Genomic DNA, 111,966 nt, shown 5'->3' with positions numbered 1-111,966 from the left:
CCGCCGGGCTCGCCGGGGCGCTGACCCTGGCCAGGGCCCGCAGATCGGTGCTGGTGCTCGACTCGGGGGCGCCGCGCAACGCGCCCGCCGCCCACCTCCACGGATACCTCGGCCGGGACGGCGAGAGCCCCGCCGGGCTGCTGGCGCGGGGCCGGGAGGAGGCGGCCGGCTACGGGGCGCTGTTCCGGTCCGGGCGCGCCGGGACCGCGGTCGCCGCCGACCGGGAGGAGGGCGGCTTCCTGGTGCGCTGCGGGGACGGTTCGTCCGTCCGGGCGCGGCGGCTGCTGGTCGCGACCGGGTTGGTGGACGAGTTGCCCCAGGTGCCCGGGCTGCGGGAGCGCTGGGGGCGGGACGTGCTGCACTGCCCGTACTGCCACGGCTGGGAGGTGCGGGACCAACCCCTGGCCGTGCTGGCCACGGGCCCGCTCGCGGTGCCCCAGGCCCTGCTGTGGCGGCAGTGGAGCCCCCGGGTGACCCTCGTCGCGCACGGCACGCGGCTCGGCCCCGAGGACCGGGAGGCGCTGGCCGCCCGTGGCGTCGCCGTGGTCGACGGGAAGGGGACGGGCCTGGTCGTTCACGGGGACCGGCTGACGGGGCTGGCGCTGGCGGACGGCGCGACGGTGGCGTGTCGGGCGTTGGTGGTGGCTCCCCGGTTCACCGCCCGTTCGGGCGTATTGACCGGCCTGGGTCTGCCGACGACGACGGTGGAGCGGGGCGGGGCGCCGATCGGTACCTGCGTCGAGTCCGAGGCGGCCACCGGAGCCACGGCCCTGCCGGGCGTGTGGGTCGCCGGGAACGTGACCTCCCCGGTGGAGCAGGTCGCCGGCGCGGCGGCCCAGGGCGTTCGGGCGGGCGCCGCGATCAACGCGGACCTCGTCGCGCAGGAGACGCGCGAGGCGGTCGAGGCGTGGCGGGCCGGGGGCGGGGAGGGCGGTCGGTAGGGCGGCACGGATGGCCGGTCGGCGGGTGCCGGGAGGCCGGACGGCGGCCGCGAACACGGCGATTCGGACAACCGTGCGGGTTTTGTTCGAGGCTCGTCCGTGCAGGCTCTGGCGGTGTGATCGTCGTACGGTTCATCGGCCGCCCAGGGGGACGCAATGGCACACGTACTGGTCATCGGCGGAGGGATCGCGGGGCTGGCCACGGCTCTGCTCGCGGCACGGCGCGGGCACACCGCCGAACTGTTCGAGCGGGACACCCGCGCCCCCGGTACCGCCCTCGACCGGGACTTCTTCCGCTGGCGGCGACCGGCCGTACCGCAGGCGGCGCAGCCGCACGCGCTGCTCGGAGCGGCCCGCAAGGTGCTGCTCGACGAACTGCCCGACGTACACGCCGAAATGCTCCGGCTCGGCGCCCGCGAGCGACACGAACTGGACTGGTTCGACGCCCGCCCGCCCGCGCTGCCCGGCGACGAGGACCTCGTCATGCTCCAGGCCCGCCGCATCGTGCTGGAGAGCGCGCTCGCCACGGCCCTGCGCGCCGAACAGGGCGTGGTCACCCGGTACGGGGAACCCGTGGCGGGACTCGTCACGCTGGGCGAGGAGGGGAGCGGAACCGGAACCGACCCCCGGGCCGATTCCCGCGCCGGCATCCGGGTGACCGGGCTGACCACGGCCAACGGGGCGTACGAGGGGGACCTGGTCGTGGACGCCGCCGGGCGGCGCGGCGGCGTCGAGCGCCTGCTGGCGGCGGCCGGCTGCCGTCCCGCCGCCGTCGAACGGCACCGCACGGGGCTCGCGTACTTCTGCCGCTGGTACCGCCTGCCCGAGGGCATGGAGGAGGGGCCGCGCCGGCCGTGGACGGTGACCGGCGGGGGCTTCGCGGGCTGTGCGGTCTTCCCGGCCGACAACCGGATCTTCGCCGTCACCCTGTTCGTGCACACCGACGACCCCAGCCGGGGCGCGCTGCGCACCCCGGCCGTCTTCGACGCCGCCGCCCGCGCCTTCCCGCCGGGCGAGGCCTGGCTGGCTACCGGGGCCGAACCGCTGTCCGGCGTACTGGCCATGGCGAGCCTCGACAACCGGTGGAGCGCCCTGGCGGACGAGCGGGGTCCCGTGGTGAGCGGACTCGTCCCGGTCGGGGACGCCCTGACCCACACCAACCCGACCCTGGGGCAGGGCACCTCGCTCGCCCTGTGGGCCGCACACCGGGTGGCCCGGTCGGCGCACCGGGATCCGGGAACGCTCCGCTTCGCCGCCGAGTACCACGACTGGGCCGTCCGTACGCTGAAGCCCTGGTTCGACTTCCAGGTCGTCGCCGACTCGGCCATCGGGGAGCGCTTCGCGACCCGCGCCGGCCGTACGGGGACGGCGCGCGAGGTGGCCGCGCTGTTCGACTGCGCGCTGGAGGACCCGGAGGTGATGCGGGCCCGCGCGAAGGTCCGCCACCTGGCCGAACCCCCCGCACGGGCGTACGCGGACCCCCGCGTCCGGGCCCGCGTGACCCGATGGCTGGCCGCCCGCCCCGACTACGCCCCGAACGCGGTGGGCCCGGACCGGGCGCGATGGGAGCGGCTCACGGCGGTCTGAGACTCATCGGGGCCGGGGCCGGGGCCGGGGCCGGGGCCGGGGCCGGGGCCAGGGCCTGCGGCTCCCCGGTGTCCGGTCCGTGGTGCGCCGCGGCCACCGAGGGGCCGCAGGCCGGGCCCGGGCGGCGCGTCAGCCGCCGGCCCCGAGCACTTCGGCGAGGTCGTAGCCGATGACCTCCTCCAACTGGGCGTACGTGCAACTCCGCGGGGTCCGGTCCGGGCGCCAGCGGCGGAACTGGGCGGTGTGCCGGAAGCGGTCGCCCTCCATGTGGTCGTACGCCACCTCACAGACGCGCTCGGGGCGCAGCGGCACCCAGGAGAGGTCCTTCTTGCCGGTCCAGCGGCTCTGGGCGCCGGGCAGGCGGGCGCTCTCGTGCGCGGACTCCTCGGCCCAGGCAGCCCAGGGGTGCTCCCGCGGATCGTCCAGGCGCAGCGGTTCGAGCTCCTCGACCAGTTCGGCGCGGCGTTTCATCGGGAAGGCCGCGCAGACGCCCACGTGCTGGAGGGTTCCGTGCTGGTCGTGGAGCCCGAGAAGCAGCGATCCGATGATCGGACCGCTCTTGTGGAAACGGAAACCCGCGACGACGACGTCGGCCGTACGCTCGTGCTTGATCTTGAACATGAGGCGGGCATCGGGCCGGTACGGGAGATCGAGGGGCTTGGCGATCACCCCGTCCAATCCGGCGCCCTCGAACTGCTCGAACCACTCCCGCGCGAGCGCGGGATCGGTGGTCGCGGGCGCGAGGTGGACGGGGGGACGGGCTGTGGAGAGGACCTGGACGAGGGCGCCGCGGCGCTCGGCGAGCGGGGTGTCGAGGAAGGCGTCGTCGCCGAGGGAGAGCAGGTCGAAGGCGACGAAACTGGCGGGTGTCGTCCCGGCGAGCAGTTTCACCCGGGAGGCGGCGGGATGGATGCGCTCGGTCAGGCGGTCGAAGTCGAGCCGCCCGTCGTGCACGATCACGATCTCGCCGTCCACGACGCAGCGATCCGGCAGGTTGTCCTGCAAGGCCGCCACCAGCTCGGGGAAATACCTGGTCAGGCTCTTACCGGTGCGGCTGCCGATCTCGATCTCGGCGCCGTCGCGGTACACGATCGCCCGAAAACCGTCCCATTTGGCCTCGTACTGCATGCCGGCCGGGATGGCGGACACGGACTTGGCGAGCATCGGCTTCACGGGGGGCATCACCGGCAGTTCCATGTACAGGATTCTGCGGTGGTACGTCCGGCCCCGCCCGGTATGCGCACCCGGGCGAGCCCGCCTACCGTGGCGCACATGGCTGCTGCGGGTGGTGCGATCGAGCTCGACGCGGGCGGACGGGCGGTACGGCTGTCCAGCCCCGACAAGATCTACTTCCCCGAGCGGGGACTCACCAAGAGGGACGTCGCCGAGTACTACCTGGCCGTCGCCGACGGCATCACCCGCGCCCTGCGCAACCGTCCCACGACCCTGGAACGGTTCCCGGACGGCGTGGAGGGCGAGTCCTTCTTCCAGAAACGGGCTCCCAAGAACCTGCCGGACTGGATCCCGACCGCCCACATCGCCTTCCCGAGCGGCCGCACGGCGGACGAGATCTGCCCGACCGAGCCCGCCGCCGTCCTGTGGGCCGCCAACCTGGGCTGCCTCACCTTCCACCCCTGGCCGGTGCGCCGCGACGACACCGACCGGCCCGACGAACTCCGCATCGACCTCGATCCGCAGCCCGGCACCGACTACCACCACGCCGTGGCCGCCGCCCACGAACTGCGGGCCCTGCTGGACGAACTGGGGCTACGGGGCTGGCCCAAGACCTCGGGCGGGCGCGGCCTGCACGTGTTCGTGCCGATCGCGCCCCGCTGGACGTTCACCGAGGTGCGGCGCTGCGCCATCACCCTGGGTCGGGAACTGGAGCGGCGGATGCCGGGCAAGGTCACCACGGCCTGGTGGAAGGAAGAGCGCGGCGAGCGCATCTTCGTGGACTACAACCAGACGGCGCGCGACCGGACCATCGCCTCCGCGTACTCCGTCCGCCCGCGCCCCCACGCCCCCGTCTCGGCGCCGCTGCGGTGGGACGAGGTGGACGACGCGGAACCGCGCGACTTCGACATCGTGACCATGCCGGCCCGCTTCGCCGAACTCGGCGACCTGCACGCCGAGATGGACGAGCACGCCTTCTCGCTCGACACGATCCTGGAACTCGCCGACCGGCAGGAACACGATCACGGGCTGGGGGACATGCCCTACCCTCCGGACTACCCCAAGATGCCGGGCGAGCCGAAGAGGGTCCAGCCGAGCCGGGCGAAGCACGAGGACACCCCCGACACCGCCTGAGCGGGCGACCATTCGGCGAGCGCCGAGTGATCATGTTGGGGAACACTGTGCGGATGAGTTTCGTGGCACCTCCGACAGCACAGGACCGGGCCCTTCGGCACGTCGCGGAACGGGCGTCGGGCCCTCCACTGGATCCGACGCTACGGGTGACCCTGAACTTCCACCCGGACCACCTGTCGCAGGGCGTACCGATCCTGGACGCCATGGCCGAGGACGGCGTCTACCGTTCGCAGTTCGTCACGGGGACCAGCAACGGCGGCCTGACCGCTCATCCCGGCGGCGACCGATGGCGCTGGGAGAGCCGGATCTTCGACGGGGCGTACGACGCGGCGACCCCTCATGAGCGCCCCGTCTACGGCGCGTTGAACTTCCGTCGCAAGCCGTTCGGCGGGGCGCCGCGGTTCGGCTCCGCGCACTTCCGGCTGACCGCGGAGAGCCTGGAGCGGACGACGTTCTGTTACCCGGACAGTTTCCTCGAACCCTCGGATTTCGCCGTCGCGGCCCGCATGGGGCTCGTCGCCCTCGCCCTCGCGGATCGGCAGGACGCGCTGGACGACTACATCGAGGCCCACGTGCACGGGCCGGTCCGGCTTCGCCGCGACGTGGAGGCGTTGGTTCTGGACCCCTGCTACCGCCGCACGCCGGTCGAGGCCGCGGCCCTGCGTGTCGGCTGCCCGGTGGAGTGGCACCCCGGCTTTCGGCTCGGGGTCGAGGAACTCCGACGTCACCCGGACTACCGCGGCCGGGAACACGTCGATCTGGGGACGCGGATCGCGGTCGACGGCGTGCTCGATCCTCGGATCGTCGGGCGTGCGGCGAGCGCCGGCCTCCACGACCCCCGGGCGGTCAAGAAGGTGTGGCACTACCTGGCGCGGTTCGGGGCGCCCGCGCAGGCCACCGACGCACCGGTGCCCCCGGTATCGATGGCGGGGGTGGTGGTCGATGGTGAGTGAAGCGGCCGGGCCGGGGCGTCGTCCGTTGTTGTTCCTGGACGTCGACGGGCCGCTGATTCCCTTCGGAGGGTCGGGGTACGGCACGTACCCGGGTCGGTGGGAGACGTACGGGAACCCGCTGCTGGGTCGGCTCGACCCTCGCCTCGGCGCCCGGCTGTTGACGCTGCCCTGCGATCCGGTGTGGGCGACGACGTGGGTCGAGGAGGCCAATGAGACCGTCGCCCCGATCCTGGGACTGCCCCGGCTACCGGTGGTCGAGTGGCCGGAGCCCGCTGCCGACGCGGGGCGGGACGGCCTGCACTGGAAGACCCGACCCCTCCTGGCCTGGGCGGGGGATCGCGCGTTCGCCTGGTTCGACGACGAGATCACCCCGGCCGACCGCGCCTGGGTCGCAGCCCACCACCCGCAGCCCACCTTCCTCCACCGGGTCGACCCCCGTACCGGCCTCACGGACCCGGACTTCGAAGCCCTCGCCCACTGGCTGACCACTCTCGTGGCCTGAGGCGGTCGACCGGGAAGCGGGGCGAGGGGCGTTTCCGGCGGCTCCTCAGTCGAGGCAGAACTCGTTGCCTTCGATGTCCTGCATCACGATGCACGACTCGTTCTCCTCGTCGGCGACGAGGACGAGTTGGCGTACCGCGCCGAGCGCGACCAGTCGGGTGCACTCGGCCTCAAGCGTGGCGAGGCGCTCCGCGCCCACGAGACCGGTGCCGACCCGCACGTCGAGGTGCACCCGGTTCTTGACGACCTTCCCCTCCGGGACGCGCTGGAAGTACATGCGCGGGCCCGCTCCGGAGGGATCGGAGCAGACGAAGCCCGCGTTTCGACGCTCGGGCGGCAGCGAGAGGTTGTAGGCGTCCCAGGTGGCGAACCCCTCCGGCGGAGCCGGTACGACGTAGCCCAACACCTCGCACCAGAAACGGGCGACGCGCTCCGGGTCCGCGCAGTCGAAGGTGACCTGGAACTGCTTGATCGGTGACATCGGACCACCATAAGTGGCGCGTCGACACATCGGTGCTGGACGGGGGGCCGGGGTGGGGCGTAAATAAGCACGAACGACCGTGCTGATATCCTTACTGAGGTCCTGCCGACGCCGGTCGGTTCTGCGGAGATCCCGAAGGAGTGGGCATGCGTCCCATGGCTGCACTGGTGAGCGTCACCCTCGACATCGCCGCCCGGGTCGCCCCGGGCCTTGCGGGGAAGGCCGCCTTCGCGTTGTTCATCCGGCCCCTCGGGCGGCCCCCGCTGCGACCCGGGGAAGTCGAGGTGATGGGGCGGGCGGAGCGGGGGCGGCTGACCGTCAACGGCGCGTCCGTCACCACGTACCGGTGGGGCGACGGCCCGCGCCCGGTGCTGCTGGTGCACGGCTGGTCCTCGCGCGCCTCGCGGCTCGCCGCCTTCGTGGAGGCGCTCCGCGCCCAGGGCCACAGCGTGGTCGCCTTCGACGCCCCCGGACACGGGGAGTCCGGGGGCCGCGCCGCCTCGATACGCGACTTCCGCGAGATCATTCACGGACTGCACCGCGAACACGGGGAGTTCTCCGCGATCGTGGCCCACTCCATCGGGGTCCTGTCGACCCTGTTCACCCTGCGGGACGGCGTCCGAGTGGAGCGGGTGGTAGGCATCGGGGGAGTGGCCCACTTCGACCACGTCATCGACGGGTTCCGCCGCGCCCTGCCCGTCGGGCCCGCCGTCGTACGGGCGCTGCGCGGCCATGTGGAACACCGACTCTTCGCCGGGACCCCGAACATCTGGCGCCGCCTGGACGCCCGACTGGATCCGGGCCCGGCTCCCGAACGCATCCTGCTCGTGCACGACACCGAGGACGACACGACGACGCCCGCGCAGTCGCGGGCGCTCGCACAGGCCTACGGGGAGCGCGCCCGACTCATCGAGACGCACGGCCTCGGCCACCGGCGCATCCTCCGCGACCCCGAAGTGGTCGCGGCGACGACCGAGTTCCTCGCCGGCATGCAGTCCGCCGCCGCCCCCTGAGCCGCCCCGGGCCGTTGCGGGGCGGACCCGGTTCCGGGGGGTGTGGGCGTGCTGCCGCCCGGCCCGCCACTCGCCTTATCGGGCGCCCGATCGCACGCGGCGTAGGGGTTGTACGGGCTGCCGGCCCGGTCGGCTGTGCGTGCGGACCGGTCCGGCGAGCCGGAGAGGCGAGGTCGCTCCGTCCGGGCCGACCCGTCCCCGTCAGCCGGTCGCGCCCGCCGCAGGCGGTCGTTCCGGGAGTTGCTCCGGGGCGGCCGCCACACCCCTCAGGCGGTCGAGGATGCCCCGGCCGGCCCGCTCGTACGCGACGGAGTCGTCCAACAGCAGCGAGTGGGCGTTGGACAGTTCCATCAACGCGATGACCTCGAAGGCCAGTTGCGGCACGTCCGCCGGCCCGAACGTCGCGCGGAACGCGCCCGCCAGCCGGGCCTCGTCCAGGACCCGTTCCACGTACCGCGTCCAATCGGAGCGGGCCGTGGCGATCTCGTCGCGCACCGGGCCGGGCCGTGCGTCGAACTCGGCGGAGACCGTGGCGAAGAAGCACCCGCCGGGAAACACCCGTCCCGCCGAGTAGGCGATCCACCGCTCGCACAGCAGCCACGCCTTGGCGACGCCCGGCGGCTCCTCGCGCAGCGGGCGCACGACGTGCTCCACGAACACGTCCACCGCGGCGCGAACCGTCGCGAGCTGAAGGTCCTCCTTGGAGCCGAACAGGGCGAACACCCCGCTCTTGCTCAGCCCCAGGTCGGTGGCGATCCTGCCCAGCGAGAGCCCTTCCAGGCCGTCCACCGATGCGATCCGCACGGTCCGGTCGAGTACGGTCCGCCGCGTCTGGTTCCCGCGCTCCACGCGCCCGTCTGCCATTCGGCCAGCGTACCGAACGCACGATCGTTCACTCTCTGCCGCAGCCGCAGCCGCAGCCGCAGCCGCAGCCGGATGCCGGTGTGCACAGGTGTTGATCGCGTGTTGATGAGACGTACATCGGGGGGAGCCACGATCGGCGCATGTCGATGAACACCACCACCAGCACCACCCCCGCCTGGTACGCCCTCGCCCTGTGCGCGCAGACGGGACCGAGCTTCTTCTTCCCGGAACCCGGCTCGTCGCTGCGGGACGCGAAGCGGCTGTGCGGGGCGTGCGAGGGCAGGGCGGCGTGCCTGCAGTACGCCTTGGCCAACGACGAGCGCTTCGGCGTCTGGGGCGGCCTCTCGGAAGCGGAACGGCAGGCCCTGCGCCGGCGCGGCTGACCCGCCGCCCACGGGCGCGGCGTCCCGGGCGCACCTGCGCGGGTGCCGCCCCGCACCCGACGAAGCCCCGGGGAGCGTGGCTCTCCCGGGGCTCTCGTCGTGGGCCGCCCCACAGGGGCGGCGGGGGCCGGTCTCAGCCCTTGCGGGCGGCCACGCGTGCGGCGCGGGCGGCGAGGCGCTCGTCGAACTTACGGGCCTCGCTGTCGAGCCCGTCCATGAACAGGCCGAGTTCCTGCTGTGCCTGCTGACCCTCGGGGCCCAGACCGTCGATGTCCATGATCTTGAGGAAGCGGATCACGGGGCTGAGTACGTCGTCGTGGTGGATCCGCAGGTTGTAGACCCCGCCGATCGCCATCTGCGCGGCCATCCGCTCGAAGCCGGGCATGCCGTGACCGGGCATCCGGAAGTTGACGACCACGTCCCGGACGGCCTTCATCGTCAGGTCCGGGGCGATCTCGAAGGCCGCGCCCAGCAGGTTGCGGTAGAAGATCATGTGCAGGTTCTCGTCCTGCGCGATGCGGGCCAGCATCCGGTCGCAGACCGGGTCACCGGACTGGTGGCCGGTGTTGCGGTGCGAGATGCGGGTCGCCAGCTCCTGGAAGGCCACGTACGCGACGGAGTGCAGCATCGAGTGGCTGTTGTCCGACTCGAATCCCTCGGACATGTGCTGCATGCGGAACGCTTCGAGCTTGTCCGGGTCGACGGCGCGCGAGGCCAGCAGGTAGTCGCGCATCACGATGCCGTGCCGGCCCTCCTCGGCGGTCCAGCGGTGGACCCAGGTGCCCCAGGCGCCGTTGCGACCGAAGAGCGTCGCGATCTCGTGGTGGTAGCTGGGGAGGTTGTCCTCGGTCAGCAGGTTGACGACCAGCGCGATCTTGCCGATGTCGGTGACCTTGGACTGCGCCGGGTCCCAGGCTTCGCCGTCCTCGAAGAAGCCGGGGAAGTTCCGGCCCTCGCTCCACGGGACGTACTCGTGGGGCATCCAGTCCTTGGTGACCGTCAGGTGGCGGTTGAGTTCCTTTTCGACCACCTCTTCCAGCGCGAACAGCAACTTGGCGTCGGTCCACGCCTCCGAGCTGCCGAGGTGGGGAGAGGTGATCGTCACGGGTACTCCTGGGTGCAAAGCGAATTACCTACGGTTCCGTAGCCTACGGAGTCGTAGGTTAAGCGCGACATCAAGGCCAGCCAAGCCCCAGGGGTGGCTATGCGCCGTTACGTCCGGTTATTTACGCAGTTTGAAAGCGTGCTGAGCGGGGTTTGTGGTTCGAGAATCACGCCGAAAGGGGACGACGGTCTCTCAATTTGACGTTCCGGGTTGCCGAACCGAGGCCCCATGGGGGCGTGGTCGGCGCAGGTCCTGACATGCCACGGGAAAAGATCATGTAGCCGTACAAGTGGTAGCAGTGGTGGCCGCTGTTGCGCTACGGTCGGTAGCGCGGATCTCACGCGGGGCGACCCCGGGTCCGTGGCGCCGGCTTGCCCTCCCCAGTGGGTTCGGCCGGAGGCGGCGACGCGCGCCCCACCGCACGTACACCGCACCACCCTCTTGTACACCGCTCCACCTCGCCCGGCCAATCCCCCCGCATCCCCCCTGTGCACGGCATCCCCCGCACACCGCATCACCGGCGCAATACGCCACCGCGCGCTCCGCGCGCACCCCGCACCGAGGACAGCAGAAGTGGGAGCAGCACGATGACGGGCACCCTCCGTGGCCTGCCGGTGGACCGCGAGTTCCGGTCGGCCCCGCCCCTCGCGGAGAAGCTCCGCCACTCGGTACGCCTGCCCGGCGGCCCCCACGGCGCGGGAGCCGCCCGGGCGACCGTACGGTCCCTGCTGCTGCGGCACGGGCTGGCCGACCTGTGCGGCACCGCCGCCCTCGCCGCCTCCGAGCTCGTCTCCTGCGCCGACCGGTTCACGCCCGGCCTGGAGATGACGCTCACGGTGCGGTGGCAGTTCGACGCGCTGCGCATCGTCCTCTACGACCAGCACCCCGCGCACGCCTCGCCCGACGACGGGGAGGAGTGCCGGCGGCAGCGCAGTCGGGCGATGTGGCTGCTGGCCCGGGCGGTGGAGTCCGGCGGTGGGGACTGGGGGCTCACCCCCGTACTGACCCCGCGGGGCGGCACCAAGTCCTGGGCCTTACTCTCCCGTTGAGGGCGGACCGGACCGGGCCCGGTCGTACCCGACCCGACCCGACCCGACCGACCCATCGCGACGCTCAGTCCTCCCAGCGGGACTCCCTGACCTCCTCCGCCGTCGTCGACCGCAGCTCGCCGTCGAGCAGCAGCCACCGGGTGATGCCGATCGACTCCAGGAACGGGACGTCGTGGCTCGCCACCAGCAAGGCGCCCTCGTACGACTCCAGGGCGTCGGTGAGCTGCCGTACGCTCGCCAGGTCCAGGTTGTTCGTCGGTTCGTCCAGCATCAGCAACTGGGGAGCCGGCTCCGCGAGCAGCAGCGCCGCGAGCGCCGCCCGGAAGCGTTCGCCGCCCGACAGGGTGCCCGCCGCCCGGTCCGCGCGGGCCCCTCGGAAGAGGAAGTGCGCGAGCCGTGCCCGGATCACGTTGTTCGTGGCGTGCGGGGCGAACCGCGCCACGTTCTCCGCGACCGTCCTCTCGTCGTCCAGTACGTCCAGGCGCTGCGGCAGGTAGCGCGTCGGCACGTGCGTGAGCGCCTCGCCGGAGGTGGGCGGGACGAGGCCCGCGATCGTCCGCAGCAGCGTGGTCTTGCCCGACCCGTTGCCGCCGACCAGCGCGATCCGTTCCGGCCCGCGCACCTCCCACACGCCCGCCACCGCGGCCCCGTGGGCCAGGCGCAGATCGGTGGTCGTCAATACCCGGCGTCCCGGGGGGACCTGGGTGGCGGGGAGGTCGATGCGGATCTCGGCGTCGTCGCGGACCGCCTCCACGGCCTGGTCCAGCCGCTCCCGGGCTTCCGTCAGCTTCTCCGCGTGCATGATGCGGTGCTTGCCGGCCGACTCCTGGGCGGCCCGCTTGCGGGCACCCATCACGATCTTCGGCTCGCGCTTGTTCTCGTACATCTTCTGGCCGTACCGCTTGCGCCGGGCCAACTTCACCTGCGCTTCGGCCAGTTCGCGCTTCTGGTGCTGTACGTCGCCCTCCGCGACCCGGACCATCCGCTCGGCGGCCTCCTGCTCGCCGGCGAGCATGTCCTCGTAATCGGCGAAGTTGCCTCCGTACCAACGGACCTCGCCGTCCCGCAGGTCCGCGATCTGGTCGACCCGGTCCAACAGCTCGCGGTCGTGGCTGACCAGCACCATCACCCCGGTCCACGATGCGACGGCCGCGTACAGGCGGCGCCGGGCCCGCAGGTCCAGGTTGTTGGTCGGTTCGTCGAGGAGCAGCACGTCGGGTCGGGCGAGCAGCAGGGCGGCCAGCCGCAGCAGGACGCCTTCGCCGCCGGACAGTTCACCGACCGTACGGTCCAGGTCGATCCCGGCGAGCCCGAGTTGGTCGAGCGTCGCCAAGGCCCGCTCCTCCACGTCCCAGTCGTCACCGAGGGCGGCGAAGTTCGCCTCGGTGGCCTCACCCGCCTCGATGGCGTGCAGGGCGGCGCGGGTGGCGCGGATGCCGAGGACCTCGTCCACCCGTGCCCCGGTGGCGAGGGTGACGTCCTGCGGGAGGTAGCCGATGGACCCGGCGACGGAGATCTGGCCGGTCGTCGGACGCAGTTCACCGGCGACGAGCTTCAACAGGGTCGACTTGCCACAGCCGTTGAGGCCGATCAGGCCGGTGCGGCCGGGGCCGACGGCCCAGTGGAAACCATCGAGGACGGGAGTGCCGTCGGGCCATTCGAAGGAAACGTCGGAACAGGTGACGTGGGTGGGGGCATGACTCATGGAGGCCTCCAGGTTGCGTGGAATGGTGCGTGCAACGCGGGGAGACAGCCGACCGTCACGTGATCGTGTCGGTGGTCGGTGTCTCGGACCTCAGATGAGCAACGTCCTACTCCGTTTCGACGGCAATGGGGCGTTCACGAAGCTACGGACGGCCCTGGGCGCCCGCAACCGAATATCGGGCGGGGGTCAGCGGGAACCGCGCATCAGCTCGGCCAGGCTGTGGTCCATGTCCAGGTAGTGGTGCTCCAGGCCCAGCGGGACGACCGCCGCGGCGCGTTCCAGGAAGCGCTGGAGCTCGGCCGTCACCATCAGCACGATCGCCACCCCCTCGGCCGCGTGGAACTCGATCGTCGTGCGGTCCCCGTCGTACGGGCGCACCCGTACGTCGCCGCTGCCGGACGGCTGCCGGATGCCCGACGCCAGCAGCTCGCGGGCGAAGGTCCACGAGACTTCGACGCCCTCCAGGGTGGCGAGCGCGGGGAAGGCCATGCGGACGGCGAAGGGATCGGCGCGGTCGTAGCAGAGGGTGACGGGCACGGTCTCGACCTTCGGCGCGGTGGCGATCAGTCGGGCCTGCACGGCCTGCTCGATGACAGTGATCAAGGCTCGCTCCCTTGCGGCGGATCTGCTGTCGGGCCCTGGGGTGGAGCCCGGCAACCGGATAGACGCCGGAATCGGCACGTCCGTGCATGCGGGATGACGTGAGCTGTGTCACCGATTGGCCGGAACTCGCCCGTGTGATCGCACAGAGTGACGACTGGGGGACGATGCGCCAAGGATCGCCGGTCGGGCCGGTGGAGTCCGGGCCCTTCGGATTAAGTCCTGTTACCGCTCACTCCACAGGCCCAAAGCCGCCCGGATGTGCCCCGGACGGCCCCCTGAGGCGCCCTGGACGGAGATCGCGGGGTGCGTTAGCTTCCGGCGCCATGAGACTTCTAGGAGTTGGCATGTGCGCGGCAGCCCTGTTGGTGGGGTCGGTGGCCGCTCCGGTACAGGCGGACACCGGCGGCGCGGCCCCCGCCGCAGCGGGCTTACGGGGCCACGCCTGGTCGGTGAAGCCGACCGACAAGGACTCCCGTTTCCGCGGCCTGGCCGCGGTCGGCCGGAGCACGGCGTGGGTCGCCGGCTCCAAGGGCGTGGTGCTGCGCACCGTCGACGGGGGCCGCAGCTGGCGGGACGTCTCGCCGCCCGGCGCCGTCGCCGAGGGGCTGGAGCTGCGCGACATCGAGGCCTTCGACGCCCGCCGGGCGGTGGCCCTGTCCATCGGCGAGGGCGAGGCGTCGCGGGTCCTGCGGACCGAGGACGCCGGCGCCACCTGGACCGAGGCCTTCCGCAACCCCGATCCGCGGGCCTTCTACGACTGCCTGACCTTCTTCGACTCCCGCCACGGGCTGGCCATGAGCGACCCGGTGGACGGCAAGTTCCGCATCCTGGCCACCGACGACGGCGGCCGCAACTGGAAGGTGCTGCCGGACGCCGGGATGCCGGCCGCCCTCCCCGGCGAGGCCGGGTTCGCGGCGAGCGGCCAGTGCCTGGTGGCCTCCGGCCCGCGCGACGTATGGCTGGCCACCGGCGGCGGCCCGACCGCCCGCGTACTGCACTCCGCCGACCGCGGCCGCACCTGGCGGGCCGCCGACACCACGATCCCCGCCGGGGACCCGGCGCGCGGGGTCTTCGCCCTCGCCTTCCGCGACCGTACGACGGGCCTCGCGGTGGGCGGCGACTACCGCACCGGCCAGGCCTCGCCGCAGGCCGCCGCCCGCTCCACCGACGCGGGCCGCGGCTGGAGCCCGTCGGCGACGCCGCCGCCCGGCTACCGGTCGAGCGCGGCCTGGTACCCGTACGGGCGGTCCACCGCCCTCGCCGTCGGACCCACCGGCACCGACGTCACCACGGACGCCGGCCGCACCTGGCGGGCGCTGGACCCCGGCTCGTTCGACACCGTCGACTGCGCGCCCGACGGCGGCTGCTGGGCGGCGGGGGAGAAGGGGCGGGCGGCCCGACTGGAGCGGCGCTGAGGCCCGTCTGGCCGTGGGGGCGGGGGGCCGTCGAACAGGTCCGTCCCCGGGCCCCGCGGGGCGGTGAACCGCACCGCGGGGCCCGCCAGGGAGGCGTGACGTGTGGGGCGGTCAGGTCGCCGGGTTCTCGCGGACCGTCGCAAGGTCCGCCGAGGTCCTCGTGGCGAGGAACTCGGTGATCCGGTAGGAGCAGACGCCGGCGACGACGAAGGGGTCCCCGGCCGCGATCTCCTCGATCTCGGCGCGCGAGACGCCACCGGCCAGGATGACGCCGCCGTCGCGCGGGACCTTGCGGCCGGACGCCAGGAAGACGCCGTTCGCGTAGTGGCCGGCCAACCAGGCGACGTGCGCGTCCATTTCGTCCTCGACGTCTTCGATGGGCGCGATGTAGGTGAGCTCCATGACGAACATGATCACCAGGCTACTCTCGGACCATCATGACCACTGTGAAGACCCCCGCCGACGAGGCCGAGGCCCGGGCGATACAGGACGAACTGCGCCATCACGTCGTGCTCGCCGAGACCGGCCCGCCACCCGGCGCGGGCCTGGTCGCCGGCGTGGACGTCGCCTACGACGACGCACGCGACCTCGTCGCGGCCGCCGCCGTCGTGCTGGACGCCGCCACCCTCGCGGTCGTGGCCGAATCCACCGCCGTCGGGCCCGTCAGCTTTCCCTACGTCCCCGGACTGCTCGCCTTCCGCGAACTGCCCACCGTGCTCGCCGCGCTGGACGCGCTGACCGTCACCCCCGACCTCGTCGTCTGCGACGGCTACGGCCTCGCCCACCCGCGCGGCTTCGGCCTCGCCTGTCACCTCGGCGTGGTCACCGGGCTCCCCAGCATGGGCGTCGCCAAGAACCCCTTCACCTTCACGTACGAGGAACCGGGCGCCCGGCGCTCCGACGCCGCCCCGCTGCTCGCGGCGGACGGCGCCGTGGTCGGCCGGGCGCTGCGCACCCAGGACGGGATCAAGCCCGTCTACGTGTCCGTCGGCCACCGTGTCACGCTGGACAACGCCTGCGCCCACGCCCTCGCGCTGAGCCCCCGCTTCCGGATCCCGGAGACCACCCGGCACGCCGACTCGCTGTGCCGCCGCGCCCTGCGCGAGGCGACGGGCTGACGCGTCCGGCCGGTCGCGCCGCCCGCCCCGCCCGCGCCGCCCGCCCCGCTCAGTCCTCCGCCGCCACCCGGAAGCGGATGCCCGCCTCCTGCAACCGGTCCAGCAGGGCGTCGCCCATCGCCACCGCCGTGGTGAGCTGCCCGGCGGTGTCCGGCAGGGCGTCGTGGGCCAGGCACAGCGCGGACTCGGCCAGCATCTTCGCCGTCTCGCCGTACCCCGGGTCGCCGCCCGAGACCTCGGTGAACACCCGCCGGCCCCCGCCCTCCCCGACGAAGCGGAGGGTGAACCAGCTGCGCGCCCGGCGTTCCGCGTCCGGGCCGCTGCCCGGCTCCCAGCGGCCCATCAACCACCGGCGGGGCGCCGGGACCTGCGCCAGCGCGGCCACCGCGCCCACGGCCGCCGTACCGCCGACCGCGACCGGCAGATGCCGTACGGCGGCGTAGTGCCGGTAGCGGAAGTCCGGACCGTACCGCGCCAGCGCGGCCGCCGACCGGGCCACCACCGCCGGGTCGAGGGTGGGCAGCGGCAGCGCCCAGGAGCCGGTCTCCCGGCTGAAGCGCGGGGCGCCCACGGGCCCCCGTACGCGACGCCCGGGCAGCCGCGGTTCGTGCAGGCGCCGGGAGCGGGCCGCGGCCAGGGTCTGCGGACCCCGGCCCAGCGCGGTGAGGGCGGAGGCCAGGGTGCCGCCGGAGAACAGGGCGTTGGAGCGGACGAACCCGTCCACCCGCAGCGGTACGCCCTCGGGCAGCCGGTTCACCGTGAACCAGGCCCCGAGGTCGGCCGGAACCGAGTCGAAGCCGCAGGCGTGCACCAACCGCGCCCCCGTCTCCCGGGCCCGGGCGTCGTGGGCGACGTACATCCGGTCGACGAACTCCGGCTCGCCGGTGAGGTCGACGTAGTCGGTGCCCGCCTCGGCGCAGGCCTCGACCAGCTCCGCCCCGTACCAGACGTACGGGCCCACGGTCGTGGCCAGCACCCGGGTGGAGGCGGCCAGTTCGCGCACGGCCGGGCCGTCGGAGGCGTCCGCCCGCAGCAGCGGCAGGTCGGCGCAGGCCGGGTTGAGGGCGGTCAGCCGCTCGCGCAGCCGCTCCAACTTGCCGAGGTCGCGCCCCGCGAGGGCCCACCGGCAGGCCGCCGGGGCGTGCGCGGCCAGGTACTCGGCGGTCAGGGCTCCCACGAAACCGGTCGCGCCGAAGAGTACGACGTCGTGGGCCCGTTGCGGACCTTCCTTGCGGACGTGCTCGTTCATGAACCGCTCCTCCCGGCTGGTATCGGTGGCTGAGGCTAGCGTGGGACGCGACTGTCCGTGCGCGCAGGTGTGACCTGCGGTAAGTGGGAGGCGTCGATGAAGGCTGCGGTGCGCAGGTGGGAGGCGGTGCGGGAGTTCGCGCTGGGGCTGCCGGAAGCCGTGGAGGAGCATCCGTGGGGGCCCGAGGACGCGGTGGTGAAGGTCAACAGGAAGATCTTCGTCTTCCTCGGGAACGCGGACGGCCCCGAAGCCCCCGGCGTGTCGGTGAAGCTCAAGGACGAGGCCCTGCACGGCCACGCGATGACGGCGCCGGGGGCCGAGCCCACCGGGTACGGGCTGGGGCGGGCCGGCTGGGTCTCCGTGCCGCTGGGGGAGAAGGGGGCGCCGACGGCCGAGGTGCTGTGCGAGTGGGTGGAGGAGAGCTACCGGACGGTGGCGCTCAAGCGGCACGTGAGGGAACTGGACGCGCGGATCGCGGACCGGGCCGCGGGTCGGGCTCCGGAACGGGACGGCGGCGAGAACGACTGGGCGAGAACGACCGGGCGAGAACGACTGGGCCAAAACGACTAAGCGCTTGCTCTTGTGCTGAGTGGAACGCGTTCCTAGCATCGCTGGTGTTACATCGGTTGTGTCACACACTCGCACCAGGGGCGCTGGGGGCTCGATGGCAGTGACGGGATCAGGAACGGAACCGGGCGCGACACCGGCCGCGGAGACCGGCGCGGGCCCCGCGTCGGCGGGCGGCCCGCTCGCGGGCGTGCGCGTCGTCGAACTGGCGGGCATCGGCCCCGGCCCGTTCGCCGCCATGCTCCTGGCCGACCTGGGCGCGGACGTCGTCCGGGTGGACCGGCCCGGCGGGGGCGGCCTCGCCGTCGACCCGGCCTACGACGTCACCAACCGCAACAAGCGGTCCGTACTGATCGACCTCAAGGCCGCGGACGGGCCCGCCCGGGTGCTCGACCTGGTCGAGCGCGCCGACGTGCTGATCGAGGGGTTCCGCCCCGGGGTCGCCGAGCGGCTCGGGGTCGGCCCCGCCGACTGCCACGCCCGCAACCCCGCCCTGGTCTACGGTCGGATGACCGGCTGGGGCCAGGACGGGCCGCTCGCCCACACCGCCGGGCACGACATCGCGTACATCGCCGTCACCGGGGCGCTCGGCATGATCGGCCGGCCCGACGAGCCGCCCGCCGTGCCCGCCAACCTGGTCGGGGACTACGCGGGCGGCTCGCTCTACCTCGTCATCGGCGTCCTCGCGGCGCTCCGGCACGCCCGCACGCCCGGCGGCGCCGGGCAGGTCGTGGACGCCGCGATCGTCGACGGCACCGCCCACCTCACCGCCATGATCCACGGCATGGTCGCCGCGGGCGGCTGGCAGGACCGGCGCGGGGTCAACCTCCTCGACGGCGGCTGCCCCTTCTACGGCACCTACGAGACCTCCGACGGCGGCCACATGGCGGTCGGCGCGCTGGAGCAGCAGTTCTACGACACCTTCGTCGGCCTCCTCGGCCTCGGCGACCGGGCGCCCGCGCGCAAGGACCTGGCGCGCTGGGGCGAACTCCGCGAGGCGGTCGCCGAGCGCTTCAAGTCCCGTACGCGCGCCCAGTGGACCGAGGTCTTCGAGGGCACCGACGCCTGCGTGGCCCCCGTGCTGTCCCTGCGCGAGGCGCCGCACCACCCGCACCTCGCCGCCCGCGGCACCTTCACCGACTTCGGGGGCATCACCCAACCCGCCCCCGCGCCCCGGTTCTCCCTCACCCCGACGGCCGTCACCACGGGTCCCGCGCGGCCGGGCGCCGACACCGCTTCGGTCGCCGCCGACTGGGACGTACCGGCCCTGCTCGGTGAGGACGCCTGATGGAACTCTCGATGATGCTCGACCACGCGGGCGACCCGCGGATCGAAACCGTCAAGAACTGGCTCTAGGAGGCCCCCTGATGAAGCGCCGGATCTTCGACGTCGACCACGACGCGTTCCGCGAGAGCGTCCGCACCTTCCTGAGCAAGGAGGTGCTGCCGCACTACGAGCAGTGGGAGAAGGACGGCATCGTCAGCCGTGAGGCCTGGCTGGCCGCGGGCCGCCAGGGGCTGCTGGGCCTGGCCGTCCCGGAGGAGTACGGGGGCGGTGGCAACACCGACTTCCGCTACGCCGCCGTGATAGCCGAGGAGTTCACCCGCGCCGGCACGCCGGGGCTCGCCATCGGCCTGCACAACGACATCATCGGCCCGTACCTGACCTCGTTGGCCACCGAGGAACAGAAGCGCCGCTGGCTGCCCGGTTTCTGCTCCGGCGAGACGATCACCGCCATCGCGATGACCGAACCGGGCGCGGGTTCCGACCTCCAGGGCATCCGCACCTCCGCCGAGGACCGGGGCGACCACTGGCTGCTGAACGGCTCCAAGACGTTCATCTCCAACGGCATCCTCGCCGACCTCGTCATCGTGGTCGCGAAGACCACCCCCGAGGGCGGGGCGCACGGGCTGTCCCTGTTCGTCGTCGAGCGCGGCGCCGAGGGCTTCGAGCGGGGCCGCAACCTCGACAAGATCGGCCAGAAGGCCCAGGACACCGCCGAGTTGTTCTTCAACGACGTACGCGTCCCCAAGGAGAACCTGCTCGGCGAACCGAACGGCGCCTTCCTCCACCTGATGACCAACCTCGCGCAGGAGCGGATGGGCATCGCCATGGCCGGCATCGCCGCCGCCGAGCACCTGCTGGAGATCACCAGCCGGTACGTGAAGGAACGGGAGGCCTTCGGCCGCCCCCTGTCCAAGCTCCAGCACATCCGCTTCGAGATCGCGGAGATGGCCACCGAGTGCGCGGTCACCCGTGCCTTCATCGACCGCTGCATCACCGATCACTCGCACGGCGAACTCGACCACGTCCACGCCTCCATGGCCAAGTGGTGGGCCACCGAACTCCAGAAGCGGGTCGCCGACCGCTGCCTGCAACTGCACGGCGGTTACGGCTACATGAGCGAATACCGGGTCGCCCGTGCCTTCACCGACGGCCGCATCCAGACCATCTACGGCGGCACGACCGAGATCATGAAGGAGATCATCGGCCGTTCCCTGCTGGGCTGAAACCTCCCCTGGGAAACTCCCCTTGGAAACCTCCGAAAGGCTTGACCAGTGAGCACCGAAGCTTACGTATACGACGCGATCCGCACCCCGCGCGGGCGCGGCAAGGCCAACGGCGCCCTGCACGGCACCAAGCCGATCGACCTGGTCGTGGGCCTGATCCACGCCCTGCGCGAGCGCAACCCCGGCCTGGACCCGGCCGCCATCGACGACATCGTCCTCGGCGTCGTCGGCCCCGTCGGGGACCAGGGCTCCGACATCGCCCGGATCGCGGCCATCGCCGCCGGACTCCCCGACACCGTGGCGGGCGTACAGGAGAACCGCTTCTGCGCCTCCGGTCTGGAGGCCGTCAACCTGGCCGCCGCCAAGGTCCGCTCCGGCTGGGAGGACATGGTCCTCGCGGGCGGCGTCGAGTCCATGTCCCGCGTCCCGATGGCCTCCGACGGCGGCGCCTGGTTCGCCGACCCCATGACCAACTGGGACACCGGCTTCGTCCCGCAGGGCATCGGCGCCGACCTCATCGCCACCATCGGCGGGTTCTCCCGCCGCGACGTGGACGAGTACGCCGCCCTGTCCCAGGAACGCGCCGCCGCGGCCGTCAAGGCGGGGCGCTTCGCCCGGTCCGTCGTCCCGGTCACCGACCGCAACGGCCTGGTCGTCCTGGACCACGACGAGTTCATCCGCCCCGGCACCACCGCCGACTCGCTGGCCAAGCTCAAGCCGTCCTTCGCCGACATCGGCGACCTCGGCGGGTTCGACGCCGTCGCCCTGCAGAAGTACCACTGGGTCGAGAAGATCGACCACGTCCACCACGCCGGCAACTCCTCCGGCATCGTCGACGGCGCCTCCCTCGTCGCCATCGGCTCCCGCGAGGCGGGGGAGCGGGGCGGTCTCACGCCGCGGGCCCGCATCGTCTCCGCCGCGGTGTCCGGCTCCGAGCCCACCATCATGCTCACCGGCCCCGCCCCCGCCACCCGCAAGGCCCTCGCCAAGGCCGGGCTCACCATCGACGACATCGACCTCATCGAGATCAACGAGGCCTTCGCCGGCGTCGTACTGCGCTTCGTCGCGGACATGGGCGTCTCCCTCGACAAGGTCAACGTCAACGGCGGCGCCATCGCCCTCGGCCACCCGCTCGGGGCGACCGGCGCGATGATCCTCGGCACGGTCATCGACGAACTGGAGCGCCAGGACAAGCGCTACGGGCTCGTGACCCTGTGCGTCGGCGGCGGCATGGGTGTCGCCACCATCGTCGAACGCCTCTGATCCGTCCTGTACCCACGCCCCCCGGACCTTCCGAAACGAAAGCAGTGACCATGAGCGAGTCCACCACGATCCGCTGGGAACAGGACGAGACCGGCGTCGTCACCCTCGTCCTCGACGACCCCGACCAGTCCGCCAACACCATGAACCAGGCCTTCAAGGACTCCATCGCGGCGATCGCCGACCGAGCCGAGGCCGAGAAGGACTCCATCCGGGGCATCATCTACACCTCCGCGAAGAAGACCTTCTTCGCGGGCGGCGACCTCAAGGACATGATCCGGCTGCGGCCCGAGGACGCCCGGCTCGCCTTCGACACCGGCACCGAGATCAAGCGCTCGCTGCGCCGCATCGAGACCCTCGGCAAGCCCGTCGTCGCCGCCATCAACGGGGCTGCGCTCGGCGGCGGTTACGAGATCTGCCTGGCCTCCCACCACCGCGTCGCGCTCGACGCGCCCGGCTCGAAGATCGGCCTGCCCGAGGTCACCCTCGGTCTGCTGCCGGCCGGCGGCGGCGTCACCCGTACCGTCCGCCTCATGGGCATCGCCGACGCGCTGCTCAAGGTCCTGCTCCAGGGCACCCAGTACAACCCGGCGCGGGCCCTGGAGAACGGCCTGGTCCACGAACTGGCCGCCACCCCGGAGGAGATGCTGGCCAAGGCGCGCGCCTTCATCGACGCCAACCCGCGGTCGCAGCAGCCGTGGGACGTACCCGGCTACAAGATCCCCGGCGGCACCCCGTCCCACCCGCGGTTCGCGGCGAACCTGCCGGCCTTCCCGGCCAACCTGAAGAAGCAGCTGAACGGCGCCCCGTACCCGGCCCCGCGCAACATCCTGGCCTGCGCCGTCGAGGGCTCCCAGGTGGACTTCGAGACCGCGCTGACCATCGAGGCCCGGTACTTCACCGAGCTGGTCACCGGGCAGACCGCCAAGAACATGATCCAGGCGTTCTTCTTCGACCTCCAGGCCGTCAACGCCGGCCGCAGCCGCCCCGGCGGCGTCGAGCCCCGCACGGTCCGCAGGGTCGCGGTCCTCGGCGCCGGCATGATGGGCGCCGGCATCGCCTACTCCTGCGCCCGCGCGGGCATCGAGGTGGTGCTCAAGGACGTCACCCCCGAAGCCGCCGCCAAGGGCAAGGCTTACTCCGAGAAGCTCCTCGACAAGGCGCTCTCCCGGGGCCGCACCACCGAAGCCAAGCGCGCCGAGATCCTCGCCCGGATCACCCCCACCGCCGACGCCGCCGACCTGGCCGGCTGCGACGCCGTGATCGAGGCCGTCTTCGAGGACACCTCCCTCAAGCACAAGGTGTTCCAGGAGATCCAGGACGTCATCGCGCCCGACGCGCTGCTCTGCTCCAACACCTCGACGCTGCCGATCTCCGGCCTCGCCGAAGGGGTGAAGCGGCCGGCCGACTTCATCGGCCTGCACTTCTTCTCGCCCGTCGACAAGATGCCCCTCGTCGAGATCATCAAGGGCGAGCGGACCGGCGACGAGGCCATCGCCCGCGCGTTCGACCTGGTCCGCCTGATCAACAAGACGCCGATCGTCGTCAACGACTCGCGCGGTTTCTTCACCTCGCGGGTCATCGGCCAGTTCATCAACGAGGGCGTCGCGATGGTCGGCGAAGGCATCGAGCCCCCCTCCATCGAGCAGGCCGCCGCCCAGGCCGGCTACCCGGCCAAGGTGCTCTCCCTCATGGACGAGCTCACCCTCACCCTGCCGCGCAAGATCCGCAACGAGACCCGCAAGGCCTTCGAGGCCGAGGGCCGTACCTGGGCCGAGCACCCGGCCGACACCGTCATCGACCGGATGGTCGACGAGTTCGACCGCCCCGGCCGCAGTGGCGGCGCCGGCTTCTACGCGTACGACGAGGCCGGCAAGCGCGCCGGCATCTGGCCGGGCCTGCGCGAGCACTTCACCAAGGTCGGGTACGAGATCCCCTTCGAGGACATGAAGGAGCGGATGCTGTTCTCCGAGGCCCTGGACACCGTCCGCTGCCTCGACGAGGGCGTCCTCACCTCGATCGCCGACGCCAACATCGGCTCCATCATGGGCATCGGCTTCCCCGCCTGGACCGGCGGCGTGATCCAGTACGTCAACGGCTACGAGGGCGGCCTGCCCGGGTTCGTGGCCCGCGCCCGGGAACTCGCCGAGCAGTACGGCGAGCGATTCACCCCGCCCGCCTCCCTGGTGGCGAAGGCCGAGCGCGGCGAGACGTACGCCGACTGAGCGCGGCGGGGCGTACGTCGCCCCGGCGCGGGCGCCCCGGTCCCGGCACCGGGACCGGGGCGCCCGCGCGTACGTACCGGCCTACCGGGCGGAGTCGCGCAGCACCGCGAAGGCGCCGCGCGGCGCGGCGCCGTCCGGGGCGGACCAGGGGGCCAGCACCTGACCCCGTACGTCCCGTCCGGCGGCCGGCCCCGGGCGCAGGACCCGGGTCAGGCTCAGGGTCACCGGCGCCCCCGGGGCCGCGAGGACGGTGGCCCCGGTGGTCTCCGTCACCTCCGTCAGCCCGGCCGGGAGGTCGGCGTCGAGGGTGCGCACCTCCACCGTCGGGTCGGGCGTGTCGCTCTCGCCCTGCGCCTGCGCCGCCACCCGGCCGGCCAGGAGCGCGAGCAACTGGCCGACCAGCACCGGGTCGTGGGCTCCGTCGTAGACCCAGCGCTTGCCGAGCACTCCGTGCTCCAGGGTGCCGATCAGGCCCGCCCGTCCGCCGTCGAGCGGGGTCGCGCGGTAGGTGAGGGGCGTCAGGTAGGCGGGCGCGGCGTCGCCGGGGCCGTCGATGACGACCAGGAACTCGATGCCCACCTCGCCCTCGGGGTCGTCGAGCCGGAACCCGCCCGCCCTGGCGAGCCGCGGGGCGGACCCGGTGCCCCCGTACCAGGGTCGCGACGGGAGCCAGGCGGCGAGGAGTTCGACCTTGGTCGGGGTCAGCGTGGTGTGGTGGATGACTGCCATGATCACGAAACTACTCGGGCCGGCGGGCCGCGCGCGAGGGCTTTGCCCTCAGTCGGACTCGGAGACGAACGCCGCGCGCAGTTCCTCCTTCAAGGACCGTTGGAAGGCCGTCACCAGTGCCTGCACCACCATCGGTTGCATGTGCGCGGACAGTGCCTTCATCGACTCCACCCGCTCCGGATCGCTCTCGCCCTCGGTGAACGGCCCCCACACCTCGTCGCGGAACAGGGCCGTCAGCTGGTGCGCCGCCGTCCGCGCGTGCTCCAGCAGCAACCGCCTGGCCACCAGGATCGTCTCGTGCGCGATCGGTACGTCGAGCAGCGCCACCCCCAGCCGCAACAGCCCCGGATCGACCCGGAACCCCTCGCCCGAGGCGGCCACCACGTTCATCGCGGCCAACCGGCGCAGGTCACCGTCCGTCAGGTCCCGTCCGGCCCGCCGCTCCAGTTCGGCCCGCGACACCTCCTCGGCCGCGTCCGGAGCCCAGGTGGCCACCAGCGCCCGGTGGATCGCCAGGTCGTGCGCGCTCAGGTCGTCGGGCAGCGCGTCCAGGTAGCGCTGGATCGCCGACAGGGTCATGCCCTGGTGCTGCAACTCCTCGATGAGCGCCAGTCGGGACAGGTGCTCGGGGCCGTAGTGCCCCACCCGACGGGGTCCGATCACGGGAGGGGGCAAAAGCCCGCGCGTGCTGTAGAACCGTACGGTGCGGACGGTGACGCCGGCCTTCGACGCCAGCTCGTCGACGGTGAGCATCGGCTCGGTTGCCCGGTCGGCCATCGTCTGCGCCTCGCTCTCTGCTCCACAGCTTGGGTTCAACAGTATTGCTGTCGCACCAACGATGTGAAACGGCCAGGAGCTGCCCATGACCACGAACCTGCGACTGCCCGGACGACCCGAAGAGATCACCCTGCCCGTCCTGCTCGCCCGCAACGCCGCCGAACACGGATCCCTCGCCGCGCTCTCCTGGCGCGAGGGGGCCGCGTGGCGGACCCTCACCTGGAGCGAGGTCCGCCGCGAGGTCGCCGTCCTCGCCTCCGGGTACGCCGCCCTCGGCGTCCAGCGCGGCGAACACGTGCTGCTGATGATGGGCAACCGGCCCGAGCACTGGCTCACCGACCTCGCCCTCGTCCACCTCGGCGCCGTCCCCGTCACCGTGTACGGAACTTCCGCGCCCGAACAGATAGCCCACATAGCCCGCCACAGCCGGGCCCGACTGGCCGTCGTCGAGGGCGCTCGCGAACTCGCCCGGTGGGAACCGCTGCTGGCCGACGACACCGTTCCCTTGGAGCGCCTCGTGGTCGCCGAGGCCGCCGAGGCGGGCCCGCACCGCACCTACGGATCGCTGTACGCGAGCGGCGCCCGGCCGCACGACGCCGACGCCTTCGAGAAGGCCTGGCAGGAGATCCGCCCCGAGGACCCGCTGACCGTCGTCTACACCTCCGGCACCACCGGGGACCCCAAGGGCGTCCGCCTGACCCACCGCAACATCATGCTCCAGGCCGTCCGCCTCGACCGGAACACGGACCTGCCGGAGCACGCCGAGCACATCTGCTACCTGCCCTTCGCCCACATCGCCGAGCGGATCCTCGGCATCTACCTGCCCCTGCTGCGCGCCGCCCACGTCCGCCTCGTCGGCGACCCCACCGCCGTGGCGGCGGCCGTCCGCGAACTGCGTCCCGTGCAGTTCTTCGGGGTGCCCCGGGTGTGGGAGAAGCTGGCCGCCGGCGTACGGGCTGTCCTCACCCAGCTGCCGCGGGAGCAGCAGCGGGCCATCGAGGAGGCGGGCGACCTGGCCCGGGCGCTCGCCGGCCACCGGGAACGCGGCGAGGAGGCGCCGGCCGCGCTCGCAGCCTCGTACGCCGAGGCGCGCGAGCGGGTCCTGGAGCCGCTGCTGCGCCTGGCCGGGCTGGACCGGCTGGTGTGGACGGCCAGCGCCACCGCGCCGATGCCGATCGACGTGGTGCGGTTCTTGGCGGGTTGGGGGATCACCATCATGGACGCGTGGGGGCTGACCGAGACCTCCGGCGTGTGCACCGTCAACAGCCCCGACGGGTTCCGGCTGGGCTCGGTGGGGCGGCCCATCGAGGGGCTGGAACTGCGCGTCGCCGAGGACGGCGAGATCCTCGCGCGCGGCGCGACCGTCTTCGCCGGCTACCTGAGGCCCGACGGCTCGCTGGAGACCGCCTCCGACGCCGACGGCTGGTTCCCGACCGGAGACGTCGGCCGGATCGACGACGACGGCTTCCTGTGGCTGACGGACCGCAAGAAGGAGCTGATCATCACCTCGAACGGGAAGAACGTCTCCCCGGCCCTGGTGGAGAACACCGTCAAGGAGCATCCGTTGATCGGCCAGGCCCTGGTCCACGGCGACGGCCGCTCCTACCTCGTCGCCCTGCTGGTCCTCGACCCCGAACTGGCGCCGGCCTGGGCCGCCGCCCACGGCATCGAGGCCGCCTCCCTCGACGCGCTCGCCGCGCACCCGGCCGTCCTGGACGAGGTCGCCCGCGCCGTCGAGGCCGCCAACGCCAGGCTCAACCGCACCGAGCAGATCAAGCGGTTCCGGCTGCTCGCCGCGGAGTGGGGGCCGGAGTCCGGCGAGCTCACGCCCTCGCTGAAACTGCGCCGCCGCGTGGTCCGGGACAAGTACGGCGACCTGATCGAAAGGTTGTACGAGGCCCCGTAACCCGGACGGCCCCACCCGGTGAGCGGGTCCCCGCTCACCGGGTGAGGGTGGGGAAATGTCGACACGTTCCCTCCGGGCCTCCGGGCCCTCCCGCCGGGGCGAGGTGACGATCCGTGGGAGTGCTGCGTGACCACCCCGAACTGGCCCTCTTCCTGTGCCTGGCCGCCGGCTACCTCCTCGGCAAGCTGCGGGTCGGTCCGATCACCCTCGGCGGCATCTGCGGCACGCTGATCGTCTCCCTGCTACTGGGCGCCTGGGCCCACATCGAAATCTCCGCCGACGTCAAGACGATCTTCTTCGCGCTGTTCATCTTCGCCCTCGGCTACCTGGCGGGCCCGCAGTTCTTCGCCAACCTCAACCGCAAGAGCATGCGCTTCTTCGCGCTCTGTCTCATCGAGCTGGTCAGCGTCCTGGGCCTCGCCTACCTGCTGGCGAAAACCTTCGACCTGGACGTCGGCACCGCCTCCGGCATCCTGGCCGGCGCCGCCACCGAATCGGCCGTCGTCGGCACCGCCACCGAGGCCATCGCCAAACTGCCCGACCTGACCGCCGAGCAGATCACCACCTACCAGGGCCACGTGGCCACCGCCTACACGGTCTGCTACCTCTTCGGCCTGATCACCATCGTCATCTACACCAGCCAGATCATGCCGATGCTGCTGCGCGTCAACCTGCGCGACGCCTCCCGCGAGCTGTGGGAGCGGATGCGCGGGGGCGGCGCTTCCCTGGAGAGCGACGAACGCGAGGCCCTGCCGGGCCTGGTCGGCCGGACCTACCTGGTCACCACCGCCGACGGCCGTACGGTCGGCGACCTGGAGACCGGCTTCGGCGGACGGGTCACCGTCGAGGCCGTCAAACGCGGCTCCAGGACGCTGACGCCCGCACCCGACCTCGCGCTCACCCTCTCCGACCTGGTCCTGATCGTCGGCCGCCGCTCGAACACCATCGAGGCCGGCCGCGCCATCGGCCCGGAGACCCCCGGCATCCCGGGCGTGGACACCCCGCTCGTCACCAGCCAGATCGCGGTGACCGACCGCTCCGTCTCCGGCAAGACCATCGACCGGATCGTGCACGAGCACCCGGAGTTCGCCCGCAGCGGCGTGTACGTCACCGACGTGCTCAGGGGCGACCAGAACCTGCCGGCCACCCCCGAGACGGTGATCGAGCGCGGCGACGTCGTCACCCTGGTCGGCGCCCGCTCCGGGCTGAACCGGATCGTCGCGAAGATCGGCACGGTCGCGAAGAACGACTCCACCGACTTCGTCTACCTCGGCCTCGGCATCGCGGCCGGCTCCCTCCTCGGGCAGGTCGTCGTCCGCTTCGGCGGCGTCCCGCTCTCGCTGGGCACCGGTGGCGGCTGTCTGGTCTCCGGCCTGCTCTTCGGCTGGTTCCGCTCCCGCCGACAGACCTTCGGCGCCTTCCCTCCCCAGGCCGCGACCACGATCAAGGACATGGGCCTCGCGGTGTTCATCGCCTGCACCGGTCTCACCTCCGGCCCCCAGGCCTGGCCGCTGCTCAAGGAGTACGGGGCGCTGCTGCCCTTCGCCGGGATCGCCATGGTCCTCGTACCGGCCACGCTCTCGCTCGTCATCGGCCGCAAGCTCCTGAAGATCGAACCGCCGCTGCTGATCGGAGCGATCGCCGGCCAGCAGTGCTCCACGCCGGCCATCACCTCCGTCACGCAGGTCGCACAGAGCTCCGTACCGATGCTCGGCTACACGATCACCTACGCCCTCTCCAACTTCCTGTTGCCCCTGACCGGTCCGATCCTCGTCGGGATCCTCGGCGCCTGAGCCCCGTACACCACCGGATGGCATCCACATGATCGATTTCCTCAACCGGAACATCTTCCAACCCCACCGCGAGCTGCTCGTCTTCCTCACGGTGGCGGTCGGGTTCTTCGTCGGCAAGCTCCGCTACAAGGCGATCGCCCTCGGCGCCGTCACGGGCTGCCTGATCGTGGGGCTGGTCTTCGGAGCACAGTTCAAGGTCACGATCGACGGGACCGTGAAGAACCTCTTCTTCACGATGTTCCTCTTCGCCCTCGGCTACAAGGTCGGGCCCCAGTTCTTCCGGGGACTGAAGAAGGACGGCCTGCCGCAGGTCATCAACGCCGTCATCGTCTGCGTGACCGGATTGCTGGTCTGCTGGGGCTTCGCCTCCTTCCTCGGTTACGGACCCGGCCTCAGCGCGGGGCTGCTGGGCGGGGCGCTGACCCAGTCCGCCGTCATCGGTGTCGCCCAGGACGCCATCGGCAACCTGCCGGGCCTGTCCGCCGACCAGATCAAGGAGCAGGAGAACCTGGTCGCCGTCGGGTACGCGGTCACCTACCCGCTCGGCACCATCCTCTGCGCGATCCTGCTGGCCTCGATCCTGCCCCGGATCTACCGCCGGGACCTGGCCGCCGAGAGCGCCCGGCTCGCCATCGAGATGGACGCGCCCGCCGACGACCCGGACCTGCACGAGGGGTACTACGAGGTCGTCCTGCGCGCGTACACCATCGTCCATCCGGACCTGGTGGGCCGCACCATCGAGGACTTCGAGCAGCAGCAGAAGGCGCTCGGCCGCCGCATCTACCTCACCCGGGTCCGCCGCGACGGCGCGATCGTCGACCACACCCAGCAGACCACCCTGCGCGAGGGCGACGTGGTGGCCGTGTCCGCCCTGCGCGACTCCCTGGTGGCGTTCGACGCCCGCACCCACATCGGCCCCGAGGCCGACGACGTCGAGCTGCTCGGGTACCAGACCGAAACCCTGCACGTGGTGGTCTCCGAGAAGGCCCAGTTGGGCAAGAGCATCGCGGAGCTGCGCGCCGAACCGTTCATGGTCGGTGTGTACATCGACAAGCTGTACCGGGCGGGCGCCGAGTTCCCCTACCGGCTCAGCACCCCCGTGGAGCGCGGCGACACGGTGATCCTGTCGGGGCCCAAGCGGCTCGTCGACCCGGCCGGCGCGGCCCTCGGCAAGCCGGTGCCGACGAGTTTCGCCACCGACATGATCTGGGTGGGCCTCGGCATCTTCCTCGGCGGCTGCCTGGGCATTCCCGCCCTGACCGCCGGCGGGGTGCCGATCTCGCTGTCCACCTCGGGCGGCGCGCTGATCATGGGTCTGGTGTTCGGTTGGATCCGGGGCAGGTACCCGACGTACGGAAACGTTCCGCCCGGCGCCCAGTGGTTCATGGACACCCTCGGGCTCTGCCTCTTCGTCGCGGTCGTCGGCATCAACGCCGGGCCGAGCTTCACCAGCGGGCTGGCCCTGGCCGGCTGGGGCCTGCTGGTCTTCGGAGCCGTCGCCACGCTGATCCCGTTGCTCGTGGGCTTCCTCGTCGGCCATCACGTCCAGAAGATCCGCTTTCCGATCCTGATGGGCGTCCTCGCCGGCGGCCAGACCACCACCGCCGCGATCGGCGCCGTGGTCGAACAGTCCAAGTCGCAGGTTCCGGTGCTCGGCTACACGATCCCGTACGCCATCAGCAACGTGCTCCTGACCATCTGGGGAGCCGTCATCGTCCTCCTCCACCACTGACGCGCCGCCCGTCGCGCCCCGTCCCCGCACCCGTCCACGTAAGGAAGCACCGTGCCCGAGACCAGCTTCAGCCGCGAAGAGATCCAGTCCTTCGCCCAGCTCAGCCCCTTCGAGCTGAAGGACAAGTTCATCCAGCTCGCCACGGCGGCCCAGGAGGACAAGCCCGGTCAGAAGGAGACCACTGCCCGCGCCATGCTCAACGCGGGGCGCGGCAACCCCAACTGGATCGCCACCGGACCGCGCGAGGCGTTCTACGCCCTCGGTTACTTCGCCCTGGACGAGTCCCGGCGCGTGTGGACCGCCGACCACCTCGGCGGGATGCCGGAGAAGAAGGGCATCGGCGGCCGGTTCGAGTCCTGGGTGCGCCGCCACCCCGAGCTCCCGGGCGTCGAGATGCTCTCCGCCTGCGTCCAGTACGCCCTGAAGCGCTGGCCGTTCGACAAGGACGCCTTCATCCACGAGCTGACCGACGCGATCACGGGCGACAACTACCCCGTCCCGGACCGGATGCTGACCCACGCGGAACACATCGTGCGCGGCTACGTCCACGACGAGATGTTCGACGAGCGGCCGCCGCACGACACCCTCTCGCTCTTCGCGACCGAGGGCGGCACGGCCGCCATGTGCTACATCTTCGACTCGCTGATGAAGAACGGGGTCCTCCACAAGGGCGACAAGATCGCCCTGCTGACCCCGGTGTTCACCCCGTACATCGAGATCCCCGAACTCGACACCTTCGAGTTCGAGGTGGTCAACGTCTCCGCGAGCCTGTTCGCCGAAACAGGGGTGCGCCAGTGGCGGTACCCGGAGGAGGAGGTGGCCAAGCTCGCGGACCCGGCCGTCAAACTCGTCTGCCTGGTCAACCCCAGCAACCCGCCGTCGCTGGCGCTCAGCGACCGGGTCGCCGACCAGATCAAGGAGATCGTGGCGGGCCCCAACCCCAACCTGCTGATCGTCACCGACGACGTCTACGGCACCTTCGTCCCGGGCTTCCGCTCGCTCGCCGCCGAACTGCCGCGCAACACCCTGCTCGTGTACTCGTACTCCAAGCACTACGGCTGCACGGGCTGGCGCCTCGGTGTGATCGGACTGCACGACGACAACGTCATCGACGAGATGATCGCCGCGTTCCCCCAGGACCAGAAGGACCGCCTCGCCGAGCGGTACGGGACCCTGACCCTCGACCCGGGCTCCATCCGGTTCATCGACCGGTTGGTCGCCGACTCCCGCTCCGTCGCCCTCAACCACACCGCCGGCCTGTCGCTGCCGCAGCAGACGATGATGGTGCTCTTCTCCCTCTTCGACATGCTCGACGAGGGCCAGGCCTACAAGGCCCGCATCCGACAGATCGTCCACCGGCGCCTGGACCTCCTCCTGGAGGGCGCCCAGATGAAGATCAGTGAGGACGACAAGCGGGCCGGTTACTACATCGAACTGGACCTGCTCGCCGAGGCGGAGCGGGTCCACGGCAAGGACTTCGCCGACTTCCTGGAGAAGAACTACGAGCCCGTCGACCCCCTGTTCCGACTCGCCGAACAGACCTCCGTCGTCCTCCTCAACGGCGGCGGGTTCGACGGACCCGAATGGTCGGTCCGGGTCTCCCTGGCCAACCTCGACGACCTCGACTACCTGAAGATCGGCCACCACCTGCGGGCGATCTTCAACGACTACGCCGACGAATGGCAGCGCTCCAGGGCCGCCGGCTGACTCCCGCGGGTGCCCGCTCCCGGGCGGGCACCCGTACGGCGGAGGTGACGGACCGGGAGGAGTTCGTTAGACAGTCGAAGGTTTTCCTCGCATAATCCTTAGACATGGGAAAGACTTACGAACGCATCGACGGCAGGCTGCGCGCCTTCATCGAACAGCAGCCGATCTTCTTCACCGCGACCGCCCCGCTCGTCGGGGACGGCACGGTCAACCTCTCCCCGAAGGGCCTCAAGGGCTCCTTCGCGGTGCTCGACGAGCAGCGGATCGCCTACCTCGACTTCGCGGGCAGCACCGCCGAGACCATCGCGCACCTGCGGGAGAACGGTCGGATCACGGTGATGTGGTGCGCCTTCCAGGGGGCGCCCAACATCGTCCGGGTGCACGGCCGGGGCGAGCCCGTCTTCCGCGACGACCCGCGCTTCACGGAACTCCTCGCACACTTCCCGGACATCGACCCGACCCTGCACGGGCTGCGCGCGATCATCGTGGTGACGGCCGAACGCGTCCGCGACTCCTGCGGATACGGGGTGCCGTTCATGTCGTACGACGAGGAACGCGACCTGCACGGCCGACGCTTCTCCCGCGAGGACGACGCCTCGCTGAGCGCGTACTTCAGCAAGAAGGAACACATAGCGCAGAGCATCGACGGCCTGCCCGGACTCCCCCTCCCACTCCCGCCCGCCAACTTCTGAGCACCGGCCCCTCCTCCCGACCCGGGGCCGGGAGGAGGCGTCACGTGGTCGTCGTGCCGATTCGGCCGGTACCGGAGGCGAACTGCCCGTGCGCGGCCACCAGGATCGCGTCCGCGGTGGTCGGGGATGCTTCTGGGCTGCCGGTCCGACGGAGTTCCGGCCCTGTCGACTACCGGGCGACGTACCCCACGACCGGGTAGTGGTCCGAAAGGTTGTCGTACGTGTAGGAGGTGCCCCAGCTGGAGACCGTCCACGGCGCCGACTGCTCCTTGACGACGTTGTTCTCCCAGCCCGCCGGGCGGGCGTTGCCCTTGCGGTACAGGACGTAGTCCAGGTCCTCGCGCGGGTCCGTCGGGTAGCGGTAGTTCGCGATCGAGTTGAGCGCGGTGTCGAAGGAGTACGTGTGCCCCGTGCGGATGTCCGCGCCGGCCAGGTCGGCGTCGGCCAGCATGGAGGCGTACTCGGGGGTGCGCGAGTCGACGTTCATGTCGCCCGCGACGATGACCTGTTCGGTCGCCGGGATGTTCTTCGCGTCCAGGAAGGCGTCGATCGCCTTGAACTGCCGGCTGCGCATCTGCGCCGCCTCGCCCGCGCCGCAACCCGGGTCGGTGGACTGGGCGTGCGTGCCGACCACGTGCACCTTCGCGCCGTTCACGTTCAGCACGACGTAGGCGAAGCCCTTGTTGGACCACCAGTCGGCGCCGCAGGCGTCCTTGTAGACCACCTGCTCCTTGCGCAGGATCGGCCACTTGCTCAGGATCGTGACGCCGCCGTCCTCCGGCGTCGTCGCCGAGTACGCACCGCCCGTGGCGTCCCAGCCGCTCTTGCCGCGGCCCACCACCGGGGTCTGGTACGGGTACTTCGCCGCCGAGTTGGCCTTGAGCGCGTCCGACGCGGGGTTGTCGAAGGCCTCCTGGAGCACCACCACGTCGTGGCCCTGGTAGAAGGACGCCTTGGGGATCTCCGCGGCCCGGTGGTCCTGACCCCAGTTCGGGTACAGGTTCTTGCTCATCAGGAACACGTTGTACGACAGGACGCTGAGCCGCGGGGCCGCGGCGCCCTCCGCGGCCGTGGCGGCCGGCGCGGTGGTGACGGCCAGGGCGCCGGCGGCGACCGCCGCGACGGCCGTGGCGGCGGCGCGGCGCGAGCGGGGCGAGGTGTGCAGCATGAGGGTCTCCATCATTCCTGCGGGGGAAGTGCGGGGAAGATCGACGCCGTCATACAAGCAGCACCAGTTACCTCTGGGTAACACCCGTGCATCGACTTTCTGTCCGGAAGACGGCCGTCCGGGGCTCGCATACTTGTGTCATGGAGAAGCAGCACGACGCGCCCCCCGCCACACCACCGACCGGGCGCCGCCCCGACCCCGAGCCCCCCGCCCCCGGCGGGGTGCTGTGGACCATCGCCGGGGACGTCCGCGCCCTACTGATGCTGCCCGCCGCCTTCACCCTGCAGGTCGCCCACCCCGCCATCGGGGCCGGCGTCGACGCCCACTCCGTCTTTCGCACCGACCCCTGGGGGCGCGGCGAACGCTCGCTGCGCTCGGTCCAGCTGTGGGTGTACGGGGGCGCCGACGCCGCCGAGGAGGGCCGCCGGGTACGCCGCCTGCACAAGGAGATCCAGGGCACCGACACCCGCGGCCGCCGCTACCACTCGCTCGACCCCGCCTGCTACTCCTGGGTCCACGCCACCGGCTTCCCCGTATACCTGTACGCGGGTCGCTACCTGCTGCGGCCCTTCACCCCCGCCCAGGAGCGGCAGCTCTACCGGGAATGGCTCCAGGTCGGCCGGATCCTCGGCCTCCACGACCGGGACATGCCGCAGACCATCGAGGAGTACTGGGTCTACTACCGCCGGATGCTGGCGGAGGAGATCGAGCCGACCGCGGTGGCGCGGGAGCTGGTCGCCACCGATGTGGCCCTGCCCCGGCCCGAGGCGGGGTCCGCGCCGGTCCGGTTGCTGCTGCGACTGACCTGGCCGCTGCTGCGCACGGCGTTCCTGCGCCTGCGGGCCTTCGTCAGCGTCGGCTACATGCCGCCCGAGGCCCGGGAGGCCGTCGGGTTGGAGTGGAGCCCGGCCCAGGAGCGCAGGCTCCGGCGGTTCAGCTCCGCCGTGCGGATCCTCGTACCGCTGCTGCCGGAACGCCTGCGCTACCTGCCCATCGCCCGCGCCGCCCGGGCGCGGGCGCGCGCCGACGCCCGCTGAGGGACGCCGGCGCGCACCGGGGACGCGGCGGGGTGTGATCAGTGACCGTGCTTGCGGCCCTGCTCCTGGCCGTGGTCGTGGCCGTGGTCGTGGACCGTGTTCGTCGCGGCGATCTTCTTCCAGGACTTCGGCTCCGCGGCCGGCTTGGCCGGGGCCTGGAGGGAGCGGGCGCCGGCGTTCTTCGCGGCCGGCGGGGCGAAGGCCGGCTTGCCCGGGGTGTAGAGCCAGGTCTCGAACAGCTGCGCCAGCGGCTTGTTGGAGACCTTCTCCGCGTAGCGGACGAAGTCGCCGACCTTGGCGTTGCCGTGGGCCCGCTCGGTCGGCCAGCCCTTGAGGATCTGGAAGAACTTCTCGTCGCCGATCTCGTTCCGCAACGCCTGGAGCGCGATCGCGCCCCGGTCGTAGACCGCACCGTGGAACTGGTTCTCCGCACCCGGGTCACCGGGCTTGACCTGCCAGAACGGGTCCTCGGCGGGGCGGGAGGCGTACGTCCAGTCGGCGAGCTCCTGCGCGGTGCCCTCGCCCTCCTTCTCCGACCACAGCCACTGGCTGTAGCGGGCGAAGCCCTCGTTGACCCAGATGTCCTTCCAGTTGTCGACGGAGACGCTGTCGCCGTACCACTGGTGGGCGATCTCGTGGACGACCACCGAGACGTTCGCGCCGTTCTGGAACTGGCGCGGGCCGTAGAACGGCCGAGTCTGCGTCTCCAGCGCGTACCCCGCGTTCACGTTCGGGACGTAGCCGCCCAGCGCGTTGAACGGGTACGGGCCGAAGACGCCCTCCAGCCACTCGGCGACCTCGCCGGTCCGCTCCACGCTCGCGCGCGCCGCGCCGGCGTTGTCACCGAGGTCCTTGCTGTAGGCGTTCAGGATCGGCAGCCCGCTCGCCGTCTTGTCCGTCGTGATGTCGAACTTGCCGATGGCCAGGGTGGCCAGGTAGGTGGCCTGCGGCTTGTTGGAGCGCCAGTTGAAGCGGGTCCAGCCCAACTTCGAGCTCTGTGACTGGAGCACGCCGTTGCTGATGGCCTGGGTGCCGTCCGGGACGTTGACGGAGACGTCGAAGGTGGCCTTGTCCAGCGGGTGGTCGTTGCTCGGGAACCACCAGATCGCGGAGTCGGGCTCCTGCGCCGCCACGCCGCCGTCCGGGGTGCGCTGCCAGGCCGTCCAGCCGTCGACCTTGAACTCCGAGGGCTTGCCCGCGTACTTGACGACCACCGAGGACTGCTTGCCCTTCAGGAGCGGCTGGGCGGGGGTCACCTCCAGCTCCTGGGTGCCGGTCGCGGCGAACTTCGCCTTGACCCCGTTGACCCGGACCTCGCTCACCTTGAGTCCGAAGTCGAGGTTGAACCGGGACAGGTCCTGCTTGGCCGTGGTCAGCAGGGTGGCGGTGCCCTCCAGCAGGTCCGTCTTCGGCTGGTACTGCAGGCGCAGGTCGTAGTGGGAGACGTCGTAACCGCCGTTCCCGCTGGCCGGGTAGTAGGGATCGCCGATACCCGGTGCGCCCGGACCGGCACTGGCCGCCGACGCCGGGATCACCAGCAGGAGGGAGGCGGCCAGCACGCTCGGGGCGATGACTTTGCGGTGCACGAAGAGCTCCAAGTGGTAGGGGAGACAGATCGGTTCAAGGTCTCGTCCGTCGACCGTATTCACCCGTGCCGCGCCACGTCATGTCCATGGCCCCTGCTGTCACACGATCGCCATTCGGCCGTCACACCCCGCTGAGCGGACACGCCGGTCGGTGAGCGCGTCCGGTCGGCCGTCGCCACGGCCGCCGCCACGGGCCGGGCGGCGTACGGCGCACCCGGGGCGCGGCGCCGCCGTCGGCCGGCCGGCGCCCCCGCGCGCACCGGTCGCGCCCGCCCCCGCCGGCGCCACCAGAACGGCCGGAAAGGGTGGGCGCCGCACGGGCCCGGCGAGGTCGACCGGAGCGGGGACCCGGGCCGTCGGCACCCCCGGCCCACCCGACATACCGAGCAGTCGGTAACCTGCGGCGCATGACGCTTCCCCCGCACGCCGCCCGACGCTGCTGGCACACCGCCGTCAACCCGCTGCACTCCACGATCTACTTCTCGCCCGACCTCACCACCGAACTCGCGGCCCTCGGCGTCACCCACCGCGTCGCCGTCAACCTCGCGACCCGATCCGCCGCCATGGGCGCCGTCGGCCCCGGCGCGGTGACCGCCGCCTTCTACAACTACCGCCACGACCTGGTCGCCGCGCACCTCCCCGCCGTCTGGGACGTCGCCACGCCCGAGCAGGTCCTCGCCGCCCGACTGCGCGCAGCCGACACCACCCTGCGCCGCCTCCTGGGACCCGCCGTCATCGAGTCGGCCGACCTGTCCGAGGCCGCCGACCTGGCCCTGCGCGCCACCGAGGGCTGCACCCGGCACGCCCGCACCCTCTACGCCGCCCACGCCGACCTCCCCCTACCGCAGGAGCCGCACCTGCGCCTGTGGCACGCCACCACCCTGCTGCGCGAGCACCGCGGCGACGGCCACCTGGCGGCCCTCCTGCTCACCGGCCTCGACCCGGTGGAGGCCCTGGTCAGCCACACCGCCACCGGCCGCGGCATGACCCCGAAGTGGATCAGGAGCATCCGCGGCTGGCAGCAGGACGACCTCGACGCCGCCGCCGCCCGACTGCGCGCCCGGGGCATCCTGGAGCCCGACGGCGAACTCACCGACGAGGGCCGGGCCGTCCGCGAACGCCTGGAGACCGAGACCGACCGGCTCGACGCGGCCCCGTACGAACACCTCGGCGCGCGGGGCCTCGCCCGACTCGCCGAACTGGGCGGCGGATTCGTCCGGCGGGCCGTCGCGGCCGGGGCCTTCCCCCACGACCTCTTCGGCAAGGCCTGAGGGGTTCCCGCCGTCCGCCGCGGTCACCTGCCACAATTGGCAGCCTTCCACGCAAACGAAGGCAGGCGGGACCGCACAGTGACGATGTCCATCGAAGGCAGGATCGCCGAGGAGCTCGGCGTACGGGAACGGCAGGTCAAGTCCGCCGTCGAGCTGCTCGACGGCGGTTCCACCGTCCCGTTCATCGCGCGCTACCGCAAGGAAGCGACCGAGGAGCTCGACGACGCCCAGCTGCGCACCCTGGAGGAGCGGCTGCGGTACCTGCGCGAGCTGGAGGACCGGCGCGCGGCCATCCTCGAATCCGTACGGGAACAGGGCAAGCTCGATGACGCCCTGGAGGCCCGGATCAACGCGGCCGACACCAAGGCCCGACTGGAGGACATCTACCTCCCGTTCAAGCCCAAGCGCCGCACCAAGGCCCAGATCGCCCGCGAGGCCGGTCTGGAGCCCCTCGCCGAGGGCCTGCTGGCCGACCCCTCGGTCGAACCGGCCGTCGCCGCGGCCGCGTTCGTCGACGCGGACAAGGGCGTCGCCGATCCGGCCGCCGCGCTGGAGGGCGCCCGCGCCATCCTCACCGAGAAGTTCGCCGAGGACGCCGACCTGATCGGCGAACTGCGCGAGCGCATGTGGGGCCGCGGCCGGCTCGCCGCGAAGGTCCGTGAGGGCAAGGAGGAGGCCGGCGCCAAGTTCGCCGACTACTTCGACTTCGCCGAGCCGTTCACCGACCTCCCCTCGCACCGCGTGCTCGCCATGCTGCGCGGCGAGAAGGAGGACGTCCTGGCCCTGGACCTGGAGCCGGAGGAGCCGTCCGAGCTGCCCGGGCCGTCCACGTACGAGGCCATGATCGCCCGCCGCTTCGGCATCGCGGCCCCCTCGGACCACGCCCGCCCCGGTGACAAGTGGCTGACCGACACCGTCCGCTGGGCCTGGCGCACCAAGGTCCAGGTCCACCTCGGCATCGACCTGCGGTCCCGGCTGCGCGCCGCCGCCGAGGACGAGGCGGTACGCGTCTTCGCGGCGAACCTGCGCGACCTGTTGCTCGCCGCCCCCGCCGGCACCCGCTCCACGCTCGGCCTGGACCCGGGCTTCCGTACCGGCGTCAAGGTGGCCGTCGTGGACGCGACCGGCAAGGTCGTCGCCACGGACGTGATCCACCCGCACGTGCCCGCCAACCGGTGGGACGAGTCCCTGGCCAAGCTGGCCCGCCTCGCGAAGGAACACGCCGTCGAGCTCGTCGCCATCGGCAACGGCACGGCCTCCCGCGAGACCGACAAGCTCGCCGGGGACCTCATCACCCGCCACCCCGAACTGGGCCTGACCAAGGTGATGGTCTCGGAGGCGGGCGCCTCCGTGTACTCCGCCTCGGCCTTCGCCTCACAGGAACTCCCGGGCATGGACGTGTCGTTGCGCGGCGCCGTCTCCATCGCCCGCCGGCTCCAGGACCCGCTGGCCGAGCTCGTCAAGATCGACCCGAAGTCGATCGGCGTCGGCCAGTACCAGCACGACCTGTCCGAGACGAAGCTCTCCCGCTCCCTCGACGCGGTCGTCGAGGACTGCGTGAACGGCGTCGGCGTGGACGTCAACACCGCCTCCACGCCGCTGCTCTCGCGCGTGTCCGGCATCAGCGGCACCCTCGCCGAGAACATCGTCGCCCACCGCGACGCCAACGGCCCCTTCCGCAGCCGCAAGGGCCTCAAGGACGTGGCCCGGCTCGGCCCGAAGGCGTACGAGCAGTGCGCGGGCTTCCTGCGGATCCGCGACGGGGACGACCCGCTGGACGCCTCCGCCGTGCACCCCGAGACGTACCCGGTGGTCCGGGCGATGGGGAAGACCGCGGGCGGTGACGTCGCGGCGCTGATCGGCAACACGTCCGTCCTGCGCTCCCTGCGGCCGGAGGAGTTCGTCACCGAGGCCTTCGGCCTGCCGACGGTCGGCGACATCCTGCGCGAGCTGGAGAAGCCGGGCCGCGACCCGCGCCCCGCCTTCAAGACGGCCACCTTCAAGGAGGGCGTGGAGAAGATCGGCGACCTGGCCCCCGGGATGATCCTGGAGGGCGTCGTCACCAACGTGGCCGCCTTCGGCGCCTTCATCGACATCGGTGTCCACCAGGACGGCCTGGCGCACGTCTCGGCCCTCTCGAAGACCTTCGTCAAGGACCCGCGGGACGTCGTCAAGCCGGGCGACATCGTCCGCGTCAAGGTCATGGACGTGGACATCCCGCGCAAGCGGATCTCGCTGACCCTGCGGCTGGAGGACGAGGCCGGGGCCGAGCGCGGCGCCGGCGCCCCCCGGCAGCGCGAGGAGCGCCGGGGCGGCGGCCGACCCCCGCAGCAGCGCGGCGCGGCGAACCAGGGCGGCGGCCAGGGCGACGCCGCCCGACGCGCCGGCGTCCAGGGCGGCGCCGGGCAGGACCGCCGGGGCGGCCAGGGCGGCCAGGGCGGCCAAGGTCAGCGCAACGGGCCCGGTACGGGGCAGCGGCAGGGCGGCGGCGCCGACGCGGGCCGGCGGGGCGGCGCCCCGGCGCCCGCGAACAGCGCGATGGCCGACGCCCTGCGCAAGGCCGGTCTCACCGGTCCCGAGGAGCGCCGCAAGCGGAGCTGAGGCCGGTCCGCCCCGGCGGTCGGGAATGGCCGGATAGCCACCCCGACCCGGCGGCATGCCTTGCCAAGCCCCGCGCGCAATCGGTAGGCATGGCGGAACACCTGTTCGTCCGTACGGACGGGTGTTCCGTCGCACCCCTCCGGGACCGCCTTCCCGAGGCCGCCTCAAGGCACAGGACCTTATGCCGATGCCCCCGCACGCCTACCGACGCTGCCCGAGAAAGGGTTCGAAGAGGGACCACATGCCCCATGGGGATCTCAGCCTCCGCAAACGGTGCGAGTTGATTCTCGGCCATATGGATCTGCCCCATCCGTTTTCCCTCGACGGACTGTGCGCGCGCGTCGCCGAACAGCGCGGCCGACCCATCCGGTTGCACCCCCTGCCCCCCGAGGCCGCCGAATCCGGGGTCTGCGGCCTGTGGGTGGGAACCGCGACCGTCGACCACGTCTTCTACGAAGCCCGCACCACCCCGCTGCACCGGGAGCACATCGTGCTCCACGAGCTCGGGCACATCCTCTTCGGCCACCACTCCCTCGACGCCGAGGAGACCGCCGACCGCGCGCCGGTGGTCCTGGGCCGCACCAACTACACCAACCTCCAGGAACGCGAGGCGGAACTGCTCGCGAGCATGATCCGCACCCGCACCACCGGACCCCGCCGCCGGCGGCCGGCCCGCGCACCCCGGGGCGCCCTCGCCCGGCTGGAGTCCGCCATGGGCTACGAGCGGGGTCCGCGCGATGGCGACTGACCTCGCGGCCCTCGGGGACTGGCTCGCCGTACCGAGCGTGGTGTGCCTGTGGGTGGCCGTCCTGCTGCGCGCCCCCGGCGCCCTGCGCTCACCGCAGCAGCGCGGACTGTGGCTCGCCGTCGCCACCGCCGCCGCCGCGATGACCCTCAACCTGCCGGCGGTCGTCGCCCACGCCATGAGCCGCGACCCCGGCTACGCGCACACCGTCGGCCTCGTCCGCAACCTCATCGGCGTGCTGTCCGCCGGCGCCGTGCTCTACTTCGTCGCCGCCGCCACCGGCGGACGCGCGCTCCAACGCGCCGCCTGGATCGGCACGCTGCTGTGGTCGGCCGCCCTGCTCACCCTGGACGCCACCGCGCCCGACCACGGCGCCCACGGCATCCCGCCCACCGGAGACCCGGCGCCCTCCCTCGCCTACTGGCTCGTGCTGATCTCCGCCCACCTGATCGCCAACACCATCTGCGTCCGGGTCTGCCGACGCTACGCCCGCCGTACGCAGAGCCGCGCCCTGGCCGCCGGACTGCGCCTGTTCGGCCTCGGCACCGCCCTCGCCGGACTGTTCTGGTTCGCGTACCTCCTCAAGGCCCTGTTCGGCAGCACCTGGGCGATGCCCGCCCTGCCACTGCTGATGAACGCGCACGGCCTGCTGCGGGCCGTCGCGATCCTGGTGCCGACCCTGTTCGCGCTGCGCCGCACCACCGCCGACGTCACCACCGCCTGGCGGCTGTGGCCGCTGTGGCGGGACCTCGTCGAGGCGGTCCCGCACGTGGTGCTGACCCCGCCCCGGGCCGGCCGGGTGCTGGAGCTGCTGTGGCCGCCGCTGCCGCGCGGCCTGCTCGTCTACCGCAAGGTCATCGAGACCCGCGACGCGATCCTGGTGCTCGGCGAGTACGTGGACCCGGGCGTGCCCGAACTCGCCCGCGACCACGTCGCCGGGAGCGGGATCCCCGAGCGGCGGCGGACGGCCGCCGCGCTGGCCTGCGTACTGCACCAGGCCCGACGGGCCAAGCTCGCCGGGGAGCCCGGCCGGCCCGGCACCGGAGCGCTGGAACTGCCCGCAGAGATCCGCACGTCCGCCGAGGGCGGGGACCTGGAGGGCGAGGCCGGGTTCCTGGTCGACGTGGCCCACGCCTGGGCCGCGCCCGGCACCGCCGCCTTCACCGCGTCCCGGTCCGCCCGTTCGCCCGACTGCCCGCACCCGTAGGAAGTGGAACCGTCTTGACCACCGTTTTGATCACCGGGGCCGGCGCCGGACTCGGCGCGGCCTTCGCGCGTGGCTTCGCCGCCAAGGGCTGCGACCTGATCCTCGTCGCCCGCGACAAGGCCCGGCTGGAGTCCGTGGCCGCCGAACTCGGCGGCGCGTTCGGCGTCGACTGCGAGGTGCTGCCCGCCGACCTGCTGGACGCGCGGCAGTGCGCGGCCGTCGCCGACCGGCTCGCCGACCCCGACCGGCCCGTCGACGTCCTCGTCAACAACGCCGGCTTCGGACTCGCCGCGCCCTTCCCGTACAACCCGATCGAGGACGAGGAACGGATGCTCGACCTCCTCGTGAAGGTCCCGCTGCGGCTCACGCACGCCCTGCTGCCCGGCCTGCGCGCCCGCCGCCGCGGCGCCGTGCTCAACGTGGCCTCGGTCGCCGGACTGCTGCCGACCGGGACGTACGGGGCCGCCAAGGCTTGGGTGACCGCCTTCAGCGAATCGCTGCGGGTGGACATGGAGCCGTACGGGGTCCGGGTGCTGGCGGTGGTGCCGGGCTTCACCCGCACCGAGTTCCAGGAACGGGCCGGCATGGACGTGAGCGCGCTGCGCGACGCGGTCTGGCTGGAGCCCGAGGCCGTGGTGGCCAAGGCCCTGCGCGACCTGGCCCGGCGCCGACCGGTCAGCATCACGGGCCGCCGCTACCAGGCGTACGCCCTCGCCGCCCGCCACCTGCCGCGCGACTTCGTCGCCCGCCGGATGGCCCGCACGCGCCGACCCCCGGCCGGATCCGAGACGTGAGCGGGCCCGTGGAGCGGGCCCGCGTGGCCCTGCGGTCGGGGGCGGGGCCCGTCGAGGTGTCCGCCGAACTCGCGGCCGAGACGCCCGACCCGCGGGGCGCGGCGCTCGCGGCGTGCGAGGCACTGTCCACCGGCCGGCTGCCCGACGCGTACGCCGCGCTCGTACGCCCACCGGTCCGCGAGCGCGGCGACCCGGTCCGGTACCGGGCGACGCCGGGCATGGCGGGCGAGCCGCTCGCCGCCCGGTTGCCGCCCGGCGACGAGGAGGCCGCCGGGCGGGTGCGTCAGGCGCGCGAACACCGCGCCCGCGAGGCCGCCGCTACAGCTCGGTGACCTTGCCGTCGACGACCTCCAGGCGACGGGTCACGTGGACGGCGTCCAGCATCCGGCGGTCGTGCGTCACCAGCAGCAGGGTGCCCTCGTAGGCGTCCAGGGCGGCCTCCAGCTGTTCGATCGCCGGCAGGTCGAGGTGGTTCGTCGGCTCGTCGAGGACCAGGAGGTTCACCCCGCGCCCCTGGAGCAGCGCCAGCGCCGCCCGGGTGCGTTCGCCGGGGGAGAGGGTCGCCGCGGTCCGCAGGACGTGCGCCGCTTTCAGCCCGAACTTCGCCAACAGGGTGCGCACCTCGGCCGGTTCGGTGTCCGGGACCGCCGCGCAGAACGCCTCCAGCAGCGGCTCGTCCCCCAGGAACAACCCGCGGGCCTGGTCCACCTCACCGACCAGGACACCGGAGCCGAGGGTCGCCCCGCCGGAGTCCGGCGCGAGCCGGCCGAGCAGCACCGCGAGCAGCGTGGACTTGCCGGCGCCGTTGGCCCCGGTGATCGCGACCCGGTCCGCCCAGTCGATCTGCAGGCTCGCCGGACCGAACGCGAAGTCCCCGCGCCGCACGGCCGCTTCGCGCAGGGTGGCCACGACCGAGCCGGAGCGCGGGGCCGCCGCGATCTCCATCCGCAGCTCCCACTCCTTGCGGGGCTCCTCGACGACGTCCAGCCGCTCGATCGCGCGCTGCGTCTGGCGGGCCTTCGCGGCCTGCTTCTCGCTGGACTCGCCGCGCAGGTTCTTGCCGATCTTGTCGTTGTCGGAGGACTTGCGGCGGGCGTTGCGCACGCCCTTGTCCATCCAGTTGCGCTGCATCTGGGCCCGGCCTTCGAGGGCGGCCTTCCTGCCCGCGTACTCGTCGAACTCCTCACGGGCGTGGCCCCGGGCCCGCTCGCGCTCCTCCAGGTAGGAGTCGTAGCCGCCGCCGTAGAGGTTGATCTGCTGCTGCGCCAGGTCGAGTTCGAGGACCTTGGTGACGGTCCGGGTCAGGAACTCGCGGTCGTGGCTGATCACCACGGTGCCCGCGCGCAGCCCCGTGACGAACTGCTCCAGCCGCTCCAGGCCGGCCAGATCCAGGTCGTTGGTCGGCTCGTCCAGCAGGAACACGTCGTACCGGGACAGCAGCAGCGAGGCCAGACCGGCGCGGGCGGCCTGGCCGCCGGACAGCGCGGTCATCGGCAGGTCCAGGCCGACGCCGAGACCGAGCTCCCCGGCGACCTCCTCGGCCCGCTCGTCGAGGTCGGCGCCGCCGAGGTTCAGCCAGCGGTCGAGGGCGTCCGCGTACGCGTCGTCCGCGCCCGCGGTGCCGTCCACGAGCCCCTGGGTGGCCGTGTCCAGGGCGGCCTGCGCGGCGGCGACACCGGTACGACGGGCGAGGAAGTCCCGGACCGACTCGCCGGGGCGCCGATCGGGCTCCTGCGGCAGGTGACCGACGGCCGCGCCGGGCGGGGAGAGCCGCAGCTCACCGGTCTCCGGGGCGTCCAGCCCGGCGAGGAGCCGCAGCAGGGTCGACTTCCCGGCGCCGTTGACGCCGACGAGTCCGATGACGTCGCCGGGCGCGACGACGAGGTCGAGATCGGCGAAGAGCGTGCGCTCACCGTGCGCGGCGGTGAGGTTCTTGGCGACGAGGGTTGCAGTCATGATGCCCCGATCCTATCCGCGCCCGCGGGGGCCTCAGGTGCCGATCAGCCGCAGCCCCGCCCACAGGGCCGCCACCGCCGCCACCAGGCCCGCCGGTGTGGTGAGCAGCCCCAGCCGGGTGAACTCCCCGAGCTCGACGCGTTCGCCGTGGCCGTGCAGGATCCGCCGCCACAGCAGCGTGGCCAGCGACCCCGCGTACGTGAGGTTCGGGCCGATGTTCACCCCGATCAGCACGGCCAGCACCGGTCCGGCCCCGCCCGGCGCGGCCAACGGCAGCAGCGCGAGCACGGCGGGCAGGTTGTTGATCAGGTTGGCGAGGAGGGCGGCCACGCCGGCCACGGCGAGCAGCGCGGGCAGCGAGTCCCCGGCGGGCAGCACCCGTGCGAGCCCGTCGCCGAGGCCGTGGTCCACCACGGCCCGTACGACGACGCCCAGCGCGAGCACGAACAGGCAGAAGGCGGGCGCGGCCGACGCCACCAACCTGACCGGCGTGGTCTCGCGGCGCCGCAGGGCCCGTACGGCCAGGACCACCGCCCCGGCCAGCGCCGCCCAGACGGGACTCGCCCCCGCGAAGGAGGTCACGGCGAAGCCGGCCAGCGTCAGGACCAGCACCGCGAGCGCGAAGCGCGGCATCGCGATCCGCTCCACGACGTCCGGGGCGTGCGCGGGCGGGGCCGACAGGTCGGCGCGGAAGAAGCGCCGGAACACCACGTACTCCACGCCGATCGCCACCGCCCAGGGCAGCGCCATCAGCGAGGCGAACCGGGTGAAGGAGAGCCCGCTCGCGGCGAAGACGAGCAGATTGGTCAGGTTCGACACGGGCAGCAGCAGCGAGGCCGAGTTCGCCAGGTGCGCGGTGGCGAAGACGTACGGTCGCGGCCGCGCCCCGAGGTGGGCGGCCGTCGCCAGCACCACCGGGGTCAGCAGCACCACGGTGGCGTCCAGACTCAGCGCGGCGGTGACCAGTGAGGCCACCACGAACACCGGGCCCAGCAGCGTCCCCGGCTCCCGCCCCGCCGACCGCCGGGCCACGGCCGCGCCGACCGCGCGGAACAACCCCTCGTCGGCGCACAGCCGTGCGAGGACCAGGATCACGGCCAGGAACCCGACCACGGGCAGCAGCTCCCGCAGTTGCTCCCAGGCATCGGCTGGGGAGACCACACCTAGGGCGACGAGCAGCGCGGCAGCCGGCACCGCGGCCGCCGCCTCCGGCAGCCCGCGCGGGCGCAGCACGGCGAAGGCCAGCACCCCGAGGAGGGCGGCGACCGACAGGGACTCGGCGAGGACGGTGTTCAGGACGGTACTCCGGGACGGGCACGGCCGGGCCCCCCAAGGGACCCGCGGCGGAACATCCCGGAAGGATCGCACGGCCGGCGGCATGGCCGGATGGGTGGGATACCCGTCATTGCGGCCATCGGGGCCAGGTCACACCATGGAGGCATGACGCTGCGAAACGTGCTCGTCGTCCTCTACGACGGGGTTCAGAGCCTGGACGTGACCGGCCCGGTCGAGGTGTTCAGCGGGGTCGCCCGGTGCCCCGGAGAGGGCGGCTACGCGATCACCACGGTGTCGCCGGGCGGCGCTCCCGTACGGACGAACAGCGGACTGACCCTGGTGCCGGACGGGGACCTGGAGAGTGCCCGCCCCGGCCCGGGAACCACCCTGCTGGTGCCCGGCGGGCAGTACTCGGCCCAGTGCGAGCCCCGGGTCACCGATTGGCTCCGCGCGCACGGGGGACGCGCCGAGCGGCTGGTGTCCGTGTGCACGGGCAGCCTGCTGCTCGCCGAGGCGGGGTTGCTCGACGGCCGGCGGGCCACCTCGCACTGGGACGTGTGCGAGCGGATGGCCCGGGACTACCCGGCGGTGACGGTGGACCCGGACCCCATCCACGTCCGCGACGGCCCCGTGGCCACCTCGGCGGGGGTGACCGCCGGGATCGACCTCGCGCTCGCCCTGGTAGAGGAGGACTTCGGGCGGGACGTGGCCCTGTTCATCGCCCGGCACCTCGTGGTGTTCCTGCGCCGCCCCGGCAACCAGGCCCAGTTCAGCGCCCAGCTGTCCGCGCAGACGGCCCGCCGGGATCCGCTGCGGGACGTCCAGCAGTGGATCACCGAGCACCCGGGGGACGACCTCGGAGTGGAGGCCCTCGCCGCCCGCGCCGCGCTCTCGCCGCGGCACTTCGCCCGGGCCTTCCGGGCGGAGACCGGAGTGACGCCGGGCCGGTACGTGGAGCGGGTCCGGGTGGAGCACGCCCGGCGGCTCCTGGAGGACGGCCGGGACGGGGTCGCCCTGGTATCCCGGGAGTGCGGCTACGGCACCCCCGAAGCGCTCCGCCGGGCGTTCGTAAGGGCTTTCGGACAGTCTCCGGCCGAGTACCGCCGCCGCTTCGGCCCCCGACCCGCCGCGCCCGGCCCTGACCATCACGACGGAACACGGCGATCCGACGGATCCGACGGAACACGCAGCGACCCGACACCTGACACCTGACACCCGACGACCGGACCAGCAACCGGTCCGGTCCGCCCGACCACAGCTCCGGAGGAGCCATGCAGATCGCCGTACTGCTCTACGACCGGTTCACCGCCCTCGACGCCATCGGACCCTTCGAGACCCTGGGCCGGCTCGACGGCGCGGAGACCGTCTTCGTATCGGAGCGGCCCGGGCCGGTGCGGACGGACAACGGTTCGCTCGCCCTCGTCGCCGACCGGGCGCTGGGCGAGGTGACCCGGCCCGACATCGTCGTCGTGCCCGGCGGCCCGCATCCCGAGGTGGAGATGGAGAACCCCGCGGTCCTCGACTGGCTGCGCGCGGTCGACGCCGGCACGACCTGGACCACCTCGGTCTGCACCGGCTCCCTGCTGCTGGCCGCCGCCGGGCTGCTCGACGGCCGCCGGGCCGCGAGCCACTGGCTCTACCTGGAGCAGCTGGTCCCCTTCGGCGCCGAGCCCACCGGGGAGCGGGTGGTGTACGACGGCAAGTACGTCACCGCCGCCGGGGTGTCGTCCGGCATCGACATGGGCCTCGGCCTGCTGGGCCGGATCGCCGGGGACACGTACGCGCAGACCGTTCAGCTGATGTGCGAGTACGACCCCCAGCCGCCGTACGACGCCGGTTCCCCGGACAAGGCCCCGGCCGAGATCGTCGCCCGGTTGCGCGCCTCTATTCCGCCGGCGGCGGGCTGAAGACCGGCGCGCGGCGTTCCAGGAACGCGGCGACGCCCTCCGCGGCGTCGCCGCTCGCCGCGGCCCGCTCGGCCCAGTGGGCGTCCCGGTCGGTGCGGCCGTCCACGAACTCCTTGGCCGCCGCCTGGGTCAACCAGGAACGGGTGGTCAGGATCCGGGTGAACTCGGCCACCCGCTCGTCGAGTTCACCGGCGGGCAGCAGCTCGGTCAGGAACCCGGCCCGCAAGGCCTGCTCGGCGTCGATCAACTCGGCGGAGAACAGCAGGTACTTGGCCCAGGCCGGCCCGACGACCGAGGCCAGTCGCCGGGTGGAGGAAGCCGGGTAGACGATGCCGAGCCGCGCCGGGGTCACCCCGAAGGAGGCCCCCCGCTCGGCGAAGCGCAGGTCGCAGGCGGCCGCGAGTTGGCTGCCGCCGCCGACGCAGTGCCCGCGGATCGCGGCGAGGGTGGGCTTGGGGAACGCCGCGAGGGCCTCCTCCGCCGCCACGGACAGCGCCTGGGGGTCGTCGTCCCCGGTGAGGGAGGAGATGTCGGCGCCCGCGCAGAAGGTGCCCCCGGCCCCGGTCAGCACCAGTACCCGTACGGCGGGATCGGCCGCGAGCCCCGGCAGCAGCGCGGGCAGCGCACGCCACATCGCGGCGGTCATGGCGCCCCGCTTGGCGGGGTGCGAGATGACGACGGTGGCCACTCCGTCGGTGACGGTGTGGGTCAGGGTTGCGTCCCGGGCTGCGTCCATGCGCCGGATGCTATCCGGGGCCCGCCGCTCCTGTGATCAAGGGGGACTCCGACCCCGGAGCCCGTCGGCCTGTCCGACGGGCTGAGCCCGGTGGCCCTGGGTTACGGTGCCCGGCGGATCCTCGGCCCGGTCCGGGAGGACGAGGTGGCGGGCGGGTCGGACGCGACGGACGGGACGGGGGAGACCGTCCGCGAAGCGCCCGGACCGGATCAGGAACGGTCCAACAACTGACTCCGTCATACGCCAGTGGTCAGAAAGTGTCCGATTGACGCTGACTTCTGGTCAGAGGTCCGGTCCGGACCTGGCTGTTCCCCACTCTTGACGCGTGGAGACGATCGAGCGCGAAGACGGGGGCCGGAAAATGACAGACAGCGGGAACGTCCCGCCAGCCGGGGGAGGTGAGGCGCCCGCTCCGGCGGACCCCCTCGCGTACGAAGGAGTGTGGCGCTTCACCGCGCCGGCGGTAGAAGAATCCGTTCCGCAGGCCCGCCGGGCGGTCCGAGACCTGCTCGGCCGGCAGGGGGTGCCAGCCCATCAGGACCTGGTGTACTCCCTGTTGCTGATCGTCTCCGAGCTGGTGACGAACTCCGTGCGGCACGCGGCCCTGCTCTCCCCGGAGGTGGCCGTCGAGGTCGCGGTGGGTCGCGAATGGGTACGGGTGGCCGTCGAGGACAACCACCCGTACCGGCCCAAGGCGCTGGAGGCCGACTTCGGCCAGACCGGCGGCCGGGGCCTGCTCCTCGTGCGCGAGGTGACGCTGGAGGCCGGTGGGGTCTGCGACGTCGAGCACACCTCGACGGGCGGCAAGGTGATCTGGGCGGCCCTGCCCCTGACCACCCCGCGCGACCCGGCGTCCTGAGGGGCCCGCGGTTCCTACCAGCCCGCGACGTCGCCGGTCAGCTCGCGGATCGCGGGCCTCGCCGCGTCCAGCACGGTCATGAACCAGGCCGAGAACGGCACCTCGGCGTGCTGCTTGGCCAGTTCCCCGGCGGTGACGAACGCGGTGTCGCCGACCTCCTCCGGATCCGGCTTCGGCGCCGCCTGCGCGAGTCCCACGAACAGGTGGTTGTACTCCTGCTCGACCAACCCGGACGCGGGGTCCGGATGGTTGTACCGCACGGTCCCGGCCTCCGCGAGCAGCGACGGGGACAGCCCCAGCTCCTCATGGGTGCGCCGGGCCGCCGCCGCGAACGGGGACTCGCCGGGGTAGGGGTGACCGCAACACGTGTTCGACCAGACGCCGGGGGAGTGGTACTTCCCGAGGGCGCGCCGCTGGAGCAGCAGTCGGCCCTGCTCGTCGAAGAGGAACACGGAGAACGCCCGGTGCAGCAGACCGGGGGCCTGGTGGGCGGACAGCTTCTCCGCCGTGCCGATGGTGTTGCCGGCTTCGTCGACCAGTTCGAGCATGATCGCTTCCGGAGTGCCGGCGCCGGGGAACCCGCTCTGCGCGGCGGTGGCTGGTGTGGTCGGCATACCCATCCTTCGCTTCGGACTTCGGCCTTCAGTCTGCCGTACAAAAGGGGCTCATCCCCACTTCGCGGGATCCACGCATGTCCGCCCCCCATCGCGTGATAGGCGACGGGGGGCGGAGCGTCAGCGCGTCGGGCGCGGCGTCAGACGCCGAACGGCGCCGGGTAGCGGATGGTGCCCGCCGGAACCGGGACCCGGTCGTCCAGGACGAGCGCCATCATGGCCTCGTCCGGTACCTCGAAGGGCGCCCGGATGCCGAACCGCGACGCCGGCGCGAAGCCGAAGCGCGCGTAGTACTCGGGGTGTCCGAGCACCAGGACCAGCGCCTCACCCCGCTCCCGGGCCGCCGCGAGCAGGGCCCGTACGACGCTGCTCCCGGCCCCGGCGCGCTGGTGCGCCGGGGCGGTGGCGACCGGGGCGAGCGCGAGCGCCGGCGCGGCGTCGACCGTGCAGCGGGTCAGCAGGGCGTGCGCCGCCACCGACCCGTCGGGCGCCTCGGCGACGTACGAGAGCCCCGGCAGCCAGGACGCGTCGGCGCGCAGCGCGTCCACGAGGTCCGCCTCCGACGGGGTGTCGAAGGCCGCCAGGTTGACGGCGCGCACCCCGGTCGCGTCGGCCGGGGTCTCCGGCCGGGCCGGCCACCGCCCGTCGCCGCCGGCGGTCACCGGGCCCAGGACGTAGCCGGTGTACCCGTACTCGTGCCCGTGCCGCACCCGTACGTCCAGTTCCTCGCGCACGGCGGCGAGCGCGACGCCCGCCGCGGCGGTCGTGGCGTCGGGCCCGGCGGCGGGCTCCGTGTCGGGCCCCGTGTCGGCGTCCCGGACGCGTTCGCCGAGCGGGCCGTAGTACTCGGCCCAGTCGGAGTCGGGCTGCGGGTGGACGCCCAGCACCCGGTACCCGGCCGCCCGGGCGGCGGCGAGGTTGCGGGCGGGTTGGCGCAGCGGGTACCGCGGGTCCCAGAAGGCCCGCGCCCCGCCGGAGGGTTGCGCCGCGGTCCACTCGCACTCGCTCAACACGAGCGTGCCGCCGGGCGCGAGCAGTCGCTTCCACCGTGCGAGCGCCCGGTCGAAGCCGATGACGTAGGCGGAACCCTCCGCCCACACGAGGTCGAAGGAGCCGTCCTCGAAGGGGAGCGCGTCCATGTCCGCCCTGACGGCCCGTACCCGGTCGGTGAGTCCGCGGGCCGCGGCGGCGGCGCGGAGCTCGTCGAGGAACGGTTCGTGCAGGTCGACTGCGGTCACTTCGGCCAAGCCCGCGCCGCCCGCCTCGGCGGCGAGCAGCAGGGCGCTGCGGCCGGGGCCGCAGCCGATGTCGAGGACCCGCGGCCGCTCGGGCAGCGGTCCGCACAGGGAGAGCATCCGGCGCGTGGACGCGTCGGAGCCGGGGGACTGCCGGGGCAGGCCCCGGTGCAACTCCATGAAGGCCGCGAAGACGGCCTCGTCGGAGGCGTCGGGGGCGCCGGACGAAGAACTGTCGGAGGAGGAACCGGTGGTGCCGGTGGTGTCGGTGGTGTCGGTCAACGTGAACCCTTGGAAAGGGGGCTCCGGCCGACGGGGTCGATCGGTGCGATCAGACCCGGCCGGACGCCCGGAAGGAGGTGGTGAGGTCCCGGAGTTCGCCGCGCAAAGCCGCGACCACTACGACGGTCATCAACCCCACCTCTTCCCGCTCGTGTGCCGACCCGATGTTCTGAAGACGTGCTTACACAAGTCGAACACGTCTTCGTCCACCGTAACATCCGGTCGAAAACAGCGGATGAATGCCGGCTTCCATTCATCCGATAGCCTCTGCCGACGTGCCGCCACCCCTCGTGGCGGCCGTCCCGTACGCGCTGCAAGGAGTGAGTTCGTCTGCCGACCGTCATCCTCACCGGCCCGCCGGTACCCGGATCGCCGCTTGCGGACGAGCTGGTGTCGCTCGGCTTCGACGTCCGCCCGGTCACCGGTCCCGAAGACGCCGCCGCGGCCCTGGCCGACGTACCGGCCGACCAGCGCGTGGCTCTCGTCGACAGCGCCTTCGTCGGGCACGTCCACGCCCTGCGCCTCGCGCTGACCGACCCCCGCTTCGACGCCTGCGCCGTCACCGGCGCGCTCGCCGTACGGGGAGCCGCCCGCGCCGCCCTGGACGAGGCCGCCGCCCTCGCGCCCGAGGCGCTCGGCGCCGGGCCCTACCCCGACCGGCTCGCGGCCGCCGTCGAAGGCTCCGGCACGACGGTCCAGCGACCCGAACTCGGCACCCTCGTCGCCGCCGTGCCCGCCGCGGGGGCGGAACGCGAGAGCGCCGTCGCCGCCGTCGCCGCCGTGGACGACGAGGCCGTCCGGCTGCGGACCGCGGTCAAGTCCCGCGACGGGTTCTTCACCACCTTCTTCATCAGCCCCTACTCGCGCTACATCGCCCGCTGGTGCGCGCGCCGCGGCCTCACCCCGAACCAGGTCACCACGGCCTCGCTGATCACCGCGCTGATCGCGGCGGGCTGCGCCGCCACCGGTGACCGCTGGGGTTACGTCGCGGCCGGTGTGCTGCTGCTGGTCTCCTTCGTCCTGGACTGCACCGACGGACAGCTCGCCCGCTACTCGCTCCAGTACTCGACGATGGGCGCCTGGCTCGACGCGACCTTCGACCGCGCCAAGGAGTACTCCTTCTACGCGGGCCTCGCGCTCGGCGCGGCCCGCGACGGCGACGACGTCTGGGGCCTGGCCCTCGGCGCGATGATCCTCATGACCTGCCGGCACGTCGTCGACTTCTCCTTCAACGAGGCGAACCACGACGCGACCGCCAACACGAGTCCGACGGCGGCGCTGTCCGGCCGGCTCGACAGCGTGGGCTGGACGGTCTGGGCCCGCCGCATGATCATCCTGCCGATCGGCGAGCGCTGGGCCATGATCGCGGTCCTGACCGCCGTCACCACGCCCCGGATCGTCTTCTACGCCCTGCTCATCGGCTGCGCTTTCGGCGCCCTCTACACCACCGCCGGCCGGGTCCTGCGCTCCCTGACCCGCAAGGCGCGGCGCACCGACCGCGCCGCCCAGGCGCTGCGCGACCTCACCGACACCGGCCCGCTCGCCGAACTCGTCGCCAGGATCGTCTCCCACCCGGGGCGCACCCTGAGCCTGCCCTTCGCGGTGCTCGGGGCGGCGCTGGTGATCGGCGCCGTCTGCTGGGCCCCCTTCGGCGCCATGACGGTCGTCTACGCCGCCCTGATGTACGCGGTGCTCAGCGGCGGGGCCGTCGCCCGGCCGCTCAAGGGCGCGCTGGACTGGCTGTTGCCGCCGCTCTTCCGGGCCGCCGAATACACCACGGTCCTCGTCCTCGCCTGGAAGGCGGACGTGCCGGGAGCCCTTCCCGCCGCATTCGGACTGGTCGCGGCGGTCGCCTACCATCACTACGACACGGTCTACCGCATCCGTGGTGGCTCGGGCGCGCCCCCGCACTGGCTGGTGCGGGTGACCGGCGGCCACGAGGGCCGGGTCCTGCTGACCGCGGTCCTGGCCGCCGTCCTCGCCCGTGACGCGTTCCCCGTCGCGCTCACGGCCCTGGCCGTGTTCGTGGCACTGGTGGTGCTCGTGGAGAGCATCCGCTTCTGGGTCTCCTCCGGAGCACCCGCCGTACATGACGAAGGAGAACCAGCATGATCGGCCTTGTACTCGCTGCCGGTGCCGGACGCCGCCTGCGTCCCTACACCGACACCCTGCCCAAGGCCCTCGTGCCCGTCGGCCCCGAGGGCCAGGAGGAGAGCCTCACGGTCCTCGACCTGACCCTGGGCAACTTCGCGGAGGTCGGCCTCACCGAGGTCGCGATCGTCGTCGGCTACCGCAAGGAGGCCGTGTACGAGCGCCGCGAGGCCCTGGAGGCCAAGTACGGCGTCAAGATCACGCTGATCGACAACGACAAGGCCGAGGAGTGGAACAACGCCTACTCCCTGTGGTGCGCGCGTGACGTCATCAAGCAGGGCGTGATCCTCGCCAACGGCGACACCGTCCACCCCGTGTCCGTCGAGAAGACCCTGCTCGCCGCCCGCGGCGAGGGCCGGAAGATCATCCTCGCGCTGGACACGGTCAAGAGCCTGGCCGACGAGGAGATGAAGGTCGTCACGGCCGAGGGCCAGGGCGTGCGGAAGATCACGAAGCTGATGGACCCGGCCGAAGCGACGGGCGAGTACATCGGTGTCACCCTCATCGAGCCCGAGGCCGCCGAGCAGCTCGCCGAGGCCCTCAAGACCACCTTCGAGCGCGACCCCGACCTCTACTACGAGGACGGCTACCAGCAGCTCGTGAACGACGGCTTCACCATCGACGTCGCTCCCATCGGCGACGTCAAGTGGGTCGAGATCGACAACCACGACGACCTCGCCAAGGGCCGGACGATCGCATGCCAGTACTGACGCGGCTGATCCCCTCGCCCGTTGTCGTCGACATCAGCCGAGGGGCGATGGACGACCTGGCCGGCCTGCTCGCCGACCAGCGCATCTCCGCGTCCGGCAAGCTCGCCATCGCGATCAGCGGGGGCTCGGGTCAGGCGCTGCGCGCCAAGCTGGAGCCCGTCCTGCCGCACGCCGACTGGTACCCGGTCGTCGACGGCACCATCGACTCCGCGGTCAAACTGGCCGACGACATAAAGGGTCGCCGCTACGACGCCGTCGTGGGCCTGGGCGGCGGCAAGATCATCGACGTGGCGAAGTACGCCGCGGCGCGGGTCGGCCTGCCCATGGTGGCCGTCGCCACCAACCTGTCGCACGACGGGATCTGCTCCCCGGTGTCCATCCTGGACAACGACAACGGGCGCGGCTCCTACGGGGTGCCCACCCCGATCGCGATGGTCATCGACCTCGACGTGATCAAGGACGCCCCGGTGCGGTTCATCCGCGCGGGCATCGGCGACGCGATCTCCAACATCTCGGCCATCGCCGACTGGGAACTCTCGCACGCGATCACCGGCGAGGCCGTCGACGGCCTCGCCGCCGCCATGGCCCGCACCGCAGGCGAGTCCGTGCTCCGCCACCCCGGCGGCTGCGGGGACGACGAGTTCCTCACCGTGCTCTCCGAGGCCCTCGTGCTGTCCGGCATCGCCATGTCGATCAGCGGTGACAGCAGGCCCTCGTCCGGCGCCTGCCACGAGATCAGCCACGCCTTCGACCTGCTCTACCCGGGCCGCTCCGCGCTGCACGGCGAGCAGGTCGGCATCGGCGCCGCCTTCGCCATGCACCTGCGGGGGGCCGCCGAGAAGGCCGGACTCTTCGTCGAGGTGCTGCGCGGTCACGGACTGCCCGTGCTGCCCGAGGAGATCGGGTTCAGCGTCGAGGAGTTCGTCGCGGCCGTCGAGTACGCCCCCCAGACCCGTCCGGGGCGCTTCACCATCCTGGAACACCTCAACCTGTCCGCCGCCGAGATCAGGGACGCTTACGCCGACTATGCCAAGACCATCCGTAGCTGAACTCCGGCCCGTCGTTCACCCGGCGGGCGTGAAGGACCGGCGCAGCGGGGAGCACTGGGGCGGCCGCCTGTACATGCGCGAGATCTCCCTGCGCATCACCCGCCTGCTGGTCACCACCAAGGTCACGCCCAACCAACTGACCTACGTGATGACCCTGGCCGGCGTGCTCGCCGCCCCGGCCCTGCTGGTGCCGGGCGTGTGGGGCGCCGTCCTCGGCGTGGTCATGGTCCAGCTGTACCTGCTGCTCGACTGCGTCGACGGCGAGGTCGCCCGCTGGAAGAAGCAGTTCTCGCTGTCCGGGGTCTACCTCGACCGCGTCGGCGCCTACCTGTGCGACGCGGCGGTCCTGGTCGGCTTCGGCCTGCGCGCCTCCGACCTGTGGGGAACCGGCCGCATCGACTGGCTGTGGGCCTTCCTGGGCACCCTCGCGGCGCTCGGCGCGATCCTGATCAAGGCCGAGACCGACCTGGTCGGCGTCGCCCGCCACCAGGTGGGCAAGCCGCCCGTGCAGGAGGCCGCCTCCGAGCCGCGCTCCTCCGGGATGGCCCTGGCCCGCCGGGCCGCGGCCGCGTTGAAGTTCCACCGCCTCGTCCTGGGCATCGAGGCCTCGCTGCTCATCCTGCTGCTGGCCGTGGCCGACCAGGTCCGTGGCGACCTGTTCTTCTCCCGGCTCGGCGTCGCCGTCCTCGCCGGCATCGCCCTGCTGCAGACCGTGCTGCACCTGGTCTCCGTCCTCGCGTCGAGCAGGCTCCGGTGAGCGCCCCGCCGCGCGTCGGCGCGGTCGTCATCACCATGGGCAACCGCCCCGACGACCTCAAGGCCCTGATCGACTCGGTCGCCCGGCAGGACGGGGACCCGGTCGAGGTCGTCGTCGTCGGCCAGGGCGTGCCGCTGACCCCGGAGACGGGCGTCCCCGAGGGCGTGCGCACCGTGGAACTGCCCGAGAACCGGGGCATCCCCGGTGGCCGCAACGCGGGCATCGAGGCCTTCGGCCCCGGCGGCCGCGACGTGGACGTCCTGCTCTTCCTGGACGACGACGGCCTGCTGGAGCGCACCGACACCGCCGAGCTGTGCCGGCAGGCCTTCACCGAGGACCCGGCGCTCGGCATCGTCAGCTTCCGCATCGCCGACCCCGACACCGGCGCTACCCAGCGCCGGCACGTGCCCCGGCTGCGCGCCTCGGACCCGATGCGCTCCTCCCGCGTGACCACCTTCCTGGGCGGCGCGAACGCCGTCCGCACGAAGGTGTTCGAGCAGGTCGGGACGTTGCCGGGCGAGTTCTTCTACGCCCACGAGGAAACCGACCTGGCCTGGCGCGCCCTCGACGCCGGGTGGTCGATCGACTACCGGGCGGACATGGTGCTGCTGCACCCGACCACCGCCCCCTCCCGGCACGCGGTCTACCACCGTATGGTGGCCCGTAACCGGGTGTGGCTCGCCCGTCGGAACCTGCCCGCTCCGCTGGTGCCGCTCTACCTGGGCGTCTGGCTCGCGCTGACCCTCGTGCGCAAGCCGTCGGGGCCGGCCCTCAAGGCCTGGTTCGGCGGCTTCAAGGAGGGCTGGACCACCCCGTGCGGTCCCAGACGTCCGATGAGGTGGCGTACCGTGTGGCGGCTGACCCGGCTCGGCCGGCCTCCTGTCATCTGACAAGCCCGTGTCTGCGACGATGGCCCCGGTCACGGGTCCGGCGTTGCGGCCCGATGCCCCTTCTGCCGCATCTTGAAGACGGAAAGTTTCGACTTGTGAGTGACACAACCCACGACGGCGCCATCGCCACGAGCAGGCCGGTGTCCGAAGACGCGGGACTGAGCCCCGAGGAGCTCGCCAGGAAGTACGGCCTGTCCGTGAGCGGGGCCCGCCCCGCTCTGGGCCCGTACGTCCGCCAGCTCTGGGGGCGGCGCCACTTCATCCTGGCGTTCTCCCGGGCCAGGCTGGTCGCCCAGTACAGCCAGGCGAAGCTCGGCCAGGTCTGGCAGGTGGCGACCCCCCTGCTGAACGCGGCCGTCTACTGGCTGATCTTCGGCCTGATCCTCGGCGCGGGCAAGGAGATGCCCGACGGCGTCTACGTCCCGTTCCTGATGATGGGCATCTTCGTCTTCACCTTCACGCAGAGCTCGGTGATGGCGGGCGTGCGGGCGATCTCCGGCAACCTCGGCCTGGTGCGCGCGCTGCACTTCCCGCGCGCCGCCCTGCCGGTGTCCTTCTCGTTGCAGCAGCTCCAGCAGTTGCTGTACTCGATGGTGGTCGTCTTCGTGATCGCCGTGAGCTTCGGCAACTACCCGCGGCTGTCCTGGCTGCTGGTGGTCCCGACGCTGGCGCTGCAGTTCGTCTTCAACACCGGCCTCGCCATGATCTTCGCGCGGATGGGTTCCAAGACCCCCGACCTCGCGCAGCTGATGCCGTTCGTGATGCGTACCTGGATGTACGCCTCCGGCGTGATGTTCCCGATCGGCATCTACCTCAAGGACCAGCCGCAGTGGATCAGCGACGTGCTGCTGTGGAACCCGGTGGCGATCTACATGGACCTCATCCGGTTCGCGCTGATCGACGACTACGGCGCGAGCAACCTGCCCCCGCACGTATGGCTCTTCGCCGTGGGCTGGGCCGTGGTGATCGGCGTCGGCGGCTTCGTGTACTTCTGGAAGGCTGAGGAGCGTTACGGCCGTGGCTGACAAGACCGACGGACACGTCCCCACCGTGATCGCGAACGACGTCCACATCGTCTACCGCGTCAACACCGGCGGCGCCGGCAAGGGTGCGGCCACCGCCGCGCTCAGCAAGATCATGCGACGCTCCAAGGGCGACGCGCCCGGCGTGCGCCGGGTGCACGCGGTGCGCGGCGTCTCCTTCACCGCCTACCGGGGCGAGGCCATCGGCCTGATCGGCTCGAACGGCTCCGGCAAGTCCACCCTGCTGCGCGCCATCGCCGGCCTCCTGCCGTGCGAGTCCGGCAAGGTGTACACCGACGGCCAGCCGTCCCTGCTCGGCGTCAACGCCGCCCTGATGAACGACCTGACGGGCGAGCGCAACGTCGTCCTCGGCGGACTCGCGATGGGCATGACCCGCGAGCAGATCAGGGAGCGCTACGAGGACATCGTCGACTTCTCGGGGATCAACGAGAAGGGGGACTTCATCTCCCTTCCGATGCGCACCTACTCCTCGGGAATGGCGGCGCGCCTGCGCTTCTCGATCGCGGCCGCCAAGGACCACGACGTCCTGATGATCGACGAGGCGCTCGCCACCGGTGACCGCAAGTTCCAGGTCCGTTCCGAGGCGCGCATCCGCGAACTGCGGGAGAAGGCCGGCACGGTCTTCCTCGTGAGCCACAACAACAAGTCCATCCGCGACACCTGCAGCCGGGTGCTGTGGTTGGAGAAGGGCGAACTCCTGATGGACGGGCCCACCGAGGAAGTCGTCTCGGCGTACGAAAAGGCATCCGGCCACTGACCTACGGGATCCTCGCGAGTACTGGCCCCTGCCGCGTCCGCGGCGGGGGCCTCGCCGTGCCGCGGCGGACGAGCGGGACGGTCGGCCGCGACGCAATTCGCGGCGGGGCGACATTCCGTGCTCCGGTGAATACCCGATAGGCCCCCGCGGCGTTGTACAGCGTAAGCTGGACCAGTTCTCCATCGCGCCAAGAGGGGACGATTCCCCGCAGCCGAAACTCCTCGGGTACCCCGGGTAAACTCCGGCGGCGTGTCCGAAATAGGATGGCTTGGTTCGGCAGTGTAGAACGGGAGATGTGACGGCAATGGCTACGGGAATTCTCCGGCCCCCAGGCACAGTGGCCGTCCCCGCCCCGGGCGGCGGGCGGTGACCCCCGGGCACGGCATCCGGCCCGGCGGCCCCGGAGCCCCCGACGGGACCCTCGACCCCCACGCCCGCGCCACGCTCGACAAGGCCGCGGCCGAAAACTTCCCCGTAGCCCCCGCGTTCCTTCCCCGCGCCTGGCGCGCGGGCCTGATGGCGGTGTACGGGTACGCCCGCCTCGTCGACGACATCGGCGACGGCGACCTCGCCCCCGGCGGCCGCGACGCGGTGCTCCTGGGCCTCGACCCCGCCGCCTCGGACGACCGCACCGCCATGCTCGACGCCCTCGAAGCCGACCTCATGCGGGTCTTCGGCGGTACGGACGGCCCCCCGCGCCACCCCCTGCTGCTGGCCCTCCCGCCCGTCGTCCGCGCCCACGGCCTGACGCCCGAACCCTTCCTCGGGCTCATCGAGGCCAACCGCCAGGACCAGCGGGTCACGCGCTACGAGACGTACGCGGACCTGCTGGCCTACTGCGAACTCTCCGCGAACCCCGTGGGGCGCCTCGTGCTCTCCCTCACCGGAACGAGCACCCCCGAGCGCGTCCGACTCTCCGACGCCGTCTGCACGGGCCTACAGATCGCCGAGCACCTCCAGGACGTCGCCGAGGACCTCGGCCGCGACCGCGTGTACCTCCCCGCCGAGGACATGCGCCGCTTCCACGTCACCGGGACCGACCTCAAGGCGCCGTCCGCCGGCGCGTCCGTCCGCGCCCTGGTCGCCTTCGAGGCCGAACGCGCGCGCCTGCTCCTGGACGAGGGCCTCCCGCTCGTCGGCAGCGTCCACGGCAGGCTCCGGCTGTTGCTCGCGGGCTTCGTGGGAGGGGGGCGCGCCGCCCTCAGGGCGGTCTCGGACGCCGGGTTCGACCCGCTTCCCGGACCGCCAAAGCCCACCCGGAGCGGCCTGCTCCGCGAGGTGGCCGCCGTCCTGCGCACAGCGCCGAGAAAGGGGTGAGCCCGAACGTGGAGGGCCCCACACACGCGTCCGTACCGTCCGCACCCGTCATCGCGGCCTACGGCTACTGCGAGGCCGTGACCGGAACGCAGGCACGCAACTTCGCCTACGGCATCAGGCTGCTGCCCACCGACAAGCGGCAGGCGATGTCCGCGCTGTACGCCTTCTCCCGGCGCGTCGACGACATCGGCGACGGCACGCTCCCGCCCGAGGCGAAGCTGACCCGCCTGGAGGAGACCCGCGCGCTCCTCGACCGCATCCGCGCCGAGGAGATCGACGAGGACGACACCGACCCGGTCGCCGTCGCCCTCGCGCACGCCGCACGCCGCTTCCCGATCCCGCTCGGCGGACTCGACGAACTCATCGACGGGGTCCTGATGGACGTCCGCGGCCAGGAGTACGAGACCTGGGACGACCTGAAGGTCTACTGCCGCTGCGTCGCCGGCGCCATCGGCCGGCTCTCCCTCGGCGTGTTCGGCACCGTGCGCGGCACCGGACCCGAGGCGGCCCGGGCCGACGAGTACGCCGACGTCCTCGGCCTCGCCCTGCAACTCACCAACATCCTGCGGGACATCCGCGAGGACGCCGCCAACGGACGCACCTACCTGCCCGCCGAGGACCTCGCCAAGTTCGGCTGCTCCGAAGGCTTCGGCAGTGACCGGGCCCCCGCCGGCTCCGACTTCGCCGGCCTCGTCCACCACGAAGTCCGGCGCGCCCGCGCCCTGTTCGTCGAGGGCTACCGGCTGCTGCCCCTGCTCGACCGGCGCAGCGGCGCCTGCGTGGCCGCCATGGCCGGGATCTACCGCCGTCTGCTCGACCGCATCGAGCGCGAGCCCGAGGCCGTCCTGCGCGGCCGCGTCTCGCTGCCGCCGCACGAGAAGGCGTACGTCGCCGTACGCGGCCTGTCGGGCCTCGACGCGCGCACCATCGCGCGCCAGAGCACGCGGAGGCGGATCTGATGGACCGCACCACGGACCCCGGCGCCGCCGGCGGCCGGGCAACCACCCGGGCCGCCGTCGCGTCTAACCCGTCGGGCTCCGCCGGACCGGACCCCGCGCCGGTGCGCCCGGCAGGGCACTACGGCGTGGGGGAGGGTTCATGAGCGGCACCGACCGGGGCGACCACGACGACCGCGCCGTCGACGACCGTGCCGTCGTCGTGGGCGGCGGGCTCGCCGGAGTCACCGCCGCACTCCAACTCGCCGACGCCGGACTACGGGTCACCCTGCTCGAAGGGCGTCCGCGCCTCGGCGGCCTCGCCTTCTCCTTCAAGCGCGGGGACCTGACCGTCGACAACGGCCAGCACGTCTACCTGCGTTGCTGCACCGCCTACCGGTGGTTCCTCGATCGCGTCGACGGCGCCGACCTCGCCCCGCTCCAGGACCGGCTCGACGTCCCCGTCCTCGACGTCGCCCACCCGCGCGGCCCCCGTCTCGGCCGACTGCGCCGCAGCGCCCTGCCCGTCCCCCTGCACCTGGCCGGAGCCCTGGCCCGCTACCCGCACCTCTCCCTCGCCGAACGGGCCTCCGTCGGGCGCGCCGCCCTCGCGCTGCGGCGCCTCGACCCCACCGACCCGGCCCTCGACGGGCTCGACTTCGCCACCTGGCTGCGCCGCTACGGCCAGTCCCCGCGCACCATCGAGGCGCTGTGGGACCTCGTCGGCGTCGCCACGCTCAACGCCACGGCCGAACAGTCCTCGCTGGGCCTGGCCGCCATGGTCTTCAAGACCGGCCTGCTCTCCGAGAACGGGGCGGCCGACATCGGCTGGGCCAAGGTTCCGCTCGGCGACCTCCACGACACCCTCGCCCGCAAGGCGCTCGACCGGGCCGGTGTGACGACCGCCCTGCGCACCCGCGTCACGGCCCTCTCCCGCACCGGGGAAGGCGCCTGGCGGGTCGACACCGAGGACGGGGCCCTCGACGCGGGCACCGTCGTCCTCGCCGTCCCCCAGCGCGAGGCGCACGCCCTGTTGCCCGCCGGGGCGCTGCCCGACCCGGACAAGCTCCTGGACATCGGCACCGCGCCCATCCTCAACGTCCACGTCGTCTACGACCGCAAGGTGCTCAAGCGGCCCTTCTTCGCGGCTCTGGGCTCGCCCGTCCAGTGGGTCTTCGACCGCACGGAAGCCTCCGGCATGAGCGACGGCGGCCAGTACCTGGCCCTGTCCCAGTCGGTCGCCCAGGACGACATCGAGGAACCCGTCGCGGTCCTGCGCGCCAAGTACCTGCCCGAGCTGGAACGGTTGCTGCCCGCCGCGCGCGGAGCGAAGGTACGGGACTTCTTCGTCACCCGGGAACGGACCGCGACCTTCGCCCCCACGCCCGGAGTCGGCCGGCTGCGCCCCGGCCCGCGGACCGACACGCCGGGGCTCCACCTCGCCGGAGCGTGGACCGCGACCGGTTGGCCCGCGACCATGGAGGGGGCCGTGCGCAGCGGCCTCGCCGCGGCGCACACCGCACTCGAAGCGCTGGGGCGCCACGGCGAACACCCGCTGCGGGAGGCGGTATGACGACCGGCGCCAGCACCACAGGCACAGCACGAACAGCACGTACAGGAACCAGAGGAGAGCCAGTGAACCCGGGGAACCCGGCTGTCGAGAACACGGCTGCCAGTGTGGGCACGGCCGGAGGGGGCCTGGAGAAGGCGGACACGCTCGCGCTCCTGGAACGCGGCCGCACCCTGTCGACGCCCGTGCTCCGCGCCGCAGTGGACCGGCTCGCGGCGCCCATGGACACCGTCGCCGCCTACCACTTCGGCTGGATCGACGCCGACGGCAACGAGGCGGACGGCGACGGCGGCAAGGCCGTCCGTCCCGCCCTCGCCCTGCTCTCCGCCGAGGCCGCGGGCGCCGCGGCCGAGGTCGGGATCCCGGGCGCCGTCGCCGTCGAACTCGTCCACAACTTCTCGCTGCTGCACGACGACCTCATGGACGGCGACGAGCAGCGCCGTCACCGCGACACGGTGTGGAAGGTCCACGGCCCGGCCCTGGCCATCCTCGTCGGCGACGCCCTGTTCGCCCTCGCCAACGAGGTCCTGTTGGAACTGGGCACCGTCGAGGCGGGCCGCGCGGCCCGCCGCCTGACCACCGCCAGCCGCAAGCTGATCGACGGGCAGGCGCAGGACATCTCCTACGAGCACCGCGAGCGCGTCAGCGTCGAGGAGTGCCTGGAGATGGAGGGCAACAAGACCGGCGCCCTCCTCGCCTGCGCGGTCTCCATCGGCGCCGTCCTCGGCGGCGCCGACGACCGCACCGCCGACAAGCTGGAGGAGTACGGCTACCACCTCGGCCTCGCCTTCCAGGCCGTCGACGACCTCCTCGGCATCTGGGGCGACCCGGAGGCGACCGGCAAGCAGACCTGGAGCGACCTGCGCCAGCGCAAGAAGTCCCTGCCCGTCGTCGCCGCCCTCGCGGCCGGCGGACCCGCCTGCGAGGAACTCGGCCGGCTGCTCACCGCCGACGCCAAGAGCAACGACTTCGAGAACTTCTCCGAGGAGGAGTTCGCGGCCCGCGCCGCCCTCATCGAAGCCGCCGGTGGCCGCCAGTGGACCGCCGACGAGGCACGCCGCCAGCACGCGATTGCGATCCGCGCCCTGGACGACGTCGACATGCCGCAGCGGGTGCGCGACCAGCTCGTCGCCCTCGCCGACTTCGTCGTCGTACGCAAGAGGTGATCGCCACCCGACAGCGGATATCGCGCTAGTCGCCGGCCGGCGCCGCACCTGCTGCGCGCACATCGGTCGACGGCAAACCCCAGCACAGCAGAGGACACTGCAGACTGCACGGAGGGGAAGCCATGACAGCGACGACCGACGGCGGCGGCGCGATGGCCGGCGGCGCTGATCCGCGAAACGATGGAGCCGGGGCCCCGGCCGACCCCGCGCGGAGCGCGGCCGGGCCGGCCGGGCCCGGCGCACCGCCGGACCACCGCACTCCCGAACTCCTGCGCGGGGTCCGGGACGCCACCGACCGGGCCACCCGCAACCTGCTGGAACGTCAGGACCCGGCGGGCTGGTGGAAGGGCGACCTGGAGACCAACGTCACCATGGACGCCGAGGACCTGCTGCTGCGGCAGTTCCTCGGCATCCGGGACGAGGCCACCACCCGGGCGGCGGCCCTCTTCATCCGCGGCGAGCAGCGGGACGACGGCACCTGGGCCACGTTCCACGGCGGCCCCCCCGAACTCTCCGCCACCATCGAGGCGTACGTCGCCCTGCGCCTCGCCGGGGACGCGCCCGACGCCCCCCACATGTCGCGCGCCTCGGCCTGGATCCGCGCCCACGGCGGGATCGCCGCCGCCCGGGTCTTCACCCGGATCTGGCTGGCGCTCTTCGGCTGGTGGCAATGGGAGAACCTGCCCGAACTCCCGCCCGAACTGCTGTTCCTGCCCTCCTGGGTGCCGCTCAACATCTACGACTTCGGCTGCTGGGCCCGCCAGACCATCGTCCCGCTCACCGTGGTCTCGGCGCTGCGTCCCGTCCGCCCGGCCCCCTTCGTCCTGGACGAACTCCACGCCGACGCCCGCAACCCCTGCCCCACCGCCCCCACGGCCCCGCTGACCAGCTGGGACGGGATCTTCCAGCGGATGGACAAGGCCCTCCACGTCTACCGCCGGTTCGCCCCGAGGGCCGTGCGCGGGGCCGCGATGGCCAGCGCCGGCCGGTGGATCGTCGAACGGCAGGAGAACGACGGCTGCTGGGGCGGGATCCAACCGCCCGCCGTGTACTCCGTCATCGCCCTGCACCTGCTCGGCTACGACCTCGGCCACCCGGTGATGCGGGCCGGCCTGGAGTCGCTCGACCGGTTCGCCGTATGGCGCGAGGACGGCGCCCGCATGATCGAGGCCTGCCAGTCCCCGGTCTGGGACACCTGCCTGGCCGCCATCGCCCTCGCCGACGCGGGCGTCCCCCCGGACCACCCGGCGCTCGTCAAGGCCGCGGACTGGATGGTCGGCGAGGAGATCCGGCGCCCCGGCGACTGGGCCGTCCGCAGGCCCGGACTGGCCCCCGGCGGTTGGGCGTTCGAGTTCCACAACGACAACTACCCCGACATCGACGACACCGCCGAGGTGGTCCTCGCGCTGCGCCGGATCGACCACCCCGACCCGATGAAGGTCGAGGCCGCCATCGCCCGCGGGGTGTCCTGGAACCTCGGCATGCAGTCGAGGAACGGGGCCTGGGGCGCCTTCGACGCCGACAACACCCGCACCCTCCCCAACCGGCTGCCGTTCTGCGACTTCGGCGAAGTCATCGACCCGCCGTCCGCCGACGTCACCGCCCACGTGGTGGAGATGCTGGCCGTCGAGGGCCGGGCCGGCGACCCCCGCACCCGGCGCGGCATCGCCTGGCTGCTCGCCGAACAGGAGCCGGACGGCGGCTGGTTCGGCCGCTGGGGCACCAACTACGTCTACGGCACCGGTTCGGTCCTGCCCGCCCTCACCGCCGCCGGCATCGCCCCCTCCCACCCCGCCGTCCGACGGGCCGTGCGCTGGCTGGAGTCCGTACAGAACGAGGACGGCGGCTGGGGCGAGGACCAGCGTTCCTACCAGGACCGCTCCTGGGCGGGGAAGGGGGCGTCCACCCCCTCGCAGACCGCCTGGGCGCTGATGGCCCTGCTGTCGGCGGGGGAACGCGACGGCAAGGCCGTCGAACGCGGCCTCGCCCACCTCGTCGACACCCAGCGCCCCGACGGCACCTGGGACGAGCCGTACTTCACGGGCACCGGCTTCCCCTGGGACTTCTCCATCAACTACCACCTGTACCGACAGGTGTTCCCCCTGACCGCCCTCGGCCGCTACCTCCACGGGGAACCCTTCGGGCCCGACGGACGCCGACCCACCGCCGCCCCGGCCCTCGCCGAGGACTCCTGATGACCGGCCCCCGGGCGCAGCCCCCGCCCCCGCCGCTGCTGATCGCCTGCGCGCTGCGCATCGAGCGGATGGCGCTGCGCAGCGCCGGCCGGCCGGCCGGCGGGCCGAGCACGGTGCTGCGTACGGGCATGGGGCCGCGCGCCGCCGAACGGGCCCTCGCCCGTGCGCTGGAGCGGCCGGGGATGGCGGGGGCCGCCGTACTGGCCACCGGGTTCTGCGCCGGGCTGGTTCCCGGCATGCACCCCGGCGACCTGGTCGTCGCCGACGAGACCCGGGACCCGCGCGGGACCGTCCCGTGCACCGGCACCCGACTGCTCGTCGAGGCCCTGGCCCGGGCCCTCCCGGACCGGACCGTGCACACCGGCGCGCTGACCGGGTCCGACCACGTCGTACGCGGCCAGGAGCGGGCCCGGCTGCGCGCCGGCGGCGCCGTGGCGGTCGACATGGAGTCGGCGGCCACCCTGTGGACCGCCACCCGGGGCGCCCCCGACCGGTCGGAGGGGGAACGTCCCGTTGCGGCCGTCCGGGTGATCGTGGACGCTCCTGAGCACGAGCTCGTCCGCATCGGCACCGTCCGCGGTGGAATATCGGCGTTCCGTGTACTGCGTGCCCTACTGCCCGCGTTCCATGAATGGCACCGTTCTTCGCTGCTCCCCAGGAGGTGAGCCAGATGGCCATGCCACTGCGCCAGTCCATCAGGGTCGGGACCTATCTTCTCGAACAGAAGCTCCGCAAGCGGGAGAAGTTCCCGCTGATCGTGGAACTGGAACCGCTCTACGCCTGCAACCTGGCCTGCGAGGGATGCGGAAAGATCCAGCACCCGGCCGGGGTCCTCAAGCAGCGCATGCCGGTGGCCCAGGCCGTCGGCGCCGTGCTGGAGTCCGGTGCGCCGATGGTGTCCATCGCGGGCGGTGAGCCCCTGATGCACCCGCAGATCGACGAGATCGTCCGGCAGCTGGTGGCGAAGCGGAAGTACGTCTTCCTCTGCACCAACGCGATGCTGCTCCGCAAGAAGATCGAAAAATTCACCCCGTCCCCCTATTTCGCCTTCGCCGTCCACATCGACGGGTTGCGCGAACGCCACGACGAATCGGTGGCCAAGGAAGGCGTCTTCGACGAGGCCGTCGCGGCCATCAAGGAGGCGAAGCGGCGCGGTTTCCGGGTGACGACGAACTCCACCTTCTTCAACACCGACACCCCGCAGACCATCATCGAGGTGCTCAACTACCTCAATGACGACCTCCGCGTCGACGAAATGATGATCTCGCCCGCCTACGCCTACGAAAAGGCCCCCGACCAGGAACACTTCCTGGGCGTCGAACAGACCCGCGAACTCTTCAAGAAGGCCTTCGCGGGCGGGAACCGGCGGCGCTGGCGGCTCAACCACTCCCCGCTCTTCCTCGACTTCCTGGAAGGCAAGGCGGATTTCCCCTGCACCGCCTGGGCCATTCCCAATTACTCCCTCTTCGGCTGGCAGCGCCCCTGCTACCTGATGAGCGACGGCTACGTACCCACGTACCGCGAACTCATCGAGGACACCGACTGGAACAAGTACGGCCGCGGCAAGGACCCGCGCTGCGCCAACTGCATGGCGCACTGCGGATACGAACCCACCGCCGTCCTCGCCACCATGGGCTCCCTCAAGGAATCCCTGCGAGCGGCCCGGGAGACCATCGGCAGCAACCGGGCCGGCTCGGCATGACCGCCGGCCAGGAGGGCGGCAAAGGCTTCGACCTCGCCGCCCTGCTCGCCGAGCGCGGGGACGAGCGCTACGAGCTCCACTCCCGCCACCTCAACCACCAGCTGCCCCGCATGCTCCACACCATCGGCTTCGACAAGGTCTACGTACGCGCCGAGGGCGCCCACTTCTGGGACGCCGAGGGCAACGACCACCTCGACATGCTCGCCGGCTTCGGGGTGATGGCCCTGGGCCGACACCACCCCGTCGTCCGCAAGGCGCTGCACGACGTCCTGGACGCCCAGCTCGCCGACCTGACCCGCTTCGACTGCCAGCCGCTGCCGGGACTGCTCGCCGAGAAGCTGCTCTCGTACAGCCCCCACCTGGACCGGGTCTTCTTCGGCAACAGCGGCACCGAGGCGGTCGAGACGGCCCTGAAGTTCGCCCGCTACGCCACCGGCCGGCCCAGGATCCTCTACTGCGACCACGCCTTTCACGGACTCACCACCGGCTCGCTGTCGGTCAACGGTGAAGCCGGCTTCCGGGACGGCTTCGCGCCGCTGCTCCCCGACACCCGGATCGCCCTCGGTGACCTGGACGCCCTGGAACGCGAACTGCGCCGGGGCGACGTCGCCGCCCTGATCGTGGAGCCGATCCAGGGCAAGGGGGTGCTCGCCGCGCCCCCCGGATTCCTGCGCGCGGCCCAGGAGCTCCTGCACCGGCACAAGGCCCTGTTGATCGCCGACGAGGTGCAGACCGGCCTCGGACGCACCGGCGATTTCTACGCGTACCAGCACGAACCCGGCGTCGAGCCGGACCTGGTGTGCGTGGCCAAGGCCCTGTCGGGCGGCTACGTGCCGGTCGGCGCGACCCTGGGCAAGGACTGGATCTTCCAGCGCGTGTACTCGTCCATGGACCGGGTGCTGGTCCACTCGGCGAGCTTCGGTTCCAACGCGCAGGCGATGGCCGCCGGCCTGGCGGTGCTGAGCGTCATGGAGGACGAGGAGGTCACGGCCAACGCCCGCGCCGTGGGCGACCTGCTGCGCGGCCGACTCGCCGCGCTCGTGGACGAGTACGAGCTGCTGCACGAGGTGCGGGGGCGCGGGCTGATGATCGGCATCGAGTTCGGCCGGCCGTCCTCGCTGGGCCTGCGCAGCCGCTGGGCGATGCTCCAGGCCGCCCGCAAGGGGCTGTTCGCCCAGATGGTCGTGGTGCCGCTGCTGCGCAAGCACCGGATCCTCACCCAGGTGTCCGGGGACCACCTGGAGGTCATCAAGCTGATCCCGCCGCTGATCGTGGACGAACACGACGTGGACCGGTTCGTCGGCGCCTTCCGGGAGGTCATGGACGAAGCGCACAGCGGTGGCTCGTTGATGTGGGACTTCGGCCGGACGCTGGTGAAGCAGGCCGTCGGCAACCGCTGACGGCCTGCCGGCCGGGGGAGGCCCGGCTCCTACGGTTCCAGCAGTCTCTCCCGTAGCCGGACCAGGGTCTCGGGCGCGAGCCCGAGGCCTTCGGCGAGGTAGCGGTCCACCCCGCCCCACTCCTCGTCGATCGTCTCGTACGCCGCCCGCAGGTACTCGGCGCGCGCGTCGAAGAGCGGGGCCAGCAGCTCCGACACCTCGGCCGGGCGGGACTCGACCGCGTCCGCGCCGCGCCGCATCCGGTAGCGGCGGTGCGGGGCGTTCGACTCCAGGTAGTCCGCCGCGATCACGTCCCGTTCGACGCCGAGCGCGAGCAGCGTGACGGCGATCGACAGACCGGCCCGGTCCTTGCCCGCCGCGCAGTGCATCAGTGCCGGCACGCTGTCCTCGGCCAGCGCGTGCACGACCCGGCTGTGTTCGGCGGTCCGGGTGCGGATCATCGTGCGGTACGAGGTGGTCATGCGCTCGGCCGCCCGGCCCTCCCCGAGGAGGGTGCGCAGCTGGGCCAGGTCGCCCTCGCGGACCATCGTCCAGAACTCCTTCCCGGCGGCCGGGTCGGACAGCGGGATGTTCACGTAGCGCACGCCCGGCAGTTCCACGTCCGGCCCTTCCACGGCGTGGTCGGCGCGGTTGCGGAAGTCGAACACCGTGTGCAGACCGAGCGAGGAGAGGAACTGTGTTCCTGTTTCGGTGGCATGCGCCAGATGTCCGCTTCGGAAGAGTCGTCCCGACCTGACCCGTCGTCCGTCGGCGGTCGGCAGACCGCCCACGTCACGGAAATTGCGCACTCCCGTCAGCTCCGGTTCGGGTTCGGGGATCGCCGGAAGGGGTGGCGGTATCTGCTGGGTCACGAGTGGTCCTCCGCATCGTCCTGAGGTGTCCGAATTACGCCGGTTGGGAGCAACTTGCCACGGGGAGAGGCGAGATCGCGCCAGGCTCCGTGAGCCAGATCATACGGTGACCGTGTGTGCCCGATCGCGAAATCCGAATTCCCACGCCAGGGCGGTTGTTGATGGTGCGGAATGGACACAGGGTGACCGGAATTCCCTCACACCCTCATACCTGTGATTGCGTCAGGGAATGTGCGGCTTGTTGCCCGTGGACCCGCTCGATTACCTTCACGACCGATCCGGGTGGACAGCCTAATCCTGCCGCCGCCCGGGAACCGCACCCGACTATCGACGCGCGCGGCAGGAGCGGGGGAACCAGGTAGGCCGCCGGACCGGAACGTTCTCCGGGCCGGCTCGGGGTGAAGCCGTACGCGTCCTCGACGTGCGCGGCCGGACATCTCCAGTCCGAACCCGACAGCTCACCTCGCAGGCGACGGAGAGGAATTCGCCATGCCCGGTAAGGGTAAGCACCGCCGCCCGAAGTCCCGTTCCATATCCCGCGGTCTCACCGCGGCCGGCACCGGCGGCGCCGCGCTCGCGCTGCCGCTGATCGGTGCCACCGGCGCCCACGCAGCCCCCGCGGCCGCCCCGGCCACCGCACCCGCGCAGGCCCCGCAGGCCCCGGCGGCCCTCCAGGCGGCCGCCACGGTGACGCCCACCGCGACGCCGACCGCCGCTGCCGCCGCGGTCTACACCGTCGTCGCCGGCGACCACCTCTCGAAGATCGCCGCCGAGCGCCGGCTCACCGGCGGCTGGGAGCAGCTCTACGCCGACAACCGCGACGCCGTCGGCAGCGACCCCTCGCTGATCCACCCGGGCCTCAAGCTCACCCTCGGCGCTCCGGGTTCGACCGGGGCCGCCCCCGCACCCGCCGCTCCGGCCCCGACCAAGAAGCAGTCGCCGCCCTCCGCCTCGACCCCGGACTCCGCCTCCGAGTCGGGCTCCGGCAACCGCTCCGAGCGCTCCTCCAGCCGCCCTGAGGCGTCCGGTGAGCGCTCCTCCGCCCCGAAGGCGGCGCCCAAGAAGGCCGCGCCCGCGCAGAAGCCCGCCGGGTCGGGTCAGGCGGCGCCCTCCACCCCGTCGGCCTCCGGCGGATTCGTGGCCCCGGTCGCGGGCGGCGTCTCCACCGCGTACCGCATGGGCGGCAGCATGTGGTCCTCCGGTTACCACACCGGCGTGGACTTCATGGCCGGCACCGGCACCACCGTCAAGGCCGTCGGCGCGGGCACCGTCGTCTCCGCCGGCTGGGGCGGCTCGTACGGCAACGAGGTCGTCATCAAGCACGCGGACGGCAAGTACTCCCAGTACGCGCACCTCTCCTCGCTGTCCGTCTCGGCCGGCCAGAGCGTCACCGGCGGCCAGCGCGTCGGCCTGTCCGGCGCCACCGGCAACGTGACCGGTCCGCACCTCCACTTCGAGATCCGCACGGGCCCGTCCTACGGCTCGGACATCGACCCGCTGGGCTACCTCCGCTCCAAGGGCGTCAGCCTCTGACGGCACCGTCCGTCGGACACACGCGCGCGTGAGGCCGGGACCCGAGGGGGGTCCCGGCCTCACGTGTACTTATTCCTTATCCCCCGCGTGGTACAGATCACGGTCCGTCAACCCCTCATTACGTTGGCGTAGGTTGGTTGCGACGGTGAAGGATGTCGTTTCGTGGCAGCGACGACGACGACACTCAAGACCATCGGCTCGTACGCGGCGATCGGGGACAGCTTCACCGAAGGCGTGGGAGACCCGGGACCCGGGGGTTCCCATCTCGGCTGGGCGGACCGCCTCGCCGTGCTCCTCGCCGATCAGCGCGAAGAACACGACTTCCGGTACGCGAACCTGGCCGTGCGGGGGAAGCTCCTCGACCAGATCGTGGCCGACCAGGTCCCGAGGGCCCGCGCCCTCGCACCGGACCTGGTGACCTTCTGCGCGGGCGGGAACGACATCATCCGTCCCGGCAGCGACCCGGACGACGTGGCGGAGCGGTTCGAGGCGGCCGTCGCCGACCTCACCGAAGCCGTCGGCCTCGTCATGATCACCACCGGCTTCGACACGCGGGGCGTGCCAGTCCTGAGGCACCTGAGGGGCAAGGTCGCCACGTACAGCGCGCACGTCCGCTCCATCGCCGACCGCTACGACTGCCCGGTGCTCGACCTGTGGTCGCTGCGCTCGGTGCAGGACCGGCGGGCCTGGGACGGAGACCGACTGCACCTTTCGCCCGAGGGTCACACCCGCGTCGCGCTGCGCGCCGCACAGGTGCTGGGCTACGGGATCCCGACCGACCCCGACCAGCCGTGGCCGCCGACGCCGCCGCGCGGCTCGGTGGACGTGACCCGCGACAACATCCAGTGGGCGCGCGAACACCTCGTGCCGTGGATCGGGCGCCGGCTGCGGGGCGAGTCCTCCGGCGACCACGTCGCGGCGAAGCGCCCCGACCTGCTGCCCCTGTAGGACGCGCGGGGAACCGGACGCGCCTCGATTCCGCCCGGCGGGTTCCCGCCGGGCGGAATCCTCACGGGCCGGTACGCGTTGGGACGGTCGTGCATGTACTACCGTGCCACCTCGAACCGCACCCTCTTGAGGAGGCGCCTTGACCGGCTCCCTTCCCCTGCGTCCCAGGCTGCGCGCCCTGCGCGCCGAAGCCTTCGGGGCGGACTCCTCCGGCGCCCGGCTGGAGCGGATCCGACGCTCGCCGAACTTCGCCGACGGCGCCTTCCAGAACCCGGTGAAGGGCAGGACCAGGCCCTCCGGGTCGATGGCCGAGTTCGCCCGGGTCTACTTCCACAAGGAACAACGGATCCGGCGCAGCCCCGCCGCGCCGATCCCGGTCTACCCGACCACCCTGGCCGAACTGGCGAAGGCCCCGGTCAGCGGCCTGCGGGTGACCTGGATGGGCCATTCCAGCGTGCTCGTGGAGATCGACGGCCGCCGAGTCCTCTTCGACCCCGTGTGGGGACAGCGCTGCTCTCCCTACTCCTTCGCCGGGCCCAAGCGCCTGCACCCGGTCCCGGTGCCGCTGGCCTCCCTGGGCGAGGTCGACGTCGTGGTGATCTCCCACGACCACTACGACCACCTCGACCTGCCCACGATCAAGGCGCTGGCCGGCACGAACACCGTCTTCGCCGTCCCGCTGGGCGTCGGCGCGCACCTGGAACGCTGGGGCGTACCGGCCGGCCGGCTGCGGGAGCTCGACTGGAACGAGGCCACCGAGGTCGCCGGGCTGACCCTCACCGCCACCCCGGCACAGCACTTCTGCGGGCGCGGCCTGCGCAACCAGCAGACCACCCTGTGGGCCTCCTGGGTCGTCGCCGGCGAGGAGCACCGGGTGTTTCACAGCGGTGATACGGGATATTTCCCGGGCTTCAAGGACATCGGCGCCGCGCACGGACCCTTCGACGCCACGATGATCCAGATCGGCGCCTACTCGGAGTACTGGCCGAAGGACCACGAGGACCGCACCCCGGACCCCGGCCCGTGGCCCGACATCCACATGACCCCGGACGAGGGCATCCGAGCCCAGCTCGACCTCCAGGGCGGCGCCGCGCACGGTGTGCTCCTGCCCATCCACTGGGGCACGTTCAACCTCGCCCCGCACCCGTGGTCCGACCCGGCCGAGCGCACCATGATCGCCGCCCGCAACGTGGGGCAGGCCGTGGCCGTGCCCAAGCCGGGCGAGCCCTTCGAGCCCGCCGGCAAGGTCCCCGTCGACCCGTGGTGGCGGCCCATCGCGGCCCCCGGATTCGCGTGGGAGCGCTGGGTGAACTACCGCGAAGAGCAGGTCGGGCCCGGCGAGCGCGGGACGGTCGAACCCGACGCGGGGCTCGACCTGGTCGGGGAGGCCTGACCGGGCTGCTCGGGCTGCTCGGGCAGCCGGCGGTCCCGGGGCTCGGCTACGTGCGGGGGTTCGGGACGGCGTGCCGGTCCCCCCGCGGCCGGCGCGTCCCTGGTGAACACCTGCTCGGCGCGCCAGTCGCGTCGGGTCGCCAGGATCCGGCTCTGCCGTCCGGCGCGCGACAGCACTTTCACCACGTCCGCCGCGTCGATCCGGGAATCACCGAGGACTGCGGCGGGAGTGCTGAGGGGGACGGTGGGTAGGCGCCCCACGGGCGGCCCCGACGGGCGCGCCCCGCATCCGTCCCCGACGGGCGCCCCCGCGTCCGTCCTCAGGAGGTGGGCATGAACCGGGCTGCCCTGTTCGATGTCGACGGAACCCTCGTCGACACCAATCACCTGCACGTCGTCTGCTGGTGGGAGGCCCTGCGGCAGGCGGGCCACGACGTGCCGACGCACGCCATCCACCGGGCCGTCGGGCTGCCGGGTGAGGACCTGCTCGCCCGCCTGCTGGGCGAGGGACGCGACCCGTCGCGGGACGAAGCGCTCAGCGCCGCTCACGCCACCCTGTACGCCACGTACTTCGACCGGCTGCCCGCCTTCGACTCGGCCGCGGAGCTGCTGCGCGAACTGGACCGGCGGGGCCGCGGGGTCGTGCTCGTCACCTCCGCGAAGGACAACGAACTGGACGCGCTCCGGCGGGCCCTGGCCGCCGACGACGCCATCTCCGCGACCGCGAGCTCCGACGACGTGAGCGAGGGCAAACCCGCACCCGAACCGGTCCGACACGCCCTCTCCCTCGTCGGGGCGCCCGCCCAGGGCTCCGTGTTCGTCGGGGACACCGTCTGGGACATGAAGGCCGGTACGCGGGCCGGCGTCACCTGCGTGGGCCTGCTGTGCGGCGGCATCCCGCGCGCCGACCTGGAGGATGCGGGCGCCCACGCCGTCTACCGCGACCCCGCCGACCTGCTGGCCCACCTCGACACCAGCCCGTTCGCCGACACGGCCTGACGCCGACGGCCCGCGCACGCCCCTCGGGTGCACCCGAGTACGCGCCACCGCGCATTCGGGCTGTCGTGCGAGCGCTCCACCGGAAGCGGGAAGCACCCCGGTGAAGTTGCCCAACTCGGCGTCCCGGGTGGGAGCGTGCGGTCTAGCGTGGGTATCCGGTGATCAACACCGGCCCCGGGAACCGACTGGGGGCCGGGCCCCACGTACCGAGGACGCCGATGTCCGGACTCCGCGCCGCCCGCCACTCCCCGTCGAGACACGCCGCCACCGGTCCCCGCCGGCAGACCCGCCCCCAGCTGATCCGCGCCGCCGTGCTGCCCACCCTCGCCGCCGCGCTCAGCGGCGCCGCGGCCGTGCTGTTCACCCTCCAGCTCGGTGGTGGCGCCGGCGAACGGGACCCCCGGCTGTGGCCGGTGCTGGCGGGCTGCGCCCTGCTCGCCGTCGGAGCCCTGGCCGCCGCCCTGCTCGGGGCCCAGCGCGCCGCGAAGGCCGTACGGGACCGCTGCGAGGCACTGCGGCGCTCCAGCGTGCGCGGCCGCCAGGAACTGCGGGCGGACGCCGAGCGCCTGGAACGGGGGGAGACCCCGCCCCGCCCCGTGCGCGGCGGCCCGAGCGGACCGCCCGCGGCCCCCGATCCCGCCGGCGTCGACGAGTTCTGGCTCCTCGCCCAGGAGCTGCGCGGCGCCCGGGAGCAGGCCCGCACCACCCTCGTACGGCTCGCCACCCCGCCCGCGCCGACCGACAGCGACCGCAAGGTCGAGGTCTTCGTCAACCTCGCGCGACGGCTCCAGTCGCTGGTGCACCGCGAGATCTCCCTGCTCGACGGCCTGGAGGACACCGTCGAGGACCCGGACCTGCTGCGGGAGCTCTTCCACGTCGACCACCTCGCCACCCGGATCCGCCGGCACGCCGAAAACCTCGCCGTACTCGGCGGGGCCGCCTCCCGGCGCCAATGGACCCGGCCGATCGACCTGAGCGAGGTGCTGCGCTCCTCCGTCGCGGAGGTCGAGCAGTACACCCGGGTCAAGGTGGTGCCCCCGGCGGGCGGCACCGTGCGCGGCCACGCCGTCGCCGACGTGGTCCACCTGCTGGCCGAACTCGTCGAGAACGCCACGGTGTTCTCCCCGCCCGACACCGACGTGGTCGTCCGGGCCGAGCGGGTCACCTCCGGGATCGCGGTCGAGGTCGAGGACCGCGGACTGGGCATGCCCCCCGAGGAACAGCACCGGATGAACGCCCTGCTGGGCGACCCCGATCAGATCAGCGTCCAACACCTGCTGGCCGACGGACGGATCGGCCTGTTCGTGGTCTCGGCGCTGGCCCGGCGGCACGGGATCGCCGTGGAGCTCAAGTCCAACATCTACGGCGGCGTGCTCGCCGTGCTCGTCCTGCCCCAGGGCCTGCTGGGCGCGCAGGCGCCGAGCGCCGCCGACCTCGGGGCCGGCTCGCGGGCCGGCTCGTGGGGCACCGGCGCGAGCGGCGTCCCGCCCCTGGAACCCGTACGGGTCACCGTGCCCGACCCCTGGCAGCCGGAGCGCGCACCGGACGAAGCCGAGCGGACCCGGACCCGGACGCCCCCGCGACGGGTGCCGGCGGAGGGGCCGGGCCACGTACCGGATCCCCGGTACCGCGCCGATCGCGGCGCGGCCCCCGAGTTCGCGGAGCCCGTGGCCGAGCCCCTCGTGCCCGCCGCCCGCGCGGGGACGGACCGGCCGTCCCTGCCCCGGCGCCGCGCCCAGCAGCACCTGGTACCCGAGCTGCGCGAAGCCCCTGCCCCCCGGCCGGCGCCGACGGAGCAGCCCCTGCACGATCCGGGCCTGATGGCCGCCTTCCAACGGGGCTTCGGCCTCGCCCAGTCGGAGCCGGCGGAGCGGCAGGCATGAGCCCCGCCCCGTCCCGGACCCCCCACCACAGCGAGGAGCGCACCCCCATGGGCGGCGAACCGGCGATGAAGACCAGCAGCAGCCTCTCGGACCTCGACTGGCTGCTCGGCGGCCTCGTGCAACGGGTCCCGTACACCCGCAGCGCGGTCCTGCTCACCGCGGACGGGCTCGCCACCTGCGCGCACGGCTTCGACGCCGACAGCGCCGATCAGATGGCCGCGCTGGCCTCCGGCCTGTACTCGCTGGGCCGCAGCGCCGGATCCCGCTTCGCGGAGGGGGCGGAGGTCCGTCAGGTGGTGGTCGAACTCGACTCCGCCCTGCTCTTCGTCTCGGCGGCCGGATCCGGCACCTGCCTGGCCGTCCTCGCGGACCGCGAGGCCGACGCGGGCGTCCTCGGCTACGAGATGGCGATGCTGGTCAAGAGCGTACGACCGTACCTGGACGCCCCGCCGCGCCGGCCCGTCGCCGAGCCGGAGCGATGAGGGCCGCGTACGCGGGGGGAACACCCCGGGACACCCCCTGGCTGGACGATTCCGCGGGCCGGGTGACGCGCCCGTACACGGCGAGCGGGGGCCGTACCCGGCCCGCCGTGCCGCTCGACCTGCTGTCGCTGGTCACCGCGACCGGGGTACGGCCGAGGGCGTCGCTGGGTCCCGAGCACGCCCTCGCCCTGCGGATCTGCGCGGCGGCGGTGACGGTCGCCGAGGTGGCCGGGATACTGCGGCTGCCGGCCGTGGTGGTGAAGGTGCTGCTGGCCGACCTGGTGGAACAGGGGGCCGTAAGCACGCGGGCGCCGCGCTTCCCGGGCGCGGACCCCGTGTGGGCGGCCGACGACCGGACCCTGCTGAGGGCGGTGCTCGATGGCCTGCGCCGACGCCTCTGACCACCGGGACGGAGCCCGACCGGCGACCCTGAAGATCCTGGTCGCCGGCGGGTTCGGCGCGGGCAAGACCACCTTCGTGGGCGCGGTCAGCGAGATCGAACCGCTGCGTACGGAGGAACTGCTGAGCGGGCTCGACGAGGCGGCCGACCCGGCCGCGACGGCGGCGGGAACCGCGACGAAGGAGTCGACGACGGTCGCCCTCGACTTCGGACGGATCACCCTGGACGACGGCCCCGTCCTCTACCTCTTCGGCACGCCCGGCCAGCAACGGTTCTGGTTCCTCTGGGAGGAGTTGTGCGCGGGAGCCCTGGGGGCGGTGGTGATCGCCGACACCCGCCGGCTCGCGGACTGCTTCCCCGCCGTGGACTTCTTCGAGAAGCGCGGCATCCGCTTCGTCGTCGCCGTCAACGAGTTCGACGGGACCCGTCCCTACCCGGTGGCGGAGGTCCGCGACGCGCTGGGGCTCGCGCCGGAGGTGCCGGTCGTCCGGTGCGACGCGCGACTGACCGGCTCGGCGACCGCGGTACTGGCCGCGCTCGTCCACCACCTGCTGACCACGGCGAGGACGGTCGGCCGGGAACCCGCGCCGGCCCCGCCGACCACGTGACCGCACTCGGGGGGAACCGCCATGACGTACCACGAATCGACCGGCCACCTGCTGCTCACCCCGGTGGACCGGGAGGCACCCGCGCGCGCCGTCAGGCTGCGGGAGATGGGTTGGGGGGAGCGGGCCGACCCGGAGCTCGACGCCTTCGCCCGACACGTCGCGCAGACCCTGGAGACCCCGCACGCCGGGGTCAACTTCGTAGGAGAGGAACGCCAGTTCTTCGCCGGACTCCACCACGACCCGGACGCCGCAGGCGACGGCTACCCGGCGCGGGTGCTCGCCCGGGACCACGGCTACTGCCCGCACGTGGTGGTGCGGCGCAGGGCGCTGGTCCTGGAGGACGTACGGGACTTCGCCCGCTTCGCGGGCAACGCCGTGGTGGACGGGAGCGGGGTGCGGTCCTACGTCGGCGCGCCCCTCACGGACCGGCAGGGCATCGTGCTGGGAACGGTCTGCGCGGTGGACCGGGTGCCGCGCCGGTGGGGCACCCAGGGCCTGGCCACGGTGAAGGCCCTGGCCGCGGAACTGCTGGACGTGCTGCACGCCCGGGAGGACCGTCGGGCGTGACGCGCGCCGACGCGGATGGTGGGGAACGAGGACCGTCACCGGCCCCTTGGCACGGGGAGCGAACCCGGTACACCCGAAGGAAAGGGGCGCCGTCATGGCCACGACCGCGCAGGACGTCAGGACGATCGCGCTGTCGCTGCCCGACAGCAGCGAGAAGCTCGCCTGGGGCATGCCGACCTTCCGGGTGGGCGGGAAGATCTTCGTCTCCCTCGCGGACGACGACACCTCGATCGGGGTGAAGTGCCCCCAGCAGGACCGGGCCGAGCTCATCGCCGCCGAGCCGGAGAAGTTCTTCCTGCGCGAGGGCCACGACGACCACTACGCCTGGCTGCGGGTCCGGCTCGCCGCCGTGGCGGACGCCGGGGAGCTGCGCCGGATCCTGGTCGACTCCTGGCGGCAGGCGGCCCCGAAGGGACTCGCCGCCGCCCACCCCGAACTGGGCGGCGGCTGACCGGACGCCCATCCCGGGCGCCCGCTCCCGGTGCTCAGCGGAGGAAGCCGGTGATCCGCTGCCGCAGCGAGCCGGCGTCGAGTCCGTGCGCGGCGACGTGCTCGTCCATCGTCCCGTACCGACGGAGCTCGGCGCGCCCGACCCCGAGGGGCAGGACGCGGTGCGGGACGTCGATGAGGGCGGCCCCGGCCGCCGTCGCCGAGGTGCCCGCCAGGTACGGCTCGACGAGGACCACGTCCGACCCGGCACGCCCGACGGCGGCGCGCAGGGCCGCGTCGTCGAACGGCCGGACCGTGGCGGCGTACAGCACGGTGACGTCGAGCCCCTCGGTCGCGGCGAGGACGTTGTCCAGGAGCGGCCCGACGGCGACGACGACCCCGGACCGCCCCTCGCGCACGGTCGCGAAGCGCAGGCCGGCCGGCCTGCGCGGGACCTTGTTCGACTGCTGGGACAGCCGGACGTACACCTTGTCGTCCCCGGCGGCGCTCGCGTGCCGCAGCAACGCCTCGGCCTCGTCCGGATGACCGGGCACGTGCACGGTCCAGCCGTCGAGGGTGTCCAACAGGGCCACGTCCCCCGGCGCCATGTGGGTGAACCCGCCGGCCGGCCAGTCGTAGCTGCCGGAGGAGCTGACGAGGACGCCGCCCGTGCCCTGGTGCCCGAAGTCCAGCTTGACCTGCTCGAAGGGCCGCTCCACGAGGAAACTGGCGAAGGTGTGCACGACCGGCCGCAGCCCCGTCAGGGCCAGCCCGCCGCCCACCCCGATCAACAACTGCTCCCGGATCCCGACGTTGATCACCCGGTCGGGGTGGCGCCGCTGCGCCGGCCGGAACCCGTCCATGCTGATCTCGGCGAGCACGAGCGCGAGCCGGGGGTCCTCCTCCAGCAGCTTCGACGTGACCGAGATGAACCGTTCCCGCATGGTGTCCATGACGTCCCCTCCCTCAGAACTTCTTCTCGACGCGGGCGACGACCGCGTGCGGCCGGCCCGGGTGCGGTGCGGTGAAGGCGGCGTGCAGCGCCGCGTGGTCGCGTCCGTCGACGGTCACCGCGGACCAGCCCGCCGCCTCGAAGCGGGAGGCGATCCCGCCGCGCCAGCCGTGGGTCGCCGAGTCGTTGTCGATCACCACCGTGTGCAGCCGCTCCAGCCCGGCCGAGCCGGCGTACGCGAGGGCCTCGTGGTTGCTGCCCTCGTCGAGCTCGGCGTCCCCGATCAACACCCACACCGCCGGGTCGTCCAGCCCCTGCGCCCGCAGGCCGAGCGCGCTGCCCACGGCCAGCGGCAGCCCGTGCCCCAGTGATCCGCTGCCGATCTCCACACCGGGTACCAGGGTGCGGTCCGGGTGGTGTCCCAGCGGCGAGTCGTACGACCCGAAGCCGCTCAGCCACTCGACGGGGAAGAACCCCTTGGCGGCGAGCACGGCGTAGTAGGCCATCGGTCCGTGCCCCTTGGAGAGCAGGAACCGGTCCCGCCCCGGCTCCTCGGCCCGGTCGGGTCGGACGCGCAGCACCCGGTCGTAGAGCACCCACAACACGTCGAGCGTGGAGGTGGCGGCGGGGCCGTGCTTCTCGGCCCCCGTCATGAGGGCGATGAGCGCGCCCAGGTCTTCGTGGCGGAACCCCGTGTCCGCGGTTGCCCGTGTCATGCAGGAAGCCTCTTACCTCAACTATGGTTGAGGTCAAGCCCGCCCGGTTCGATCCGTCGGATCCGGCGCCGTCGGACAAGGTGCGCGCGAGCACCCCGAGAAGTGCGGTATTGTTCTCCTGCCAGTTCAACCCGGGGAAACCCCCAGGTCAACGGGCATCGGGACGTGGCGCAGCTTGGTAGCGCACTTGACTGGGGGTCAAGGGGTCGCAGGTTCAAATCCTGTCGTCCCGACAGTGATGTCGGACATGTTGAAGCTCAGGGCCATCTCGCGATGGTCCTGACGCATTTCCGGGACCGGCGGGTCGACCGGTGTGCGCGGGGGAGCGATCCGCTCCCAAGTCGCCGTCGTGGGTGGTTCGGTGGTCCGGCGGATCACGTCGGTCGCACGGGTGGCCGCAGGCTAAGCTTTCGCCACATGACCAGCACGGACGCAGTCACCGGATTCCTTGAGAATCCGTACATTTTGGACCTTTTCGCCGGTCCGGGTGGCCTCGACGTGGCCGCGCACCTGCTGGACGTGCCCTCGCTCGGGATCGAGTGGGACAAGGACGCCTGCGAGACGCGGTACCGCGCCGGGCTCCGGACCTGGCACGCGGACGTCGGCGCGGTGCGTCGGGAGCGGTTCGAGGACCTCCCCGCAGGGCTGAACGTGCTGGCCGGCGGGCCGCCGTGCCAGACCTACTCGGTGGCCGGCAGCGGCGCGGGTCGCAAGGCGCTGGACGAGGTCAAGCAGGTCATTCACGCGCTGGTGCGGGGCGTTCCCGAGGAGGAGATCGACGGCCGGCTGACGGAGCTGGGCGACGACCCGAGGACCGCGCTGGTCCTGGAGCCCCTCCGGTACGCGATCGCTGCCCTCGGTTCCCCGAACCGGGCGGGGCGACCGTTCGACGTGATCGTCCTGGAGCAGGTCCCGGCGGTCGAAGCCCTGTGGCAGGTTTACCGGGAAGCCCTGGAAACGGGCCTGCCCCACCCGGACGGGACGAAGGTCCTCTACGAGGTCGCCGAGGTCGAGACCCTGCGCACCGAGGCGTACGGCGTTCCGCAGACCCGCCGCCGCACCATTCTGATCGCCCGGCTCGAACGGCACGGGACCCCTCCGCTGCCCGGGGCCACCCACCACACCTACAACCCGCAGAAGCCGCAGCGCGGTGGCCCCGACGACGTGACGACTGCGGGCCCCCTCCCGGGCGAACCGTCGGCGGCGGCGATCGCGGGAGCCGGGAACCCGCTGCGCCCCTGGGTGCCGATGGGGGAGGTCCTGGGGCCGGGCAAGGGGAGCGCCGCGGGCCGCAGGCCGCCCTTCGAGGTCGTGTCCAACTACGGCAGCGGCGGAGACCCGAAGAAGCGCGGCATCCGCACCGACCGGCAGCCCTCGTTCACCGTGACGGGGAAGGTCTCCCGCAACGCCGTGCGCCACCCGGACGGCACCCCGCACGCGCCGGACCGGCTGCGCATCGCCGAGGCCGGCATCCTCCAGACCTTCCCGCCGAACTACCCCTGGTCGGGCGGCGACAAGTCGCAGCAGGTCGGCAACGCCGTGCCGCCGCTCTTCGGCATGCACGTGCTCGCCGCCGCCCTGGCGCTGCCGCTCCCGCCGGAGGAGAAGCTGCGGGAGGACTGGCCGGAGGCGGCCGACGAGGACCGGGCGACCCTCCGCAAGGAGGGCTGCGGAGCTCCGGACGGCTGCGGTCCCACCTGCCCGAACCCGTAGGCCGTCCTCCCGCGCGACGACCTCGGGCGCTCCGGTTGATCGTCCGGGGGCTACGGCGACGGCCGTGGGAACGGGGGGCGCGGCCGGCCCGTGGACCGGCCGCGCCCGCCGTCGCCCGAGCCGGTCAGCCGGTGCCGAGGAGCGCCTTCATCCGGGCGATCTCGGCGCTCTGGGAGGCGACGATGGCCCCGGCCATCTCCTTGGCCGGTCCGTACGCGCCGCCGGCCTGTTCCGTCCGGGCCATGGCCACGGCGCCCTCGTGGTGCTTGACCATCAGCTCCAGGAACGCCTTGTCGAAGGCGGCTCCGGAACTCTTCGTCAGGCCGGCCATCTCCTCGGCCGTCATCATCCCGGCCATGTCGTGACCGCCGTGCCCGGCGTCCTCGGCGGGCACGGGCTCGCCCCAGGCGACGAGCCACCCCGACAGGGTCGCGATCTCGGGGTCCTGGGCCTTCTCGATCTCTTCGGCGAGCTTCTTCACCTCGGCCGAACCGGCGCGGGTCGGAGCGAGGCGGGCCATCTCCAGGGCCTGCCGGTGGTGGGGGATCATCCCGAGGGCGAAGGCCGTGTCGGCGGCGTTGTTCCCGCCCTTGCGGGTGGCGGAGCCGGCGTCGGCGGAGGGCTTCGCGGACGCGGAGTGCGTCGCGGAGGCGGTGGGGGTGGAGTCGTGGCCGCCGTGGGCCGCGCCGCCGTCCTCGCCACTGCCGCAGGCGGCGAGGACGAGGGCCGCGGCCGAGGCCGCGACGACGGTGGAGGTACGGCGGACCAAGGAACGCTGAACGGTCATGGTGGCGCTGCTCCTGTGCTGCGGCACGCGCGAGGGCGTGCGGGGGATGGGGGCTCGCGGGCGGCGGCGCCGGCCACCGGGGGTCGTCGGGACGACGGGCGTCGTCATGGGCGACGGGGTCGTCGCGGGACGACACGGCCCGGGGCCGGGCATGCCGGAGCAGCCCTATACGCGCAGGAGTTGGAGTTCGCTCAGTGAGGGAGGCGCCCGCCCGCAGGCCGTCGCGCCCGTGAGGACGCCGTACGGGCCCGCCGGGGCCGGGGTGACCGTGCCCGGCGCCCTCGCGGGCTCGGACAGGACCGGCGGCCCGCTGGTGCCGGGGGCGGCGCAGGTGGCGTCCGCGTGCTCGGTGTGACCGCCGGAGCCGCCCTGCGGATCGGCGTGGACGCAGGCGCACGGGTCGGCCGCCGGGTCCGCCGCCGGGGTGTCGTGCCCGGAAGCCCCGGCAGCCCCCAGGGCTCCGTGGGCTCCGTGGGCCGGGGCGTGGGCGGCCGGCGCGAGCGGGGCCGGCCCGAGGCCGTGCATGGCGACGAGGCCGGTCAGCACCGCGAGGACGAGCAGCAGGCGGGCGCGCGGGCCGAAGGCCCTTGCCGCTCGCCCCGCCCACGTACGCATGTCGGCATCGTAAGCGGCGGCCCGGGGCGGAGCGACCCCGGGGCGGGGCGCCGACCGCCCGTCAGCGCGGGTGCACGCACCGGCCGTCGTGGAGTTCCAGCGGCCCGGCGTCCTCCGCGAGGGCGTCGAGGCAGGCCTTGATCTGGCGGCGCAGGGAGCCCTTGACCAGGCCGCGCAGCTCCTTGCGCCGTGCGGTCCGCCACCTGACGAGCTCGTCCGGCGGCAGCCGGATCGCGGCCAGTTCGGCGGGGCCGAGGACGCCGCCGTCGTAGAGGAACCGGATCCGGGCGGGGTAGCCGGGGCGGTGGGACCAGTTGACGCCGAGGAGCCGGCCGGGGGCGCGGTCCAGGCCGATCTCCTCGCGGACCTCCCGCGCGGCGGCCTCCCTCGGGGTTTCGCCGAGGTCGCTGTCGACGCCGCCGCCGGGCAGCAGCCAGCGACCGGGGGCCCCGTAGCCGGGCTGGACGAGGACGATGCCGCCCCGGCCGTCGGTGAACAGGACGTTCGCCGCGGTGAGGGCCTTGGGGCGGGACGCGCGGTGCCCGGCCGCGTCGAAGCGGCCCGCGTGCTCCAGGGCGGCGCGGTCGGCCGGGTCGAGTCCGGCGGGGGAGCCCGGTTGGGGAACGCCGTCGGCGAGGTGCGCGAAGGAACCGGAGTACAGGGCGGCCAGCGCGGCGCGCAGCCGGGGCGCGGTCCGGGCGGGGAGCCGGGCGGCTGCCTCCTCGGGGGTGAGCCAGTCGGCCCCGGTGACCTCGCCGTCCGGGAGGGCGAGGCCGTCGGCCTCGGAATCGGTGAGGGGGCCGACGAGGTGCACGTGCGCCACGAGGGAGCGGCCCAGCGCGCCCGGCGGACAGGAATCGACGGCCAGCAGCCGCCCGACCGGGGCCGTCAGCCCCAGTTCCTCCTCCAGTGCCCGCGCCAGCCCCTGCTCCGGGGTCTCGGTGTCCGCGACGGCGCCGCCCGGCAGTTCCGGGTCGTCCCGGTGGGAGGTGGTCAGGACGAGGACCCTCCCGAGGCCGTCCAGCACGATGCCGGTGGCGGCCAGCAGGGGGGAGGGGAAGGTCGAGAAGGAGGCTCGGACGGACTCGGGTGAGCGCCGGGGCGCCGGGGAGGGGACCGGGGTCTCGGGTGGACGCTCGGGCACGGCGGTGGCTCCTGGGTCGCGTGGGGCGCGGCGGGTCCGCGCACCGGTACGGCACCAGACCTACCGCATCCGTGGCGTGCGACCGCCCGCGGCATGCCACGATCCGCGCATCGACCCGCGCCGACTCGGCCCGCGCCCACCGCGGGGACGATGGTCCTGGTCAGGCCCGGACGAGCAGCATCCCGCCCATGGTGACCATCGTCGCGGCGACCAGTCCGTCCAGCACCCGCCAGGCCTTGGGCCGCGAGAGCGTACGGCTGAGCAGGCGCGCGCCGTAGCCGAGCGCCCCGAACCAGGTCAGGCTGGCCAGCACGGCGCCCGTGCCGAAGGCCCAGCGCAGGTCGCCGCGTTCGGCGGCCAGGGAGCCGACCAGCAGGACGGTGTCCAGGTAGACGTGCGGGTTGAGCCAGGTCATGGCCAGGCAGGTCAGCACGGCCGCGCGGACCGACCCGGTGGTGGCGCCACCGGCCGTGCCCAGGGCCGCCTCCGGGTCCGGGCGCAGCACCCGGCGCGCGGCGAGCAGTCCGTAGCAGATCAGGAAGGCACCGCCGGCGATGCCGACGGCCGTCAGGGCGGCCGGCCAGGCGGTGACGAACGCCCCGACCCCGGCCACGCCCAGGGTGATCAGGAGGGCGTCGGACACGGCGCAGATGGCGACGACGGGGAACACAGCCTGTCGGCGCGCGCCTTGGCGCAGGACGAAGGCGTTCTGCGCGCCGATGGCGACGATGAGGGAGAGGCCGGTGCCGAAGCCGGCCAGAGCTGCTGTGGTGATGCCGTGGTTCATGTGATCGACGGTAGGCAGCGGCGTGGCGCCAGTACAGCTAAAGATTTTTACGTACCCTTAGCGTTCGTGATGGACGAACTTCCCCTCGAACAGGTACGGACGCTCCTCGCGGTGGTCGACGAGGGCACTTTCGACGCGGCGGCCACGGCCCTGCACGTCACGCCGTCCGCCGTCAGCCAGCGCGTGAAGGCCCTGGAACAGCGCACCGGCCGGGTCCTGCTCATGCGGACGAAGCCCGTGCGACCCACCGAGTCCGGGGAGGTGGTCATCCGTTTCGCCCGGCAGCTGGCCCGGCTGGAACGGGACGCCCGCGTCGAGCTGGGGATGGGGATGGTCGACGGGCTGGGGCCGGTCCGGCTGCCGATCGCCGTCAACGCGGACTCGCTGGCGACCTGGTTCCTGCCGGCGCTGACCCGGGTGCCGCAGGATCCGCCGGTCTGCTTCGAGCTCTACCGGGAGGACGAGGGGCACACGACGGCGCTGCTGCGGGAGGGACAGGTGATGGCCGCCGTCACCTCCTCGCCCGACCCGGTCGCGGGCTGCACCGTGCGGGCACTGGGCCTGGCCCGCTACCTGCCCGTGGCGAGCCCCGACTTCGTCGCCCGCCACCTGACGGGACCTCGGGCGCGGGACCTGAGGGAGGCGCCGGTGATCGTCTTCGACCGGCGCGACGAGCTCCAGGACGGCTACGTGCGCGCCCTGACCGGAGGCGTCGCCGGAGCGGCGGTCGCCCGGCACCAGGTCCCGACCTCGGAGGGGTTCCGCGACGCGGTCGCCGCCGGCCTCGGCTGGGGCCTGGTCCCCGAACCGCAGGCCCTGCCGCTGCTGGAGACGGGCGCGCTGGTGCCGCTGGAGCCCGCGCCGCCCCTGGACGTCCCGCTGTACTGGCAGCAGTGGAAGCTGGACTCCCCGGCGCTGGCCACGGTCGCGGGGGTCGTCGCCCAGGCCGCCATGGAAGCCCTGCTGCCGCCGGACGTCCTCCCGGGCCGCCGGACGGTCGCCATCGGCCGCTCCCGACTCGGGCCCGGGCCCGCCTGAGCGCCCGCGCCTCGGGCCGGTCCGCCGCAGCACCGGGGCCGGTCAGGACCCTGAACGACCGGCTCGCCGCAGCCGTTCCGGCGACACCGCCTACGCTTCCGGCATGGAGTCCTACACGATCGGCCAGGCAGCCCGGCTGCTGGGCGTCAGCGTCGACACCGCGCGACGGTGGGCCGACGCCGACCGCTTCCCCACCCGCCGTGAGGGAACCCGGCGCATGGTGGACGGGCCGGACCTGGCCGCGTTCTGCGTGGAAGCCGCGCAGGACGGCACGGACGCGGAGGAGGCGGTTTCCACCTCGGTGCGCAATTCCTTCCCCGGCATCGTCACCGGTGTCCTGCTCGGTACCGTCGACGCCCAGGTCGAGATCCAGGCCGGGCCGCACCGGATCGTGTCCCTCCTCACCCGCGAGGCGGTGGAGGAGCTGGGCCTGGAAGTGGGCGCGCGGGCCACCGCGCGGGTGAAGTCCACCAGCGTCTTCGTGGACCGCGGCTGACGGCCGGGCCCACGGGTCGGTGGGACGCACCGGAAGCCGGTTCCGAAGCGGGGCGTGCGGAGCGGGGTGTCCGAAGTCGGGCGTCCGGAGCGGGGCGCCGGACGCGGGGCGGCGGTGCGGCCGGCCGTGACGGTGGCAGACTGGCCGCTGATCCGCCGAAGGGGAGTACGCCGTTGTCCATGTTCAGCAGCCTGCGCCGGGCCGTGCGCCGCGGCTACCGGCGGGCCGTCGACCTCAGTCACCCCGCCCGCTCCCCGCTCGGCAGCGCCGTCGTCAACTGCGTGGTCTACCTCGACGGCATCCGTCAGGACGGCTGCGGGGAGGCGGAGGAAGCCCTGCGGCGGGTCCGCAAGGCCGGCGACGGCTTCGTGTGGATCGGCCTGCACGAGCCCTCGCAGGAGGAGCTCGCCGGGCTGGCCTCCCTCTTCGGCCTGCACCCGCTCGCCGTCGAGGACGCCGTCAACGCACACCAGCGGCCCAAGGTGGAGCGCTACGACGACACCCTCTTCGCCGTCTTCAAGACGGTCCGCTACGTCGAGCACGAGGAGCTGACCGCGACCAGTGAGGTCGTCGAGACCGGCGAGATGATGGCCTTCGTCGGAGCGGACTTCGTCATCACCATCCGGCACGGCGGCCGCGGCACCCTCGGCCCCGTCCGCGAGGCGCTCGAAGCCGAGCCCGTTCAATTGGCGAAGGGGCCGGCGGCGGTCCTGCACGCCATGGCGGACCACGTCGTCGACGACTACGTGGCCGTGACGGACGCCGTGCAGAGCGACATGGACGCCGTGGAGACGGCCGTGTTCAGCGAGCACGGCGGCCGGGGCGACGCGGGCCGGATCTACCAGCTCAAGCGCGAACTCCTCGAACTGCGCCGCGCGGTGGCCCCGTTGGGCCGGCCGCTCGAACAGCTGGCCACGCAGCCGATACCGGTCATCCCGCCGGATATCCGCGCGTACTTCCGCGACGTGGCCGACCACCTGACGCGCGCCACCGAACAGATCGGCGCCTACGACGGCCTCCTGGACTCCATCCTCCAGGCACACCTCGCCCAGGTGACGGTCGCCCAGAACGAGGACATGCGCAAGATCACCGCGTGGGCGGCGATCGTCGCCGTCCCCACCATGGTCTGCGGGGTCTACGGCATGAACTTCGACCACATGCCCGAGCTGCGCTGGACCTACGGCTACCCGCTCGTCCTCGGCGTCATGGCGGTCGCCTGCTTCGTCATCCACCGCGGTTTCCGGCGCAACGGCTGGCTCTGACGGACCCCGCCCGACCCGGAGCCGCCCGACCCGGGGGCCGGCCACGGGTCGCTGTCCCGGGCCGGCCCCCCGGCCTCGTACGGTTCAGCCACCCAGGGCCAGGAGCATCAGCGGCTCGCCGGTCGGCTGCCGCGAGCCGCCCGACGGCTCCAGGGTCAGACCGACCGCCGTCGCCTGCCCCACGGAGCCCGTCAGTACGGTCGCGCCGTCGGCGCGGACCAGCCCGGCCGGCCGCATCGCCGACCCGTCGGCGAACCACAGCTGGTACGTCCGACCCGCCGGAGCGGCGGGCAGCCCGGAACTGACGAAGGCCGCCCGGTCGCGCGACGCGGACACCACCACCTTGCCCGTCGCGCCGGAGCCCGGCCGGGTGGTGACCGTACGGGCGTCCGGGGCGGAGAGCACCGCCGTCAGGTCCTGGAGGGCGATCGCCGTCCGCTGCGCCTGTTCGTGTTCGCGCAGCGCCGCCCCACCGAGGGCCAGCGCCCCCGTCAGGCAGGCCGCGAGGGCCAGCGGCAGGGCCCGGCGCCGCAGCGCCACGATGCCCCGTCGCGGCGGGGGTTGCTGGCGCACCCCGTCGATCCGGGCGAGGACCGTGCGCCGCATCCCGGGCGGGGCTGGCAGGGCGACGGCGGAACCGAGCCGGGCCGCCGTCGCGGAGAACTCCCGTACGTCCTGGCTGCACAGGGCGCAGCGCTCCAAGTGCCGTTCGAAGGCGTCCCGTTCGCCGGGGTCGAGCGCGTTCAGGGCGTAGGCCCCGGAGAGCGCGTGGAGTTGGTCGGTGTCGGTGCCGGCGCGGCTCATGCCGTGACCCCCATGCAGTCGCGCAGCCGGATCAGTCCGTCGCGCAGCCGCGTCTTGACCGTGGGCAGCGGGGTGTTCAGCGTTTCGGCGACCTCGCGGTAGGTCAGGCCGCCGTAGTAGGCGAGGTTGACGGCCTGGCGCTGGAGGTCGGTCAGCCCGCGCACGCAGCGACGTACCTGCTCGCTCTCGAGGCGGGTCTCCACCTGCTCGCTCACCTCGTCGTACGGGCGGGCGTGCTCGCGCGAGGCGGTGTCCTGTTCGCGGGCGGTCGCGGCCTGCGCGGAACGCACCCGGTCCACGGCGCGGCGGTGCGCGATGGTCAGCACCCAGGTCATGACGCCGCCCTTGTCCGGGCGGTAGCGCGGGGCCTGCCGCCAGACCTCGATCAACACCTCCTGGGCGACCTCCTCGGACTGCGCCCGGTCCCGCAGCACCTTGACGACGATGCCGTGCACCGGGCCCGCGATCACGTCGTACAGCGAGGCGAAGGCGTCCTGGTCACCGCGCGCGACGAGCTCCATCAGGGCCGGGAGCTCGGGGGCGGACCGTTCCTGCGGGGCGCCGAAGGGGATCGACTGCCTCACGCGCGTCGCCTCCGCCCGTGCCGTGCGGGGCGCGGTCGCGTACGGGTCATGGCGGGTCCTCCGGGTGGGTGACGGCGGCGGTCATGGAGGACTTCGGAGCCGGGGCGCGTGCGGATTGGTTTCTTCCGCGGATGCCTCGCGAGGGGTGTTCCCGCCCCGCGATGTCTGGTAGGAAAGTTTCCTAACGGAATCGGGAAGCCTCAACCACCTTACGGAGGCCTTGTGTTCACCCCTCACCGCAAGACGATGACGATCGGCGCCCTGCTCGGCGCGGCCCTGCTCGCCGCCCCGCTCACGGCGCACGCCACGGCGGCCCCGGCCTCGGCGCCCGCTCCCGCGGCGACCGTCGCGGCCGCCCCCACGGGGCTGGACGACCCGGCGAAGAAGGACATCGCCATGCGGATCGTCTCCAGCGCGGAGAACTCCTCGCTGGACTGGAAGGCGCAGTACAAGTACATCGAGGACATAGGCGACGGCCGCGGCTACACCGCCGGGATCATCGGCTTCTGTTCCGGCACCGGCGACATGCTCGACCTCGTCGAGTACTACACGCAGGTCAAGCCGGGCAACGTGCTCGCCAGGTACCTGCCGGCCCTGCGCGCCGTCGACGGCAGCGACTCGCACGCGGGCCTCGACCCGAACTTCACCGGGGACTGGGCCAAGGCGGCCCAGGACGCCGAGTTCAAGAAGGCCCAGGACCACGAGCGGGACCGGGTCTACTTCAACCCGTCCGTCAAACAGGGCAAGACGGACGGCGTGGGCACCCTCGGCCAGTTCATCTACTACGACGCCATCGTCATGCACGGCGACGGGACCGACTCCACCAGCTTCCGCAACATCCGCAAGCGCGCCCTGGCCAAGGCCAAGCCCCCGGCCCAGGGCGGCAACGAGACGACCTGGCTCAACGCCTTCCTCGACGCCCGCGTCTGGGCCATGAAGCAGGAGGAGGCGCACAGCGACACCAGCCGCGTCGACACCGCCCAGCGGGTCTTCCTGAAGAAGGGCAACCTGAACCTCAACACCCCGCTCGACTGGAAGGTTTACGGGGACCCCTTCCACATCGGCTGACCGGCACCGCGGTCACCCCCGCATCAACGGCCCCGGCCGTCGGCCGACGTCCCAACTCCCTTCAGGATTCGGGGTGGTGGCCCGTTGTTGGCCCCCGAAAATGGCTTGGGCGCGGCGGGTCGAAGGCATGAATCCGGCCCGACCCCTTCCGGTGGGCCGGGCCGTCGATGCCGTCCTTAGGGGGAACTCGTGAACTACTACGTCGACGTCATCAAGCGCTACGCGGACTTCAACGGCCGATCGCGCCGCCAGGAATACTGGATGTTCGTCCTGTGCACCATCCCCGTCGTGATCGTCCTGACGGTCATCGACTTCGCGGTGGGGAGCTACCCGGTCATCACCTGGATCTACACCCTGGCCGTATTCCCTTCCGACCCTCCCGCCGCCGCCGCCGACCGGACACGGTCGACGGCGGCACCTTCGTCGTTCGTCCGAAGGTGACACGCGTCTCGTCCGACTTGGGGCAGGGGGCTGTCCAGGTCGACCCGATCACGAGATATCTTGATGTCGAGCAATGTTGCAGACGAGAGACGCAGACTGTGGAGCGGAGCATCCGGTGACTGACTCGACCATCATCTACACGCACACTGACGAGGCCCCGGCCCTCGCGACGTATTCGTTCCTGCCTGTGATCCAGGCGTACGCGTCGACGGCCGGTGTGAATGTCGAGACCCGTGACATCTCCCTGGCCGGTCGGATCATCGCCAGCTTCCCCGAGCACCTCGAGGAGAGCCAGCGGATCGCCGACGCCCTCGCCGAGCTCGGCGAACTGGCGAAGACCCCCGAAGCCAACATCATCAAGCTTCCCAACATCTCGGCCTCGATCCCGCAGCTGAAGGCCGCGGTCGCCGAGCTCCAGGCCCAGGGCTACGCCCTCCCGGCCTACCCGGACGACCCGAAGACCGACGAGGAGCGCGAGATCCGCGCCCGCTACGACAAGGTCAAGGGCAGCGCCGTCAACCCGGTCCTGCGCGAGGGCAACTCCGACCGCCGCGCCCCCGCCTCGGTGAAGAACTACGCCAAGGCGCACCCGCACCGCATGGGCGCCTGGACCTCCGAGTCGAAGACGAACGTCGCCACGATGGGCGAGAACGACTTCCGCTCCACCGAGAAGTCCACCGTGATCGCCGAGAACGGCACCCTGCGCATCGAGCACGTCGCCGCCGACGGCACCACCACCGTGCTGCGCGAGTCCGTACCGGTCCTCGCCGGTGAGGTCGTGGACGCCTCCGTCCTGCACGTCGACGCCCTGCGCACCTTCCTCAACGACCAGATCGAGCGGGCCAAGGCCGAGGACGTCCTGTTCTCCGTGCACCTCAAGGCCACGATGATGAAGGTCTCCGACCCGATCATCTTCGGTCACGTGGTCCGCGCCTTCCTCCCGAAGACCTTCGCGCGCTACGGCGAGACCCTCGCCGCCGCCGGCCTCTCCCCGAACGACGGCCTCGGCGCCGTCCTCAACGGCCTGGCCGCGCTGCCCGACGGTGACGCGATCAAGGCCTCGATCGACGCCGAGATCGCCGAGGGCCCGGCCCTCGCCATGGTCGACTCCGACAAGGGCATCACCAACCTGCACGTCCCGTCCGACGTCATCGTCGACGCCTCGATGCCGGCGATGATCCGCACCTCCGGCCACATGTGGGGCCCCGACGGCGCCGAGGCCGACACCCTCGCGGTCCTCCCGGACAGCAGCTACGCCGGTGTCTACCAGGCCGTCGTCGACGACTGCCGCGCCCACGGCGCCTACGACCCGTCCACGATGGGTTCGGTGCCGAACGTCGGCCTCATGGCCCAGAAGGCCGAGGAGTACGGCAGCCACGACAAGACCTTCGAGCTCGCCGCCGCGGGCACCGTCCGTCTCGTCGACGCCGCCGGCAACACGGTCCTGGAGCAGGAGGTCGCCAAGGGCGACATCTTCCGCGCCTGCCAGACCAAGGACGCGCCGATCCAGGACTGGGTCAAGCTCGCCGTCACCCGCGCCCGCGCCACCGGCGTCCCGGCCGTGTTCTGGCTGGACGAGGGCCGCGCGCACGACGCGCAGCTGATCACCAAGGTCAAGACGTACCTCGCCGACCACGACACCGACGGTCTCACCATCGAGATCCTCTCCCCGGTCGAGGCCACCGCGTACTCCCTGGAGCGCATCCGCCGCGGCGAGGACACCATCTCCGTCACCGGCAACGTGCTGCGCGACTACCTGACCGACCTCTTCCCGATCCTGGAGCTGGGCACCAGCGCCAAGATGCTGTCGGTCGTCCCGCTGATGAACGGCGGCGGCCTCTTCGAGACCGGCGCCGGCGGCTCCGCGCCGAAGCACGTCCAGCAGCTCGTCAAGGAGAACTACCTGCGCTGGGACTCCCTGGGTGAGTTCCTCGCGCTGGCCGTCTCCTTCGAGCACCTCGCGACCACCACCGGCAACGCCCGCGCCCAGGTGCTGGCCGACACCCTGGACCGCGCCACCGGCACGTTCCTCAACGAGGACAAGTCGCCGAGCCGCAAGCTGGGCGGCATCGACAACCGCGGCAGCCACTTCTACCTCGCCCTGTACTGGGCGCAGGAGCTGGCCAAGCAGACCGACGACGCCGAGCTGGCCGCCGCGTTCGGCGCCCTCGCCAAGACGCTGGCCGAGCAGGAGCGGACCATCGTCGACGAGCTCATCGCCGTCCAGGGCTCCCCGGCCGACATCGGCGGGTACTTCCAGCCCGACGCGGCCAAGGCCGCCGCGATCATGCGGCCGTCCGAGACCCTGAAGCAGGCGCTCGCGATCCTGGGCTGAGCCAGGACCCCGGCTCACCCCGGGACCACCGCAGACGGGTCCGCCCCGGCCGGCAGCACGCCCGGCCGGGGCGGGCCCGTACCCGCGTACCTCCGCGGAAACCCGGTTGTGGGCGGGCGGGCGCTACGGCTAGGAAGGCCGGGTGATCCGAGGAAAGCTGACCGGGCTGCGCGCCCGGCTCCCCGAAGACGTACCCGTGCTCCACTCCGAGCTGTACGAGGACGTCGCCACCCGCTCGCGCGCCGACTCCCGACCCTGGCGTCCACTGAGCGCCGGCGGCGGGCACTCCCCGTACGAACCGGCCGCGCCCGCCGACGACGCGGTGGTGTTCTCCGCAGTCGACCTGGCGTCCGGGGAACTGGCGGGCGAGGCCCTTCTGTGGGGCATCGACACCCACAACCGCGGCGCCCACCTCGGCATCTCGCTGCGCCCGGGCAGCCGCGGCCGGGGCTTCGGCGCAGAGGTCGTGCAGTTGCTCTGCCAGTACGGGTTCACCGTGCGCGGTCTGCACCGGCTCCAGGTGGACACCCTCGCCGACAACGCGGCGATGATCGGCGCCGCCCGACGCGCCGGTTTCGCCCTGGAGGGGACGCTACGCCGCTCCGCCTGGGTGAGCGGTGCCTTCGTCGACGAGGTGATCCTCGGACTGCCCGCTGAGGAATGGCAGCCCGCACCCTGGCAACGCTGACCCCGCACCCCCGCACCCCCGCACCCCCGCACCCCGGCAACGCGGCAACGCGGCCTCCGGGCGAGCGCGTCGGTGCGCCCGCGCCCCGGGCCGGGCGCCCGCCTCACCTGCCGGGGCCCCCGGCACAGGCCGGGCGCCCGCCCCACCTGCCGGGCCCCCGGCACATCAGCCCGTGCCCGCGCCGGCTGACACGTCGGCCACGACGGACCACCCGCTCCAGGGGTATGAGATGACCGGTCGTCGAGCGAAGGTCCTCCGGGAGCCCGGCACGGGCGTGGAGGGCCGGGAAGTGCTCCGTGCGGTACCGGTCGTGAGCGGCACGGCTCGACCAGAGGGTGGTGACCAGGTAGCGGTCCGGGGCGAGCCGGATGACCACCCCCGCCCGCATGCCGCCCGCCGCCGCCATACCGGGCCCCCACACGCGGCGTTGTACGGCGAGGAAGTGCTCCGCTCGACCCGGCAGCACTCGGCAATCCGCGACCCGGAGCAGCTCCGCGCCCGCCAAGGCCCCGGGCAGGTCCGCCGTCTCGCCGGCCAGGTCGAGGACGCTCTCACCAGCGGCGGTTTCCACCGCGGTGAAGGAGCCCTCCTGGCCGGTCAGGGCGAACACCTCGTCGTGGCGCTCACGCATGAAGCGGCCGTAGGACTCGGATCCGCTCCACAGTCCCATGATCCTGGCGTGCCCTCTCTCCCCGTCCCAGCCGCCCACCTGCCCCACCAGGCCCTCGGCGTCACCGATCGCCGCCCAGGCACGCTGACCGGACCCGAACCGCTCCCGCGACGCCACCGGCACCCTGCAACCGATCCATTTCCCCCACATGCGCAACCGCCCCCGTCCATGGTCGAGCCGACCCCACGATCATGGCGTTCGACCCCTGGTAGGCGTCAATCGGTCCGAGGTATCAAGGCACCCCCTACCTGCGGCTTAGGCCGTCGGGGCGGCCGCCACCCGGAAGCCGATGTTGCCCGAGGAACTGTCGGGGGTGTTGCGGGTGCGGGCCGCGACGCGGTAGCGGTTGCAGTACGAGTCGTGGCACATGTGGGAACCGCCGCGCATCGACCGCTCGGGGCCGGCCGGGGCGAACCGGTCGGCGCACCACTCCCACACGTTGCCGACCGTGTTGTAGAGCCCGTAGCCGTTGGGCCGGAAGGACTTGGCCGGCGCGGTGCCCGCCCAGCCGTCCGCCCGGGTGTTGTGTCGGGGGAAGTCGCCGTTCCAGATGTTGCACATGTACCGGCCGTCCGGGCGGAGTTCGTCGCCCCACGGATAGCGCCGCCGCTCCAGACCGCCGCGTGCCGCGTACTCCCACTCGGTCTCGGTGGGCAGCCGGGTACCGGACCAGGCGCAGTACGCCTGCGCGTCGTTCCAGGACACGTGGGTCACGGGGTGGTCCTGCCGCGCGGCGAACGACGTGCCGGGCCCTTCCGGGCGGCGCCAGTCGGCTCCGGCCACCGCTCGCCACCAGGGGGTTCCCGCCACCGCCGGGGACGCCGAGGCGAGTTCGGCGGCGAGGAAGCCCGCGAAGACGAAGCTGAAGCCGAACGACTCGGCCTCGGTGACGTGCCCGGTGGCCTGCACGAACGCGGCGAACTGCGCGTTGGTGACGGTGGTCGGGGCGATGCGGAACGCCCCGACCACCGCCTCCCGGACGGGCCCCTCGCCGTCCGCCGGGAACCCGTCCGGGTCCTCGGTCCCCATCAGGAAGCGGCCGCCCGGGAGGTCGAGGAGACCGCGCGCGGCCCGTCCGGCCGCCGGATCCGCGCGCGGCCGGGGCGGGGGCGGTACCGGCGCCGGGACGGTGACGGCGGCTTCCCGGGCGGGGGTGCAGCAGGGCTTCGGCGGCATGGGTCCGGTCTCTCCTGGGTGGGGCGTACGGGAATCAGCGGGGCCCGGGCGGCGCTCGCACCGGCGTCACCGGCGTCACCGGCGTCACCGGCGTCACCGGCGTCACCGGCGTCACCGGCGTCACCGGCGTCACCGGCGTCCGGACACCGGTGACGCCCGGCCCGCCCTCAGCTCGCGCGGTCGGCGGCCAGCCGGGCCGCCAACGCCGGTATCCCGAGGGCCTGTTCCTGCTGCGGGGTGGCCTGGTGGAGCAGGTTCCGCAGCTGGTGGGGGTCGGCGGCCAGGTCGTAGTACTCGCGGAAGGTGACCTGGCCGGTGCCGGACACCGCGCCGGTGGAGTCGGTGTGCAGGTCGTAGTACTCGGTGTACTGCTTGTCCTTCGCCACGTACGACGCCCAGGTCTTGGGCCCGGTCCCGCCCGCGCCCTGCTTCCACCACTGGACCAGCAGGTGGTCGCGGGAGGCGGTACCGAGCAGGGACTGGCCGTCCTGGTCGGCCGGCCGCGCGATCCCCGCGGCGTCCAGGATCGTCGGCGCGATGTCGATGTTGGCGACGATCCGGCCGTCGGTGGTCCCGGAGTCCAGGCCCCCGGCCGGCCACGACAGGTAGAACGGCACCTCGTGGGCGGGGGAGTAGGGCACGGACTTCTTCAGCCAGCCGTGATCGGCCCAGGTGTAGCCGTTGTCCCCGGTGAAGATGACGAGCGTGTTCGCCAACTGCCCGGTCGCCGCCAGCCGGTCACGGATCGCCCGCACGGCGTCGTCCACGGACAGCAGGCTGCGCAGCTGACGCGTGCGCAGCTCCCTCGCGTCGTCGAGGGTGCCGGTGGCGTCGCGGATGTACGGCGGTTTGTCGGAGCGGTCCGCCTCCGGGACGGAGGGGCGACCGTTCCACGTGGGTACCGGCGTCTGCGCGTACTTGGGCGCCGGGACGTTCGGCGCGTGGGAGGCGTAGGGGGTCACGTACGCGAACCACGGGCGGTTGTCGGTGGCGGCCTTGTCGATGAAGTCGAGGGTCTTGTCGCGGACGATGTTGGTGGTGTAGCCGTCGATCTGTCGCACGGCGCCGTCGACGTTCCAGCGCGCGTCGTTGTAGCCGGGCTGCAGCAGGGCCCACTCCTCGAAGTGCGGCGGGTTGTCCGCCAGCGCCCAGGAGTTGAGGTACTTGCCGAACAATCCCGTGCGGTATCCCGCCTGTTTCAGGTGGCGCTGCACGGTGGTGGACTGGTCCAGACCGTGCGAGGCCGCGTTGTTGCGGACGCCGTGGTGGTGGGCGTGCTTGCCGGAGAACACGGACGAGCGCGACGGCGCGCACAGCGGGGTCGCCGAGTGGCCGTGGGTGAAGGTGACGCCCTGCCCGCCGAGCCAGGCGATGGTGTTCGGGAGCGCCCACTCGGTGTGCTTGGGATGGTCGTCGGTGACGATCAGCAGGATGTTCGGCCGGGCGGCGGACGTCCCGGAAGCGACCGGGGCGGCCTGCGCGAGGCCGACCGGGGCCGCTGCCGAGGCGGCGACGGCAGCCGCGCCGGCGATGAAGCCGCGCCGTGCGACCGCGCCGGCGCGGGGCGTGCTGGGGTGCTCGCTCACGAGGGTCTCCTGTACGTGCGGGGCAGGGTGACGTACGTACGTACCGGGCTCGGGGCAGGCCGCAGCCGCCCCGAAACCCGCAGGTCAGACCCTAGGAGCCGAAACCGCCGCACTCAATGGACCCGGCATGTCAGTGCCGTGGCAGTGCTGTGGCGGCCGCGTGGCACGGGTGTACCGCGTGTGTGACACGGGTGTACCGCGCGTGTGGCGCGGACGCGCCGAGGGTCGGCCGGGCGCCGGATGCGACGCCTCCACCGCACGCCCCCGACACAGCCGGCGGGCAGGCCGCCCGGCTGAACGTGGCCGGCCCGTCAGAGCCGGTGCACCCGGCCCTGGCCGACGGCGAGCGGGCTGCGTCCGGCGGCCAGTACGCGCAGCCCGGGCGCGACGATGAGGAGGGCCCGCAGCCACTCCAGCGTCCGCGGGGCCAGTCGGTCGCAGTCGTCCAGGACGAGGAGCATGTCGCGCTCCGCGAGCCACGAGGCGGCGTTCGCCGTGCCGCAGGGGAGGAAGGGCATGCCGGGCAGGCAGCCCAGGGCGTCCACCAGTTCGCGGACGCTCCCGTCGCGGCGGACGGCGATGACGGCGGATCCGTCACAGAAGTTCGAGGCGAGCCTGCGGGCGATGTCCCGGACCAGCAGGCTCCGCGGTTCGCGGAACCGGCCAGTCACGGTGAGGACCCGGCCCCGTCGCACGGCGGTGAGCAGGACGGACAGCTCGGCGGACGTGGTCAGCAGTGTTCCGGCTGGTCCGGCCGCGCCGGACGCCCTGGATTCCCCCATCGGCACGATGCCCCCCATTGCATGCGTGACCAGGCGCGGCAACAGGGATGCTTCGAGCCGCATGTCGACGATTATGCGCCAATTCCCTTGCATCACCAGGGGAATTGCGCATTCCGTCGAAGGTGTGTGCGGGCGTGCCGAGGTCTGCGGGGGCCGTGCGGACGACTCCCCCCCGAGGTGGGGGTCGGGGCCCCGCCCTCCGGCCCCGGCCGCCCCGATCGCCGCGCCGCCCTCCGTCCCGCCGTACGTGCCGCCGGTCGGCCGGATGGTGGAGGGTCCGTAGACGCGCGCCGGCGGCCCTACCGACGCCGTGCGGACAGCGCGTCCGGAAGGTCCGGACCACCCGGCCGACCACGCGCGGGACCGCCGCCCGGTCGGCCGGGCGACCGGGCTGCAAAGCGTTGCGGATGCGTGCGCGTGCCCCCGCGCACACGCCACCGCTCCGGCGCGCCAAGGCCACCCTGGCCGGGCGGGCATGAGCCACGGCAAAGCGGTCGGCGTAGTTCCTGTGGTCCCGGTGACGTACGTACCGGGCCCGGGCTCGTGGGGAACGGTTGTCCGGACGACGGGAATCGGCTCTACTGCTGTGCAGCCCCCTCGGCGGGGCATATTCCAGGGAGGGGCCCACCATGAGAGCGGACCGGCGAGCGGACCGGCGCACGGACGGGCGGGCGAGACCCTTGGGACACCGGCGGCGCCACGGTCGGCGGGGCCTCAAGGCCCTGCTGGCCCTCCTGCTGTCCGCCTTCTTCCTGGTCGGTGTCTGCGCCGCCACCGGCATCGCCTGGGACCCCTTCGCGGCGGGCGCCACCGAGCGCAATGCGGCGCCCGACATCAACGTGCCCCGGTCCACCGGCCCCGGCGGCCCGGCCGCCCCCGGGACCTCCGCCGCGCCCGAGCCCGAACCGAGCGCGCCCCTGAGCGACGGCGCCGGCGGCGACGGCAGCGACGGGGCGGGCACACCGCCCGGCAGCGCCGCGGGACAGGCCGGCGCCGGAGCGGCGCGCCCCCCCGGCGCCCTCCCCTTCGACCTGCCGCAGCCCGCCGCCCTGCGCACCGGAGCCGCCGGCCGCAAGCTGGTGTTCGCCCACTACTTCACCCCGTACCCGCTCTCCCTGGACAACGCGAGCGCCGACGTCGACTACTACACCCGCAACTACCTGAACCCGGACGGCGAGAGCGGCAAGCACGAGCGCTACGGCGGCCTGTTGCGCGACCGCCCGCTCCCCGTCCAACCCAAGGACGGCAACTGGGAGCTGGTGAACCTCCGGCAGGAGGTGCGCACCGCCCGGGACGCCGGCATCGACGGGTTCACCCTCGACATGCTCTCCCTCAGCGGAAAGAACTGGGAGCGGTCCAACCTCCTGATGGAGGCAGCCCGTTCGGTGGACCCCGCCTTCAAGATCATGCTGATGCCGGACATGACCTCGCTGAAGACCGACGACCCCGCTGTGCTCGCCGACGCCGTCGCCGCCCTCGGCAAGTCCCCCGCCGCGCACCGCCTCGGCGACGGCCGGCTCGTCGTCTCCCCGTTCAAGGCGGAGGCCAAGGACGTGGGTTGGTGGACCCGGGTCATCGACACCCTCCGCACCGAGCACGGCATCCGGACCGCCTTCGTCCCGCTCTTCCTCGACTTCGGCGCGCACAACGGCGAGTTCGCCCCGATCAGCTACGGCTTCTCCGAGTGGGGCAGCCGCTCGTACGTCGGCCAGGAGAGCTCCACCCGGGACGTCGACCGGGCCCACGGCTTGGGCAAGATCTGGATGCAGCCCGTGTCGGTGCAGGACGCCCGCCCCAACCAGGGCATCTACGACGAGGCCGGCAACACGGCGACCCTGCGCTCCACCTGGACCCGCGCCATCGACGACGGCGCCGACTGGGTGCAGCTCACCACCTGGAACGACTACTCCGAGGGCAGCCAGTTCGCCCCGTCCCTGCACAACGGCCACACCTACCTGGACCTGACCTCCTACTACCTGACCCGGTTCAAGACGGGCAGTTGGCCCCACGTGGTCCGCGACACCCTGTACATGACCTCCCGCATCCAGTTCGCCTCCGCCGACCCGACCGGTGACCAGTCCCTCGTGATGAACCTGCGCAAGGGCAGCGCCACCCCCCGGGACACGGTGGAGGTGCTCAGCTTCCTCAAGGAGCCGGCGACGGTCCGCACCAGCGTCGGCTCCGTCCGCGACGAGCACCGGGCCCCGGCCGGCGTCCACGCGGAGCTGCTGCCGCTGAAGCCGGGCATCAGCTCGGCGGAGGTCACCCGCGGCGGCCGGGCCGTGACGGAGGTCGATCTGCCCTACCCGGTCGAGCACAAGGTGGACGTCCAGGACCTCCAGTACTACGCGGCGACCAGCGGCCGGTGACGTAGCCGGGGAGTGCGGCCGGGCGGCCCGCCCCCGGCCCACACCCCCACCCCGCCCGGGACAACCACCCCCGGCCGGGGGCGGCGCAGGCCACCTTGCCGGTATTGGCCTTTCGCCGGCGGGCGGATGCCCTGCATGATCCGGATGCCGCGCACGCCTCGCGCGCCGCACCCGACCGGAGGTAACCGTGACCGAGCCGTCCGCCCCGCCCGCCTTCCCCGACGGTCCGGCCCTCTTCCGGCTGGACCCCGCCGTCGCCCACCTCAACCACGGCTCGTACGGCGCGGTCCCGATCCCCGTCCTGGACGCCCAGCAGGCCCTGCGCGCCGAGGCGCACGCCGACCCCGACGCGTTCTTCGCCTCCGTCCCCGACCGGCTGGACGCGGCCCGGGCCCGGATCGCCGTGCACCTGGGGGCGGACCCGGCCGGCATCGCCTTCATCTCCAACGCCACCGAGGGCGCCAACCTCGCCCTCGACGCGATCCCGCTCGCCGACGGCGACGAGATCCTGGTCACCGACCACGGCTACGGCACCGTCGTCGCGGCCGCCGCCCGCCGGGCCCCCGTCACCACCGTGACCCTGGACCCGTTCCTGCCCGACGAGGACGCCGTCCGCGAGACCGTACTGGCCGCCCTGACGCCCCGTACGAAGGTCGCCCTGCTCGACCACGTCAGCTCGCCCACCGCCCGCCTGATCGCCGGCCCCCGGCTGCTCGCCGACCTCGCCGCCCGCGGCGTCACCACCGTCGTCGACGGCGCACACACCCCGGGCATGCTGGCCCGGCCGATCGCCGCCGGCGCCGACTTCTGGTTCGGGAACCTGCACAAGTGGGGGTACGCGCCCTCGGGCAGCGCGATTCTCGCCGTCGCTCCGGCCCACCGGGCCCGGGTACGCTCCCTCACCCCGTCATGGGAGGACCACCGGGGCTTCCCGCTGTCCGTCGAGTACCGGGCCACCGCCGACTACACCGGCTGGCTCGCCGCCCCCGAGGGCCTCGACCTGCTGGAACGCCTCGGCGCGGCCCGCGTCCGGGCCCACAACCACGCCCTGGCCGGCTACGGGGCCGCGCTCCTCGCCGAGGTCCCCGGGCTCACCCCGCTCCCGTGGACCGAGGGCCTGCCGCTGCGCTCGCTGCTGCTGCCCCCCGGCACCGCCGAGACCCAGGACGACGCCCGGGCGATGCGCGAGGAACTCGCCGCGAAGCTCCGTACGCGGGTCCTGGTCTGGCCCCGCCCGGGCGGCGGGGGGCTGCGCGTCTGCGGCCAGATCTACAACCGCGCCGAGGAGTACGAGCGCCTCGCCCGGGCCCTGCCCGGCTACCTCAGGGGCGCCTGAGCAGGTAGGTGTCCATGATCCAGCCCTTGCGGGCACGGGCCTCGGTCCGCAGCTCCTCGATCCGCCCGGCCACGTCGGCCAGCTTCCCCGAGACCAGGATCTCGTCCGGGGTGCCCACGTAGGCACCCCAGTAGATGAACAGGTCCTGGTCGAGGTGGGCGGTGAACGCGTGCCGCGCGTCCAGCATCACCACCACGTCGTCCACGTCCTGCGGCCAGCCCTCCGCGAGCCGCCGGCCCGTGGTGATCTGCACCGGGCGCCCGACCCGGTTCAGGTTCGTCCGGTGCCGGGCCAGCAGCGCCGACACGCTGCTGATGCCGGGCACCACCTCGTGCTCGAACGCCACCCGGCCGTGCTCCAGCACCTCGTCGAGGATCGCGAGGGTGGAGTCGTAGAGCGAGGGGTCGCCCCACACGAGGAAGGCCCCCGTCTCGCCCTCCGCCAGATCCTCGGCGATGAACCGCTCGAAGATCGCGGCCCGCGCGCTGCGCCAGCCGTCCACGGTCGGGGTGTAGTCGGAGGGGGTCCGGTCGCGGTCCGGGTCGCGACCCTCGACGAGCCGGTGCCCCGGACGGGCGTGCGCGTCGAGCATCGCGCGCCGCAGCCCCGTCAGGTCCGACTTCTCCTCCCCCTTCTCCAGGATGAGGAACGCGTCCGCCGCGCCGATCGCCCGGACCGCCTGGAGGGTCAGGTGGTCCGGGTCGCCCGCGCCGATGCCGATCACTGAGAACTTCTTCACCGGGCTATTCTGCCCGTCATGCGTGCCGCTCTGTTCGTCACCTGCGTCAACGACGCCCTGTACCCCCGGACCGGCATCGCCGTCGTCCGTCTCCTGGAGCGTCTCGGCGTCGAGGTGGACTTCCCCGCGGCCCAGAGCTGCTGCGGGCAACCGCAGTACAACACCGGCTACCGGCGGGAGAGCGAACCGCTCCTGCGCCGCACCGCCGAGGCCTTCGCCGGCTACGAGTACGTGGTCACCCCCTCCGGTTCCTGCGCCGCGATGATCCGCGAGCACTACCCGCGCATCGGCCGCAAAGCGGCCCAGGAGGGCCGGGGGAGCGCGTTGGCCGAACTCGCCGCCGGCCTCGTACCGCACGTGTACGAACCCACCGAGTTCCTGGTGGACGTCCTCGGCGTCATCGACGTCGGCGCCCACTTCCCGCACAAGGTCACCTATCACCCCTCCTGTCACGGGCTGCGGACCCTCGGCCTGGGCGAGCGCCCCCGCCGGCTGCTGGCCGCCGTCAAGGGCCTGGAACTCGTCGAACTGCCCGGAGCCGATGAATGCTGCGGCTTCGGCGGCACCTTCGCCGTCAAGAACGCGGACGTCTCCGCCGCCATGGGCGCCGACAAGATCCGCAACGCCCGCGCCACCGGGGCCGAGGTGCTGTGCGGCGCCGACAACTCCTGCCTCGCCCACCTCGACGGCACCCTGCGCCGCGCCGGAGCCCCGCTGCGCGCCCTGCACCTGGCCGAGATCCTGGCCTCGACCGAGGAGGAACCGCCGCGATGACCCGCCCCGCCGCCACCGGCCCCGCCGCCTCCCGCCCCCCGGTCACCCACCTCGGCATGCCCGCCTTCCCAGCCCCCGCCCCCGCCCCCTTCCCCGCCTTCCCCACGGCCGCCCGCGAGGCCGTACGGGACGAGGTGCTGCGCGGCAACCTCCGGCACGCCACCCACACCATCCGCGACAAACGCGCCCGCGCCGTCGCCGAACTGCCCGATTGGGACCGGCTGCGCGCCGCCGGGAAGGCCGTCAAGGACCACACCCTGCGCCGGCTCGACCAGTACCTGCTGCAACTGGAGGCCGCCGTCACCGCCGCCGGCGGCACCGTCCACTGGGCGGTCGACGCCGACGAGGCGAACCGGATCGTGACCGACCTCGTCCTCGCCACCGGCGAACGCGAGGTCGTCAAGGTCAAGTCGATGGCCACCCAGGAGATCGGCCTCAACGAAGCGCTGGAAGCCGCCGGGATCGCCGCCTACGAGACGGACCTCGCCGAACTCATCGTCCAGCTCGGCCACGACCGGCCCTCCCACATCCTGGTCCCCGCCATCCACCGCAACCGGGGCGAGATCCGCGACATCTTCCGCACCGAGATGGGCCGTTGGGGACGCCCGGCACCGCAGGACCTCGGCGACGACCCGCGCGAACTCGCCGAAGCCGCCCGCCTGCACCTGCGCGAGAAGTTCCTGCGCGCCAAGGTGGCGGTCTCCGGGGCCAACTTCATGGTCGCCGAGACCGGGACGATGGTCGTCCTCGAATCGGAGGGCAACGGCCGCATGTGCCTCACCCTCCCCGACACCCTCATCTCGGTCGTCGGCATCGAGAAGGTCGTCCCCACCTTCCGTGACCTGGAGATCTTCCTCCAGACCCTGCCGCGTTCCTCCACCGCCGAACGCATGAACCCGTACACCACCATGTGGACCGGCACGGGGCCCTCGCAAGGAGCCGACGGCGACGGCCCCTCCACCTTCCACCTCGTCCTCCTCGACAACGGCCGCACCGACACCCTCGCCGACGAAACCGGCCGCCAGGCCCTGCGCTGCATCCGCTGCTCCGCCTGCCTCAACGTCTGCCCGGTCTACGAACGCGCCGGCGGCCACGCCTACGGCTCCGTATACCCCGGCCCGATCGGCGCCATCCTCAGCCCCCAACTGCGGGGCACCGGCAGCGACATCGACGCCAGCCTGCCGTACGCCTCCACCCTGTGCGGCGCCTGCTACGAGGTCTGCCCCGTCGCCATCGACATCCCCGAGGTCCTCCTCCACCTCCGCGAACGCGTCGTCCAGGGCGGCCCCGTCACCCGGGACGGCGTGCGGGTACGCATCCGCCCCGTCCGCGGCCACACCGCCGAACGGGCCGCGATGCGCGCCGCCCGCCTCCTCCTCGACCGGCCCGGCGCCCTGCGCGCGGGGGAGCGGCTGCTGTCCCGGGCCCGCCGGCTGCGCCCGCGCCGGCTCCCCGGACCCGGCCGCGCCTGGACCGACACCCGCGAACTGCCCGACGTCCCCGCGGAGTCCTTCCGCGACTGGTGGACCCGCGAACGGGAGGCCCCGAAGCCATGAGCAGCAAGGACCGCATCCTCGCCCGCATCCGCCGGGCCGCCTCCGGCCCCGACCCCACCGTCCCCCGGGACTACCTGCGCACCCACGGGATCCGCACCCCCGCCGAATCCGCCGACCTGCTCGCCGCGAACCTCACCGAGTACCGGGCGACGGTCCACCGCGCCGACGCGGCCGGCCTGCCGCCGCTGCTGACCCGGCTCCTCGCCGGAGCCCGTACGGTCCTCGTACCACCGGCCCTGCCCCCGCACTGGCTCCCCGTCGGGCCGGAGCCGATCGCCGACCGCGCCGGGTCCACGCCCCGGGAACTGGACCGCGTCGACGCCGTCGTCACCGGCTGCGCCCTGGCCATCGCCGAGACCGGCACGATCGTCCTCGACGGCGGCCCCGACCAGGGCCGGCGCCGCATCAGCCTGATCCCCGACCACCACGTCTGCGTGGTCCGCGTCCCCGACCAGGTCGTGGACTCCGTCCCCCGAGCCCTCGAACTCCTCGACCCCACCCGACCGCTGACCTGGATCTCCGGCCCCTCCGCCACCAGTGACATCGAACTCGATCGGGTGGAGGGCGTGCACGGCCCCCGCACCCTGGACGTCGTCCTCCTCGGCGCACAATAGGGCCCATGCCCTCGCACATCGCCCTCACCGCCCTCGTGGTCCACGACTACGACGAGGCCATCGACTTCTACACCCGAGCCCTCGGCTTCGACCTGGTCGAGGACACGGCGCGCCCCGACGGCTCCCGCTGGGTCGTCGTCCGCCCGCCGGGCGCCGAGGAGAGCGCGCTCCTGCTGGCCCGCGCCAAGGACGACGCGCAGCGTTCCCGCGTCGGGGACCAGACCGGCGGCCGTGTCGGCTTCTTCCTGTACACCGACGACTTCGCGCGCGACCACGCCCGGATGACCGCGGAGGGCGTCCACTTCCTGGAGGAGCCGCGGCACGAGGCGTACGGCTCCGTCGCGGTCTTCGAGGACCTCTACGGCAACCGCTGGGACCTAATCCAGCCCGCCGCCGCGTAGCCGCGGCGCCTCCCGCGCCGCGTCCACGACGGCCCCGCCGTCCACCCGGTGGGCCAGCTCCCCGGCCCACCGGACCAGCCCCGGCAGGTCCAACCCGTACTCCTGCGTCACCCCGTCGAGGGACGCCGCTCCCCGCCGCAGCAACCTGGCCCCGCCGAGCGCGTTGCCCCGGGCCGCGTGCGTCAGTCCCACCGCCAACTGCGCCATCGCCCGCCACAACGGGGCCGCGTCGGCGGGACCCGACTTCCAGGCGTCCTCGAACACCTCGTGCGCGTGGAACGGCATTCCGGCGTCCAACAGCCGCTGCGCCTCGGCCACCGTCGCCGCGGGGGAGCGCACCACCCCCTCCGGTTGCCGCTCCACCCCGGCCGCTCCGTAGGGCAGCGGCCGCCCCAGCCCGTCCCTCGGCCGCGCACTGCGCGCGCGCCCCTCGCCATCCCGGTCCCTTGCGTTCACCCGGCCATCCTCTCCCTCGCCGATTACCCGTGCGCGCACACCCCTCAGCGTGGGGTAATGTTCTGCATGTGCCCGCCGCACAGGGGAAAACCCCAGGTGGAAGGCACAGTGGAAACTGGAAGTCGCAGTGGAAACAACGGGACGTGGCGCAGCTTGGTAGCGCACTTGACTGGGGGTCAAGGGGTCGCAGGTTCAAATCCTGTCGTCCCGACAGTGCATGAAGCACGTCGGAGGTCGTTCTCTCACCACGAGAGGACGGCCTTTCGTGCGTTACGGCCCCTTTCGGCGGGCCGTCCGGGCGGTTGATCCTTTTTGTTCTTCGTACCCGTGATCGGTGGAGCGCGGCCGCTCCGTTAACATGTTCGAGCCAACGGTAGGCGACAGACATGTTGACATCGGACAAAGCGGCTGGAAATTGATATCTAAGGTGTCGCGACTTCTCGCGCGAACAGAAGGCGGCACCGACTCCGCCGCGTGGCGTCGGCCGCGGGTCCTGCTCTGGGCGGGCGTCGCCGCGGTGGGCCTCGGGTTCCTCGTCGCGCTGGAGATCGCCGCCCGCGGGTACGGCAAACCCGGGCCGATCACCGTCCAGTGGCGCGAGTTGATCTTCGCCCCGCAGTCGGGGACCGTGCTGTACGCCAGCATGACACTGATGCTGGTGGTGCTGACCTGGCGGCAACGGTTCATCGCCGTCGGTGCCGCGATCGGCATCGACCTCGTGTTCTGGCTCGTGCGGTGGATCATCGGCGCCCCCACGATGTTCGGCAGCGGCGCGCTGTGGGTGACGCTCGCCTGCGGCGTCATCGCCCTCACCCGCCGCACCGGCCGCGAACGCCTCCTGCTCCTCCAGGGCGTCGGACTGGCCCTGCTGCTCGTGACCGGCCGCAAGACCGGCTACACCTGGCTGCTGATCACCTCCAAGACCCGGCCGATGGTGCTCGACCAGTACGTGGCGACCGCCGACCACGCGCTGGGCAACCCCTCGTGGGTGGTGGGACGGATCGTCGAGGCGACCGGAGCGATCGGCGCCAACGTCCTCGAATGGGTCTACATCCAGCTCGCGGTGGGCGCGGTCCTCGTCGCGCTGTACCAACTGCGCAACGTCGCGACCGAGCGCCGTTTCCCCGGCCACCACCTGGTGCGCACGTTCCTGGTCATCGGCCTGCTCGGACCCGGCATCTACATGATCTTCCCGGTCGTCGGCCCGATCTACGCCTACGGCGCCGAGGGCGGGCAGTGGGCGTTGGCCGAGCTGTGGCCCCACAGCGTTCCGCAGCTCGGTCTGCCGGTCCCGATGCCGTTCGACGAGTTCACCCCGCGCAACTGCATGCCCAGTCTGCACACCGCGTGGGCCACCGCGATCTTCGTCCATTCCCGCAAGGGTCCGCGCGCCCTGCGCTACCTGGGCACCTTCTGGCTGATCGCCACCCTCGGCGCGACGCTCGGCTTCGGCTACCACTACGGCGCCGACATCATCTCCGGCATCGTGTTCACGCTCACGATCGAGGCGGCGCTGCGCGCCCAGGCGCGCGGCTGGGACCGGTCGGCGAGCCTGGTGGTCGTCCACGGAACCGTGGTGTTCGTCGCGATGCTGACCTCGTACCGCTACCTGCCGGTCGAGATGGCCGGGACCCCCTGGCTGTTCGGTCCGCTGCTGGTCCTGGCGACCGCCTCGGTGGTCCTCGCCTACGTACGGACCACCCGCCGGTGGGACCGGGAAGCGGCCGCGGCGCCGGCTCCCGTACGCCTGCCCGAGCAGCGGCGCGAGCAGCGGCCCGAACTCGTCGGCTGACTCAGGGCGCGGGGGGATCGCCGCCGGCGGCCGGCGCGTCGGCCGCCGTGGGTCTTCTCCGGGTTCGGCAAGGCGGGACTGGGCGGCGCCGGTACGGTCACCGACTCCCTGACCAGCCGCGCCGCTCGGGCCGCGGTCCCCGAGCGGACCCGGAAGACCGCCTTCGGCGGCCTGCCGCCCATCGGGCAGGACAGTGAGAAGGTCAAGGCCCTCATCAAGGAGGCCGGCGCCTCGGGCAAGACCCTCACCCCTGGCCACCAGTTCCGTTGGCCAGGACGTCTCCCCGCTCGCCACCGCCGTGCAGGCGGCGGGAACGCAGATCGGTCCGGACATCCAGCTTCGCGACGTCCGCACGGCTCGCCCGGTGCGGGGGCCGAAAAGGTCGGCGGGTACGGTTCCGCATGAACGCGGCGCGTCGGCCCCCGGCCGGACAGGCCGGCTGAACCGTTCGCGGCACCCGCGGCACCGGTAGGAAAGCATCACCGTGAACACCATCAGGACCCTGTGCTTCGTCATCGCGGCGCTCTCGTCCTACGTCGCGCTCGCCTACCGGCTCGGGCAGGGGCGGCGCAGTTGGCGCGACGGCTCCTACCGGGCGCTGATCACGACCCTGTTCTTCCAGTGCCTCACCTTCACCATGGGCGCCGTCGCCATGCGCGGCGAGAGCTTCCTGGGCGTGGACAACCTCGCGATCCTGGCCATGCACCTGGCGGCGGTCGCCTTCTGCGTCAGCGCGCAGGTCATCTTCCTGCGCTGGGCGGCCGAAGGCGCGGAGGCGGCCCGCAAGACCCGGTTCTGGGTGGCCACCGGGCTCCTCCTCGACGTGCTCCTGACGGTCCTCTTCTTCCTGGCCGACGGACCCGCCCGGTGCGGGACGGAGTTCGACGGCAGCGGGGACCCGCTGCTGCTCACGTACCTGCTGGCCTTCATCGCCTCGCAGGCGGTGCCCTGCGTCACGATCGTCCGGCGGTGCGGCCCCTACGCGCGGATGACCGACAACGCGCCGCTGCGGCAGGGCCTGCGGATGATGTTCCTCGGCGCGGTCGTCCTGCTCGTGTACGGGCTGGTGCGGATGGCCAACGTCCTCGGCACCGCGGCCGGCATGGAGATCGGGCCGTGGCGGGAAGCCCTCGCCTCCGTCCTCGACGCGTTCGGCATCGTCGCCATCTCGCTCAGCCTGACCACGTCCCTCTGGACGCCGGCGGCCGGCAGGTTCCTCGACTGGACCCGCACCTACCGCGCGTACCGCGCCCTGGCCCCGCTCTGGCGGGACCTGTACGAGTCCTTCCCCGACATCGCCCTGGAGCCGCCGGGCACCTCGGTCCGCGACCTCGACTACCGGCTCCACCGTCGGGTGGTGGAGATACGGGACGGGTGGCGCGACCTGCGCCCGTACATCGAACGCACCACGGTCACCACCGCAGGGAGCACCCCGACGGGCTCGAAGGCCGGCGAGGAGGCGGGTACGGAGTCCCGGCAGGCGTTCACCGAAGCGGCGCGGATCCGGCAGGCGCTGCACGCCAAGCGGACCGGCGGCATCCCGCACGACCACAAGGGCGCGGGCGATTTCGAGGACCGCGACACGGACAACTTCCGGGCGGAAGTCGCCTGGCTCACGAAAGTCGCGGCCGCCTACAGTAGGCTCCGCAAGGCGAGTTGAGAACTCCCGCCCGGTTTGCATCCCCCGTCAAACCGGGCGGGTATCTCCCGCCCCCGTTTCCCCCGTTCCCCGATGTCCGTCGGGTCGGACGGGTGGCTCCCGTCCCGACCTCCCGGCCGCGCGCCCCCGAAGGCGGGTCGACCCTCGTCGCGACCGGCAACCGACCGGATGACCCCCGTGCGTCCAGTGAGCCAACAGCCATCGGCGGGTTCTCACGGTGGCCGAATCCCGACCGAATGTCAACTGACCGCTAAATCCGAGGGCCATCGCGATAGCCAATGGCTATCCCGGAACGGGGCGCGAACGGCCTGCGAACCGTCACCGCACTCAGGGACGGCTACCGGCAACCGCGGGGCTCCCAGCCGTCACGGAGCGGTCCGAGCCCGAGTGGGTGACGGCGCGCGGCGCGTCCTCCTGTCGGGGGTGTGTCGTTCACCTGCGGTGGG

General features: G+C 72.8%; 103 protein-coding genes, 2 tRNA genes and 1 riboswitch (1 of these 106 cut by a window edge). Of the genes, 73 read left to right on the top strand and 32 right to left on the bottom strand.

The features are described 5' to 3' along the window. Together ACZ4XJ_RS05220 and ACZ4XJ_RS05215 are read left to right on the top strand one after the other, a co-directional pair. Positions 1-941, top strand: the 3' portion of a protein-coding gene (locus tag ACZ4XJ_RS05220; protein WP_468495361.1) for an NAD(P)/FAD-dependent oxidoreductase. The gene continues 52 nt to the left of window position 1, outside the view; the window shows 941 of its 993 coding nt (coding positions 53-993); its start codon lies beyond the left edge, outside the window; it ends in the stop codon at positions 939-941. Between the two features lie 156 nt (positions 942-1,097). Continuing rightward, positions 1,098-2,528, top strand: coding sequence for an NAD(P)/FAD-dependent oxidoreductase (locus ACZ4XJ_RS05215; RefSeq protein WP_362882901.1), 1,431 nt, complete (start codon positions 1,098-1,100; stop codon positions 2,526-2,528). Positions 2,529-2,657: 129 nt separating this feature from the next. Here ACZ4XJ_RS05215 and ACZ4XJ_RS05210 read toward each other — a convergent pair whose 3' ends face one another. Next, positions 2,658-3,725, bottom strand: a complete 1,068-nt coding sequence (locus tag ACZ4XJ_RS05210; RefSeq protein WP_468495360.1) for an ATP-dependent DNA ligase — start codon at positions 3,723-3,725, stop codon at positions 2,658-2,660. Between the two features lie 75 nt (positions 3,726-3,800). Here ACZ4XJ_RS05210 and ligD point away from each other — a divergent pair, with 75 nt between their 5' ends. From ligD to ACZ4XJ_RS05195, 3 genes are read left to right on the top strand one after another with little or no spacing between them, the layout of a single operon-like run. Further along, positions 3,801-4,835, top strand: coding sequence for a non-homologous end-joining DNA ligase (gene ligD / locus ACZ4XJ_RS05205; protein WP_362882904.1), 1,035 nt, complete (start codon positions 3,801-3,803; stop codon positions 4,833-4,835). Positions 4,836-4,888: 53 nt separating this feature from the next. Next, the gene (locus tag ACZ4XJ_RS05200; protein WP_468495359.1) at positions 4,889-5,788 is read left to right on the top strand and encodes a DUF3626 domain-containing protein; all 900 of its coding nucleotides are present in this window, start codon (positions 4,889-4,891) and stop codon (positions 5,786-5,788) included. Beyond that, positions 5,778-6,290, top strand: coding sequence for an HAD domain-containing protein (locus tag ACZ4XJ_RS05195; protein WP_468495358.1), 513 nt, complete (start codon positions 5,778-5,780; stop codon positions 6,288-6,290). The genes ACZ4XJ_RS05200 and ACZ4XJ_RS05195 overlap by 11 nt, the downstream gene beginning before the upstream one ends. 45 nt (positions 6,291-6,335) lie before the next feature. Here the strand turns inward: ACZ4XJ_RS05195 and ACZ4XJ_RS05190 are convergent, their stop codons facing one another. After that, entirely contained in the window at positions 6,336-6,770 is a 435-nt protein-coding gene (locus tag ACZ4XJ_RS05190) for a VOC family protein (RefSeq protein ID WP_468495357.1), read from the bottom strand. Between the two features lie 146 nt (positions 6,771-6,916). On the opposite strand from ACZ4XJ_RS05190, the gene ACZ4XJ_RS05185 reads away from it, so the two are divergent. Continuing rightward, positions 6,917-7,783 carry an alpha/beta hydrolase gene (locus ACZ4XJ_RS05185; RefSeq protein WP_468495356.1) on the top strand — a complete coding sequence of 289 codons (867 nt, stop codon included), beginning with the start codon at positions 6,917-6,919 and terminating at the stop codon, positions 7,781-7,783. A 201-nt stretch (positions 7,784-7,984) separates the two neighbouring features. On the opposite strand, the gene ACZ4XJ_RS05180 is transcribed toward ACZ4XJ_RS05185, so the two are convergent. Beyond that, positions 7,985-8,647, bottom strand: a complete 663-nt coding sequence (locus ACZ4XJ_RS05180) for a TetR/AcrR family transcriptional regulator (RefSeq protein ID WP_468495355.1) — start codon at positions 8,645-8,647, stop codon at positions 7,985-7,987. 140 nt (positions 8,648-8,787) lie between these two features. Between ACZ4XJ_RS05180 and ACZ4XJ_RS05175 the strand changes: the two genes are divergently transcribed. Next, the gene (locus ACZ4XJ_RS05175) at positions 8,788-9,030 is read left to right on the top strand and encodes a WhiB family transcriptional regulator (RefSeq protein ID WP_362882913.1); all 243 of its coding nucleotides are present in this window, start codon (positions 8,788-8,790) and stop codon (positions 9,028-9,030) included. 133 nt (positions 9,031-9,163) lie between these two features. On the opposite strand, the gene ACZ4XJ_RS05170 is transcribed toward ACZ4XJ_RS05175, so the two are convergent. Next, positions 9,164-10,135 (bottom strand): acyl-ACP desaturase, encoded by a 972-nt coding sequence (locus ACZ4XJ_RS05170; protein ID WP_362882915.1) that lies wholly within the window; start codon positions 10,133-10,135, stop codon positions 9,164-9,166. 587 nt (positions 10,136-10,722) lie between these two features. On the opposite strand from ACZ4XJ_RS05170, the gene ACZ4XJ_RS05165 reads away from it, so the two are divergent. Continuing rightward, a complete protein-coding gene (locus ACZ4XJ_RS05165; RefSeq protein WP_362882917.1) occupies positions 10,723-11,184 on the top strand; it encodes an ATP-binding protein in 462 nt (153 codons plus the stop codon). Between the two features lie 64 nt (positions 11,185-11,248). Here the strand turns inward: ACZ4XJ_RS05165 and ACZ4XJ_RS05160 are convergent, their stop codons facing one another. Both ACZ4XJ_RS05160 and ssgD read right to left on the bottom strand, forming a co-directional pair. Further along, positions 11,249-12,889 carry an ABC-F family ATP-binding cassette domain-containing protein gene (locus tag ACZ4XJ_RS05160; protein WP_468495354.1) on the bottom strand — a complete coding sequence of 547 codons (1,641 nt, stop codon included), beginning with the start codon at positions 12,887-12,889 and terminating at the stop codon, positions 11,249-11,251. Positions 12,890-13,075: 186 nt separating this feature from the next. Next, positions 13,076-13,492 (bottom strand): spore wall synthesis regulator SsgD, encoded by a 417-nt coding sequence (gene ssgD, locus ACZ4XJ_RS05155; RefSeq protein WP_362882921.1) that lies wholly within the window; start codon positions 13,490-13,492, stop codon positions 13,076-13,078. 344 nt (positions 13,493-13,836) lie between these two features. Here ssgD and ACZ4XJ_RS05150 point away from each other — a divergent pair, with 344 nt between their 5' ends. Beyond that, positions 13,837-14,907 carry a WD40/YVTN/BNR-like repeat-containing protein gene (locus tag ACZ4XJ_RS05150; protein ID WP_468495353.1) on the top strand — a complete coding sequence of 357 codons (1,071 nt, stop codon included), beginning with the start codon at positions 13,837-13,839 and terminating at the stop codon, positions 14,905-14,907. Between the two features lie 111 nt (positions 14,908-15,018). On the opposite strand, the gene ACZ4XJ_RS05145 is transcribed toward ACZ4XJ_RS05150, so the two are convergent. Then, positions 15,019-15,318: a YciI family protein gene (locus ACZ4XJ_RS05145; RefSeq protein ID WP_362882925.1), complete on the bottom strand. Its 300-nt coding sequence runs from the start codon at positions 15,316-15,318 to the stop codon at positions 15,019-15,021. A 26-nt stretch (positions 15,319-15,344) separates the two neighbouring features. On the opposite strand from ACZ4XJ_RS05145, the gene ACZ4XJ_RS05140 reads away from it, so the two are divergent. Then, positions 15,345-16,025: an endonuclease V gene (locus ACZ4XJ_RS05140; RefSeq protein WP_468495352.1), complete on the top strand. Its 681-nt coding sequence runs from the start codon at positions 15,345-15,347 to the stop codon at positions 16,023-16,025. Positions 16,026-16,074: 49 nt separating this feature from the next. Here ACZ4XJ_RS05140 and ACZ4XJ_RS05135 read toward each other — a convergent pair whose 3' ends face one another. Beyond that, positions 16,075-17,274 (bottom strand): saccharopine dehydrogenase family protein, encoded by a 1,200-nt coding sequence (locus ACZ4XJ_RS05135; protein WP_468495351.1) that lies wholly within the window; start codon positions 17,272-17,274, stop codon positions 16,075-16,077. Between the two features lie 96 nt (positions 17,275-17,370). Here ACZ4XJ_RS05135 and ACZ4XJ_RS05130 point away from each other — a divergent pair, with 96 nt between their 5' ends. The 5 genes from ACZ4XJ_RS05130 to ACZ4XJ_RS05110 all read left to right on the top strand — a co-directional run bounded on the left by ACZ4XJ_RS05130 (position 17,371) and on the right by ACZ4XJ_RS05110 (position 23,836). Then, complete coding sequence (locus ACZ4XJ_RS05130) at positions 17,371-17,844, top strand: MmcQ/YjbR family DNA-binding protein (RefSeq protein WP_468495350.1); 474 nt, start codon at positions 17,371-17,373, stop codon at positions 17,842-17,844. Positions 17,845-17,938: 94 nt separating this feature from the next. After that, positions 17,939-19,129, top strand: a complete 1,191-nt coding sequence (locus ACZ4XJ_RS05125) for a CaiB/BaiF CoA transferase family protein (RefSeq protein ID WP_362882932.1) — start codon at positions 17,939-17,941, stop codon at positions 19,127-19,129. Between the two features lie 79 nt (positions 19,130-19,208). Beyond that, the gene (locus tag ACZ4XJ_RS05120) at positions 19,209-20,351 is read left to right on the top strand and encodes an acyl-CoA dehydrogenase family protein (RefSeq protein ID WP_362882934.1); all 1,143 of its coding nucleotides are present in this window, start codon (positions 19,209-19,211) and stop codon (positions 20,349-20,351) included. Positions 20,352-20,399: 48 nt separating this feature from the next. Continuing rightward, positions 20,400-21,614: an acetyl-CoA C-acetyltransferase gene (locus ACZ4XJ_RS05115; protein ID WP_362882936.1), complete on the top strand. Its 1,215-nt coding sequence runs from the start codon at positions 20,400-20,402 to the stop codon at positions 21,612-21,614. 50 nt (positions 21,615-21,664) lie between these two features. After that, entirely contained in the window at positions 21,665-23,836 is a 2,172-nt protein-coding gene (locus ACZ4XJ_RS05110) for a 3-hydroxyacyl-CoA dehydrogenase NAD-binding domain-containing protein (RefSeq protein ID WP_468495349.1), read from the top strand. An 81-nt stretch (positions 23,837-23,917) separates the two neighbouring features. Here the strand turns inward: ACZ4XJ_RS05110 and ACZ4XJ_RS05105 are convergent, their stop codons facing one another. Next, positions 23,918-24,565: a maltokinase N-terminal cap-like domain-containing protein gene (locus ACZ4XJ_RS05105; RefSeq protein WP_468495348.1), complete on the bottom strand. Its 648-nt coding sequence runs from the start codon at positions 24,563-24,565 to the stop codon at positions 23,918-23,920. 48 nt (positions 24,566-24,613) lie between these two features. After that, positions 24,614-25,342: a MerR family transcriptional regulator gene (locus ACZ4XJ_RS05100; protein ID WP_362875677.1), complete on the bottom strand. Its 729-nt coding sequence runs from the start codon at positions 25,340-25,342 to the stop codon at positions 24,614-24,616. An 85-nt stretch (positions 25,343-25,427) separates the two neighbouring features. Between ACZ4XJ_RS05100 and ACZ4XJ_RS05095 the strand changes: the two genes are divergently transcribed. The 5 genes from ACZ4XJ_RS05095 to ACZ4XJ_RS05075 all read left to right on the top strand — a co-directional run bounded on the left by ACZ4XJ_RS05095 (position 25,428) and on the right by ACZ4XJ_RS05075 (position 33,172). Continuing rightward, positions 25,428-27,248: an AMP-dependent synthetase/ligase gene (locus tag ACZ4XJ_RS05095; protein WP_468495347.1), complete on the top strand. Its 1,821-nt coding sequence runs from the start codon at positions 25,428-25,430 to the stop codon at positions 27,246-27,248. Between the two features lie 113 nt (positions 27,249-27,361). Further along, the gene (gene aspT / locus ACZ4XJ_RS05090) at positions 27,362-29,041 is read left to right on the top strand and encodes an aspartate-alanine antiporter (protein ID WP_468495346.1); all 1,680 of its coding nucleotides are present in this window, start codon (positions 27,362-27,364) and stop codon (positions 29,039-29,041) included. Between the two features lie 28 nt (positions 29,042-29,069). Further along, entirely contained in the window at positions 29,070-30,773 is a 1,704-nt protein-coding gene (aspT, locus tag ACZ4XJ_RS05085) for an aspartate-alanine antiporter (protein WP_468495345.1), read from the top strand. A gap of 51 nt (positions 30,774-30,824) precedes the next feature. Then, positions 30,825-32,480, top strand: a complete 1,656-nt coding sequence (locus ACZ4XJ_RS05080) for a bifunctional aspartate transaminase/aspartate 4-decarboxylase (protein WP_468495344.1) — start codon at positions 30,825-30,827, stop codon at positions 32,478-32,480. 104 nt (positions 32,481-32,584) lie between these two features. Then, complete coding sequence (locus ACZ4XJ_RS05075; RefSeq protein ID WP_362875682.1) at positions 32,585-33,172, top strand: pyridoxamine 5'-phosphate oxidase family protein; 588 nt, start codon at positions 32,585-32,587, stop codon at positions 33,170-33,172. A gap of 169 nt (positions 33,173-33,341) precedes the next feature. Here ACZ4XJ_RS05075 and sph read toward each other — a convergent pair whose 3' ends face one another. Then, complete coding sequence (sph, locus tag ACZ4XJ_RS05070) at positions 33,342-34,340, bottom strand: sphingomyelin phosphodiesterase (RefSeq protein WP_468495343.1); 999 nt, start codon at positions 34,338-34,340, stop codon at positions 33,342-33,344. A gap of 140 nt (positions 34,341-34,480) precedes the next feature. Between sph and ACZ4XJ_RS05065 the strand changes: the two genes are divergently transcribed. After that, positions 34,481-35,377 (top strand): oxygenase MpaB family protein, encoded by an 897-nt coding sequence (locus ACZ4XJ_RS05065; RefSeq protein WP_468495342.1) that lies wholly within the window; start codon positions 34,481-34,483, stop codon positions 35,375-35,377. A gap of 38 nt (positions 35,378-35,415) precedes the next feature. On the opposite strand, the gene ACZ4XJ_RS05060 is transcribed toward ACZ4XJ_RS05065, so the two are convergent. Continuing rightward, on the bottom strand, positions 35,416-36,963 hold the full coding sequence (locus ACZ4XJ_RS05060) for a M1 family metallopeptidase (protein WP_468495341.1): 1,548 nt from the start codon (positions 36,961-36,963) through the stop codon (positions 35,416-35,418). A gap of 407 nt (positions 36,964-37,370) precedes the next feature. On the opposite strand from ACZ4XJ_RS05060, the gene ACZ4XJ_RS05055 reads away from it, so the two are divergent. From ACZ4XJ_RS05055 to ACZ4XJ_RS05030, 6 genes are all read left to right on the top strand, one after another. Next, positions 37,371-38,234 (top strand): SCO6745 family protein, encoded by an 864-nt coding sequence (locus ACZ4XJ_RS05055; protein WP_362875686.1) that lies wholly within the window; start codon positions 37,371-37,373, stop codon positions 38,232-38,234. 78 nt (positions 38,235-38,312) lie between these two features. Next, positions 38,313-40,835 (top strand): Tex family protein, encoded by a 2,523-nt coding sequence (locus ACZ4XJ_RS05050; RefSeq protein ID WP_468495340.1) that lies wholly within the window; start codon positions 38,313-38,315, stop codon positions 40,833-40,835. 295 nt (positions 40,836-41,130) lie between these two features. Further along, positions 41,131-41,583 (top strand): hypothetical protein, encoded by a 453-nt coding sequence (locus tag ACZ4XJ_RS05045; RefSeq protein WP_468495339.1) that lies wholly within the window; start codon positions 41,131-41,133, stop codon positions 41,581-41,583. Then, positions 41,573-42,787 carry an MAB_1171c family putative transporter gene (locus tag ACZ4XJ_RS05040; RefSeq protein ID WP_362875689.1) on the top strand — a complete coding sequence of 405 codons (1,215 nt, stop codon included), beginning with the start codon at positions 41,573-41,575 and terminating at the stop codon, positions 42,785-42,787. Before ACZ4XJ_RS05045 ends, ACZ4XJ_RS05040 begins: the two co-directional genes overlap by 11 nt. Before the next feature lie 14 nt (positions 42,788-42,801). Further along, on the top strand, positions 42,802-43,581 hold the full coding sequence (locus ACZ4XJ_RS05035; protein WP_362875690.1) for an SDR family NAD(P)-dependent oxidoreductase: 780 nt from the start codon (positions 42,802-42,804) through the stop codon (positions 43,579-43,581). After that, on the top strand, positions 43,578-43,913 hold the full coding sequence (locus tag ACZ4XJ_RS05030; protein ID WP_362875691.1) for a hypothetical protein: 336 nt from the start codon (positions 43,578-43,580) through the stop codon (positions 43,911-43,913). Before ACZ4XJ_RS05035 ends, ACZ4XJ_RS05030 begins: the two co-directional genes overlap by 4 nt. Here the strand turns inward: ACZ4XJ_RS05030 and ACZ4XJ_RS05025 are convergent. Together ACZ4XJ_RS05025 and ACZ4XJ_RS05020 are read right to left on the bottom strand one after the other, a co-directional pair. After that, entirely contained in the window at positions 43,900-45,537 is a 1,638-nt protein-coding gene (locus ACZ4XJ_RS05025) for an ABC-F family ATP-binding cassette domain-containing protein (protein WP_362875692.1), read from the bottom strand. The two genes, ACZ4XJ_RS05030 and ACZ4XJ_RS05025, sit on opposite strands and share 14 nt — an antisense overlap. 33 nt (positions 45,538-45,570) lie before the next feature. Next, positions 45,571-46,809: an SLC13 family permease gene (locus ACZ4XJ_RS05020; RefSeq protein ID WP_468495462.1), complete on the bottom strand. Its 1,239-nt coding sequence runs from the start codon at positions 46,807-46,809 to the stop codon at positions 45,571-45,573. 168 nt (positions 46,810-46,977) lie between these two features. Between ACZ4XJ_RS05020 and ACZ4XJ_RS05015 the strand changes: the two genes are divergently transcribed. Both ACZ4XJ_RS05015 and ACZ4XJ_RS05010 read left to right on the top strand, forming a co-directional pair. After that, on the top strand, positions 46,978-48,024 hold the full coding sequence (locus ACZ4XJ_RS05015; RefSeq protein ID WP_468495338.1) for a GlxA family transcriptional regulator: 1,047 nt from the start codon (positions 46,978-46,980) through the stop codon (positions 48,022-48,024). A gap of 59 nt (positions 48,025-48,083) precedes the next feature. Further along, entirely contained in the window at positions 48,084-48,719 is a 636-nt protein-coding gene (locus ACZ4XJ_RS05010; RefSeq protein ID WP_362875693.1) for a DJ-1/PfpI family protein, read from the top strand. Here the strand turns inward: ACZ4XJ_RS05010 and ACZ4XJ_RS05005 are convergent. Next, on the bottom strand, positions 48,697-49,455 hold the full coding sequence (locus ACZ4XJ_RS05005) for an enoyl-CoA hydratase/isomerase family protein (RefSeq protein ID WP_362875694.1): 759 nt from the start codon (positions 49,453-49,455) through the stop codon (positions 48,697-48,699). The genes ACZ4XJ_RS05010 and ACZ4XJ_RS05005 overlap by 23 nt on opposite strands. Before the next feature lie 361 nt (positions 49,456-49,816). Between ACZ4XJ_RS05005 and ACZ4XJ_RS05000 the strand changes: the two genes are divergently transcribed. Further along, positions 49,817-50,314, top strand: coding sequence for an ATP-binding protein (locus ACZ4XJ_RS05000; protein ID WP_362875696.1), 498 nt, complete (start codon positions 49,817-49,819; stop codon positions 50,312-50,314). A gap of 14 nt (positions 50,315-50,328) precedes the next feature. On the opposite strand, the gene idi is transcribed toward ACZ4XJ_RS05000, so the two are convergent. Next, complete coding sequence (gene idi, locus ACZ4XJ_RS04995) at positions 50,329-50,928, bottom strand: isopentenyl-diphosphate Delta-isomerase (protein WP_362875697.1); 600 nt, start codon at positions 50,926-50,928, stop codon at positions 50,329-50,331. 140 nt (positions 50,929-51,068) lie between these two features. Then, positions 51,069-52,343 carry a GNAT family N-acetyltransferase gene (locus ACZ4XJ_RS04990; protein ID WP_468495461.1) on the bottom strand — a complete coding sequence of 425 codons (1,275 nt, stop codon included), beginning with the start codon at positions 52,341-52,343 and terminating at the stop codon, positions 51,069-51,071. 432 nt (positions 52,344-52,775) lie between these two features. On the opposite strand from ACZ4XJ_RS04990, the gene ACZ4XJ_RS04985 reads away from it, so the two are divergent. The 15 genes from ACZ4XJ_RS04985 to ACZ4XJ_RS04915 all read left to right on the top strand — a co-directional run bounded on the left by ACZ4XJ_RS04985 (position 52,776) and on the right by ACZ4XJ_RS04915 (position 70,087). Then, entirely contained in the window at positions 52,776-54,557 is a 1,782-nt protein-coding gene (locus tag ACZ4XJ_RS04985; protein WP_362875836.1) for a DUF5941 domain-containing protein, read from the top strand. Continuing rightward, entirely contained in the window at positions 54,554-55,306 is a 753-nt protein-coding gene (locus ACZ4XJ_RS04980; protein ID WP_362875698.1) for a phosphocholine cytidylyltransferase family protein, read from the top strand. The genes ACZ4XJ_RS04985 and ACZ4XJ_RS04980 overlap by 4 nt, the downstream gene beginning before the upstream one ends. Further along, entirely contained in the window at positions 55,294-56,355 is a 1,062-nt protein-coding gene (locus ACZ4XJ_RS04975) for an iron-containing alcohol dehydrogenase family protein (protein WP_362875699.1), read from the top strand. Before ACZ4XJ_RS04980 ends, ACZ4XJ_RS04975 begins: the two co-directional genes overlap by 13 nt. Beyond that, entirely contained in the window at positions 56,333-57,112 is a 780-nt protein-coding gene (locus tag ACZ4XJ_RS04970) for a CDP-alcohol phosphatidyltransferase family protein (protein WP_383991108.1), read from the top strand. The genes ACZ4XJ_RS04975 and ACZ4XJ_RS04970 overlap by 23 nt, the downstream gene beginning before the upstream one ends. Before the next feature lie 35 nt (positions 57,113-57,147). Then, a complete protein-coding gene (locus ACZ4XJ_RS04965; RefSeq protein WP_468495460.1) occupies positions 57,148-58,002 on the top strand; it encodes a glycosyltransferase family 2 protein in 855 nt (284 codons plus the stop codon). Positions 58,003-58,097: 95 nt separating this feature from the next. Beyond that, entirely contained in the window at positions 58,098-59,027 is a 930-nt protein-coding gene (locus ACZ4XJ_RS04960) for an ABC transporter permease (protein ID WP_468495337.1), read from the top strand. Beyond that, positions 59,020-59,802, top strand: a complete 783-nt coding sequence (locus tag ACZ4XJ_RS04955) for an ABC transporter ATP-binding protein (protein ID WP_362875703.1) — start codon at positions 59,020-59,022, stop codon at positions 59,800-59,802. Before ACZ4XJ_RS04960 ends, ACZ4XJ_RS04955 begins: the two co-directional genes overlap by 8 nt. 384 nt (positions 59,803-60,186) lie before the next feature. Beyond that, positions 60,187-61,119: a squalene synthase HpnC gene (gene hpnC / locus ACZ4XJ_RS04950; protein ID WP_362875837.1), complete on the top strand. Its 933-nt coding sequence runs from the start codon at positions 60,187-60,189 to the stop codon at positions 61,117-61,119. Further along, positions 61,116-62,078 carry a presqualene diphosphate synthase HpnD gene (hpnD, locus tag ACZ4XJ_RS04945; RefSeq protein ID WP_468495336.1) on the top strand — a complete coding sequence of 321 codons (963 nt, stop codon included), beginning with the start codon at positions 61,116-61,118 and terminating at the stop codon, positions 62,076-62,078. The genes hpnC and hpnD overlap by 4 nt, the downstream gene beginning before the upstream one ends. 139 nt (positions 62,079-62,217) lie before the next feature. After that, positions 62,218-63,627 carry a hydroxysqualene dehydroxylase HpnE gene (gene hpnE, locus ACZ4XJ_RS04940; RefSeq protein ID WP_468495335.1) on the top strand — a complete coding sequence of 470 codons (1,410 nt, stop codon included), beginning with the start codon at positions 62,218-62,220 and terminating at the stop codon, positions 63,625-63,627. A 62-nt stretch (positions 63,628-63,689) separates the two neighbouring features. Continuing rightward, the gene (locus tag ACZ4XJ_RS04935) at positions 63,690-64,790 is read left to right on the top strand and encodes a polyprenyl synthetase family protein (RefSeq protein WP_383991120.1); all 1,101 of its coding nucleotides are present in this window, start codon (positions 63,690-63,692) and stop codon (positions 64,788-64,790) included. A gap of 122 nt (positions 64,791-64,912) precedes the next feature. Continuing rightward, the gene (gene shc / locus ACZ4XJ_RS04930) at positions 64,913-66,985 is read left to right on the top strand and encodes a squalene--hopene cyclase (RefSeq protein ID WP_468495334.1); all 2,073 of its coding nucleotides are present in this window, start codon (positions 64,913-64,915) and stop codon (positions 66,983-66,985) included. Then, entirely contained in the window at positions 66,985-67,650 is a 666-nt protein-coding gene (locus tag ACZ4XJ_RS04925) for a phosphorylase family protein (protein WP_362875708.1), read from the top strand. The genes shc and ACZ4XJ_RS04925 overlap by 1 nt, the downstream gene beginning before the upstream one ends. Positions 67,651-67,655: 5 nt before the next feature. Beyond that, positions 67,656-68,687 carry an adenosyl-hopene transferase HpnH gene (gene hpnH / locus ACZ4XJ_RS04920; protein WP_362875709.1) on the top strand — a complete coding sequence of 344 codons (1,032 nt, stop codon included), beginning with the start codon at positions 67,656-67,658 and terminating at the stop codon, positions 68,685-68,687. Continuing rightward, positions 68,684-70,087, top strand: coding sequence for an aspartate aminotransferase family protein (locus ACZ4XJ_RS04915; RefSeq protein ID WP_468495333.1), 1,404 nt, complete (start codon positions 68,684-68,686; stop codon positions 70,085-70,087). Before hpnH ends, ACZ4XJ_RS04915 begins: the two co-directional genes overlap by 4 nt. Positions 70,088-70,116: 29 nt before the next feature. Here ACZ4XJ_RS04915 and ACZ4XJ_RS04910 read toward each other — a convergent pair whose 3' ends face one another. Then, positions 70,117-70,938 (bottom strand): tyrosine-protein phosphatase, encoded by an 822-nt coding sequence (locus ACZ4XJ_RS04910; protein WP_468495332.1) that lies wholly within the window; start codon positions 70,936-70,938, stop codon positions 70,117-70,119. Between the two features lie 318 nt (positions 70,939-71,256). Then, positions 71,257-71,423: riboswitch (cyclic di-AMP (ydaO/yuaA leader) on the top strand. Positions 71,424-71,427: 4 nt separating this feature from the next. On the opposite strand from ACZ4XJ_RS04910, the gene ACZ4XJ_RS04905 reads away from it, so the two are divergent. The 10 genes from ACZ4XJ_RS04905 (at position 71,428) to ACZ4XJ_RS04860 (ending at position 80,201) form a co-directional block, all read left to right on the top strand. After that, the gene (locus tag ACZ4XJ_RS04905; protein ID WP_468495331.1) at positions 71,428-72,471 is read left to right on the top strand and encodes a M23 family metallopeptidase; all 1,044 of its coding nucleotides are present in this window, start codon (positions 71,428-71,430) and stop codon (positions 72,469-72,471) included. Positions 72,472-72,633: 162 nt separating this feature from the next. Further along, positions 72,634-73,419 (top strand): SGNH/GDSL hydrolase family protein, encoded by a 786-nt coding sequence (locus ACZ4XJ_RS04900; protein WP_362875713.1) that lies wholly within the window; start codon positions 72,634-72,636, stop codon positions 73,417-73,419. A 139-nt stretch (positions 73,420-73,558) separates the two neighbouring features. Continuing rightward, positions 73,559-74,812, top strand: coding sequence for an MBL fold metallo-hydrolase (locus ACZ4XJ_RS04895; RefSeq protein WP_468495330.1), 1,254 nt, complete (start codon positions 73,559-73,561; stop codon positions 74,810-74,812). 332 nt (positions 74,813-75,144) lie between these two features. Beyond that, positions 75,145-75,810 carry an HAD family hydrolase gene (locus ACZ4XJ_RS04890; protein ID WP_468495329.1) on the top strand — a complete coding sequence of 222 codons (666 nt, stop codon included), beginning with the start codon at positions 75,145-75,147 and terminating at the stop codon, positions 75,808-75,810. Positions 75,811-76,028: 218 nt separating this feature from the next. Next, complete coding sequence (locus ACZ4XJ_RS04885; protein WP_362875716.1) at positions 76,029-77,693, top strand: sensor histidine kinase; 1,665 nt, start codon at positions 76,029-76,031, stop codon at positions 77,691-77,693. Positions 77,694-77,740: 47 nt separating this feature from the next. After that, positions 77,741-78,175: a roadblock/LC7 domain-containing protein gene (locus ACZ4XJ_RS04880; protein WP_362875838.1), complete on the top strand. Its 435-nt coding sequence runs from the start codon at positions 77,741-77,743 to the stop codon at positions 78,173-78,175. After that, complete coding sequence (locus ACZ4XJ_RS04875) at positions 78,172-78,576, top strand: DUF742 domain-containing protein (protein ID WP_468495328.1); 405 nt, start codon at positions 78,172-78,174, stop codon at positions 78,574-78,576. The genes ACZ4XJ_RS04880 and ACZ4XJ_RS04875 overlap by 4 nt, the downstream gene beginning before the upstream one ends. After that, positions 78,554-79,183 (top strand): GTP-binding protein, encoded by a 630-nt coding sequence (locus ACZ4XJ_RS04870; RefSeq protein WP_468495327.1) that lies wholly within the window; start codon positions 78,554-78,556, stop codon positions 79,181-79,183. Before ACZ4XJ_RS04875 ends, ACZ4XJ_RS04870 begins: the two co-directional genes overlap by 23 nt. Before the next feature lie 21 nt (positions 79,184-79,204). Further along, complete coding sequence (locus ACZ4XJ_RS04865) at positions 79,205-79,750, top strand: GAF domain-containing protein (RefSeq protein WP_362875719.1); 546 nt, start codon at positions 79,205-79,207, stop codon at positions 79,748-79,750. Positions 79,751-79,844: 94 nt separating this feature from the next. Next, the gene (locus ACZ4XJ_RS04860) at positions 79,845-80,201 is read left to right on the top strand and encodes an MmcQ/YjbR family DNA-binding protein (protein ID WP_362875720.1); all 357 of its coding nucleotides are present in this window, start codon (positions 79,845-79,847) and stop codon (positions 80,199-80,201) included. Positions 80,202-80,235: 34 nt separating this feature from the next. On the opposite strand, the gene ACZ4XJ_RS04855 is transcribed toward ACZ4XJ_RS04860, so the two are convergent. Together ACZ4XJ_RS04855 and ACZ4XJ_RS04850 are read right to left on the bottom strand one after the other, a co-directional pair. Continuing rightward, positions 80,236-81,132, bottom strand: coding sequence for a transketolase family protein (locus ACZ4XJ_RS04855; protein ID WP_468495326.1), 897 nt, complete (start codon positions 81,130-81,132; stop codon positions 80,236-80,238). Between the two features lie 13 nt (positions 81,133-81,145). Further along, a complete protein-coding gene (locus ACZ4XJ_RS04850; protein ID WP_362875722.1) occupies positions 81,146-81,847 on the bottom strand; it encodes a transketolase in 702 nt (233 codons plus the stop codon). A gap of 159 nt (positions 81,848-82,006) precedes the next feature. Between ACZ4XJ_RS04850 and ACZ4XJ_RS04845 the strand changes: the two genes are divergently transcribed. Next, a tRNA-Pro gene (locus tag ACZ4XJ_RS04845) sits at positions 82,007-82,080 on the top strand. Between the two features lie 184 nt (positions 82,081-82,264). Beyond that, positions 82,265-83,560 (top strand): DNA cytosine methyltransferase, encoded by a 1,296-nt coding sequence (locus tag ACZ4XJ_RS04840; protein ID WP_468495325.1) that lies wholly within the window; start codon positions 82,265-82,267, stop codon positions 83,558-83,560. 124 nt (positions 83,561-83,684) lie between these two features. Here ACZ4XJ_RS04840 and ACZ4XJ_RS04835 read toward each other — a convergent pair whose 3' ends face one another. The 4 genes from ACZ4XJ_RS04835 to ACZ4XJ_RS04820 form a co-directional block, all read right to left on the bottom strand. Next, positions 83,685-84,347, bottom strand: coding sequence for a DUF305 domain-containing protein (locus ACZ4XJ_RS04835; RefSeq protein ID WP_468495324.1), 663 nt, complete (start codon positions 84,345-84,347; stop codon positions 83,685-83,687). Between the two features lie 165 nt (positions 84,348-84,512). Continuing rightward, positions 84,513-84,962, bottom strand: coding sequence for a DUF6153 family protein (locus ACZ4XJ_RS04830; protein WP_468495323.1), 450 nt, complete (start codon positions 84,960-84,962; stop codon positions 84,513-84,515). A 61-nt stretch (positions 84,963-85,023) separates the two neighbouring features. Then, the gene (locus ACZ4XJ_RS04825) at positions 85,024-86,106 is read right to left on the bottom strand and encodes an NUDIX domain-containing protein (RefSeq protein WP_468495322.1); all 1,083 of its coding nucleotides are present in this window, start codon (positions 86,104-86,106) and stop codon (positions 85,024-85,026) included. Between the two features lie 160 nt (positions 86,107-86,266). Then, positions 86,267-86,893, bottom strand: a complete 627-nt coding sequence (locus tag ACZ4XJ_RS04820) for a LysE/ArgO family amino acid transporter (protein WP_362875727.1) — start codon at positions 86,891-86,893, stop codon at positions 86,267-86,269. A 69-nt stretch (positions 86,894-86,962) separates the two neighbouring features. On the opposite strand from ACZ4XJ_RS04820, the gene ACZ4XJ_RS04815 reads away from it, so the two are divergent. The 3 genes from ACZ4XJ_RS04815 to corA all read left to right on the top strand — a co-directional run bounded on the left by ACZ4XJ_RS04815 (position 86,963) and on the right by corA (position 89,689). Next, the gene (locus tag ACZ4XJ_RS04815) at positions 86,963-87,931 is read left to right on the top strand and encodes a LysR family transcriptional regulator ArgP (RefSeq protein ID WP_362875839.1); all 969 of its coding nucleotides are present in this window, start codon (positions 86,963-86,965) and stop codon (positions 87,929-87,931) included. 103 nt (positions 87,932-88,034) lie between these two features. Next, positions 88,035-88,427, top strand: a complete 393-nt coding sequence (locus tag ACZ4XJ_RS04810) for a TOBE domain-containing protein (protein WP_468495321.1) — start codon at positions 88,035-88,037, stop codon at positions 88,425-88,427. 179 nt (positions 88,428-88,606) lie between these two features. Continuing rightward, entirely contained in the window at positions 88,607-89,689 is a 1,083-nt protein-coding gene (corA, locus tag ACZ4XJ_RS04805) for a magnesium/cobalt transporter CorA (RefSeq protein ID WP_362875729.1), read from the top strand. Between the two features lie 84 nt (positions 89,690-89,773). Here the strand turns inward: corA and ACZ4XJ_RS04800 are convergent, their stop codons facing one another. Both ACZ4XJ_RS04800 and ACZ4XJ_RS04795 read right to left on the bottom strand, forming a co-directional pair. Continuing rightward, on the bottom strand, positions 89,774-90,493 hold the full coding sequence (locus tag ACZ4XJ_RS04800) for an anti-sigma factor (protein WP_468495320.1): 720 nt from the start codon (positions 90,491-90,493) through the stop codon (positions 89,774-89,776). Continuing rightward, positions 90,490-91,077 (bottom strand): sigma-70 family RNA polymerase sigma factor, encoded by a 588-nt coding sequence (locus ACZ4XJ_RS04795; RefSeq protein ID WP_468495319.1) that lies wholly within the window; start codon positions 91,075-91,077, stop codon positions 90,490-90,492. Before ACZ4XJ_RS04795 ends, ACZ4XJ_RS04800 begins: the two co-directional genes overlap by 4 nt. A gap of 246 nt (positions 91,078-91,323) precedes the next feature. On the opposite strand from ACZ4XJ_RS04795, the gene ACZ4XJ_RS04790 reads away from it, so the two are divergent. The 4 genes from ACZ4XJ_RS04790 (at position 91,324) to ACZ4XJ_RS04775 (ending at position 95,609) form a co-directional block, all read left to right on the top strand. Then, positions 91,324-92,145 carry a chitosanase gene (locus ACZ4XJ_RS04790; protein WP_468495459.1) on the top strand — a complete coding sequence of 274 codons (822 nt, stop codon included), beginning with the start codon at positions 91,324-91,326 and terminating at the stop codon, positions 92,143-92,145. Between the two features lie 189 nt (positions 92,146-92,334). Continuing rightward, positions 92,335-92,586 carry a DUF805 domain-containing protein gene (locus tag ACZ4XJ_RS04785; protein ID WP_468495318.1) on the top strand — a complete coding sequence of 84 codons (252 nt, stop codon included), beginning with the start codon at positions 92,335-92,337 and terminating at the stop codon, positions 92,584-92,586. Between the two features lie 115 nt (positions 92,587-92,701). Beyond that, positions 92,702-94,921 carry an NADP-dependent isocitrate dehydrogenase gene (locus ACZ4XJ_RS04780; protein ID WP_468495317.1) on the top strand — a complete coding sequence of 740 codons (2,220 nt, stop codon included), beginning with the start codon at positions 92,702-92,704 and terminating at the stop codon, positions 94,919-94,921. 142 nt (positions 94,922-95,063) lie between these two features. Beyond that, positions 95,064-95,609: a GNAT family N-acetyltransferase gene (locus ACZ4XJ_RS04775; RefSeq protein ID WP_362875733.1), complete on the top strand. Its 546-nt coding sequence runs from the start codon at positions 95,064-95,066 to the stop codon at positions 95,607-95,609. 103 nt (positions 95,610-95,712) lie between these two features. Here the strand turns inward: ACZ4XJ_RS04775 and ACZ4XJ_RS04770 are convergent, their stop codons facing one another. From ACZ4XJ_RS04770 to ACZ4XJ_RS04755, 4 genes are all read right to left on the bottom strand, one after another. Beyond that, positions 95,713-96,429, bottom strand: coding sequence for a DUF4937 domain-containing protein (locus ACZ4XJ_RS04770; protein ID WP_468495316.1), 717 nt, complete (start codon positions 96,427-96,429; stop codon positions 95,713-95,715). 105 nt (positions 96,430-96,534) lie between these two features. Further along, positions 96,535-97,455 (bottom strand): formylglycine-generating enzyme family protein, encoded by a 921-nt coding sequence (locus ACZ4XJ_RS04765; RefSeq protein WP_468495315.1) that lies wholly within the window; start codon positions 97,453-97,455, stop codon positions 96,535-96,537. 167 nt (positions 97,456-97,622) lie between these two features. Next, positions 97,623-99,041 carry a sulfatase family protein gene (locus ACZ4XJ_RS04760; protein WP_468495314.1) on the bottom strand — a complete coding sequence of 473 codons (1,419 nt, stop codon included), beginning with the start codon at positions 99,039-99,041 and terminating at the stop codon, positions 97,623-97,625. Between the two features lie 311 nt (positions 99,042-99,352). After that, positions 99,353-99,886: a hypothetical protein gene (locus ACZ4XJ_RS04755; protein ID WP_362875737.1), complete on the bottom strand. Its 534-nt coding sequence runs from the start codon at positions 99,884-99,886 to the stop codon at positions 99,353-99,355. A gap of 617 nt (positions 99,887-100,503) precedes the next feature. Here ACZ4XJ_RS04755 and ACZ4XJ_RS04750 point away from each other — a divergent pair. Together ACZ4XJ_RS04750 and ACZ4XJ_RS04745 are read left to right on the top strand one after the other, a co-directional pair. Beyond that, positions 100,504-102,192, top strand: coding sequence for a glycoside hydrolase family 71 protein (locus ACZ4XJ_RS04750; RefSeq protein WP_468495313.1), 1,689 nt, complete (start codon positions 100,504-100,506; stop codon positions 102,190-102,192). 187 nt (positions 102,193-102,379) lie between these two features. Next, positions 102,380-103,528 (top strand): aminotransferase class V-fold PLP-dependent enzyme, encoded by a 1,149-nt coding sequence (locus ACZ4XJ_RS04745; protein ID WP_362875739.1) that lies wholly within the window; start codon positions 102,380-102,382, stop codon positions 103,526-103,528. On the opposite strand, the gene cobF is transcribed toward ACZ4XJ_RS04745, so the two are convergent. Further along, on the bottom strand, positions 103,515-104,267 hold the full coding sequence (gene cobF, locus ACZ4XJ_RS04740; protein WP_362875740.1) for a precorrin-6A synthase (deacetylating): 753 nt from the start codon (positions 104,265-104,267) through the stop codon (positions 103,515-103,517). The genes ACZ4XJ_RS04745 and cobF overlap by 14 nt on opposite strands. Positions 104,268-104,285: 18 nt before the next feature. On the opposite strand from cobF, the gene ACZ4XJ_RS04735 reads away from it, so the two are divergent. Genes ACZ4XJ_RS04735 through ACZ4XJ_RS04720 form a run of 4 tightly spaced genes read left to right on the top strand, consistent with a single transcriptional unit; the run spans position 104,286 to position 107,612 of the window. Next, complete coding sequence (locus ACZ4XJ_RS04735; protein ID WP_468495312.1) at positions 104,286-105,041, top strand: (Fe-S)-binding protein; 756 nt, start codon at positions 104,286-104,288, stop codon at positions 105,039-105,041. A 56-nt stretch (positions 105,042-105,097) separates the two neighbouring features. Further along, entirely contained in the window at positions 105,098-106,597 is a 1,500-nt protein-coding gene (locus ACZ4XJ_RS04730; RefSeq protein ID WP_468495458.1) for a lactate utilization protein B, read from the top strand. Continuing rightward, entirely contained in the window at positions 106,594-107,211 is a 618-nt protein-coding gene (locus tag ACZ4XJ_RS04725) for a LutC/YkgG family protein (RefSeq protein ID WP_362875742.1), read from the top strand. The genes ACZ4XJ_RS04730 and ACZ4XJ_RS04725 overlap by 4 nt, the downstream gene beginning before the upstream one ends. 5 nt (positions 107,212-107,216) lie before the next feature. After that, positions 107,217-107,612, top strand: coding sequence for a VOC family protein (locus tag ACZ4XJ_RS04720; RefSeq protein WP_468495311.1), 396 nt, complete (start codon positions 107,217-107,219; stop codon positions 107,610-107,612). Here the strand turns inward: ACZ4XJ_RS04720 and ACZ4XJ_RS04715 are convergent. Next, positions 107,589-108,068: a DUF309 domain-containing protein gene (locus ACZ4XJ_RS04715; RefSeq protein WP_468495310.1), complete on the bottom strand. Its 480-nt coding sequence runs from the start codon at positions 108,066-108,068 to the stop codon at positions 107,589-107,591. The genes ACZ4XJ_RS04720 and ACZ4XJ_RS04715 overlap by 24 nt on opposite strands. Before the next feature lie 137 nt (positions 108,069-108,205). On the opposite strand from ACZ4XJ_RS04715, the gene ACZ4XJ_RS04710 reads away from it, so the two are divergent. From ACZ4XJ_RS04710 to ACZ4XJ_RS04700, 3 genes are all read left to right on the top strand, one after another. Beyond that, positions 108,206-108,279, top strand: a tRNA-Pro gene (locus ACZ4XJ_RS04710). Between the two features lie 282 nt (positions 108,280-108,561). Continuing rightward, the gene (locus ACZ4XJ_RS04705; protein ID WP_468495457.1) at positions 108,562-109,860 is read left to right on the top strand and encodes a phosphatase PAP2 family protein; all 1,299 of its coding nucleotides are present in this window, start codon (positions 108,562-108,564) and stop codon (positions 109,858-109,860) included. Between the two features lie 484 nt (positions 109,861-110,344). Next, positions 110,345-111,520 (top strand): MAB_1171c family putative transporter, encoded by a 1,176-nt coding sequence (locus tag ACZ4XJ_RS04700; RefSeq protein ID WP_468495309.1) that lies wholly within the window; start codon positions 110,345-110,347, stop codon positions 111,518-111,520. The last annotated feature ends 446 nt before the right edge of the window (positions 111,521-111,966 follow it).

The sequence above is a fragment of the Streptomyces sp. NPDC029836 genome, assembly GCF_055574495.1.
Note: the sequence above shows the minus strand (reverse complement) of the source record. Positions and strands in the feature narration are given on the sequence as shown.

Coding starts and splice junctions, on each gene's coding strand:
- ACZ4XJ_RS05215 (WP_362882901.1), top strand. CDS start 1,098: ATGGCACACGTACTGGTCATCGGCGGAGGGATCGCGGGGCTGGCCACG.
- ACZ4XJ_RS05210 (WP_468495360.1), bottom strand. CDS start 3,725: ATGGAACTGCCGGTGATGCCCCCCGTGAAGCCGATGCTCGCCAAGTCC.
- ligD (WP_362882904.1), top strand. CDS start 3,801: ATGGCTGCTGCGGGTGGTGCGATCGAGCTCGACGCGGGCGGACGGGCG.
- ACZ4XJ_RS05200 (WP_468495359.1), top strand. CDS start 4,889: ATGAGTTTCGTGGCACCTCCGACAGCACAGGACCGGGCCCTTCGGCAC.
- ACZ4XJ_RS05195 (WP_468495358.1), top strand. CDS start 5,778: ATGGTGAGTGAAGCGGCCGGGCCGGGGCGTCGTCCGTTGTTGTTCCTG.
- ACZ4XJ_RS05190 (WP_468495357.1), bottom strand. CDS start 6,770: ATGTCACCGATCAAGCAGTTCCAGGTCACCTTCGACTGCGCGGACCCG.
- ACZ4XJ_RS05185 (WP_468495356.1), top strand. CDS start 6,917: ATGCGTCCCATGGCTGCACTGGTGAGCGTCACCCTCGACATCGCCGCC.
- ACZ4XJ_RS05180 (WP_468495355.1), bottom strand. CDS start 8,647: ATGGCAGACGGGCGCGTGGAGCGCGGGAACCAGACGCGGCGGACCGTA.
- ACZ4XJ_RS05175 (WP_362882913.1), top strand. CDS start 8,788: ATGTCGATGAACACCACCACCAGCACCACCCCCGCCTGGTACGCCCTC.
- ACZ4XJ_RS05165 (WP_362882917.1), top strand. CDS start 10,723: ATGACGGGCACCCTCCGTGGCCTGCCGGTGGACCGCGAGTTCCGGTCG.
- ACZ4XJ_RS05160 (WP_468495354.1), bottom strand. CDS start 12,889: ATGAGTCATGCCCCCACCCACGTCACCTGTTCCGACGTTTCCTTCGAA.
- ACZ4XJ_RS05150 (WP_468495353.1), top strand. CDS start 13,837: ATGTGCGCGGCAGCCCTGTTGGTGGGGTCGGTGGCCGCTCCGGTACAG.
- ACZ4XJ_RS05145 (WP_362882925.1), bottom strand. CDS start 15,318: ATGTTCGTCATGGAGCTCACCTACATCGCGCCCATCGAAGACGTCGAG.
- ACZ4XJ_RS05140 (WP_468495352.1), top strand. CDS start 15,345: ATGACCACTGTGAAGACCCCCGCCGACGAGGCCGAGGCCCGGGCGATA.
- ACZ4XJ_RS05135 (WP_468495351.1), bottom strand. CDS start 17,274: ATGAACGAGCACGTCCGCAAGGAAGGTCCGCAACGGGCCCACGACGTC.
- ACZ4XJ_RS05130 (WP_468495350.1), top strand. CDS start 17,371: ATGAAGGCTGCGGTGCGCAGGTGGGAGGCGGTGCGGGAGTTCGCGCTG.
- ACZ4XJ_RS05125 (WP_362882932.1), top strand. CDS start 17,939: ATGGCAGTGACGGGATCAGGAACGGAACCGGGCGCGACACCGGCCGCG.
- ACZ4XJ_RS05120 (WP_362882934.1), top strand. CDS start 19,209: ATGAAGCGCCGGATCTTCGACGTCGACCACGACGCGTTCCGCGAGAGC.
- ACZ4XJ_RS05110 (WP_468495349.1), top strand. CDS start 21,665: ATGAGCGAGTCCACCACGATCCGCTGGGAACAGGACGAGACCGGCGTC.
- ACZ4XJ_RS05105 (WP_468495348.1), bottom strand. CDS start 24,565: ATGGCAGTCATCCACCACACCACGCTGACCCCGACCAAGGTCGAACTC.
- ACZ4XJ_RS05100 (WP_362875677.1), bottom strand. CDS start 25,342: ATGGCCGACCGGGCAACCGAGCCGATGCTCACCGTCGACGAGCTGGCG.
- ACZ4XJ_RS05095 (WP_468495347.1), top strand. CDS start 25,428: ATGACCACGAACCTGCGACTGCCCGGACGACCCGAAGAGATCACCCTG.
- aspT (WP_468495345.1), top strand. CDS start 29,070: ATGATCGATTTCCTCAACCGGAACATCTTCCAACCCCACCGCGAGCTG.
- ACZ4XJ_RS05075 (WP_362875682.1), top strand. CDS start 32,585: ATGGGAAAGACTTACGAACGCATCGACGGCAGGCTGCGCGCCTTCATC.
- sph (WP_468495343.1), bottom strand. CDS start 34,340: ATGCTGCACACCTCGCCCCGCTCGCGCCGCGCCGCCGCCACGGCCGTC.
- ACZ4XJ_RS05065 (WP_468495342.1), top strand. CDS start 34,481: ATGGAGAAGCAGCACGACGCGCCCCCCGCCACACCACCGACCGGGCGC.
- ACZ4XJ_RS05055 (WP_362875686.1), top strand. CDS start 37,371: ATGACGCTTCCCCCGCACGCCGCCCGACGCTGCTGGCACACCGCCGTC.
- ACZ4XJ_RS05045 (WP_468495339.1), top strand. CDS start 41,131: ATGGATCTGCCCCATCCGTTTTCCCTCGACGGACTGTGCGCGCGCGTC.
- ACZ4XJ_RS05040 (WP_362875689.1), top strand. CDS start 41,573: ATGGCGACTGACCTCGCGGCCCTCGGGGACTGGCTCGCCGTACCGAGC.
- ACZ4XJ_RS05025 (WP_362875692.1), bottom strand. CDS start 45,537: ATGACTGCAACCCTCGTCGCCAAGAACCTCACCGCCGCGCACGGTGAG.
- ACZ4XJ_RS05015 (WP_468495338.1), top strand. CDS start 46,978: ATGACGCTGCGAAACGTGCTCGTCGTCCTCTACGACGGGGTTCAGAGC.
- ACZ4XJ_RS05010 (WP_362875693.1), top strand. CDS start 48,084: ATGCAGATCGCCGTACTGCTCTACGACCGGTTCACCGCCCTCGACGCC.
- ACZ4XJ_RS05005 (WP_362875694.1), bottom strand. CDS start 49,455: ATGGACGCAGCCCGGGACGCAACCCTGACCCACACCGTCACCGACGGA.
- ACZ4XJ_RS05000 (WP_362875696.1), top strand. CDS start 49,817: ATGACAGACAGCGGGAACGTCCCGCCAGCCGGGGGAGGTGAGGCGCCC.
- idi (WP_362875697.1), bottom strand. CDS start 50,928: ATGCCGACCACACCAGCCACCGCCGCGCAGAGCGGGTTCCCCGGCGCC.
- ACZ4XJ_RS04990 (WP_468495461.1), bottom strand. CDS start 52,343: ATGGAGTTGCACCGGGGCCTGCCCCGGCAGTCCCCCGGCTCCGACGCG.
- ACZ4XJ_RS04980 (WP_362875698.1), top strand. CDS start 54,554: ATGATCGGCCTTGTACTCGCTGCCGGTGCCGGACGCCGCCTGCGTCCC.
- ACZ4XJ_RS04975 (WP_362875699.1), top strand. CDS start 55,294: ATGCCAGTACTGACGCGGCTGATCCCCTCGCCCGTTGTCGTCGACATC.
- ACZ4XJ_RS04970 (WP_383991108.1), top strand. CDS start 56,333: ATGCCAAGACCATCCGTAGCTGAACTCCGGCCCGTCGTTCACCCGGCG.
- ACZ4XJ_RS04965 (WP_468495460.1), top strand. CDS start 57,148: ATGGGCAACCGCCCCGACGACCTCAAGGCCCTGATCGACTCGGTCGCC.
- hpnE (WP_468495335.1), top strand. CDS start 62,218: ATGAGCGGCACCGACCGGGGCGACCACGACGACCGCGCCGTCGACGAC.
- shc (WP_468495334.1), top strand. CDS start 64,913: ATGACAGCGACGACCGACGGCGGCGGCGCGATGGCCGGCGGCGCTGAT.
- ACZ4XJ_RS04925 (WP_362875708.1), top strand. CDS start 66,985: ATGACCGGCCCCCGGGCGCAGCCCCCGCCCCCGCCGCTGCTGATCGCC.
- hpnH (WP_362875709.1), top strand. CDS start 67,656: ATGGCCATGCCACTGCGCCAGTCCATCAGGGTCGGGACCTATCTTCTC.
- ACZ4XJ_RS04915 (WP_468495333.1), top strand. CDS start 68,684: ATGACCGCCGGCCAGGAGGGCGGCAAAGGCTTCGACCTCGCCGCCCTG.
- ACZ4XJ_RS04905 (WP_468495331.1), top strand. CDS start 71,428: ATGCCCGGTAAGGGTAAGCACCGCCGCCCGAAGTCCCGTTCCATATCC.
- ACZ4XJ_RS04890 (WP_468495329.1), top strand. CDS start 75,145: ATGAACCGGGCTGCCCTGTTCGATGTCGACGGAACCCTCGTCGACACC.
- ACZ4XJ_RS04885 (WP_362875716.1), top strand. CDS start 76,029: ATGTCCGGACTCCGCGCCGCCCGCCACTCCCCGTCGAGACACGCCGCC.
- ACZ4XJ_RS04880 (WP_362875838.1), top strand. CDS start 77,741: ATGGGCGGCGAACCGGCGATGAAGACCAGCAGCAGCCTCTCGGACCTC.
- ACZ4XJ_RS04875 (WP_468495328.1), top strand. CDS start 78,172: ATGAGGGCCGCGTACGCGGGGGGAACACCCCGGGACACCCCCTGGCTG.
- ACZ4XJ_RS04870 (WP_468495327.1), top strand. CDS start 78,554: ATGGCCTGCGCCGACGCCTCTGACCACCGGGACGGAGCCCGACCGGCG.
- ACZ4XJ_RS04865 (WP_362875719.1), top strand. CDS start 79,205: ATGACGTACCACGAATCGACCGGCCACCTGCTGCTCACCCCGGTGGAC.
- ACZ4XJ_RS04860 (WP_362875720.1), top strand. CDS start 79,845: ATGGCCACGACCGCGCAGGACGTCAGGACGATCGCGCTGTCGCTGCCC.
- ACZ4XJ_RS04855 (WP_468495326.1), bottom strand. CDS start 81,132: ATGGACACCATGCGGGAACGGTTCATCTCGGTCACGTCGAAGCTGCTG.
- ACZ4XJ_RS04850 (WP_362875722.1), bottom strand. CDS start 81,847: ATGACACGGGCAACCGCGGACACGGGGTTCCGCCACGAAGACCTGGGC.
- ACZ4XJ_RS04840 (WP_468495325.1), top strand. CDS start 82,265: ATGACCAGCACGGACGCAGTCACCGGATTCCTTGAGAATCCGTACATT.
- ACZ4XJ_RS04835 (WP_468495324.1), bottom strand. CDS start 84,347: ATGACCGTTCAGCGTTCCTTGGTCCGCCGTACCTCCACCGTCGTCGCG.
- ACZ4XJ_RS04830 (WP_468495323.1), bottom strand. CDS start 84,962: ATGCGTACGTGGGCGGGGCGAGCGGCAAGGGCCTTCGGCCCGCGCGCC.
- ACZ4XJ_RS04820 (WP_362875727.1), bottom strand. CDS start 86,893: ATGAACCACGGCATCACCACAGCAGCTCTGGCCGGCTTCGGCACCGGC.
- ACZ4XJ_RS04815 (WP_362875839.1), top strand. CDS start 86,963: ATGGACGAACTTCCCCTCGAACAGGTACGGACGCTCCTCGCGGTGGTC.
- ACZ4XJ_RS04810 (WP_468495321.1), top strand. CDS start 88,035: ATGGAGTCCTACACGATCGGCCAGGCAGCCCGGCTGCTGGGCGTCAGC.
- corA (WP_362875729.1), top strand. CDS start 88,607: ATGTTCAGCAGCCTGCGCCGGGCCGTGCGCCGCGGCTACCGGCGGGCC.
- ACZ4XJ_RS04800 (WP_468495320.1), bottom strand. CDS start 90,493: ATGAGCCGCGCCGGCACCGACACCGACCAACTCCACGCGCTCTCCGGG.
- ACZ4XJ_RS04790 (WP_468495459.1), top strand. CDS start 91,324: ATGACGATCGGCGCCCTGCTCGGCGCGGCCCTGCTCGCCGCCCCGCTC.
- ACZ4XJ_RS04770 (WP_468495316.1), bottom strand. CDS start 96,429: ATGTGGGGGAAATGGATCGGTTGCAGGGTGCCGGTGGCGTCGCGGGAG.
- ACZ4XJ_RS04765 (WP_468495315.1), bottom strand. CDS start 97,455: ATGCCGCCGAAGCCCTGCTGCACCCCCGCCCGGGAAGCCGCCGTCACC.
- ACZ4XJ_RS04755 (WP_362875737.1), bottom strand. CDS start 99,886: ATGCGGCTCGAAGCATCCCTGTTGCCGCGCCTGGTCACGCATGCAATG.
- ACZ4XJ_RS04735 (WP_468495312.1), top strand. CDS start 104,286: ATGCGTGCCGCTCTGTTCGTCACCTGCGTCAACGACGCCCTGTACCCC.
- ACZ4XJ_RS04730 (WP_468495458.1), top strand. CDS start 105,098: ATGCCCGCCTTCCCAGCCCCCGCCCCCGCCCCCTTCCCCGCCTTCCCC.
- ACZ4XJ_RS04725 (WP_362875742.1), top strand. CDS start 106,594: ATGAGCAGCAAGGACCGCATCCTCGCCCGCATCCGCCGGGCCGCCTCC.
- ACZ4XJ_RS04720 (WP_468495311.1), top strand. CDS start 107,217: ATGCCCTCGCACATCGCCCTCACCGCCCTCGTGGTCCACGACTACGAC.